General features: G+C 70.1%; 92 protein-coding genes, 2 pseudogenes and 1 riboswitch (2 of these 95 running past the window's edge). Of the genes and pseudogenes, 57 read left to right on the top strand and 37 right to left on the bottom strand.

Annotation, left to right across the window (positions count from 1 at the left end; translation table 11 throughout):
• From QC180_RS08835 to QC180_RS08805, 7 genes are all read left to right on the top strand, one after another.
• Positions 1–858 carry the 3' portion of an ABC transporter substrate-binding protein gene (locus tag QC180_RS08835; protein WP_278262144.1) on the top strand. It extends 225 nt beyond the left edge of the window, so 858 of the gene's 1,083 nt are visible here — the last part of the coding sequence; its start codon lies beyond the left edge, outside the window; its stop codon occupies positions 856–858.
• Positions 855–1,715, top strand: coding sequence for an ABC transporter ATP-binding protein (locus QC180_RS08830; RefSeq protein WP_278262143.1), 861 nt, complete (start codon positions 855–857; stop codon positions 1,713–1,715). The genes QC180_RS08835 and QC180_RS08830 overlap by 4 nt, the downstream gene beginning before the upstream one ends.
• On the top strand, positions 1,708–2,595 hold the full coding sequence (locus QC180_RS08825) for an ABC transporter permease (RefSeq protein WP_278262142.1): 888 nt from the start codon (positions 1,708–1,710) through the stop codon (positions 2,593–2,595). The genes QC180_RS08830 and QC180_RS08825 overlap by 8 nt, the downstream gene beginning before the upstream one ends.
• 13 nt (positions 2,596–2,608) lie before the next feature.
• The gene (locus QC180_RS08820; RefSeq protein ID WP_278262141.1) at positions 2,609–3,949 is read left to right on the top strand and encodes an LLM class flavin-dependent oxidoreductase; all 1,341 of its coding nucleotides are present in this window, start codon (positions 2,609–2,611) and stop codon (positions 3,947–3,949) included.
• A 107-nt stretch (positions 3,950–4,056) separates the two neighbouring features.
• Positions 4,057–4,983 carry a TauD/TfdA dioxygenase family protein gene (locus tag QC180_RS08815; protein ID WP_278262140.1) on the top strand — a complete coding sequence of 309 codons (927 nt, stop codon included), beginning with the start codon at positions 4,057–4,059 and terminating at the stop codon, positions 4,981–4,983.
• An 83-nt stretch (positions 4,984–5,066) separates the two neighbouring features.
• A complete protein-coding gene (locus QC180_RS08810; protein WP_278262139.1) occupies positions 5,067–6,659 on the top strand; it encodes an FAD-dependent oxidoreductase in 1,593 nt (530 codons plus the stop codon).
• A complete protein-coding gene (locus QC180_RS08805; RefSeq protein ID WP_278262138.1) occupies positions 6,656–6,994 on the top strand; it encodes a 4Fe-4S dicluster domain-containing protein in 339 nt (112 codons plus the stop codon). Before QC180_RS08810 ends, QC180_RS08805 begins: the two co-directional genes overlap by 4 nt.
• Here the strand turns inward: QC180_RS08805 and QC180_RS08800 are convergent.
• Entirely contained in the window at positions 6,984–7,706 is a 723-nt protein-coding gene (locus tag QC180_RS08800; RefSeq protein WP_278262137.1) for a 2'-5' RNA ligase family protein, read from the bottom strand. The two genes, QC180_RS08805 and QC180_RS08800, sit on opposite strands and share 11 nt — an antisense overlap.
• A gap of 166 nt (positions 7,707–7,872) precedes the next feature.
• Here QC180_RS08800 and QC180_RS08795 point away from each other — a divergent pair, with 166 nt between their 5' ends.
• Positions 7,873–8,214, top strand: coding sequence for a hypothetical protein (locus QC180_RS08795; RefSeq protein WP_278262136.1), 342 nt, complete (start codon positions 7,873–7,875; stop codon positions 8,212–8,214).
• A 3-nt stretch (positions 8,215–8,217) separates the two neighbouring features.
• Here QC180_RS08795 and QC180_RS08790 read toward each other — a convergent pair whose 3' ends face one another.
• Positions 8,218–8,589, bottom strand: coding sequence for a YybH family protein (locus QC180_RS08790; RefSeq protein ID WP_278262135.1), 372 nt, complete (start codon positions 8,587–8,589; stop codon positions 8,218–8,220).
• Between the two features lie 626 nt (positions 8,590–9,215).
• On the opposite strand from QC180_RS08790, the gene QC180_RS08785 reads away from it, so the two are divergent.
• The 10 genes from QC180_RS08785 to QC180_RS08740 all read left to right on the top strand — a co-directional run bounded on the left by QC180_RS08785 (position 9,216) and on the right by QC180_RS08740 (position 21,399).
• Positions 9,216–9,749, top strand: a complete 534-nt coding sequence (locus QC180_RS08785; RefSeq protein WP_278262134.1) for a hypothetical protein — start codon at positions 9,216–9,218, stop codon at positions 9,747–9,749.
• A gap of 16 nt (positions 9,750–9,765) precedes the next feature.
• Positions 9,766–11,370 (top strand): MFS transporter, encoded by a 1,605-nt coding sequence (locus tag QC180_RS08780; RefSeq protein WP_278262133.1) that lies wholly within the window; start codon positions 9,766–9,768, stop codon positions 11,368–11,370.
• A 60-nt stretch (positions 11,371–11,430) separates the two neighbouring features.
• Complete coding sequence (locus QC180_RS08775) at positions 11,431–11,862, top strand: DUF7144 family membrane protein (protein ID WP_278262132.1); 432 nt, start codon at positions 11,431–11,433, stop codon at positions 11,860–11,862.
• Between the two features lie 46 nt (positions 11,863–11,908).
• Complete coding sequence (locus QC180_RS08770; RefSeq protein ID WP_278262564.1) at positions 11,909–13,213, top strand: diacylglycerol/lipid kinase family protein; 1,305 nt, start codon at positions 11,909–11,911, stop codon at positions 13,211–13,213.
• Between the two features lie 418 nt (positions 13,214–13,631).
• Positions 13,632–15,119 (top strand): condensation domain-containing protein, encoded by a 1,488-nt coding sequence (locus QC180_RS08765; RefSeq protein WP_278262131.1) that lies wholly within the window; start codon positions 13,632–13,634, stop codon positions 15,117–15,119.
• 4 nt (positions 15,120–15,123) lie between these two features.
• Positions 15,124–16,344, top strand: a complete 1,221-nt coding sequence (locus QC180_RS08760) for a glycosyltransferase (protein ID WP_278262130.1) — start codon at positions 15,124–15,126, stop codon at positions 16,342–16,344.
• Positions 16,341–17,279, top strand: a complete 939-nt coding sequence (locus tag QC180_RS08755) for an ATP-binding cassette domain-containing protein (protein ID WP_278262129.1) — start codon at positions 16,341–16,343, stop codon at positions 17,277–17,279. Before QC180_RS08760 ends, QC180_RS08755 begins: the two co-directional genes overlap by 4 nt.
• 24 nt (positions 17,280–17,303) lie before the next feature.
• On the top strand, positions 17,304–18,131 hold the full coding sequence (locus QC180_RS08750) for an ABC transporter permease (protein WP_278262128.1): 828 nt from the start codon (positions 17,304–17,306) through the stop codon (positions 18,129–18,131).
• A 9-nt stretch (positions 18,132–18,140) separates the two neighbouring features.
• Positions 18,141–19,520, top strand: coding sequence for a hypothetical protein (locus QC180_RS08745; protein WP_278262127.1), 1,380 nt, complete (start codon positions 18,141–18,143; stop codon positions 19,518–19,520).
• Positions 19,521–19,572: 52 nt separating this feature from the next.
• Positions 19,573–21,399 carry a glycoside hydrolase family 15 protein gene (locus tag QC180_RS08740; RefSeq protein WP_278262126.1) on the top strand — a complete coding sequence of 609 codons (1,827 nt, stop codon included), beginning with the start codon at positions 19,573–19,575 and terminating at the stop codon, positions 21,397–21,399.
• Positions 21,400–21,411: 12 nt separating this feature from the next.
• On the opposite strand, the gene QC180_RS08735 is transcribed toward QC180_RS08740, so the two are convergent.
• Complete coding sequence (locus tag QC180_RS08735) at positions 21,412–22,146, bottom strand: TetR/AcrR family transcriptional regulator (protein ID WP_474646408.1); 735 nt, start codon at positions 22,144–22,146, stop codon at positions 21,412–21,414.
• A 189-nt stretch (positions 22,147–22,335) separates the two neighbouring features.
• On the opposite strand from QC180_RS08735, the gene QC180_RS08730 reads away from it, so the two are divergent.
• Positions 22,336–22,848, top strand: a complete 513-nt coding sequence (locus QC180_RS08730) for a TetR/AcrR family transcriptional regulator C-terminal domain-containing protein (RefSeq protein ID WP_278262124.1) — start codon at positions 22,336–22,338, stop codon at positions 22,846–22,848.
• A 58-nt stretch (positions 22,849–22,906) separates the two neighbouring features.
• Complete coding sequence (locus QC180_RS08725) at positions 22,907–23,602, top strand: PAS and ANTAR domain-containing protein (protein WP_278262123.1); 696 nt, start codon at positions 22,907–22,909, stop codon at positions 23,600–23,602.
• 53 nt (positions 23,603–23,655) lie between these two features.
• Here QC180_RS08725 and QC180_RS08720 read toward each other — a convergent pair whose 3' ends face one another.
• Positions 23,656–24,495, bottom strand: a complete 840-nt coding sequence (locus tag QC180_RS08720; protein WP_278262563.1) for an LLM class F420-dependent oxidoreductase — start codon at positions 24,493–24,495, stop codon at positions 23,656–23,658.
• A 65-nt stretch (positions 24,496–24,560) separates the two neighbouring features.
• On the opposite strand from QC180_RS08720, the gene QC180_RS08715 reads away from it, so the two are divergent.
• The 3 genes from QC180_RS08715 (at position 24,561) to QC180_RS08705 (ending at position 26,336) form a co-directional block, all read left to right on the top strand.
• Positions 24,561–24,893, top strand: a complete 333-nt coding sequence (locus QC180_RS08715; protein ID WP_278262122.1) for a hypothetical protein — start codon at positions 24,561–24,563, stop codon at positions 24,891–24,893.
• A 75-nt stretch (positions 24,894–24,968) separates the two neighbouring features.
• Positions 24,969–25,625, top strand: a complete 657-nt coding sequence (locus QC180_RS08710) for a nitroreductase family protein (protein ID WP_278262121.1) — start codon at positions 24,969–24,971, stop codon at positions 25,623–25,625.
• Positions 25,626–26,039: 414 nt separating this feature from the next.
• The gene (locus QC180_RS08705; protein WP_278262120.1) at positions 26,040–26,336 is read left to right on the top strand and encodes a hypothetical protein; all 297 of its coding nucleotides are present in this window, start codon (positions 26,040–26,042) and stop codon (positions 26,334–26,336) included.
• Positions 26,337–26,404: 68 nt separating this feature from the next.
• On the opposite strand, the gene QC180_RS08700 is transcribed toward QC180_RS08705, so the two are convergent.
• From QC180_RS08700 to QC180_RS08685, 4 genes are read right to left on the bottom strand one after another with little or no spacing between them, the layout of a single operon-like run.
• Positions 26,405–26,803, bottom strand: coding sequence for a hypothetical protein (locus tag QC180_RS08700; protein ID WP_278262119.1), 399 nt, complete (start codon positions 26,801–26,803; stop codon positions 26,405–26,407).
• Positions 26,800–27,489 carry an enoyl-CoA hydratase-related protein gene (locus QC180_RS08695; protein ID WP_278262118.1) on the bottom strand — a complete coding sequence of 230 codons (690 nt, stop codon included), beginning with the start codon at positions 27,487–27,489 and terminating at the stop codon, positions 26,800–26,802. The genes QC180_RS08700 and QC180_RS08695 overlap by 4 nt, the downstream gene beginning before the upstream one ends.
• A 22-nt stretch (positions 27,490–27,511) precedes the next feature.
• Positions 27,512–27,679, bottom strand: coding sequence for a hypothetical protein (locus QC180_RS08690; protein WP_278262117.1), 168 nt, complete (start codon positions 27,677–27,679; stop codon positions 27,512–27,514).
• Between the two features lie 19 nt (positions 27,680–27,698).
• A complete protein-coding gene (locus QC180_RS08685; protein ID WP_278262116.1) occupies positions 27,699–29,522 on the bottom strand; it encodes an N-acyl-D-amino-acid deacylase family protein in 1,824 nt (607 codons plus the stop codon).
• Positions 29,523–29,713: 191 nt separating this feature from the next.
• On the opposite strand from QC180_RS08685, the gene QC180_RS08680 reads away from it, so the two are divergent.
• The 5 genes from QC180_RS08680 (at position 29,714) to QC180_RS08660 (ending at position 34,233) form a co-directional block, all read left to right on the top strand.
• Positions 29,714–30,628 carry an alpha/beta fold hydrolase gene (locus QC180_RS08680; protein WP_278262115.1) on the top strand — a complete coding sequence of 305 codons (915 nt, stop codon included), beginning with the start codon at positions 29,714–29,716 and terminating at the stop codon, positions 30,626–30,628.
• A 1-nt stretch (position 30,629) separates the two neighbouring features.
• Positions 30,630–31,529 (top strand): metal-dependent hydrolase, encoded by a 900-nt coding sequence (locus QC180_RS08675; protein ID WP_278262114.1) that lies wholly within the window; start codon positions 30,630–30,632, stop codon positions 31,527–31,529.
• The gene (locus QC180_RS08670) at positions 31,526–32,635 is read left to right on the top strand and encodes a PDR/VanB family oxidoreductase (RefSeq protein ID WP_278262113.1); all 1,110 of its coding nucleotides are present in this window, start codon (positions 31,526–31,528) and stop codon (positions 32,633–32,635) included. Before QC180_RS08675 ends, QC180_RS08670 begins: the two co-directional genes overlap by 4 nt.
• 7 nt (positions 32,636–32,642) lie before the next feature.
• The gene (locus QC180_RS08665) at positions 32,643–33,242 is read left to right on the top strand and encodes a TetR/AcrR family transcriptional regulator (RefSeq protein WP_278262112.1); all 600 of its coding nucleotides are present in this window, start codon (positions 32,643–32,645) and stop codon (positions 33,240–33,242) included.
• A 262-nt stretch (positions 33,243–33,504) separates the two neighbouring features.
• A complete protein-coding gene (locus QC180_RS08660) occupies positions 33,505–34,233 on the top strand; it encodes a histidine phosphatase family protein (RefSeq protein ID WP_278262111.1) in 729 nt (242 codons plus the stop codon).
• A gap of 81 nt (positions 34,234–34,314) precedes the next feature.
• On the opposite strand, the gene QC180_RS08655 is transcribed toward QC180_RS08660, so the two are convergent.
• Complete coding sequence (locus QC180_RS08655; RefSeq protein WP_278262110.1) at positions 34,315–34,701, bottom strand: winged helix-turn-helix transcriptional regulator; 387 nt, start codon at positions 34,699–34,701, stop codon at positions 34,315–34,317.
• Positions 34,702–34,803: 102 nt separating this feature from the next.
• Between QC180_RS08655 and QC180_RS08650 the strand changes: the two are divergent.
• Positions 34,804–35,070, top strand: a pseudogene (locus QC180_RS08650) (NAD(P)-binding domain-containing protein); the annotation flags it as partial.
• Between the two features lie 120 nt (positions 35,071–35,190).
• Positions 35,191–35,637: pseudogene (locus QC180_RS08645) on the top strand (hypothetical protein); the annotation flags it as partial.
• Positions 35,638–35,856: 219 nt separating this feature from the next.
• On the opposite strand, the gene QC180_RS08640 reads toward QC180_RS08645, so the two are convergent.
• Entirely contained in the window at positions 35,857–36,423 is a 567-nt protein-coding gene (locus QC180_RS08640; RefSeq protein ID WP_278262109.1) for a hypothetical protein, read from the bottom strand.
• A 341-nt stretch (positions 36,424–36,764) separates the two neighbouring features.
• The gene (locus tag QC180_RS08635) at positions 36,765–38,942 is read right to left on the bottom strand and encodes a malate synthase G (RefSeq protein ID WP_278262108.1); all 2,178 of its coding nucleotides are present in this window, start codon (positions 38,940–38,942) and stop codon (positions 36,765–36,767) included.
• A gap of 244 nt (positions 38,943–39,186) precedes the next feature.
• Here QC180_RS08635 and QC180_RS08630 point away from each other — a divergent pair, with 244 nt between their 5' ends.
• The 6 genes from QC180_RS08630 (at position 39,187) to QC180_RS08605 (ending at position 44,033) form a co-directional block, all read left to right on the top strand.
• A complete protein-coding gene (locus tag QC180_RS08630; protein WP_278262107.1) occupies positions 39,187–39,846 on the top strand; it encodes a TetR/AcrR family transcriptional regulator in 660 nt (219 codons plus the stop codon).
• Positions 39,847–39,848: 2 nt separating this feature from the next.
• Positions 39,849–41,138 carry an acyl-CoA dehydrogenase family protein gene (locus QC180_RS08625; protein ID WP_278262106.1) on the top strand — a complete coding sequence of 430 codons (1,290 nt, stop codon included), beginning with the start codon at positions 39,849–39,851 and terminating at the stop codon, positions 41,136–41,138.
• A gap of 131 nt (positions 41,139–41,269) precedes the next feature.
• Positions 41,270–41,398, top strand: coding sequence for a hypothetical protein (locus QC180_RS08620; RefSeq protein ID WP_278262105.1), 129 nt, complete (start codon positions 41,270–41,272; stop codon positions 41,396–41,398).
• 59 nt (positions 41,399–41,457) lie between these two features.
• A complete protein-coding gene (locus QC180_RS08615; RefSeq protein WP_278262104.1) occupies positions 41,458–42,000 on the top strand; it encodes an HNH endonuclease in 543 nt (180 codons plus the stop codon).
• The gene (locus QC180_RS08610; RefSeq protein WP_278262103.1) at positions 41,997–42,251 is read left to right on the top strand and encodes a WhiB family transcriptional regulator; all 255 of its coding nucleotides are present in this window, start codon (positions 41,997–41,999) and stop codon (positions 42,249–42,251) included. The genes QC180_RS08615 and QC180_RS08610 overlap by 4 nt, the downstream gene beginning before the upstream one ends.
• Before the next feature lie 114 nt (positions 42,252–42,365).
• The gene (locus QC180_RS08605; RefSeq protein ID WP_278262102.1) at positions 42,366–44,033 is read left to right on the top strand and encodes a substrate-binding domain-containing protein; all 1,668 of its coding nucleotides are present in this window, start codon (positions 42,366–42,368) and stop codon (positions 44,031–44,033) included.
• 7 nt (positions 44,034–44,040) lie between these two features.
• On the opposite strand, the gene QC180_RS08600 is transcribed toward QC180_RS08605, so the two are convergent.
• Positions 44,041–44,883, bottom strand: a complete 843-nt coding sequence (locus QC180_RS08600; protein WP_278262101.1) for a Vgb family protein — start codon at positions 44,881–44,883, stop codon at positions 44,041–44,043.
• Positions 44,876–45,238 (bottom strand): ATP-binding cassette domain-containing protein, encoded by a 363-nt coding sequence (locus QC180_RS08595; protein WP_347567310.1) that lies wholly within the window; start codon positions 45,236–45,238, stop codon positions 44,876–44,878. Before QC180_RS08595 ends, QC180_RS08600 begins: the two co-directional genes overlap by 8 nt.
• 125 nt (positions 45,239–45,363) lie before the next feature.
• Between QC180_RS08595 and QC180_RS08590 the strand changes: the two genes are divergently transcribed.
• A complete protein-coding gene (locus tag QC180_RS08590; protein WP_278262100.1) occupies positions 45,364–45,963 on the top strand; it encodes a TetR/AcrR family transcriptional regulator in 600 nt (199 codons plus the stop codon).
• Here the strand turns inward: QC180_RS08590 and QC180_RS08585 are convergent.
• The 9 genes from QC180_RS08585 to QC180_RS08545 form a co-directional block, all read right to left on the bottom strand.
• The gene (locus tag QC180_RS08585) at positions 45,960–46,733 is read right to left on the bottom strand and encodes an FkbM family methyltransferase (protein ID WP_278262099.1); all 774 of its coding nucleotides are present in this window, start codon (positions 46,731–46,733) and stop codon (positions 45,960–45,962) included. The genes QC180_RS08590 and QC180_RS08585 overlap by 4 nt on opposite strands.
• Positions 46,730–71,095 carry a non-ribosomal peptide synthetase gene (locus QC180_RS08580; RefSeq protein ID WP_278262098.1) on the bottom strand — a complete coding sequence of 8,122 codons (24,366 nt, stop codon included), beginning with the start codon at positions 71,093–71,095 and terminating at the stop codon, positions 46,730–46,732. Before QC180_RS08580 ends, QC180_RS08585 begins: the two co-directional genes overlap by 4 nt.
• A 541-nt stretch (positions 71,096–71,636) precedes the next feature.
• A complete protein-coding gene (gene gcvP / locus QC180_RS08575) occupies positions 71,637–74,447 on the bottom strand; it encodes an aminomethyl-transferring glycine dehydrogenase (protein WP_278262097.1) in 2,811 nt (936 codons plus the stop codon).
• Between the two features lie 152 nt (positions 74,448–74,599).
• A riboswitch (glycine riboswitch) is annotated at positions 74,600–74,699 on the bottom strand.
• An 84-nt stretch (positions 74,700–74,783) separates the two neighbouring features.
• Positions 74,784–75,341, bottom strand: a complete 558-nt coding sequence (locus tag QC180_RS08570; protein ID WP_278262096.1) for a MerR family transcriptional regulator — start codon at positions 75,339–75,341, stop codon at positions 74,784–74,786.
• A 172-nt stretch (positions 75,342–75,513) separates the two neighbouring features.
• A complete protein-coding gene (locus QC180_RS08565; protein ID WP_278262095.1) occupies positions 75,514–75,987 on the bottom strand; it encodes a bifunctional nuclease family protein in 474 nt (157 codons plus the stop codon).
• A gap of 156 nt (positions 75,988–76,143) precedes the next feature.
• Entirely contained in the window at positions 76,144–76,923 is a 780-nt protein-coding gene (gene ftsR / locus QC180_RS08560) for a transcriptional regulator FtsR (RefSeq protein WP_278262094.1), read from the bottom strand.
• A 70-nt stretch (positions 76,924–76,993) separates the two neighbouring features.
• The gene (gene odhI / locus QC180_RS08555; RefSeq protein WP_110041099.1) at positions 76,994–77,479 is read right to left on the bottom strand and encodes an oxoglutarate dehydrogenase inhibitor Odhl; all 486 of its coding nucleotides are present in this window, start codon (positions 77,477–77,479) and stop codon (positions 76,994–76,996) included.
• Positions 77,480–77,655: 176 nt separating this feature from the next.
• Positions 77,656–78,054 (bottom strand): glycine cleavage system protein GcvH, encoded by a 399-nt coding sequence (gene gcvH, locus QC180_RS08550; RefSeq protein WP_278262093.1) that lies wholly within the window; start codon positions 78,052–78,054, stop codon positions 77,656–77,658.
• 42 nt (positions 78,055–78,096) lie between these two features.
• Positions 78,097–78,732: a CDP-alcohol phosphatidyltransferase family protein gene (locus tag QC180_RS08545; RefSeq protein ID WP_278262092.1), complete on the bottom strand. Its 636-nt coding sequence runs from the start codon at positions 78,730–78,732 to the stop codon at positions 78,097–78,099.
• A gap of 124 nt (positions 78,733–78,856) precedes the next feature.
• On the opposite strand from QC180_RS08545, the gene QC180_RS08540 reads away from it, so the two are divergent.
• From QC180_RS08540 to QC180_RS08530, 3 genes are all read left to right on the top strand, one after another.
• Positions 78,857–80,254, top strand: a complete 1,398-nt coding sequence (locus tag QC180_RS08540; RefSeq protein WP_278262091.1) for a DUF2252 domain-containing protein — start codon at positions 78,857–78,859, stop codon at positions 80,252–80,254.
• Between the two features lie 113 nt (positions 80,255–80,367).
• On the top strand, positions 80,368–81,246 hold the full coding sequence (locus QC180_RS08535; protein WP_278262090.1) for a nuclease-related domain-containing protein: 879 nt from the start codon (positions 80,368–80,370) through the stop codon (positions 81,244–81,246).
• A gap of 22 nt (positions 81,247–81,268) precedes the next feature.
• On the top strand, positions 81,269–81,868 hold the full coding sequence (locus QC180_RS08530; RefSeq protein WP_278262089.1) for a phosphatase PAP2 family protein: 600 nt from the start codon (positions 81,269–81,271) through the stop codon (positions 81,866–81,868).
• Between the two features lies 1 nt (position 81,869).
• On the opposite strand, the gene QC180_RS08525 is transcribed toward QC180_RS08530, so the two are convergent.
• A complete protein-coding gene (locus tag QC180_RS08525; RefSeq protein WP_278262088.1) occupies positions 81,870–83,804 on the bottom strand; it encodes an acyl-CoA dehydrogenase family protein in 1,935 nt (644 codons plus the stop codon).
• A 65-nt stretch (positions 83,805–83,869) separates the two neighbouring features.
• Between QC180_RS08525 and QC180_RS08520 the strand changes: the two genes are divergently transcribed.
• The 5 genes from QC180_RS08520 to QC180_RS08500 all read left to right on the top strand — a co-directional run bounded on the left by QC180_RS08520 (position 83,870) and on the right by QC180_RS08500 (position 90,760).
• Positions 83,870–84,493, top strand: coding sequence for a TetR/AcrR family transcriptional regulator (locus QC180_RS08520; RefSeq protein ID WP_278262087.1), 624 nt, complete (start codon positions 83,870–83,872; stop codon positions 84,491–84,493).
• 3 nt (positions 84,494–84,496) lie between these two features.
• A complete protein-coding gene (locus tag QC180_RS08515; protein WP_278262086.1) occupies positions 84,497–85,426 on the top strand; it encodes an ABC transporter ATP-binding protein in 930 nt (309 codons plus the stop codon).
• Positions 85,423–87,054 carry an ABC transporter permease gene (locus tag QC180_RS08510; RefSeq protein ID WP_278262085.1) on the top strand — a complete coding sequence of 544 codons (1,632 nt, stop codon included), beginning with the start codon at positions 85,423–85,425 and terminating at the stop codon, positions 87,052–87,054. Before QC180_RS08515 ends, QC180_RS08510 begins: the two co-directional genes overlap by 4 nt.
• 314 nt (positions 87,055–87,368) lie before the next feature.
• Entirely contained in the window at positions 87,369–89,402 is a 2,034-nt protein-coding gene (locus QC180_RS08505; RefSeq protein ID WP_278262084.1) for an SDR family oxidoreductase, read from the top strand.
• A gap of 155 nt (positions 89,403–89,557) precedes the next feature.
• Positions 89,558–90,760, top strand: a complete 1,203-nt coding sequence (locus QC180_RS08500) for an alpha/beta fold hydrolase (protein WP_278262083.1) — start codon at positions 89,558–89,560, stop codon at positions 90,758–90,760.
• Positions 90,761–90,797: 37 nt separating this feature from the next.
• Here QC180_RS08500 and QC180_RS08495 read toward each other — a convergent pair whose 3' ends face one another.
• The 5 genes from QC180_RS08495 to QC180_RS08475 all read right to left on the bottom strand — a co-directional run bounded on the left by QC180_RS08495 (position 90,798) and on the right by QC180_RS08475 (position 95,131).
• On the bottom strand, positions 90,798–92,288 hold the full coding sequence (locus QC180_RS08495; RefSeq protein WP_278262082.1) for a DUF4246 domain-containing protein: 1,491 nt from the start codon (positions 92,286–92,288) through the stop codon (positions 90,798–90,800).
• A gap of 86 nt (positions 92,289–92,374) precedes the next feature.
• On the bottom strand, positions 92,375–93,556 hold the full coding sequence (locus QC180_RS08490; protein ID WP_278262081.1) for an NAD(P)/FAD-dependent oxidoreductase: 1,182 nt from the start codon (positions 93,554–93,556) through the stop codon (positions 92,375–92,377).
• Positions 93,553–93,735, bottom strand: a complete 183-nt coding sequence (locus tag QC180_RS08485) for a rubredoxin (protein ID WP_278262080.1) — start codon at positions 93,733–93,735, stop codon at positions 93,553–93,555. Before QC180_RS08485 ends, QC180_RS08490 begins: the two co-directional genes overlap by 4 nt.
• Positions 93,732–93,908, bottom strand: a complete 177-nt coding sequence (locus QC180_RS08480; protein WP_278262562.1) for a rubredoxin — start codon at positions 93,906–93,908, stop codon at positions 93,732–93,734. The genes QC180_RS08485 and QC180_RS08480 overlap by 4 nt, the downstream gene beginning before the upstream one ends.
• Complete coding sequence (locus QC180_RS08475; protein WP_278262079.1) at positions 93,905–95,131, bottom strand: alkane 1-monooxygenase; 1,227 nt, start codon at positions 95,129–95,131, stop codon at positions 93,905–93,907. Before QC180_RS08475 ends, QC180_RS08480 begins: the two co-directional genes overlap by 4 nt.
• 149 nt (positions 95,132–95,280) lie before the next feature.
• On the opposite strand from QC180_RS08475, the gene QC180_RS08470 reads away from it, so the two are divergent.
• The gene (locus tag QC180_RS08470; protein ID WP_278262078.1) at positions 95,281–95,883 is read left to right on the top strand and encodes a TetR/AcrR family transcriptional regulator; all 603 of its coding nucleotides are present in this window, start codon (positions 95,281–95,283) and stop codon (positions 95,881–95,883) included.
• 9 nt (positions 95,884–95,892) lie between these two features.
• Here the strand turns inward: QC180_RS08470 and QC180_RS08465 are convergent, their stop codons facing one another.
• Both QC180_RS08465 and QC180_RS08460 read right to left on the bottom strand, forming a co-directional pair.
• The gene (locus QC180_RS08465; RefSeq protein ID WP_278262077.1) at positions 95,893–96,462 is read right to left on the bottom strand and encodes a cutinase family protein; all 570 of its coding nucleotides are present in this window, start codon (positions 96,460–96,462) and stop codon (positions 95,893–95,895) included.
• Between the two features lie 276 nt (positions 96,463–96,738).
• Positions 96,739–96,951, bottom strand: a complete 213-nt coding sequence (locus QC180_RS08460; RefSeq protein WP_278262076.1) for a hypothetical protein — start codon at positions 96,949–96,951, stop codon at positions 96,739–96,741.
• 94 nt (positions 96,952–97,045) lie between these two features.
• On the opposite strand from QC180_RS08460, the gene QC180_RS08455 reads away from it, so the two are divergent.
• The gene (locus tag QC180_RS08455) at positions 97,046–98,743 is read left to right on the top strand and encodes an FAD-binding dehydrogenase (RefSeq protein WP_278262075.1); all 1,698 of its coding nucleotides are present in this window, start codon (positions 97,046–97,048) and stop codon (positions 98,741–98,743) included.
• A gap of 1 nt (position 98,744) precedes the next feature.
• Here QC180_RS08455 and QC180_RS08450 read toward each other — a convergent pair whose 3' ends face one another.
• The 3 genes from QC180_RS08450 to QC180_RS08440 all read right to left on the bottom strand — a co-directional run bounded on the left by QC180_RS08450 (position 98,745) and on the right by QC180_RS08440 (position 101,235).
• Positions 98,745–99,581, bottom strand: coding sequence for an IclR family transcriptional regulator (locus QC180_RS08450; RefSeq protein ID WP_278262074.1), 837 nt, complete (start codon positions 99,579–99,581; stop codon positions 98,745–98,747).
• Positions 99,582–99,663: 82 nt separating this feature from the next.
• Positions 99,664–100,614: a LysR family transcriptional regulator gene (locus QC180_RS08445; RefSeq protein WP_278262073.1), complete on the bottom strand. Its 951-nt coding sequence runs from the start codon at positions 100,612–100,614 to the stop codon at positions 99,664–99,666.
• 36 nt (positions 100,615–100,650) lie between these two features.
• A complete protein-coding gene (locus QC180_RS08440) occupies positions 100,651–101,235 on the bottom strand; it encodes a YdcF family protein (RefSeq protein WP_278262072.1) in 585 nt (194 codons plus the stop codon).
• A gap of 118 nt (positions 101,236–101,353) precedes the next feature.
• Between QC180_RS08440 and QC180_RS08435 the strand changes: the two genes are divergently transcribed.
• Positions 101,354–102,361: a YeiH family protein gene (locus tag QC180_RS08435; RefSeq protein WP_278262071.1), complete on the top strand. Its 1,008-nt coding sequence runs from the start codon at positions 101,354–101,356 to the stop codon at positions 102,359–102,361.
• A 45-nt stretch (positions 102,362–102,406) separates the two neighbouring features.
• Here the strand turns inward: QC180_RS08435 and QC180_RS08430 are convergent, their stop codons facing one another.
• The gene (locus QC180_RS08430) at positions 102,407–104,068 is read right to left on the bottom strand and encodes a 2-isopropylmalate synthase (protein ID WP_278262561.1); all 1,662 of its coding nucleotides are present in this window, start codon (positions 104,066–104,068) and stop codon (positions 102,407–102,409) included.
• A gap of 262 nt (positions 104,069–104,330) precedes the next feature.
• Here QC180_RS08430 and QC180_RS08425 point away from each other — a divergent pair, with 262 nt between their 5' ends.
• Both QC180_RS08425 and QC180_RS08420 read left to right on the top strand, forming a co-directional pair.
• Positions 104,331–105,002: a FadR/GntR family transcriptional regulator gene (locus tag QC180_RS08425; RefSeq protein ID WP_278262070.1), complete on the top strand. Its 672-nt coding sequence runs from the start codon at positions 104,331–104,333 to the stop codon at positions 105,000–105,002.
• Positions 104,999–105,784, top strand: coding sequence for an ABC transporter ATP-binding protein (locus QC180_RS08420; protein WP_278262069.1), 786 nt, complete (start codon positions 104,999–105,001; stop codon positions 105,782–105,784). The genes QC180_RS08425 and QC180_RS08420 overlap by 4 nt, the downstream gene beginning before the upstream one ends.
• A gap of 351 nt (positions 105,785–106,135) precedes the next feature.
• Here QC180_RS08420 and QC180_RS08415 read toward each other — a convergent pair whose 3' ends face one another.
• The 3 genes from QC180_RS08415 to QC180_RS08405 all read right to left on the bottom strand — a co-directional run bounded on the left by QC180_RS08415 (position 106,136) and on the right by QC180_RS08405 (position 108,247).
• Positions 106,136–106,630: a hypothetical protein gene (locus QC180_RS08415; protein ID WP_278262068.1), complete on the bottom strand. Its 495-nt coding sequence runs from the start codon at positions 106,628–106,630 to the stop codon at positions 106,136–106,138.
• A gap of 74 nt (positions 106,631–106,704) precedes the next feature.
• A complete protein-coding gene (locus QC180_RS08410) occupies positions 106,705–107,448 on the bottom strand; it encodes an oxygenase MpaB family protein (protein WP_278262067.1) in 744 nt (247 codons plus the stop codon).
• A 145-nt stretch (positions 107,449–107,593) separates the two neighbouring features.
• Entirely contained in the window at positions 107,594–108,247 is a 654-nt protein-coding gene (locus QC180_RS08405) for an HAD family hydrolase (RefSeq protein WP_278262066.1), read from the bottom strand.
• Between the two features lie 159 nt (positions 108,248–108,406).
• Here QC180_RS08405 and QC180_RS08400 point away from each other — a divergent pair, with 159 nt between their 5' ends.
• The 7 genes from QC180_RS08400 to QC180_RS08370 all read left to right on the top strand — a co-directional run.
• Positions 108,407–109,081 (top strand): PaaI family thioesterase, encoded by a 675-nt coding sequence (locus tag QC180_RS08400; protein WP_278262065.1) that lies wholly within the window; start codon positions 108,407–108,409, stop codon positions 109,079–109,081.
• Between the two features lie 195 nt (positions 109,082–109,276).
• Entirely contained in the window at positions 109,277–110,044 is a 768-nt protein-coding gene (locus QC180_RS08395) for a GntR family transcriptional regulator (RefSeq protein WP_278262064.1), read from the top strand.
• The gene (locus tag QC180_RS08390) at positions 110,045–110,272 is read left to right on the top strand and encodes a 4Fe-4S dicluster domain-containing protein (protein WP_278262063.1); all 228 of its coding nucleotides are present in this window, start codon (positions 110,045–110,047) and stop codon (positions 110,270–110,272) included. It begins immediately after the preceding gene.
• Between the two features lie 20 nt (positions 110,273–110,292).
• Entirely contained in the window at positions 110,293–111,717 is a 1,425-nt protein-coding gene (locus QC180_RS08385) for an ABC transporter substrate-binding protein (protein WP_278262062.1), read from the top strand.
• Positions 111,714–112,649, top strand: a complete 936-nt coding sequence (locus tag QC180_RS08380) for an ABC transporter permease (protein WP_278262061.1) — start codon at positions 111,714–111,716, stop codon at positions 112,647–112,649. The genes QC180_RS08385 and QC180_RS08380 overlap by 4 nt, the downstream gene beginning before the upstream one ends.
• The gene (locus tag QC180_RS08375) at positions 112,646–113,383 is read left to right on the top strand and encodes an ABC transporter ATP-binding protein (protein ID WP_278262060.1); all 738 of its coding nucleotides are present in this window, start codon (positions 112,646–112,648) and stop codon (positions 113,381–113,383) included. The genes QC180_RS08380 and QC180_RS08375 overlap by 4 nt, the downstream gene beginning before the upstream one ends.
• Positions 113,380–115,343, top strand: partial view of a fumarate reductase/succinate dehydrogenase flavoprotein subunit gene (locus QC180_RS08370; RefSeq protein WP_278262059.1) — the 5' portion only. It continues 772 nt past the right edge of the window; the window shows 1,964 of its 2,736 coding nt (coding positions 1–1,964); the start codon lies at positions 113,380–113,382; its stop codon lies beyond the right edge, outside the window. Before QC180_RS08375 ends, QC180_RS08370 begins: the two co-directional genes overlap by 4 nt.

Genomic DNA, 115,343 nt, shown 5'->3' with positions numbered 1-115,343 from the left:
GACACCACCAGCGGCCCCGCCAATATCCAGGCCGCGGCCACCAAGCAGGTCGAATTCGGCAGCGCGTTCAACGGCGCGGTGGTCAAGCTCGCCGCGGGCGGCGCGCCCGTGCAGGCGGTGCTGAGCTCCTACGGCTCCGACGCCAAGTCCTTCACCGGTTACTTCGTACGGGAGGACGCGGGCATCAAGACCGCGCGTGACCTGATCGGCAAGAAGGTCGGCATCAACACCCTCGGCGCGCACCACGAGTTCGTCACCCGCGAATGGCTGCACCAGCAGGGCCTGACCGAGGACGAGATCAAGCAGGTGCAGTTGATCGTGGTGCCCCCGATCAACACCGAGGAGGCGCTGCGCAGCGGACAGATCGATGTCGGCGCGCTCGGCGGCGTCTACCGCGAGACCGCGGTGCCGCGCGGTGGCCTGACCCCGCTGTTCACCGACAAGGACATCTTCGGCGAATTCGACTACGGCACCTACGTCTTCCGCAAGGACTTCATCGCCCAGAACCCCGAGGCCGTGAAGGACTTCGTCCAGGGCACCGCGCGCGCCACCCGCTGGCTGCAGATCACTCCCCGCGACGAGATCGTCGCCAAGTTCACCGAGATCATCAGCAAGCGCGGCCGCAACGAGAACCTGAAGCTGCTCGACTACTGGCGCAGCTCCGGCATCCCGGTGCCGGGCGCGGTGATCGCCGAACGCGAGATCCAGATCTGGATCGACTGGCTCGAACGCAACGGCGAACTCGAGCGCGGCAAGATCACCGCCGCCGATCTGTACACCAACAAGGACAACCCCTACGCCAACGGCACCTACCAGCCCGAGAGCGGTCCGACCGGAGAGGTGGTGGCCGCGAAATGAGCGACACCGCAGTCAAACTCGCCCTCCAAGGCGTCGGCAAACAGTTCGCCGTCCGGGGCAGCGCCGAGAAGTTCACCGCCATCGAGGACATCTCCATCGAGGTCGGCGCGGGCGAGTTCCTCGTCCTGGTCGGGCCGAGCGGTTCGGGCAAGTCCACCCTGCTCGACCTGCTCGGCGGCCTGAGCACACCGAGTTCGGGACAGATCCTGCTCGACGGCACCCCGATCTCCGGCCCCGGCCTGGATCGCGGCGTGGTGTTCCAGCAGTACGCGCTGCTGCCGTGGCGCACCGCCCGCGCCAATATCCAGTTCGGGCTCGAGGCCAAGGGCGTGCCGCGCGGGGAACGCAAGGCGATCGCCGACCACTACCTGGAACTGGTCGGCCTGACCGGCTTCGGTGACCGGTATCCGCACGAGCTCTCCGGCGGCATGAAGCAGCGCGTCGCCATCGCCCGCAGCCTCGCCTTCGACCCGGAGGTGCTGTTGATGGACGAGCCGTTCGCCGCCCTCGACGCCCAGACCCGCGAGTCGCTGCAGGACGAACTGCTGCGCATCTGGGAAGCCACCGGCAAGACCATCCTGTTCATCACCCACGGCATCGACGAGGCCGTCTACCTGGGCCAGCGCGTCGCGGTGCTGACCTCGCGGCCCGGCCGGATCAAGGCCGTCATCGATATCGACATCGCCCGCGGCGGCGACATCGACGTCCGGTCCAGTGAGCAGTTCCGCGAGTACCGCCACCGGATCTGGACCGAACTGCAGAGCGAGGTGAGCCGGGCCCAGCAGCTCGAGCTCGCCGCCGCCGAGGACAGCACCGCCTCGGAGGCATCCACCGACAGGAGTCCCGCCCATGTCTAGCGCCGTCCCGGTCCTCGACCGGCCCACCGAACTCGCCCCCGCGACACCGGCGCCCGCCGCGGCTCCGGCCCGCGCGGTCCCCGACTCCGTCACCAAGGCCGCCGCGGCCACCGGCCGCCTGCTGATCCGGATCGCCAAGCCGCTGCTGGCCTTCGCGCTGCTGCTCGGCGCCTGGGAACTCGCCCCGCGCTTCGGCCTGGTGGACGAGGTGTTCCTGCCCCCGTTCTCGGTGGTGGTGCAGGCGTTCGTCGAGCTGGCGGGCAACGGCCAACTCGGCGACCACATCTCGGCCAGCCTCACCCGCTCGGTCACCGGCTTCTCCATCGCCCTGGTGATCGCGGTGCCCGCCGGTATCGCCATCGCCTGGTACAAGCCGGTCTCGGACTTCCTCAACCCGGTGCTCGAGCTGTTCCGCAACACCGCCGCCCTGGCGCTGCTGCCGGTGTTCGTGCTCATCCTCGGCATCGGCGAGACCTCCAAGATCGCGCTGATCGGCTACGCGACCTTCTTCCCGATCCTGCTCAACACCATCACCGGCGTGCGCACCGTCGACCCCCTGCTGGTGAAATCGGCGATCTCGCTGGGCTTCTCACCGCTGCGGCTGTTCCAGAAGGTGATCCTGCCCGCGGCGGTCCCGTCGATCTTCACCGGCATCCGGATGGCGGCCTCGGGCTCGATCCTGGTGCTCATCGCCGCCGAGATGATCGGCGCGCGAGCCGGACTCGGCTATCTGATCACCGCCGCGCAGCAGAACTTCCAGATCCCGCAGATGTACGCGGGCATCGTGGCCATCTCGCTGATCGGCCTCGGTTTCAATGTCGCCCTCGTCGCCCTGGAACGCCGCCTCTCGCGCTGGCGCACCGCGGCCACCACCGTCTGATCAGGAGAAATCCGTGTCTCGCAGGACCTTTCATCTCAACGCCTTCCTGATGGGCGTCGGCCATCACGAGGCGGCCTGGCGGCATCCGCGCACCGAGGAGCACCGGGTGCTCGATGTGCGTCACTTCCAGGAGGTCGCCCGGATCGCCGAACGCGGCAAGCTCGACTCGGTGTTCTTCGCCGACACCCTCGCCGTCGGGCCCCGGGTCGAGCGCAATGCCCTCACGGTGTTCGAGCCGGTGACGCTGCTGGCGGCGATCGCGGCGGTCACCGAACGGATCGGGCTCATCGCCACCGCGTCGACCAGCTACAACGAGCCGTTCAACCTGGCCCGCAAGTTCGCTTCGCTCGACCACATCAGCGGCGGGCGCGCGGGCTGGAACATCGTCACCTCCGGCAGTGTCGACGAGGCCTACAACTTCGGGCTCGACGCCATTCCCGAGCACGCGCGCCGCTACGAGCGCGCGGCGGAGTTCGTCGACGTGGCGCTGGCGCTGTGGGACAGCTGGGAATCCGAGGCGATCGTCCTCGACACCGAGACCGGCGTCTTCGCCGACCCGGACAAGGTGCACACCCTCGACTACACCGGCGAGCGCTTCCGGGTGCGCGGTCCGCTCAATTCGCCGCGCGGACCGCAAGGCAGGCCGCTGCTGGTACAGGCCGGGTCCTCGGAGTCGGGCAAGGAATTCGCCGCCCAGCACGCCGAGGCCGTGTTCACCGCGCAGCGCACCCTCGAGGAGGGCCTGCGCTTCGCCCGCGACCTGAAGTCGCGCCTGGCCAAGTACGGCCGGGCCGAGCACGAGCTGAAGATCCTGCCGGGCCTGGTGCCGTTCATCGCCGACACCGAAGAGGAGGCCAGGGCGCTCGAGCAGGAGTTCACCGACCTCATCTCCCCCGACTACGCGCTGCGCCAGCTCTCCACCATGCTCGGTGTCGACCTCACCGCGCACGCCCTGGACGCGCCGCTGCCGCCGCTGCCCGCCGAGAGCGACATCGAGGGCGGCAAGAGCCGGTTCACGCTGGTCAAGGAGCTCGCCGAGACCGAGGACCTCACCGTGCGTCAGCTCATCGGCAAGCTCGGCGGCGGCCGCGGGCACCGCACCTTCGCGGGCACCCCCGAGCAGGTCGCCGACGAGTTGCAGCGCTGGTTCGAGGCGGGCGCGGCCGACGGCTTCAACATCATGCCGCCGTATCTGCCCGGCGGGCTCGAGGACTTCGTCGACCGGGTGGTGCCGATCCTGCGCGAGCGCGGCCTGTTCCGCACCGACTACGAATCCACCACGCTGCGCGGGCACTATGGCCTGGACCCGGTGGAAAGCCGCTTCGCCCAGCGGGATTCGCGGGTGAGCGCCTGATGCGTACCCGTCGGATCGAGATCGACCTGATGCGGGTGATCGCCAGCTCCTGTCCGGACCGAGGACCACCTCGCTTCCACTCCGGCTCCACCCGAAGGACCATCGACATGACCACCATCGAGAACACCCGCACCCTCACCATCGCGCCCGTCGCGGGCCACATCGGCGCCGAGATCGGCGGCCTGGACCTGCGCGAGGAACTCACCGACGCCCAGGTCGAGGAGATCACCGCGGCCCTGCACCGGCACAAGGTGCTGTTCTTCCGCGACCAGCACATCGGCCACGCCGAGCAGATCGCGTTCTCCCGTCGCTTCGGCGCGGTCACCCCGTCGCACCCGTACGACGACGACGCTCCCACCGAGCACCCGGAGATCCTGGCCGTCGACAGCAGGCTCTACGAGAAGAAGTTCGGCCGCAAGAAGTTCAGCTACACCAACAAGTGGCACACCGATGTCTCGCCGCTGATCAACCCGCCCTCGGCCTCGATCCTGCGCGCGGAGATCGCCCCGGAGATCGGCGGCGACACCCAGTGGACCAATCTCGCGGCCGTCTACGCGGCGCTGCCGGAGTCGCTGCGCACCTTCCTCGACGGTCTGCGTGCCGAGCACCGCTTCGGCGGCCGGATCCCGCAGTGGGAGGCCGACAGCGAGTACGCCCGCAAGATCGCCGCCGCACCGCTGGTCACCGAGCATCCGGTGGTGCGAGTGCACCCGGTGACCGGTGAGCGGGTGCTGTTCGTCAACCCCGGCTTCACCACCCGCATCCTGGGTCTGACGCCGCCGCAGAGCGATGCCCTGCTGCAACTGCTCTTCGACGAGATCTCGCACCCCGCCTACACCGTGCGGTTCCGGTGGGAGAAGGGCAGCATCGCGTTCTGGGACAACCGCGCCACCGCCCACCTGGCGCCCAGCGACCTCGACCACCTCGACGTCACCCGTGTGCTCTACCGCACCACCCTCGAGGGCGAGATCCCGGTCGGCGTCGACGGTGAACCGTCGCGGCCGATCGCCGGTGAGAAGTTCACCGGCGCCTGATCACCTCGCGGTGGTGCCCGGCCTCGACCGGGCACCACCGCTTCTCCGCTCCGACATCCGGCCCCGCGACCCGAGGACACCTCATGACAGAAAACTGGCAAGCCAGCACCGATGTGCTGATCATCGGCGGCGGCCCGGCGGCGTGTTGGGCCGCGATCCACGCCCGCGAGGCGGGCGCCGAGGTGATCCTGGTGGACAAGGGCTACTGCGGCACCAGCGGCGCGACCGCGCCGTCGGGCACCGGCGTCTGGTACGTGGCCCCGGAGGCCCAGGCCCGCGCCGCCGCCAAGGCGAGCCGGGAGGCGCTGGGCGGCTACCTCGCCGACCACCACTGGATGGATCGCGTGCTGGATCAGACCTACACCAACATCAACCGGCTCGCCGTCGAGGGTCGGTACCCGTTCCCGGTCGACCCTGCGACCGGCACGCCGCTGCGCACCGGCGTGCAGGGCCCGGAGTACATGCGCCGGATGCGGGCCTGGCTGACCCGCATCGGCGTCCAGGTGCACGATCACAGTCCGGCGCTGGAACTGCTCGTCGACGAGGCGGGCGCGGTGCGTGGCGCGGCGGGCCATCAGCGTCAGCTCGACCGCGACTACCGGATCACCGCGAGCGCGGTCGTGCTCGCCACGGGTGGCTGCGCCTTCCTGTCGCGGGCGCTGGGCACCAATGTCGACACCGGCGACGGCGCGCTCATGGCGGCCGAGGCGGGTGCCCGGTTCTCCGGCATGGAGTTCTCCAACGCCTACGCGATCGTGCCCAAGGGCTCCACCATCACCAAGACCGCCTACTACGGCTACGCCACCTTCTTCGGTGCCGACGGCCGGGTGCTCGAGGAGGCGGGCTCGGCCCGAGGCCGCTCGGTGATCGCGCGCACCCTGCTGCAGGAAAAGGTGTACGCCCAGCTCGATCGGGCCGACGAGACCGTGCAGGCGCAGATGCGGGTGGGTCAGCCCAATTTCTTCCTGCAGTTCGATCGGCGCGGCATCGATCCGTTCACCCAGCGCTTCGAGATCGATCTGCTGGCTGAAGGCACCGTGCGCGGCACCGGCGGCATCGATGTGATCGACGAGGACTGCGCGACCACGGTTCCCGGCCTCTACGTCGCCGGTGACGCCGCCACCAGGGAGCGGATCTGCGGTGGTTTCACCGGCGGCGGCAGCCACAACGCGGCCTGGGCGATGTCGTCGGGCAGTTGGGCGGGCGCCGGAGCGGCCCGGTACGCGCAGGCCGCCGGTCGCGGCACCGACGCGGTGCACGGCATCGGCCGGGTCGGACTACGACCCGAGAGCGGGAGTTCGGTGTCCGCCGCCGAGGTGGTGGCGGCCGCGCAGGCCGAGTTGCTGCCGATCGAGCACAACTTCCTGCGTCACGGTGACCGGTTGCGCCCGGCGCTGGCCCGCCTCGATGAACTCTGGTCGGTCGCGGCGGACGGACTCGGCGGGGCGACCGGTGACGAGCGGGTCCGGGCACGGCAGGCCGCGGCCATCACCGCGGTCGGACGCCTCATGTACCGATCGGCGCTGGCGCGCACCGAGACTCGCGGCATGAGCAAGCGGGCCGACCACCCGGAGCTCGACCCGGCACAGCACCACCATCTGCTCTCCGGCGGACTGGACACGCCGTGGACGGATGCCGCGCCCACCCGCGAGCGGGTACTGGCGGTGGCGTCGTGATCGAACTGCTGCGCGCCGAGGACTGCATCGGCTGCGACAAATGCGTGGCCGCCTGCCCGACCAATGTGTTCGACCGCACCGACAGCGGAATCCCGGTCATCGCCCGGCAGTCCGACTGCCAGACCTGTTTCCTGTGCGAGGCGTACTGCCCGGTCGACGCGCTCTACGTCGCGCCGGAGGTCACGCCGCTGCCCGACGGGGCCACGGTGCCGACCGAGCACATCGGTGGCTACCGGGAGAAACTCGGCTGGGGGCGCGGGCGCACGCCGGGTGCCCGGCTGGCGGTGGGACCACGGCTGCCGCACGGCACCCCGCCGCCACGGCTCAGTTCCTGAGCAGCCGATCCCGCTCCGGGGTGCGCAGCGGACCGAAGAGCGGATCGTCGAAGACGGTGCGCTCGACGACTGGGGTGGGATCGCGCAGCAGGTCGGCGGTGCTGACCTCCGCCCAGTCGTATCTGCCGTTCTCACACAGCAATTCGACCATCGAGACGGCGGAGACCGTGTCGTCGAGGGTGAAGTCAATGAAGCCGTCCTCGGCCAGCACCGCGCGGATCTCGTCCTTCGGCACGGCGCCGGTCGCGTGCGCCAGGGTCAGGCAGGGCCGCAGCGGTTCGCCGAAATCGGGGATGCGCTCACGGATCCACACCTCGCTCAGCGCGCGGGTGAGGTCTTCGCGGACGCGCACCAGTTCCTCGGGCAGGGCGATCGGCAGCTGGATCGAGTCGTCGGCGACCATCGGCGGGCCGAAGGTGAGCGGGAACGGCGCGTGCTCGGCCAGCAGGTCCCGTGCCCCGGCCACCAGCGCCGCCAGGTGTACGCCCTTGACCCCGTCGACGAAGCCGATACCCTGCACCCCGATTCGCAGGTGCGCGGCGTCGACCTGCTCGAGCGCGGGTAATCGGGCCAGGGTCGGTGCGAAGATCTCGACCAGCTTGTCGGCGACGGTCTGGGTGGGTTCGATCTGCCAGTCGTAGAAGGAACGTCCCGACGTCCACCCCGGCCGCCACCACCAGCGGCTGGCAACCGTCATCTCGCTCGCGATCATGGTCCCACCTCCCGATCTCGGCCGGTGCTGCGATGCCAGTTACCTCTCAGCGACGGTATTCCCCGCCGCTGGGGGCCCGCAACACGACGAGACCGTTCCGTTGTGTCTTCGATCCCGAGTCAGCGCTTCGGGCCCCGGCGCGCCGGTGCGCACTACACTCACCGGCATGCCTGTTCGACGGCTGATCACGCTCTCCGCGTTCGCCCTCCTGCTTCCCCTCGCCGCCACCGCCTGCACCATGACGGGCCCCGGCACCACCTCCGAGTGCACCGTCGGCGGCTGCACCATCACCTTCGAACGCGGGGTGCAGGCCAAGGCCTCCGTGCTCGGCATCGACGCCGAACTCGTCGCCGTCAACGGTGACCTGGTCACCTTGAGCATCGGCGGCCAGCAGATCACCGTGCCGGTGGGTCAGTCCCAGGCCGCCGACGGTGTCGACGTCCGGGTCAGCGAGGTGACCGCCGACAGGGTGGTCGTCGTCCTGAACTCCGGACTCCAACAGAACTGACGCTCAGCCCAGCACGTTGGGCTGATCCAGGATCCACCGCCAACTCCCGTCGGGCTGGCGCCGGGCCACCTCCACCGTGGCCCCGCCCCCGCCGGGCAGTCGCGACGAGGTGAGCGCGAGGTCACCGGCCCGCAGGGCGGGCGACTGCGCACCGGGCTGGAACACCGGCCGGGACGCGACCAGGGCCGTATAGGCGGCCCTGATCTCCTCGAGCCCGGTCGCGACGACCCCGTCGGGCAGGGCGAGCACCGCGTCGGACTCGTACAGCTCGACCAGACCGTCCACATCTCCCGCGTTGAGCCGTTCGACCACGAGCCTGCTCAGATCTTCCGGCCGCCGGGCACGTTCACGCGCGGCGTCGTCGTTCTCGGTCATCGCCACCCCTGTCCTCGATATGGGCTGTGCGACAACGGTAACGCCGGGGTCCGACACGTTCGCGCGCGCTCGATCGCGGGGCAATCGCGTCCCACCCGCCCGGCTTTCCGGCTAGAGTCATCGCGTCGGCGAGGAGGGGGTCGGCGCGTCGAAGCGCCTGAGCCACATGGGATTTCCCTGAATGAAGCGCCTGGGTCTACTCGGACCAGGTGCAGCGCCCCGTAGTTCTCATCACCGACGACGCTCCCGCCGATCTGCCCGCCCTGGCCGGGCGCCGCTGCTGCTCGATCGCCTGCCCTGACCCTCCCCGACAGGGCGAAACCCCCGAACGCCGGTGGGCGTTCGGGGGTTTCGTCAGCGTGGCCTCAACCGGTCACAGCGGCGGGAAACCCGACGAGCCGGTCGCCATCCAGTTCCAGAACTCGGCAGCGCGGTTCACGAGCAACGCGATGACGTCGAGGGCAGTGCTTCCCATGGTCTTCCTCACGGTCGAACGAACAAACTTTCGCGCGTCACCATAGCAACCGGCTCCGACTGGACAACGTTGTGATAACGCGCAGATAACGCGAGAAGTCGGCGCCTATAGTTCACACAAGGGGTGTCACCCGACGACCACGGTGAGGCCGATGGAAGGCAACAGGCACACGCTCTTGCACGGGCCCTTGTTCTCCCGGGTCCCGCTCGATCAGCGCAACGCGACCAGCCGGATCAGTGCTTATATCTACGGCAACATCCTGATCCTGGCCGCACTGATCCCGGTCTCGCCGTCGGCGGAGAACGTCGGGATCCTCGTCGTACTCGGCACCGCCCTGTCGACCTTCGTCGCGCATTCCTTCGCCGAGAACGTCGGCCGGGCGGTGCGGTCGGACCAGTCGCCGAACGGTCTCGAACGCTGGACGGATCTGCGCGACTCGCTGCCCATCCTGAGCTCGGCGGTGCTGCCGTGCGTGATCCTCGCGGCCGCGGCGATCGGCTGGCTCGAACCGCGCACCGCGCAGATCCTGGCCGAGGCGGTGATGCTCGTGCGGATCGGCGGCATCGTGTTCGTCATCCGGCGACTCCAGGGCGCCAGCCCGGACCGCTCCACCCTCACCGGCGCCCTGCTGCTGACCTGCGTGGCCACCATCATCGTGGCGATCAAAGTCCTGCTGACCCACTGACCCGAGGAGCATGCCGATGTCGGCGCCACCGGTGAAGTCCAGTGCGCTCGTGCTGGCCGTGCTGGCTTCGGGCCAGTTCCTGATGACCTTGGACAGTTCGGTGATGAACGTGTCGATGGCGACCGTCGCCCAGGACCTGGGCACCACCATCACCGGCATCCAGTCCGCGATCACCCTCTACACGCTGGTCATGGCCTCGCTGATGATCACCGGAAGCAAGATCGGCGCGATCCTGGGCCGCCGCCGGGTGTTCGGGATCGGCCTGGTGGTCTACGGCATCGGCTCGTTCGTGACCGGCACGGCCCCGAATCTGACGGTGCTGCTGCTCGGCTGGTCGCTGCTCGAAGGCATCGGTGCCGCGCTGATCATGCCCGCGATCGTCTCGCTCGTCGCGGGGAACTTCGCCCCTGAACGCAGGCCCGCGGCCTACGGCCTGGTGGCGGCGGCGGGCGCGATGGCGGTGGCGGTGGGCCCGCTGCTCGGCGGCGCGGTGACGACGTTCGCCTCGTGGCGCTATGTGTTCTTCGGCGAGGTGGTCGTGGTGGTGGCCATTCTGCTGGTCCTGCGGCGGGTCCAGGACGCGCCCGCGCCCCGGGTCGAATTGGATCTCGTCGGATCGGTGCTCTCGGTGATCGGTCTGGGCGCCATCGTGTTCGGGGTGTTGCGGTCGAGCGAATGGGGGTGGGTGCGTCCGGAATCCGGGGCGCCGGAGTTGTTCGGGCTCTCGGCGGTCATCTGGTTGCTGCTCGGTGGGCTGTTCACGCTGTATCTGTTCCTGCGCAGGCAGAGCTGGCTGGTGAGCCGGGGCAGGGAACCGCTCGTCGATCCGGCGCTGCTGCGCAACCGCCAGCTGGTCGGTGGCTCGACCATGTTCTTCGCCCAGTTCGCGGTGCAGGCCGGGGTCTTCTTCGCGGTGCCGCTGTTCCTGTCGGTGGTGCTCGAGCTCAGCGCGCTCGAGACCGGGGTGCGGATCCTGCCGCTGTCGGTCGCGCTGATCCTGGCGGCGGTGGGTATTCCGCGCTGGCGCCCGAGAGCGAATCCGCGCCGGGTCGTCCGGATCGGGCTGGGCCTGATGATCGTCGGTGTGCTGATCCTGGCCGCTGGCATGGACCCCGGGGCCGACGCGAGCGTGGTGGCGATCCCGATGGTGCTGATGGGATTGGGGCTGGGTGCGCTGGCCTCCCAGCTGGGCGCCGTCACGGTCTCGGCGGTCCCGGATTCGCGCAGTGCCGAAGTGGGCGGGGTGCAGAACACCGCCACCACCCTCGGCGCCTCGCTGGGCACCGCGCTGATCGGCTCGGTGCTGATCGCCACCCTCACCTCCGCCGCCCTGGCTGGCATCGAGGACAACCCGGCGGTCCCGACATCGGTGCAGACCCAGGCCACCACGGACCTGGCCCAGGGTGTGCCGTTCCTGTCCGATGGGCAGGTGCACGAAGCGCTCGACGCCGCAGGCGTAGACGACGCGACCGCCCAGACGATCGCCGACGTCAACGCTGAGGCCCGGCTCGAGGCCTTGCAGGTGGCTTTCGCCGTGACCGCGCTGATCGCGGTCACGGCACTGTTCGGCACCGCTTTGGTGCCGCGCAGACCCGCGACCGAATCGAGCGGTTCAGAATGAACGTGGTCCGATAGAATTCGGCACGGGGGCTGCGCTATTCCGCATCGCGAGGAGCCGGAAATGACCGGAGATACAGCGTCGACGCACACCACACCGCCGGTGGCGGAACCATTTCAGAAACAGGCCGTCGCGGAGGGAATTTCCGTGGTGGCCGCGTGCCTGTTGCTCATCATGGCGGCGGTCTCGGTATTGCAGGGCATCGCCGCGCTCGCCGACGACGCCTTGTATGTCGCCGGAGTCGAATATGTGTACCGGTTCGATACGACCACCTGGGGCTGGGTCCATGTGATCCTCGGCGTGCTGGGACTGCTCGTCGGCGTCGGTCTGGTCCTGGGTGCGGCGTGGGGCCGTTACGCCGCGTTGGCCGTCGCGGCCTTGGTGATCGTCGCGAATTTCCTTTCCCTGCCGTACTACCCGGCGTGGTCGATCGTGATCATCGCGCTCAGCGTGCTCGTCATCTGGGCGGTCAGCACCTGGCAGCCCCGACACTGACAATCACCGGATCGTGCGCGACGGAGACGGACCGGTCGTCCACGCCATGACCGAGCACACCGCGCCGTCGAGCTCGCACTGGTGGGCCAGGGCCGCCTATCTGTTCGCCGCCGTCGCGATCGCGGTACCGGTGGTGTTCGCGGGGGTGGTGGGCACGGTCGCGCTGCTGCTCGTCGGGACCGGCGGTGTCGTGGTCACCACCGCCGCGCTCTACTGGTCGCTGACCAGGTACGGGACGCCGCGGTGGGTGTCGATGGGCCTGGCGGTGCTCACACCCCTCGTCGTCGTGGTCCTGTTCGTGCGCGCGCATCTGCTGTGGGTGGTGCTGGTGACCGCCGCGGCGGCCCTGGCGGCCCTGGCCTGTGCGCGGATCGCGCTGCGCACGGGAACCTCGCACACCACCGGTCCCGAACGGCCCGCTCCTCGTGCCCGGCAGGCGTTCCTGATCATGAATCCGCGTTCCGGCGACGGCAAGGTCGAGCGGTTCGACCTGCGGCGCCGGGCCGAGGAACTGGGTGCCGAAGTCGTGCTGCTGACCGGCGACGTCGATGTCACGGCCTTGGCCCGGGATGCCGTCGCACGGGGCGCTGACCTGCTCGGCGTCGCCGGTGGTGACGGCACGCAGGCGCTGGTCGCGGGCGTCGCGGCCGAGCACGGGCTGCCGTTCCTGGTGATCAGCGCGGGGACCCGCAACCACTTCGCGATGGACCTCGGCCTGGATCGCGGTGATCCCGCCGCCGGGCTCGACGCGCTACGCGACGGCGTGGAGTTACGTGTGGATCTGGGTCGGATCAATGGCCTGCCCTTCGTCAACAACGCCTCTTTCGGCGTCTATGCCGAGATCGTGCGCAGTCCGGCCTACCGCGACGACAAGACCGCCACGGTCCTGCGCCTGCTGCCCGACCTGCTCGCGGGCCACCGCGGGCACCGGCTCGTCGCGAACATCGACGGCGCGCCCGTCGCGGGCCCGCAGGCCGTCCTGGTGAGCAACAATCCGTACGGCACCAGCGATCTGGCCGGTCTGAGCCGCCGGGAACGGCTCGATCGCGGCCTGCTGGGCGCGGTCACCGTCAGCGTCACGAACACCCGCGACGCGGTCGGCCTGATCCGTCGCACGCGCAGCCGCGGCCTGACCCAGCGGACCACGACCGAGGTCACCGTCGACGCCGACGCGCCATGCATCCCGGTCGGCGTCGACGGCGAGTCGCTCGAGCTCGACACCCCGGTGCGCTGTGTCGTCGAGCCCGGCGCACTCCGGGTATGGGTGCCTCGGAACCGCCCGGGAACACCGCCCACCGCACCCACGCTCGATTGGGTCCGGTTGCGGGACCTGGCCTTCCGCGGCGGCTGATTCCGATACTTTCCTCGCCGCCGACATCGCCCAGAGTGAACGGACGGAAAACGGCACCGGACAACAGGTCCTCGCGATTGTGACGACGCCGACACCGCCCATCGACCGCACGTGAACAAAACTCTCGACGGACATCGGCGTCCACCGATAATTCCGTCCGAAACATTCTGTGCGCCAGCGACAGTCCTCGAAGGATCGCACGAATAATCTTCCACCGACCTTTTTGTTCAGCGAATCAGTGACGGCACTCACAGACATGTATTTCCGCTCGCTGGCTATAGCATCGAACGCGCCGAGGCTTCCCCGGGAATATCCACCGTCGAAGTTCCAGAGCAACAGTGGTGTCACATCGACGTGCCCCTTTTCGAATCCGTCTTCCGCCGCTTCGGCCTGTATTCGTCACGAGGTGAACCCGGTCATGGAATACACCCATTTGTCCGAATTCGAGATCCGTTCCGGGACATTGTCGATCTGGACTCCCGAACTGCCCGCCGCCGCCTGGCGGCCCGACGCACGCCCGCTCACCAGCGTGCACGCGGGCTACTGCGCCGGTGTCGACCCCGCCGACCCGCTGCCGGGTCGGGGCCGCTGGATCGGCACCGTCTTCGAGATGGACGCCCCGTTCGAGGCCGCGGCCTGGCGGGAGACGCTGCGGCGCTGGCACGCGCGGCACGAGGGCCTGCGCACCACCGTCGACGCGGCCGCTCGGACCCGCTCGACCGCGGCCGCCGACGAGCTCGTCATCGTCGAACAGCCGATCGAGGACCTCACCGACGGCACCGAGATCAACGAATTCCTGCGTGGCGCACTGGAACTGCGTCTGTCCCCGCTGGTGTGGCCGCACTGCCTGGCCGCCACCGTCGATCATCGCGACACCGGCGATTTCACGGTGCTGGTCGCGGCCGACCATTCGGTGCTGGACGCCTATTCGCAGGCCATCCTGATCCTGGAACTGCGCGCCCTCTACACCGAGGCCGTCGCCGGGCTACCCGCCCGCGCCTCGGCCACCTTCGGTAGTTCCGCCGATTACGCGGTGCTCGAGCGGGCGGCCGCCGCCGCGATCGATCCGAACAGCCCCGCCGTCGCGACCTGGCGGGACTTCCTAGCCGACGGGTCCATGCCGCGCTTCGCCCCGCGGGCCCAGCGCCCGGTCGAGGCGGGCCTGCCGCAGCCCAGCGTGTCGCGCCGGATCCTCGATCTGGTCGACCTCGAGCGGGTCGAGGCCGCACTCGACGCGGTCCGGCACCGCATGTCGGTGGCGGTGTTCGCCGCGCTAGCGCTGGCCAACCGGCAGCGCTTCGGCGACGGCGGGTTGCGCACAGTGATGCCGATCGCGACCCGTCCGGATCTGCGCTGGCTGGAATCGATGGGCTGGTTCGTCAATGTGGTGCCGGTCGAGATCGCCCTCGACGACACCGACGGCATCGCCGACGCACTCGACCGCTCCCGCGCGGCCCTGCGTCGCGCCAGGACAGCGGGCGACGCGTCGTGGAACCGGGTCCTGGAACTGCTCGAGGTCGCCGAGACGCCGCGCTTCGGCGTCTCCTTCCTCGACATCCGCGTGCTGCCCGGTTACGAACTCGTCGCCGACCTGCGCGGACGTACCCTGCGCGCCGAGTCGTACTCCCCCGACGAGGTGTTCCTGTGGGTGGTGCGCGCCGCCGACGGACTCTACGTCTCCACCCGCTACCCGGCCGGTTTCGCCGCGGACGCGATGGAGGAATTCCTCACCGAGTTCGGCCACGCCCTGCGCGCGATCACCGCCATGGCGTCCGTGCCGCAGCACACGGAGCTCGCCGCCGCGCCGACGCCCGCCGACCCGGTCGGCCACGCGCACTCGCCGACGGCGACCCCGGACCGCGACGGCGCCCCGGACCCGCTGACCGGCGCGGCTCAGGTGGTGTGAGCCGATGCGGGCACTGTTGGCGTTCACCGGCAGCCGGGGCGACGCGCAACCCGGCATCCTGCTGGCGCGGGCCCTGCGCGAGCGCGGTCACGAGGTGACGCTCGCGCTGGCACCGAACCTCGTTCCCTTCGCCGAGGCACACGGCATCGCGGCCGTGCCGTACGGCTACGACAGCGCCGCGCTCTTGCTGGCGCAACGCACCGACACCCGGTTCGGCGCCCGCGATCCCCTGGCTCGACTCCGCGCCACGATCGATCTCCAGCGGCGCGGGGTACCGGAAATGGTGCGTGACCTGCGCTTCCTCGTTCCCGGACACGATGTGGTGGTGGCTGGGATGGCGGGGGAAGAAGCCGCGGCCGCCACGGCGCGAGCGCACGGACTGCCGTTCGCCGCGCTGCACTTCTTCCCGATCCAGCCCAACGCCGCCGTCCCGGTCGTCCCGGCCCGGTGGGCGCGGCGCCTGCCCGGCGCCGTGCATCGGCTCGGGTGGACCGTTCTCACCGGACTGCGGGCCGCCGCCCTCGCCCCGGTCCTGCCGCGTGCCGAGGCGGACACCGCCACTCTGCGAATCCAGGCGTACGACCCGGACCTGTTCCCCGGTCTGCGCACGGAGATCCAGGGACCGTTCACCGGATTCCCGACCGACCGCGACGGCCTGCTGCGACCGCACGCCGACCCCGAACTCGACGCCTGGCTCGACGCGGGCAGCGCGCCGGTCTACGTGGGTTTCGGGTCGATGGACGTCGGCGATCCGCGCGAGTTCGCCGCGATGCTGCGGGAGGTCTGCGCGCGGCGGGGCCGACGACTGCTGCTCGCCAGCGGCTGGAGTCCCCTCACGCCGGGCATCGATGACGAGGTCGCGGTCGTCCCGCACGTCGACCACGCCGCCGTACTACCGCGCTGTGTCACCGTCGTGCACCACGGCGGGGCCGGAACCACCGCAGCCGCATTGAAAGCCGGTGTACCCCAGGTGATCTGCTCGGTCCAGGCCGACCAGCCCTACTGGGGCGCCGCCCTGCGGGATCTCGGTCTGGCCGCGACCGCTCGCGCGAAGGACCTCACCGGCGACCGGCTCACCGACCTGCTCGACCGGGTCGCCGATCCCGAGATCGTGCTGCGCGCGGCCGCGTACGCCACGGACTACACCGACGACGGTGTCGACCGCGCCGCCGACGCCGTCGCTGCCCTGGCCGCCCCGACCCCTTCCCCCAGGAGCCTCCGATGAGCACCGACCTCGCCATCCGCACCACCGGTCTCGGCAAGTCCTACGGCGATTTCCAGGCCGTGGGCAGCGTGGATCTCACCGTCGCGGCCGGTTCCGTCTTCGCGCTGCTCGGCCCGAACGGCGCGGGCAAGACCACCACCGTGCGCATGCTCGCCACCCTCGTGCGCCCCGATCGAGGCAGCGCCGAGATCTTCGGTTACGACATCGCGCGCGACGCCACCGCCGTGCGATCCATGATCGGGCTCACCGGCCAGTACGCCTCCGTCGACGAAACCCTCACCGCCGGGGAGAACCTGCGCCTGTTCGCCCGCCTGCTCGGCTTCTCGCGCCGTGGTGCGGCCGCGCGGAGCGCCGAGCTGCTCGAGGAGTTCGAGTTGTCCGCGGTGACCGATCGTCCGGTGGCGCAGTTCTCCGGCGGCATGCGACGCCGACTCGATCTGGCGGCCACGCTGATCACCGATCCACCGCTGATCTTCCTCGACGAACCGACCACCGGCCTGGACCCACACACCCGCGACAAGATGTGGGGCGTCATCCGGCGGCTGGTCGGCCGGGGCGCGACCGTGCTGCTCACCACCCAGTACCTCGAGGAGGCCGACGCGCTCGCCGACCGCATCGCCGTCGTCGACCGTGGCGCGGTGGTCGCCGAGGGCACCGCCAGCGAACTGAAGTCCTCCATCGGTGAGCAGGTGCTGCGCCTGGACCTCGCCGATCCCGCGGATTCCGCCCGCGCCGAGGCCATCGTCGTCGGGCTCACCGGACAGATCCCGGAGGGCTCGTCGGCGGGCACCCTCACCGTCGCCCTGGCCGATGCCGGTCCGGCGGCCGATATCGTCGCCGCCTGCCGAGCGGCCGGAATCCCGTTGCGCGGCTTCGCCGTCGACCGTCCCGATCTCAACGAGGTCTTCCTCGCTCTCACCGGCACCGCCGCCTGATCCCCGCGAAAGTCCGAGGCCGTCATGACCGTCACCACCACCGAGATCGCCCCCGCGCCCACGACCATCGACCGCCGTCCCCGCGTCACCCGCGTCGGACCGCGCGCCGCGCTGTTCCACTCGCTGATGATGGCCTGGCGCGGCCTGCTCACCTTCCGCCACAGCCCCCAGTTGCTCTACGACGCGCTGCTACTGCCCATCGTCGGCCCGGTGCTGTTCGGCAGCATCTTCGGCACCGCCATCGCCGGAAGCATGCAGGCGTATCTGCCGATCCTCATTCCCGGTGTGCTCGTGCAGATCGTGCTCACCTCCTCGGTGGCCACCGGTGTACAACTGTCCGAGGACATCCGCTCCGGCGTCTTCGACCGGTTCGTGGCCATGCCGATCGCGCGCTCCGCGCCGGTCGCGGGCGCGCTGCTGGCCGGGGCCACGCGCTATGTCCTCGCCGCGACGACGGTGGTGATCGTCGGGTTCGCCATGGGATACCGACCCGAGCATCCGTTCGGCTTCGCCGCCGGGGCGGTGCTGGTGGTGCTGGCCACCACCGCGATCAGCTGGCTGTTCGCCTTCATCGGTGTCACCGTGGCGCGGCCCGCCGCGGTGCAGGGGATGTCGATGCTGGTGCTGACCTTCCTCAGTTTCGCCTCCAACGCGCTGGTTCCCGAGGACGTGATGCCCACCTGGCTCGCCGTCGTCTCCGACTACAACCCGGTGTCCTATCTGGTGTCGGCGGTGCGCACCCTCGCCGAGGACGGGGTGGTCGGCGCCGACGCGCTGTGGTCGATCGTGGCCTCGCTCGTCGTCGCCGCCGTCTTCGCGCCCCTGACCGTCCGCACCCTGCGTGCCCGCTGAGGAGTTCCCATGACACTCACCGCCCCGGCGACGACCACCCGCGCGCCCGCCGCCGTCAACCGGCTCACCGCCGACGACGACCTGTTCCTGAAACTGCACAGCCTCTACGGCAACGCCCTGGTCAACCAACTCGCCTGGCGCTTCGACGAACCCCTGCCCGACGCGGTACCGACCAGGCTGCACGCGCACCTGGCCCAGGGATTCCTGGCTCGACGTGTCCATCCGGCACCGCTGCCCTTCGCCCGCCCGTACTGGCTGCCCGCCACGGACTCGCTACCCCTGGACCTGGCCACGACACCGGTGTCCGAAGACGACGTACTCGATTGGTTCTTCGACCGCAGCCGGGTGGATTTCGACCCGGCGACCGGGCGGGTCTGGCAACTCTCGGCGGCACCGACCTCCTCCGGAGGAACCCTGGTCTCGCTGGTGACCTCGCATGTCGTCTCCGACGGCGGGGCCGTGCTGTTCGCGGTCGGTGACGCGCTGAACCGGCTCGCCGCGGGCGAGGAACCCGATCGGAGCGCCAGCTCCGGGAGCCTGGTGGGTGTCGCGCCACGAAACCCGTTCCGCGCGAACCTGTCCGACGCGGCCGGACAGACCCGCGCCATCGGGCGCGGTATCCGCGGGGCGATCGCGAGCCGCGCCGTCACCGAGCCCGCCCGCAACCCGCGGCCGACGCGGCCCGAACTCCCCCTCCCGCCCCGATGGGCACCGGCCGACCTCGTCGCGCAGCTCGACCTGGACCAGTGGGACGCGGCCGCCCGCCGCCACCAGGGCACGACGAACGGCCTGCTCATCGCCCTGGGCGCCGGACTGCTCGGCCGCAGCGGCCGGGTCGGTGACACCGCCGAGATCCGCGTCGACGTCCCCCATTCGCTGCGCGGCCCCGATGATCCGCGCGCCAACGCCACCACCGGCCTGCCGATCTCGGTCACCTACCGCACCGGCGAACCCATCGACCTGGCCGCCGTCCGCGCGGCCGTCAAACGCGCCGCCACCGCCTACCGCGACCCGGCCACCACCCCGGCCCAGCAACACCTGCAACCACTGCAGATGGTGCTCCCGCGGGCGGTCCTGCGCTGGTTCGCCCGCACCGCCAAGGCCCCGGAATGCCTGTGCACCAATCTCGGCGAATCCGCGCTGGGCGTGGCCGACTTCGCCGGGCACCGCGCCGCCGCCGTCCTCATGCGGCCGGTGGTGTGCGCCAATGATCCGGCGATGTTCCGCCGCGTCGAGGTCGGCGTCAATCTGTCCTTCTCCACCGACGGCCGTACCGTCACCCTCGCCGTCACCGGCGCCGACCCGGACCGGTTCCCCACCCGCGCGAGCCTGCGCGAACAGGTGACCGCCGAGCTCGCGTCCTGGGGGCTGGTGCCGCGCTACTGGTAATCACCCTCTCCGGGTGAGGACGGGCAGCGGGGTGCGCGTGTTCGCTGGAGGTGTGAACGAGTACCCACCGATCGACGAGCACGGCATCGTCGGAGATCTGCAGACCGCCGCCCTGGTGTCGTCGGACGCGACGATCGACTGGTGGTGCGCGCCCCGCTTCGACGCGCCCAGCGTGTTCGCCTCGCTGCTCGACAGCGAGAAGGGCGGATACTGCGCCGTCGCGATCGACACCTCGCACACCGTCACGGTCCGTCAGCTCTATCTCCCCGACACCGCCATCCTGCTCACCCGCTTCAGCGGCCCCGACGGGGTCGGCGAGGTCGCCGACTTCATGGAACCGCTGGTCGGCGACGCACCGGCCGACCGTCACCGGCTCGTGCGCGTCATCCGGGTGGTGCGCGGCACGCTCACCTTCACCCTGAGTTGCCGACCCCGCTTCGACTACGGTCGCGCCACCCACACCCTCGGACTCGTCGACGACCACGCCGCCGTCTTCGACTCCCCCGTGGCCGCCCTGCACCTCGAGACCTCCGCCCAGATCACCGTGCGCGCCGACGGCACCGACACCGTCTCGGACTTCACCCTCACCGCCGGTGAGGTCGCCGGTGTCGTGCTCACCACCGCTCCGCCTGGCGCCGAGCTGTCCGAACGGTCGACCTACGACAGCGTGCGCGCCGCGTTCGACCGGTGCAGACGCTACTGGCAGACCTGGCTGCGCACCTCGACCTACCGGGGTCGCTGGCGCGACATGGTCAACCGCTCGGCGATCACCCTCAAACTGCTCACCTACGCCCCGACCGGCGCCCCCATCGCCGCCGCCACCATGGGCCTGCCCGAGCAGATCGGCGGCGAACGCAACTGGGACTACCGCTACACCTGGATCCGCGACGCCTCCCTGTCGGTGCGGGCGCTGCGGGATCTCGGCTTCACCGAGGAGGCGCATGCCTTCCGCCGGTGGTTGCGCGACCGCGTCGGGGCGGGCGGCACCGCCTCCGGTGAACCGCTGCAGATCATGTACCGGGTCGACGGCGACCCGAAGCTCACCGAGGAAACTCTCGACCACCTGTCCGGCTATCGCGACTCCGCGCCGGTCCGGCTCGGCAACGGCGCCGCGGACCAGATCCAGCTCGACATCTACGGCGAGGCCGCCGACGCGCTCGCCCAGGCCACCGGCATCGCGGGCATCACCGGATGGAAGATGTTCGCCGGACTCGTCGACTGGCTCGCCGACAACTGGGACCGCCCCGACGAGGGCATCTGGGAGACCAGAGGCGGCCGACAGAACTTCACCTTCAGCCGCCTGATGACCTGGGTGGCCTTCGATCGCGCCATCCGACTCGCGACCGACGAGGGCCGACCCGCCGACCTCATTCGCTGGCGCACCGAACGCGACGCCGTCTTCGAGCAGATCGTCGAACGCGGCTACGACACCGAACGCCAGGCCTTCGTGCAGCACTTCGACACCCACGTCCTGGACGCGTCCCTGCTGCTCATGCCACGCATGGGCTTCCTGGCGGCATCGGACCCCATGTGGACGAGCACGATGGACGCGATGGAACGCGAACTCGTCAGCGACAGCCTGGTCTATCGGTACGACCCGGAGGCGTCACCGGACGGCTTGCGCGGCACCGAAGGCACGTTCAACATGTGCAGCTTCCTCTACGTCGAAGCCCTCGCGCGCGCGGGCCGCGTACAGCAGGCGCGCTACGCCTTCGAGAAGATGCTCACCTACGCCAACCACGTCGGCCTGTTCGCCGAGGAGATCGGCCCCTCCGGCGAACAACTCGGCAACTTCCCCCAGGCCTTCACCCACCTGGCCCTCATCGCCGCCGCCCAAGCCCTCGACGAGGAACTCGACCGCGCCGAATCGACCCCATGACCCGAACCTCGGTCATTCGACCGGAAGGGTGCGCTCCAGGCGATCGAGCAGCGATTCCAGTGACTCGTCGAATTCCAGGGCGCTGTGGTCCTCGGCGAGTTTCGATTCCAGGCGGGACAGGTTCGGAAAGCCCGACAGCTGGTCGGCGACCGAGCGATCCGGCTCCGCCGGTAGGCCCGGCGCGCGTCCGGCGACCTCGAGCAGCAACTGGCCGAGCAGGAACGTCGTGTAGGAGCGGTAGGCCGAGACCGCGGCGTCGTCGTCGAAGCCGTAGGACAGCAGCGTGTCCAGGAAGGTCTCCATCCAGCGCAGGCTGCGCAGCGGCGGGCGCACCCATGGGGCCTCCGGCGCCCTGGTCGCCACGAGCGGGAACAGCTCCGGATGGTCCAGCGCGATCTGTCGCACGCCGTGCGCGAGTCGCACCAGGAAATCCTGCCAGCCGTCCTCCTTGCGACGCGCCGCGAGCTGGTGCTCGTGCAGATCGTCGACCAGCAGCGCCACGATGCCGCTGAGCAGATCCTCGCGGCTGTGCACATAGCGGTAGAGCGCCATCGCCTCGACCCCGCAGGCCGAGCCGAGCCGCCGCATGGTCAGCTTGCGCAGACCTTCCTGATCGACGAGGTCGATGGCGACCTCGAGGATCCGGCGGCGACTCAAGGCCGCTCGCTCGTTGTCGCCCGACTCGGCACCGCGAGGGTCCGGCGACGTCGCCGCACCCTCTACGCGATCGTCGTGATGTTCGTCCACCGAAACATCCCCTCACTACACGCGTCGAAGCAGGACCAACGGTCAGACTATTTCACCGCCCACCCAGTCCCTAAACACCCGAAGGGCGCGGGTCGGCCATCGAGGCTGGCCACCGCGTCGATTCCTCGGAGAAACAGCGGCTGAGCTGTGGAGTTTACAAGGTAAACGGCGGCCGCTAGATTGTGACGAATGTGCGGTGAGGGTTCCGTCGGCGAACGTGACACCGAAGCCGACGACGCGATCGGCGAGTGCCTGCTGGCGGCGGCGTCGTCGGCGAGCTGGCAGGATTTCCTGGTGCGACTCGCCCACGGGGTCCGGCGAATCGTCCTGCGCGAGGCGGACCTGTTCGCCCCCGCGGCCTCGCTCACCCCGGGGGCTCCCTGGGCTCGGCCACCGCTGGGTCACCTGCGGTGGGTGGAGGCATTCCTCGACGCGATGCTGTCCTACGGCTTCGACGACGACGAGGCGGTCGCGACCTACCGCTCCTTCACGACCTTCCTGCTCGGGCAGTTGCTGCTGGAGGCGGCGGGCCACCTGTCGATCCCCGACGACGAACGTGCGCCGTCCCACCGCGCGCTCGCCGAGTTCCCGAATCTCTCTCGCCTGCAACCGAAGCTGTCACAGGACCACGGCACCGCCGAGTTCGAGGACTGCCTCGAAGCGCTGCTCGACCGAATCGAGCGCATGCGTGCCAACCCCTGAACCGTCGGTTCGACGCGAACGACATCGATGGACCCGACGAACGGAAACAGTGACCGACATGGATCAAGAGCTCCTCGGCGAATCCCCCGTCGAGTCGAGCGTGTCGCCCAGCGGCGCCGCCGAGGTCGAGGCGGTGATCGGCACCGGAACCCAACAGCCCATCGGCAGCTTCCGATTCTGGTTCGGCGAGAAACGCTGGGAATGGTCCGACGAGGTCGCCGCCATGCACGGCTACGCCCCCGGCCAGGTCGAGCCGACCACCGAACTGCTCCTGTCACACCAGCATCCCGACGACCGCGACCGCGTCGCGGGCGCGATCACCACCATGATCGAGAACAGCGAACCGTTCTCGAGCCGTCACCGCATCATCGACACCGCCGGTTTCGAACACGAGGTCATCGCGGTCACCGACCTGATCCACGACGATCACGACGCGGTCATCGGCATCCTCGGCTACTACATCGAGATCACCGACCTGGTCGACGACGGCACCGACCAGGAAGGCGCGGAATCCTACGAGGGCCGCCAGACCATCGAGCAGGCCAAGGGCGCGCTCATGCTCATCTACGGCCTGACCTCGGATCAGGCGTTCCGACTGCTGCGCTGGCGTTCCCAGGAGTCGAACGTGCGCCTGCGCGCCCTGGCCACCCAACTGGTCGCCGAACTACGCCCGATCAGCAAAGAGATCCCCCAGTTCCGCAACCGATTCGACCACCGCCTCCTGACCCTGCACGAACGAGTCCCCGAGCACTGAACCGCCGCCCGACCCGACACCCCTGGGTGCTGGCGGGTCGGGCGACCGTCACCTCACCTGGCGAGGGGAAGCGCTGCCGCCAAGGTGCGCAGGGCGCCGAGGTAGTCCTCGTTCAAGACCTGGATCGCGACATGGCCAGCCCCGGCGTCGAGGTGCTCGGCCAACCCGGCGGCTACCCGGTCGGGTTCGCCGTGGAGCGCGAGGACATCGATGAGCCGATCGCTGCCCGGACTCGTCAGGTCCTCGTCGGTGAAGCCGAGTCGGCGCAGATTGCTGACATAGTTCGCCAATCCCAGATACATCGGGATCATCTTCCGGGCGACAGCTCGCGCACGGTCGGAGTCACCGTCGACGACAACCTTCTGCTCCGCGACCAACAGCGCGTCCGCATCGACGACCCCCCGGGCGATCCGGGTGTGCTCCGGCGGGGCGAGATACGGCAGCGCACCGGCGGTCCGCGCGCAGGCCAGTTCCAGCACCCGCGGACCGAGCGCCGCGAGCGCCCGGCTCTCCGTCGGCACGCCCGCCGCGTCGAGCTCGTCCAGATAACTCACCAGAGCGTCGTACGGCTTGATCGCGCCCGCGCCGTTGGCCTCGCGATGACCGGCGCCGATGCCGAGCAGGAACCGCCCGGGAAAGCGCTGTTCGATCCGGTGGAACGACTCCGCCACCTCCGCGGCGGGCGCCGTCCAGATGTTGACGATGCTGGTTCCGACGGTCAGCGATTCCGTCGCCGCCAGCAGCGATTCGGCCGCCGCCAGATCCGCGGGCGGCGAACCACCCAGCCAAAGCGCCCCGAACCCCAGCTCTTCGATCTCCCGCGCGTCCTCCGGGGTGAACCCCAGGTACCCGCGCCACACACCGTATGTTCCGGCAAGCTTCGTCATGCCGATCGCAACCGTCGACCCGCCCCGTCCTATTCCCCTCGGGATGCCTCCCGGAACACTATGGTTCTTCCATGGGCGTTTCGACCCGCTTCGCCGTCATCGCTACCGCGCTGCTCGGCGCCGCGGGCTGTGGCGGATCGACCACCGACGGCGACAGCGCGGACGCGGGTGGCCTCGGACTGCGGATCGCCCCGTCGGCCGGTGGTAAGGGCTATATCGACGGCACCGTCCTGCCCCGGGCCGGGCGGTACACGGTGCTCGTCGACCCGCACGGCGACACCACCGGCCAGACGCGGATCCGCCTGAGCACCGCCACAGATCAGCGGCTGACCCTGCGCGACCCACTCGACCAACTCGTGGATTCCGGCCGCGGCATCGCGACCCTTCGAATACGCGGTGAGTAGCCTGCGTTGTTCAACGACCGTGCCGCCGACCGCGATCCGCCACATCCCGAAACCGATCATCCCGAGGAGGCAGCTATGGCAGAGGATTTCCCACATCTGGATCTGTCCGTCGATGAGGTACTGACCACCACCCGGTCGGTACGCAAGCGCCTCGACTTGGAGCGACCCGTACCGCTGGAAGTGGTGACCGACGCGCTCGACGTGGCACTCCAGGCCCCGTCGGGCAGCAATATGCAGGCCTGGCATTGGCTCGTGCTGACCGACGCGGAGCCGAAGAAGATCGTCGCGGAGTACTACCGCAGGTCCTACTTCGCCTACGCCGAGGCAGGGGCGGCCGCCCGAGCGGCGAAGCCGCCGAAAGATCCCGAGACCGCGGAGAAGGTCGCCTCCAGCGCCACCTACCTGGCGGAGATCATGGAACAGGTGCCGGTTCTGGTGATCGGAGCCATCCACGTGCCGGGTGGCGAACTCCCGGCGGGGAATCAAGCCGGACTGTGGGGTTCGTTGTTGCCCGCGGCGTGGAGTCTGGCAATGGCGTTGCGGGAGCGCGGGCTCGGCTCGGCGTGGACGACATTGCACCTCGAATACGAGCGTGAGGTCGCGCAAGCGTTGGGCATCCCCGCGAACATTCGACAGGGCGTGTTGCTGCCGGTGGCCTACACGAAGGGCACGGAGTTCAAGCCCGCCAAGCGCGCACCGCTCGACACGGTGCTGCACGTCAACAGCTGGTAGCCACTCCGTGTGCTGGCTCGAGAATTCCCGCGATCGGTGGATTCGCGAGGGTCGGCGGCCGCGCCGCGGGTTGTAGATGCGTGGAGGAGCTCGGTCGCCCGTGCTGCGGAAGCGGTGGCGTATGTTCGGCGGTGAACTGCTCGACCAGGAGGTAGCCGTCCCACGGGCTTGCGGTGTGCCGCAACGAACGGTGGTTGGACAACGCGCTGGCCGTTGGCCCCGAAGAGCTTGTACGCCCACATCTTTCGGCTACGCGCGGCGCAACGCAACCTCTGGTGTTCAGCGCGATCGCCGTCTCACCGCGACACCGACAAGGGTCCACGGGCAGCGCCCCTGATATTCCGGGCTGGCGCGCACCAGAACGGGACGGCAGGGTGAACACGTTTCACCCCATCCGACCATGGAGAAAACCCCATGACAGCCCGATACCCACACCGCCTCGCCGCGAGCACACTCGCCCTCACCGCGGCAGTCCTCACCCTCACAGCAGCACCCGCGGCGGCTCAGGACTACTCGACCGGCTCCGACGCGGCCATTCCACTCTTCAACCAGTTGGTCCAGACCGGCTCCGCACAGACGATCATCGGCGGTAGCAACGAGGCCGCGGAGTCGACCGGCTCTTCGAACGCGGCTGGCCTGCTGTTCTGCGGGCTGCTCTCGCTCAGCAACGGCAACAACCCCACCATCTGCGACACCGGCCCCCTCGGCTGACCGGCGCCGAGTATCTCCAAGGACGACAGTGTGCCCCGCCCCGGACTTCTCCGCGGCGGGGCCGGTCGTCATCGATGTGCTCCGTCGAGGATCGTCAGCGTCAACGCTGTGAGCTGTTCGATGGCTCGCGGTCTCGGTAGTTCCGGCTCGACGAGATAGGCGAGGGCTACCCGCGCCGTAGAACCGGCAGCCAGGCGAGCTTCGACCGGGTCCAGGGTGGGCTCGATCATGCGGATCACCCCGGCCAGTCGAGTGAGGACGTGCTCGTTGGCTTCGCGCAGCGGGAGCGGCGACTGTTCGCGACGATCCGCGAGGACCATCAGGAGGAACGACTCGTCCACGACGTCGAAGAAGCACTCGAACGCGGTTCGCACACTGTCGACCAGTGTCAGCCCGCGTTCCACCGCCGCTTCGATCTCGACCAGCAGGTGGTCGAGGCGGTGGTGGATGTAGTCGGCCGCGATCATGCTCCTGGACCGCCGAAACCCGGCGGGCGAGGTTCGTTCGCTGCGGCCGCGTCGTCGATTCCTGTCCACGGCACGAAGCTCGGTATGTCGGTCGGCACCCGGCCGGGGAAGTCCGGGCGACGGCGTTGCAGGAACGAGGTGATGCCCTCGACCGCGTCGGCACTGGTGGCCAGTCCGCCGATCAGTTTCGAGTCCAGGGCATGGGCGGGGTAGGGACTGTCGAAAGCGCTCAGCCGCAACAACATCTGGCGGGTGACCGCCACCGACACCGGGGCGGTGTGCTCGATGAGGTCCCGCGCGTAGGCCTCGGCGGCGGGCAGGACCTCGTCGGGCTCGACGACGCGATGGACGAGTCCACCGGCCAGTGCCTCCGCCGCGGGAAACACCCGACCGGTCAGCATCCAGTCCATCGCCCGTCCCATGCCGACGACGCGCGGCAGATGCCAGGCCGAGGCGCCTTCGGGGAAGAACCCTCGCCGGGTGAAGACGTAACCGAAGCGGCTGTCGGTGGCGGCGATGCGGTAGTCCGCGGGCAGGATGATCGTCGATCCGGCACCGACGGCGGCACCGCGGATCGCGGCGATGACCGGTTTGGTGCACTCGAAGATCCGGCGCGAGCACTGTCCGGCGGGTTCGAGCCAATCGTCGTCGACATCGCCGCCGGGCGCGCCGCCGGACAGGTCCATGCCGACACAGAAGTCCGACCCTTCACCGGTCAGGATGATCGCGCACCTCCGGATCACGGTCGGCGACGGTGAACGCGTCGCCGAGTTCGGCGGCGATGGTCAGGGTGTATCCGTTGCGCGCCGCGGGGCGGTTCATGCTGATGGTGGCGATGTGGTCGCGCACCGAGTACAGGATCTCTTCGTAGGCCATGACGTCCTCTGGTGTCGAATTACTGGGTGGCCGGGTCGTTCGACGCCGAGGCGGTCAGGCGCTGACCCGCTCGGGGGGTGGCGCCACGGACCTCGCGCCCGGCGGGCAGGAAACGGCCTGGCCCCCACTCGTCTCCGAGTCCGTCGGCGAACTCGCCGTCGCGGTAGACGACGCGGCCGTTGACGATGGTCGCGGTGACCGCGCGGTCGTTGCGGTTGACCATGCGTCGCAGGCCGTCGTATTCGGGGACTTCCTGTTCGGCGAGTTCGTGCACCTCGCCGTCGAGTCCTTCGGGGTCGACGATGACGATGTCGGCACGGTCGCCGACGCGCAGGTGCCCCGCGTCGAGGTTGTACCAGTCCGCGAGTTCGCCGGTGAGCCGATGCACCGCGTGCTCGAGGGTGAGGAACGGCTTGCGCGTGCCCTGCGCCGACTGCACGCGCTCGAGCAATCGCAGGTGGTAGTTGTAGAAGGCCATGTTGCGCAGGTGGGCGCCCGCGTCGCCGAAGCCCATGTGCACGTTCTTGTTGGCGGCCAGCTTGTCGGCGTACTTCGGACGATGGTTGGCGATCGTGGTGCGCCAGCGGATCTTCCGGCCGTGCTCGACGACCAGGTCGAGGAACGCGTCGACCGGATGGATGCCGCGCTCGTCGGCGAGCTGACCGAAGCTCTTGCCGACGTGCGCGGGGTCCGGGCTGTCGACGACGACGGCGTCGTAGAGATTGCGGTGCCAGATCTTCGGGGTGAACTTGTTCTCGTAGTCGCGGCGGAACCAGCGCCGGTACTCCTCGCTGCGCAGCAGCTCGTTGCGCTCGACCTGGTCCTTGATGTCGAGAGCCGCCGCGCCGGAACCGAATTCCTCGAACACGACCAGGTCGATGCCGTCGGCGTACACCGTGAACGGCACCGGCAGATGCTGCCAGCGGAACACCCCGTTGAGCAGGCGGTTGATGATCGGCGCGCCGTACATCATGAAGTACACCAGCGGCGGATACGCCTTGGAGTCGGCGGCCGCGAGCAACGAGACCTTGAGCGCCTTGCGCCGGAACCGGCCACCCGCGGCGAGGAAGAACTTGGGCACGTTCGGCGTGAGTGAGATCTCCGGTGTGCTCTGCAGGATGCGCTCACGCTCGCGCAAGACTTTGTTGAGCGCGCGGAATTCGCGGCGCTTGACGAAGGTGGTCGGCAGCGAGCGGGAGCGGTAGAGGTCACCGTCGAGCTTGTCGATCCAGTTGGTCGTGGCCGACATGCCGAGGAACCCGACGTCGAGCGCCTCGTTCAGCAGCGCGATCATGCGTTCGAGCTCGGCGTCCGACGGCTTGGCCTTGTCGTCGACCGCGCGGTCCATGCCCATGACATGGATCCGCAGATCGGACTGGCCGAGGAAGGTCGCGACATTGGGGCCGAGGTTGAGCTTGTCGATGGCGTGGGCGTACTCGGTCGGCGTGGACCAGGTGCGGTGCTCGTCCAGGGTGCCGATGACGATCTCGCGCGGCACCGCCTCGACCCGGCTGAAGATGTCGGCGCACTCGACATTGGTCGCGAGAATCGTGGTGAGCGAACAGTTTCCGATGACGGTAGTGGTCACGCCGTGGCGCAGCGACTCGGTCAGCGCGGAGGCGGCCAGCATCTCGACGTCGTAGTGGGTGTGGATGTCGATGAAACCAGGCATCACCCACTTGCCGCCCGCGTCGATCACTTCGTCGGCGTCGTCGACCTCCAATGGCCGGGAGCTGACCGCCACGACCTCGCCGTCCCTGATGCCGATATCGGCCGTGCGCGCCGCCGCGCCGGAACCGTCGAACCAGATCCCGTCGCGGATGACTAGATCGTAGCTACCCATACCGCACTCCCTTCATGCGTCCTTGCATGTCACATATCTCAAGCCCCGAGCAGTTGCGCAGTCTGTACATTGCCTCTACCTGCGATCTTCTCGTATCAATATTGACGAGACTTCCAGTAACATGTAAAACCATGCACTAGTGAATGCCCAAATGCAAGGGGCGTTCCAGCCATGGGACCGAAAGGGCACGCATGTCGACGACCACCCCCGCAACGAGGCGGTTCCGGTCGGCCACCGCCGAACTGGAGGCGCTGACCTGGGGCGATCCCGGTGACCCCGCCGCACTGCTCGTGCACGGATTTCCCGACAGCGCCTGGACCTGGGAGATGCTCGGGCCCGCGCTCGCCGCGACCGGCCGTTACGTCGTCGCGCCGTTTACACGGGGTTACGCGCCGAGTTCCCTGGCCATCGACGACGACTACTCGATCGGTTCGCTGGTCAGCGACATCGTCGGTATCCATCGCGAGATCGGCGCCGACGAGCGGGCGATCGTCATCGGCCACGACTGGGGTGGTGCCATCGTGAGCGCGCTCACCGCGGCCCACCCGACCCTGTTCCATCGAAGCGTGCTGATCGCCATCCCTCCGCTGGCCACGATCAAGGCGCTGTTCGCCCCGTCGCGGTTGCCCGCCAACGCCGCACGGCTGGCCCGCCAAGCCCCGCGCAGCTGGTACATGACGCTGGTCTCGCTGCCCTGGGTCTCCGAGGCCATCGGCGCCTGGTTGATCCAGCGACTGTGGCGGTCATGGGCGCCGAACTCGGCGGTGGCGCGATACCGCGAGCTGGGGCTGCTGGCCCTACCGGATCGCGCTCGGCACCGGGCCGCGTTCAGCTACTACCGCGCCGTCTGGAACCCGCTCTACCGCCGCACCCGCGACCATCGCTACGAACAGCTGGCAGCCTTCGCCGCGCCCCGGGTCCCCACCCTCTACCTGCAGGGCGCCGAGGACACCTGCGGACTGGTCGACACCGGCGCCGACGCGCTCGACCACCTCCCGGCGGGCAGCCGCCGCACCATCGTCGCGGGCGCTGGCCACTTCACCCACCTGGAACATCCCGAGATCGTCACTCGGCACATCATCGATTTCGTCGGCAAAGGAGCCTGACATGAAGTTGCGCAAGAGGAACCGGCCGGTCATGGATGCCGTCGACATCGGACCACTGCAGCTCAAGGCGCGCCAGGTGGTCTTCGATCTCACCAACACCCCCCTGCACTGGATTCCCGGTCACGCGGTCGCCTCACACGCGGTCTGCTCCTACCACCTGCTCTTCCCCGAGGTCGAACGGTTCTTCATCGAGGCGTTCAGAGAGGCGCTGCCCGACGTCACCGACCCCCGCCTGCGGGAGGACGTCCTCGGGTTCATCGGCCAGGAGACGATGCACGCCAACGCACACGAGGATTCCCTCGGCGACTACTTCCAGCGCAACGGCATCGATCCCGAACCATTGCTGGCGCAGGCACGGTTCTTCCTGCGGCGGGTGCTCGGCCCGCGCGCGTACCGCAACCCGCGCCGGAGCAGGCAGCACCTGATCAACCGGTTGGCGATCACCGCCGCGCTCGAGAACTTCACCGCCTTCCTCGGCCACTACGTGCTGAACAACACCTGGGACGAGTACCACGCGGACCCGAACATGACCGCCCTGTTCCGCTGGCACGGCGCCGAGGAGATGGAGCACCGCACCGTCGCCCACGAGGTGGCCGAATATTTCGACGACCGCTACCGCCGTCGGTTGCGGACCATGCTCGTCGTGTTCCCGGTGACCGTCTGGATCTCGAGCCGGTTCATCTGGTACCTGGTCGCGAACGACCCGGCCGCGCCCACCTCCCGGCCGCGGGTGCTCTACGAGATCATCCGGGACGGCCGACGGGGCCTGCTGCCGACCCCCGCCATGGTGCTGGGCGCGGTCTACGACTATCTGAAGCCCGGCTACCAGCCCGACGACACCGGGTCGATGGCCCAGGCGCTGTCCTACCTGGCCACCATCGAATCCCGGAGCGCGGCATGAGGGCGACCGACCGCCCGCGCCTGCGCGAGATCCCCGCGCACGCGTACGGACGGTCCCGCCACGACCCGCTGATGTGGGTCCTCGCCCGGGGCATGGACGCGCTGAACTGGATCGACGGGTTCGCCGCGCTCCCCGAAACGGGGCTCGGTCGACCGCAGCACTTCTTCGACGTCGTGGTCACCCAACGCACGCTGGTCGCCCAGGACGAGAACGTCGTCGCGGTGACCTTCGCACTGCCCGACGGCGCGGCACTGCCGCCCTGGCGGCCCGGCGCACACCTCGACGTCGAGCTGCCCTCGGGCGTCGTGCGGCAGTACTCGCTGTGCGGCGACCCGGCGGAACGCCACCGCTACCGCATCGCGGTGCGATTCATCCCGAACGGACGCGGCGGCTCCGCCGAAGTCCATCACGGTCTCGCGGTGGGGTCGCAGCTGCGGATCGGTCTGCCGCGCAATGCTTTCCCGCTTGCCGTCGGCGGCTACCGGCAGTCCACGACAGCGGTCCGCCTGATCGCGGGCGGTATCGGGATCACGCCGATCCTGCCGATGCTCGCGGTCCTCGACCAGGTCGGCATGCCGTGGACGATGCTGTACTGCGGACGCAGCAGGGACTCGATGGCCTTCCTGCCCGAGCTCGCAGTGTACGGGGACAAGGTCACCGTCCACTGCGACGACGAATCCGGCCTGGCCGGGCCCGAGCTGCTGCTCGGGGAGCTGGCCGGTTCACCCGCGGTCTACACCTGCGGGCCGCCGCCGATGGTCGACGCCCTGCGCGCCGCCCTGGTCGGCCGACCCGATGTCGAGTTCCACTACGAGCGCTTCTCCCCCGCCCCGGTGGTCGACGGCGAAGAGTTCGACATCCACCTGGCCAGCACCGGCGAAACCGTGACCGTCGGCGCCGAGCAGACCGCGTTGGACGCCATCCTCGCCGCCCGACCGGATGCCACCTACTCCTGTCAGCAGGGCTTCTGCCGTTCCTGCGCGGTGCGGGTGCTCGACGGCACGCCCGAGCACAGGTCGACCGCCCTGAGCCCCCAGGAACTGGACGCGGGATACTTTCTCCCATGTGTGTCACGTGCCAAGGGATCTCTGACCGTCGAACTGTAGGCCGACGATGACGGCGAGCGCGCGACGCCGACCTCAGAACGAGAACGGCGTCGCGACCCACCAGCGCATCGTCGACGCGGCCCTGGACGTGCTCGCCACCCGCGGCTGGCGCAATGCCAGCGTCGCCGAGGTGGCCGAGCGCGCCGGGGTGACCCGCGGGGCGATCCAGCACCATTTCAAGGACCGCGACGGCCTGTTCACCGCGTCGGTGCAGCACATCATGCAGACCCGGATCCAGGAGATCGAGGACTTCCAGCACACCATCGTCCCCGGGCCCGACAGCACCCGCGAGGTCGTCCACCGGATCGTCGAGCTCCATCAGGGCCCGACGTTCAAGGCCGCGCTGCAACTGTGCATCGCGGCCTCCGACGATCCCGTGCTGGCACCGCGGGTCGCGGCGATGGAGCTCGAGGTCGGCGCGCGCGGCTTCTGGGCGCTGATCGAGTTGCTGGGACTCGACGGCAACAAACCCACGGTGCGCACGACCGTCCAGGCGTTCCTCGACAGCGCCCGCGGCCTCGGCCTGGCGGGCATGCTCAACGACGACTCCCGCCGTCGCGGCAAGGTCGCCGACCGCTGGGCGCAGATGCTCGACGAACTCCGCTAGCCCCCGTTCCGTCCCCGCCGACTGGGCCGACATCGTGATCACGCTCCTGATCCGCCGCGCGGCCCTGACCTCTGTCGGCGGAGGCGGTCAGGTCCTTTCCTGGCAAGGACCGCCGTCCGAACTGACGGTGTTTCGCCTGCGCGCGGTCCCGTGCGCGAAAGATCCCGATGAACGGGAAAGCCCACAGTCGATTCGGGTGAACAGCTGCTTGTGTGAGGCGCGACACCCCGAATTCCGGTTCTGGCGAAAGGCCTTCCCACCCATGCGAATCCGATCTTTTCGATTGCCCGTTACCGTGATGGCGGTCGCGGCCACAACGGCTACCACCGGCGTCGCGTCCGCCGATATCGACTTCGGCAGCTCCGGCGGCAGCTCCGGTGACATGGTCATCACCCTGGTACGCCATGCCGAGTCCCTCGGCAACGCCTCCGGCCTGATCGACACCAAGGTTCCCGGGCCCGACCTGACCGCACGCGGCCGGGCACAGGCGGACAATCTCGCCATCCAACTGGCCGACAAGGACTACGACTGCGCCTTCGCGTCCACCATGGTGCGCACCGCGCAGACCGCGGCACCGACTGTCGCCGAGCAGGGTCTGAACCTCGACATCCAGCCCGGATTCCGGGAGATCGAGGCGGGCGAGTACGAGGGCACACCAGAGGCCGAGGCACCGTCGGGATACCTGCAGGCGCCGATCAAATGGCTCTCCGGCGACCGGAACGCACGGATTCCAGGCTCCATCGACGGCAACGAGTTCGACGACCGCGTCGACCAGGCACTACTCGAGGTACAGCGCCACGGCTGCGCCGACCCGGTGATCTTCTCCCACGGCGGCACCATCATGTTCTGGTCGATGATGAACGCCGACAACGCCGACCCGAGCAAACTCGGCACCGATCCCATGCGCAACGGCGGCCGCGTCGTCCTCGAAGGCAGCCCGCAGAAGGGCTGGACGATTGTCGAGTGGGTCGGCCACCCAGAACTCGACTGATCCCCCATCCGCTCGTCGGTGGTCACCGCCGCGGCCCTCGGCGTCACCGCCCGCCCTGGCCCGCGTGACGCGGCCGCAGTATCAGTCCGGCGGGTCGCCGTGCATCGCGGTGGTCACGGCGGCCCCGTGCCGGTCGACCCAGGCGCCGAGCGCATAGATCGGCTGGAGCAGATCACGGCCCGCTTCGGTGAGTTCGTATTCCACGCGCGGGGGTGCTTCGGCATAGCGGCGTCTGTGTACGAGCGTCATCGCCTCCATCCGCCGCAGCGTCTGCGTCAGCATCTTCTGGCTGATGCCGCCGATCTCGGTCAGAAGGTCACCGTGACGGAGCGGCCCGTTCCGCAGCATGTACACGATCACGGGTAGCCACGAGTTCCCGAACAAGTCGACGCCCATCCTGGCCGGACAGTCGGCCTCGTAGTCACCGTAGGGCGGATATTCGGAGTGTTGGGCCGGTGCGGCGGTCATGGGACCAGCTTGGCACCGACGACAGGCACCCGCGAGTGCCTATCGGAATCCCTAGCGTCTGTTGTGCCGCGATCGTCGGCACACGGAAACTCAGGAGTTGATATGCGAATCGGAATCATCGGCGCGGGTGCGATGGCGGCCGCGCTGGGCGGTGGGTGGGCTTCGGTAGGCCACGAGGTGCGCATCGGTGCGCGATCGAGCGAAGCCGCGAAGACGCTCGCCGCCCGGATCAGCGCAACGCACGTGGACGGTATCGGTGCGGCGATCGAGTGGGCCGATGTCGTGCTGATGGCCGTGCCGGTGGCTGCGCTCGCCGACCTGCTCGGCGCGCACGGCACCGCGTTGGCCGGGAAGATCGTCATCGACTGCACCAACGCGTTTCTGCCCGACGAACCACTGCCCGACGGTACGACCGCCTTCGTGCTCGGCGAGGACGCGGTCGCCGAGCGCATCGCGGCGGGCGCGCCGAAAGCCCACGTGGTGCTCGCCTTCATCGCCGTGGTCGGCGGTCTCTTCGAACTGGCCACCCGCGCCACCGGCGGTGTCACCCGCACCGAACGCGCCCTACTCCCGATCCGCCTGGCCCACAGCCTGACCCCCATCATCGCTGGCTACATCGTCGCCCACTACCTGAGCTTCCTGGTGGAGAAGGGCCAAACCACCCTCATCCTCTGCGCCGACCCCTTCGGCCTCGGCTGGAACCTCGCGGGCCTGGCCGATCTGCAGGTCTCCTACATCCTGTCCGAACAGCCCGGCCTCCTCGCCACCATCAAGGTCCTCGCAGTCCTCACCGGCCACATCCTCGGCGTAGCCGCCGCCCACGACCGCTGCCTCCGCCTCCTCCCCCCATCCCACCGCCTCACCGGCCAACTGGCCCTCATGCTCCTGATGGTCGGCTTCACCTTCCTCGGCCTCTACCTCCTCTTCGACGCCTAGGCGTTGTCCCGTAAGCAGCTATCGAGTGACGGTCGCCCCGAGCCGTTTCCAGGTCATCCCGGCCCGTCGCCTCGACGCGCGGTTCGAGCGATCTTCCCGCCTGACTCCCGGCGACAAAACATGGCTCAGCACTGCTGAACTCGCCACACGATCGAAATCCCGTTCAAGACCCTTGGCGGCGTGGGAGTTCAGGTCGTCGCGGCCACGGTGGCGAGATACTCAGGCCATCATGCTCAGCAGCCCCACCTCTTCGGCCAGTGCGCCGTCCTGGCCGAGCGCGATGAAGTCGGCCTCGACATCGGTGCGGGCCAGCTTGCCCGCCCGCACCGCTCGATAGCGCACATACGACCAGAGGAAGACGTCGAGGTTGTCGAAACGGGTCCCACCCTCGAGCACGTCCTCCTCGTGGAACCACACCGCGACCTGGCCGTTGGTGAGAACGACGTAGAGATTGCCGCCGCCGTCGGCGCCGAGGGAGAACACGTCCTCGTCGGTGAGTTCGGTGGTGTAGTCGCTATCGAGAATGGTGCAGTCGTTACCGGCGAAGTCGAACGCGTAGGACCAGTCGAAGGTGTCGAGGAACTGTGGTAGCCCGCCGGAGCGGACCCGGCGGTCGAAGGCCGCCAGTGCGGCGGCATCGGCAGGGGACAGCTTCTCGAGAAACGAGGCAACCGAACGGGTTTCGGCGGGGATAGCGACCACATCGGCGTCAGGGAACCAGCGGGCGAGGTCGGTGTCGAGGCCGCGATCGGTGTAGCCGACGAGATCGGCGAGGGTGAGCGTCACGCCCCGGATTGTAGAAACAGCGTCCGACATCCGCGCGCCGCATCAGCATCTGCGTCACAGGTCCAGAACGAGAGTATCGCTGTGGCAACCGCCAGGACTCGTACCGGCAAGTCCGCAAGCTCACCCCCCGCTCGCCCGGGGAGCACAGCTGGTCGGCGCCCCACCAGCCGCGCGGCAGGAGGCAGGATCACCGTTCATCGAGCCGCTGTCCATGCCACGACCGGGATCTGTCAGGTGAGCAGTGATAGTCCTGACGACAGCGGCCCCGCCCCAGATTTCCCCGGAGCGGGGCCGCTGATGAAAAGTGCTGCTACCAGCTACTTTTCACGCACCAGGCAGCGTCACTTCTGCGCGGCCTTGTACTCGCGACGGCGGCGGTGCAGGATCGGCTCGGTGTAGCCGTTGGGCTGCTTGGTGCCTTCGAGGACCAGTTCCTTGGCGGCCTGGAAGGCGATGTTGTCGTCGAAGTTCGGGGCCAGGGGGCGGTAGGTCGGGTCGGCCGCGTTCTGGCGGTCGACGACGGGGGCCATGCGCTCGAGGCTGGCGATCACGTCGGCCTCGGTGACGATGCCGTGGCGCAGCCAGTTGGCGACCAGCTGGCTCGAGATGCGCAGGGTGGCACGGTCTTCCATCAGGCCGATGTCGTTGATGTCGGGCACCTTGGAGCAGCCGACACCGTGGTCGATCCAGCGCACGACGTAGCCCAGGATGCCCTGGGAGTTGTTGTCGAGCTCCTGACGCTTCTCCTCGTCGGACCAGTCGGTGGACTGGGCCAGGGGGATCTCGAGGATCTGGTCGACGGTGGCGCGCGGGCCGCCCTTGGCGATCTCGGACTGCCGCTTGAACACGTCCACCTGGTGGTAGTGGGTGGCGTGCAGGGTGGCGGCGGTCGGCGAGGGGACCCAGGCGGTGCTGGCGCCGGACTTCGGGTGGCCGATCTTCTGCTCGAGCAGGCCCGCCATCAGGTCGGGCATGGCCCACATGCCCTTGCCGATCTGCGCCTTGCCCGACAGGCCCTTGGCCAGGCCGGTGTCGACGTTCCAGTCCTCGTAGGACGCGATCCACTGCTGGGTCTTCATCTCGGCCTTGCGCACGACCGGACCCGCCTCCATGGAGGTGTGGATCTCGTCGCCGGTGCGGTCCAGGAAGCCGGTGTTGATGAACACCACCCGGTCCTTGGCGGCTTCGATGGACGCGGCGAGGTTGACCGTGGTGCGGCGCTCCTCGTCCATGATGCCGACCTTGAGGGTGTTGCGGGTCAGGCCGAGGACGTCCTCGATCCGGCCGAACAGCTCGTTGGTGAAGGCGGCCTCGTCGGGGCCGTGCATCTTCGGCTTCACGATGTAGACCGAGCCGGTGCGGGTGTTGGCCAGCTGGGCGGTGCCGTTGAGCGAGTGCACGGCGATCAGCGAGGTGATCAGGCCGTCGAGGATGCCCTCGGGGACCTCGTTGCCCTCGGCGTCGATGATCGCGTCGGAGGTCATCAGGTGGCCCACGTTGCGCACGAACAGCAGCGAACGACCGTGCAGCACCAGTTCGGAACCGTCGAGCGCGGTGAAGACGCGGTCGGGGTTCATGGTGCGGGTGAAGGTCTTGCCGTTCTTGGTGACCTCTTCGGCCAGCGTGCCCTTGTTCAGGCCGAGCCAGTTGCGGTAGCAGACGACCTTGTCCTCGGCGTCGACCGCGGCGACCGAGTCCTCGAAGTCCATGATGGTGGTGAGGGCGGACTCGAGCACGATGTCCTTGACGCCCGCGGTGTCGGTGGAGCCGATCGGCGAGTCGGCGTCGATCTGGATCTCGATGTGCAGGCCGTTGTGCTTGAGCAGCACCGAGGTCGGGGCCTCGGGGTCACCGAGGTAGCCCACCAGCTGGGAGGGATCGGCCAGGCCGATGTCGGTGCCGTCTTCCAGGCCGACCTCGAGCTCGCCGTCGACGATCTTGTAGTACGAGGAACCGATGTGCGAGCCGGTGATCAGGGTGACGGCGTCGTCGAGGAAGTTGCGGCCCCACTCGATGACCTTGTCGCCGCGCACGCGGTTGTAGCCGGTGCCCTTCTCGGCGCCGTTGGCCTCGGAGATGGCGTCGGTGCCGTAGAGCGCGTCGTAGAGCGAACCCCAGCGCGCGTTGGCGGCGTTGATGGCGAAGCGCGCGTTCATCACCGGCACGACGAGCTGCGGGCCCGCGGTGGTGGCGATCTCGGCGTCGACGTTGCCGGTGCCGATCTGGAACGGGGCGGGCTCGGGACGCAGGTAGCCGATCTCGGTCAGGAACTGCTTGTAGGCGCCCTTGTCGTAGTTCGTGCCGGGGCTCTCCTGGTGCCAGGCGTCGAGCTTGCCCTGGATCTCGTCGCGTTCGGCCAGCAGGGCGCGGTTGCGCGGCGCGAGGTCGTTGATGACCTGCTCGGCGCCCGCCCAGAACGCGGCGGAGTCCACGCCGGTACCGGGGAGCGCCTCGTTCACGATGAAATCGTGGAGAACGCTGGCCACCTGGAGCCCGCCGACCTGAATCCGCTCTGTCATCTACTGCCTCACTTTTGAGATAGCCGGGTGGGAAAGTCGATGTCATGTTACCCGTGGGTAGTGCTGACATCTCGTGTGGGTCGAAACGCCCAGCGGGCGATATCCATTCCGCCACGCCGATCCACCGGACGGTGAGGTGGGCGTGGCGGACCACCTCTTGATTGTAGGCCCGGCCGGTTTTAATGTACTGACCGGAACATTACGCGGTGACGGGCGCCACTCGCCCCGTCGGAGCGGAGGCACGGTGACCGTCGCGCACCCGGGCGAGCCGGGCTCCCCGGTCCGCCGTCGCGGCCGTCCACCCACCACCGCGCACGGCGCCGCCGACACCGCTGCGCGCATCCGCGCCGCGGCTCTCGAACTGTTCGCCGAACGCGGTTTCCACGCCACCGGCGTGGCCGAGATCGGCGCCAGGGCCGATGTGCAGCGGGGCGCGCTGTATTACCACATCGGGTCCAAGGAAGAGCTGCTCTGGCAGATCCTCGCCGACCACGCCCGGCGGCTGCTGGCCGACGCCGAACGACTCGTCGCCACCGCCGCCGATCCGGTCCTGATCCTGCGACTGCTCATCCGCGACCACGTGGAGTCGATCATCACCCGCCGCCGCGCGGTCGTGGTGCGCCTGCGCGACGGCGCGGCGCTCACCGGCGAACGCGCGACCGAGCTGCGGCGGCTGCGCGACCGGTTGCGCGACCGCTGGCAGGAGGTGATCGACGCCGGGCACGCCGCGGGGCAGTTGCGCAGCGCCGATCCCGTCGTCACCGACGGCATCCTGGGCATGCTCGACTCGCTCGCGCTCTCCTATCGCGAGCGGGGCGCGCGCTCCCCCGCCGAGATCGCCGACCTGCTCACCGAGACCGTCCTGTCCGGGCTGCTCGCCACGGACGACAACCCGAAAGGCTGACCATGGCGTGGGACTTCGAGACCGATCCGGACTACCAGCGCAAGCTCGACTGGGTCGCGGAGTTCGTCCGCACCGAGGTCGAGCCGCTGGATCTGGTCTACCCCAATCCCTACGACCGGAACGATCCGGAGATCCGCGCGCTCCTGCGGCCGCTGCAGCGGCAGGTCAAGGAACAGGGGCTGTGGGCCTGCCATCTGGGTCCCGAGCTCGGCGGCCCCGGTTACGGCCAGTTGAAGCTGGCGCTGCTCAACGAGGTGTTGGGCACCTCGATGTGGGCGCCGCTCGTGTTCGGTTGCCAGGCACCGGATTCCGGTAATGCCGAGATCCTGGCGCACTTCGGGACCGAGGAGCAGAAGGCGAAGTACCTCCAGCCGCTGCTCGACGGCGAGATCGGGTCCTGCTACGCGATGACCGAACCCACCGGCGGTTCGGACCCCACGGCCTTCCGCGCCACCGCGGTGCGCGACGGTGACGAGTGGGTGATCAACGGCGAGAAGTGGTTCAACTCGGTCGCCGAGTTCGCCACCTTCCACATCGTGATGCTGGTGACCGATCCCGACGCCGAACCGCACCGGCGGCTGTCGATGTTCATCGTCCCGGCCGACACCCCCGGCATCGAACTCGTCCGCAACTTCACCGTGCCCGGTTTCAGCGAACACGAGGGTCATCTGCGGTTCACCGAGGTGCGCGTGCCCGCCGATCACCTGCTCGGCGGCGTGGGCGACGGGTTCGTCGTCGCGCAGACCCGGCTCGGCGGTGGCCGGGTGCATCACGCGATGCGCACGGTGGCGCTGGTCGGCAAGGCGTTCGACATGATGTGCGAACGCGCGGTCTCCCGGCCCGCCCGCAAGGGGATGCTCGGTGGCTTCCAGATGACCCAGGAGCGCATCGCCGACAGCTGGATCCAGATGGAGCAGTTCCGCCTGCTGGTGCTGCGCACCGCCTGGCGCATCGACCGGGCCCAGGACTACCGCGCCGTGCGCAAGGACATCGCCGCCATCAAGGTGGCCATGCCGACGGTCATGAACGACATCGCCCGCCGCGCCCTGCACCTGCACGGAGCCATGGGCGTCAGCACCGACCTGCCCTTCCTCGACATGACGACCTACGCCGAGGTCATGGCCATCGCCGACGGTCCCACCGAGGTGCACAAGATCACCCTGGCCAAGGAGGTCCTGAAGCAGTACGCACCGGCGGACCCGGTGTACCCCAGCGGTTTCCGGCCCGCGTTGCGCGCATCCGCCCGTGACCTCGTCGCCCGCCGTCTGGAGCACGAAGCGGGCAACCTCTGATCGGGGGCGGTCCCGGGCGTCGTCGAAAATAAATCAGCCGACAATCGGCGGCTGTTCTGCCACCATGAATTCCACGCCGGTGATTTCGCACCGACGGTAGCGACGAGAGCATTCGAGAGGAGGAGACGGCCATGGAACATCGTGTGCCACAACGACAGTCGAGCATCGGCTATGACGGCGCCGACAAGGCCCACGGCGAGTCGCGCGACGCGGCGAACGCGGTGACCGGCGTCGCGGGCCGTCTCCGGTTCGCGCACTGACGCGACGTCCACCCTGCTCCGACCTCTCGTTCACTTCTCTGGAAAACATGGTGATTCCCATGACGATCCGTCATGCCGTCGACCCGATGGCGCCCACTTCCGACACCTGGATACGCACCAGGGTGCTCGTGCTCAACGCCAGCTACGAGGCCCTCGACGAGATCACCGCCGACCGGGCCGTGACACTGCTGATCAGCGGCGCCGCGGAGACCGTCATCGAGCGGGCGCCGCGGTTCCCGATCCGGTCCCAGCACCTGGTCATCGCGCTGCCCGAGACCGTCCGACTGCTGCGCTACGTCTACCTGGGCCACGTCGCCCCGGTCGACGACGCCAGCCGCGCCACGCTGGCCGGTGTGCTGCGCCGCGACAAGCACCGCTGCGGCTACTGCGCGAGCTGGGCGCAGACCGTCGACCACATCCGCCCGCGCAGCCGGGGCGGCCCCAACACCTGGGGCAACCTCGTCGCCTGCTGCGCCCCCTGCAATACGTCCAAGGCCGACCGCACCCCCGAAGAGGCGGGGATGCGGCTGCTGTGGGAGCCCAAGGCTCCCGACCCGCTCGCCCGCACCCAGCGCCGGATCTGGAAGGAGTACGCGCCGTGACCACCACCGACCTCGCCCTGACCGACCTGCTGACCCTGTCCGATTCCGGGCAGTGGCACCGCGCCGCCTGCCGGGGTGACCCGAACCACGAGGCGTGGTTCCCCTACCCGTCGCAGGACTTCGACTACGCCCGCCGGATCTGCGCCGGTTGCCCGCTGCTCGCGGGGTGCGGTGAGTACGCGGCCAGCACCGGCCAGTCGGGGGTCTGGGGTGGCCGTGAGTTCGACCGCGGCCGGGTGATCCGCGAGTGACCCGGTGGGGCCGGGTGCCCGTTCGGGCACCCGGCCCCACTGCTGTGACCTGGGCGAACACCGGCGAGGCCGATCGGCTGCGGTGCCGCCGTCACGGGTCCTTAAACTTGCCGCGTGGGTACACATCGCAGCGGGACCAGATCTCGGAGTATCAGCAAAGGTCCGGTTATCGCGGCGTCGGTACTCGTGCTCGTCCTGGTGGCCGTGTTCGCCTGGTTCCAGTTCAGTGACCGCGCCGATTCGACCGATGTCGCGGCGGCCGCCGAGTGCGTCGAGGGGCCCGCGGAACTCGCGGTCACCGTCGATCCGGCCATCGCGGGTCCGGTGCGCGCCGCGGCCGACGCCTACAACGCGACCAAGCCGCGCGTGCGTGATCACTGCGCGCAGGTGAAGGTGTCGGCGCGTCCGTCAGCCGCGCTGGTCGCCGGTCTGGCCGAGACCGGCCAGTGGGACCCGGCGTTGGGCCCGAAGCCGGGACTGTGGATCGCCGATTCGAGCCGGTCCATCGATCTGGTGCGGGTGCCCGGTCTGATCGAGGGCTCGCCCGCGTCCATCGCCACCAGCCCGATCGTGCTCGGCGTACCCGAGGCGCTGCGTCAGGCCTTCGAGCAGCACGGGATCACCTGGGCGGATCTGCCCCGGCTGCAGCAGGGCTCCCTCGACGAGCTCGGCCTGTCGGGCTGGGGCGGGCTGCGGATGGCGCTGCCCTCGGGCGACGCCACCACCGCCGCCGCGGCCTCGATCGGCGCCGCGGTCTCGGGCACCGAACCACTGAGCGAACAGGCCGCGGCCGACGGACAGGTCATCGCCGCGATCTCCGGGCTCGCCGCGGGCGCGCCCACCCCCGCCGACCTGATGACCGCCATGTCCGAGATCAGCACCGACCCCACCGCCGACGCGGTGCACGCCGTGGCGGCAACCCAGCAGCAACTCGGCACGAGCGGGCTCACCGCCTATCGGCCCTCGGGCAGCGCGCCGGTGGCCGACTATCCGGCGGCGCTGCTGTCGGGCCCGTGGGTGGACAAGACCCAGAACCTGATCGCCTCACGATTCATCGACTTCCTGCGCGCCCCCGAGCAGGCGGCCGCGTTGGCCGCCGACGGCTTCGGCCCCGCGATCGGTTCGGCCCCGGCCAACCCGCCCAAGGGCGCGCTGCAGAAGGTCCAGTCCACCCTCGCCAACCCCGTGCTGGGCGTGAACGCCACCGTGCTGCTCGACGTGTCCGCGTCGATGAGCACCGCCGACGGCTCGACCACGCGCCTGGCCAACGCGGGCGCCGCCCTGGCCTCCACCCTGCAGGTGATCCCGCCGGACTTCGGCCTCGGACTCTGGACCTTCGGCAAGAACCTCGACGGCACCAACCCCTATCAGGTGCAGGTCCCGACCGCGCTGCTCAGCGACACCCAGCGCAATGCCTTCGGCACCGCCGTGACATCCACCAAGGCGACCCAGGTCAGTGCCGATCAGGCCTATCCGAGCCTGCTCGCGGCCTACCGCGCCGCCGTGGCCGCCTACTCCCCCGGCCGCACGAATTCGATCCTGCTGATCACCGACGGCCCCGACGACGACTCGACGCTGACCGGCCCGGCGCTGGTCAGCGAGATCACCGCCGCGACCGATTCGGGCAGGCCGGTGCGTATCGACGTCATCGTGATCGGCGGCCAGGGCACCCAGACCCTGCAGACGCTGGCCCAGCAGACCGGTGGAACCTACACCCGGATGGCGACGAGCAACGATCTCGGGTTCGGTACCGCCGTGGTGAAGGCCCTCACCACACCGTGAGGTTCGGCTAGGGCGACACCTCCACCAGCGCACCGGATTCCATGGCGATCCAGAGGCAGCCCGCCGGGTCGACGGTGAGGCCGTGCGGTTCCTCGCCGGGCAGGTCCAGGTGGCTGACGGTGCCGTCGGTCGTGAGCCTGCCGAGGCGGCCGCTCGCCCATTCGGTGAACCACAGGGCCCCGTCCGGTCCGGTGACGATGGCGTGGGGGCGGGCCGCCGGATCGGGTAGCGGGAACTCGGTGACGGTGCCGTCCACCGTGATCCGGCCGATCGCCCCGGCCCCGATCTCGGTGAACCACACCGCGTCGTCGGGTCCGGCGGTGATGCCGACCGGCGCGGCGGCGGGTGTGGGCAGCGGGTACCGGGTCACCGCGAGGTCGGTGTCGACGCGGCCGATCGCGTTGCCCTGGTTCACGGTGAACCACAGCGCACCGTCGGCGCCGGGCGTGATCATCGAGGGCATCCCCTCGACGTCGACCCGCTCGATCTCGCCGTCGGCCGCGATCCGCCCGACGTGGCCGCTCGACAGCTCGGTGAACCACAACCCACCCGGACCCACGCACAGTCCGTAGGGGCCGTCGAGCGCAATGCTGGTGACGGTGCCCCCCGCGGCGATCCGGCCGAGTCGTCCCCCGCGGAATTCGGTGAACCACACGGCGTCGTCGGGTCCGGTCACCACGACGGTGGGCTGGCCGTCGGCCGGGTCGAGGGTGATCGTGTCGACCACGCCGTCCCGATAGCGTCCGATCGCGCCCTGGGTGGCCATGGTGAACCACAGCGCGCCGTCGGGTCCGACGGTCAGGCCGTAGGGCGCGCCGTCGACCTCCACCACTCCTACGATGTCAGGCACAGTCCTGGATTCCCTTCTGTACTCCGCGGAACCGGCGACGCAGCGCGCGGTCGTGCGAGACGACCACCACCGCGCCCCGGTACTCGTGCAGGGCCTGTTCCACCTCGTCGACCAGGGTGAGCGAGAGGTGATTGGTCGGTTCGTCGAGCAGCAGCAGGTCGTGCGCACCGGCGAGGACGCGGGCCAGGGCCAGCCTGCGCCGCTGCCCTTCCGACAAGGTACCCACCGGCCGGTCGAACAGTTCCGGATCGAACAGTCCGGTCGCCAGCATCGCGGCCCGACCGTGGCCGTAGGTCTGGACGACGATCCCGATCCGTTCCCCCGGCCGGACGGTGGCGGACACGGTGTCGAGCACGGGCCGACCCGCAGAGGACTTCGATACCCGTGCAGAGACAACTGAGTGGTCAAACAGAACTCCAATCGCTACTTGTGTAGCGTTAACCTAGCGACGATCAGCCACTAACGCAATAGGAGTTGTTTTTGGAACCGCAACGACGTCCCGGTGGACGCAGTGCCCGGGTCAGGGAGGCCGTGCTCGACGCGACCGCCGCCGAACTCGCCGAGCACGGCTACCCGGGGCTCACGGTGGAGGCGGTCGCGCAGCGTGCCGGGGTGCACAAGACCACGGTGTATCGCCGCTGGCGTGGGCCGGAGGGCCTGGTGGCCGACGCGCTCGAGCGGGCCAGCGAGCAGTCCTGGCCGATCCCCGACACCGGCAGCCTGACCGGTGACCTCCGCGCCCTCACCGCACTGCTGCGGACGGGGTTCGCCGATCCCGAATCCGGCAGCGTGGCCACCGCTTTCGTGGCCGCGGGCATGCAGCACCCGGACGCGGCGGCCGCGCTGCGCTCCTTCTACGAGGCCAGGCACCGGGAGTCGGCGGTCCTCGTCGAGCGCGCCGTCGCCCGGGGCGAGCTCGCGCCGGTGCCCGATCCGGTCGAGATCATCCGCTTCGCCCTGGCCCCGGTGTTCCACCGGCTGTTCATCACCCATGAACCGGTCACCGAGGCGGACGCGCGCCGGGCCGCCGACGCCGCCGCCACGGTGGCCAGAGCGTCCGCGCTCGGGTCGGCGGACTAGGCGCGCACAGCGTAGACCTCGTGCAGTTCGGTTCCGGCCAGGGACGGGTCCTGCCGGGTGCGCGGGGTGAGTCCGTGGGCGTCGAGGACCTTGCAGAACTCGCCGAGGCGCCCGTGGTGATCGTGGACCTCGGCGACGACCGCCCGGATCCGGGACCAGTCCGATTCGGTGATGCCGAGCAATACGTCGAATTCGGCCCGCTCGACGTCGACCTTGAGCAGGCCGATCTCGGCGGTCGGGTCGTGGTCGGCCAGGATCGCCGACACGGTGGTGACCTCCACGTCGATCTGTTCGCCGTCGTGCAGACCGCGGGTGATCAGGGAGATCGCGTCGTCGGGCAGGCCGTTGTTGCGCAGGAAGATCGTGGTCGCCTCGTCGTCGGCGGCGCGGTCGGCGTACAGGCTCGAGTTCGCGGTGGCCCGTGGGTACCAGGTGAACGGCAGCACACCGGGCGCGGCGCCGACCGCGACTTCGAGCGCCACACCGTCGGGGACGTGGGCGGCCATATTGCGGCGCAGGCAGTCGTAGGTGGCGGGGGCCGGTTCGGCGGCGATCACCCGGATGGCGGGGTTGGTGTCGGCGAACATCATGGCGCTCAGTCCGATATTGGCACCGATGTCGATGGCGAGGTCGCCGGGCCGCAGGGTGGCCGCGGCCTGGCGGTAGAACCCGTCGACCACCATCTCGTTCCAGAGCATGCGCGCCTCGGCGGGGCTGGTGCAGGTGACGGTGCGGCCGTCGTCGAGACGGAGGTTCTGCTGTGTGGTCATGAGGACATGAATCCTTCGAGGAGGGGGCCGATGACGGCCAGCGCGGATGGATGCGTCAACTCGAGGTGCCGTGCGTCGATGACGGTGTTGTGGACGGTGCCGGTGATGTGCGGGTGCCAGGTGCTCGCGATGGCCGCCGGGTCGGGGCGGTCCTTGCCCGCGGTGAAGAACACCAGGTCACCGTCGAAGACCCGGGGTCGGTAGGTCTCGGCGAGGGTGCCCGCCGTGGCGAAACTGCGCATCACGCGGTCGACCTGGTCGGCGGTGAACAGGCCGGTCCCGGTGATCTGGTCGCGCACGACCTGCCACGCCTGTTCGGGTGTGCTCGCGGTGACCGCGTCGCCGAGGTCGAACAGTTCGCGCCAGCCGCCGAGCAGGTCGGCCATCATCTCGCCGGGCGCGGTGACGGTGTCCGGGGCGGTCGGTGGGGTGCCCGCGGCGCTGTCCATCATGGCCAGCAGCGCGACGCGCTCGCCCTGTTCCTGCAACAGCACCGCCACCGCGTGCGCGATCTCCCCGCCGAGCGACCACCCCAGCAGGTGGTAGGGCCCGTCGGGCTGTGCGCGGCGGATCTCCTCGGCGTAGCGCCGGGCCAGCTCATCGATCGAAGTGGCGACGGGTTCGGCCGCGACGACGTGCGGGTCCTGTAATCCGTAGACCGGCCGATCACCGCGCAGGTGTCCGGCGAGGCCGCCGTAGAACCAGGCCAGCCCGCCCGCCGGGTGGATGGTGAACAGCGGCGCGGCGGTGCCCGCGGGCCGCAGTGGCAGCAGGACCTGCATGCCCGAGGCGCCGTCGGCCTCGTCGGCGCGGCGGGCGAGGGCGCGCGGGGTGGCGTCGTCGAACATCCACGGCAGTTCGACGGCGACACCGCGCGCACCGAGTTCGGTCACCGCCATTGTGGCCAGCAGCGAGTTGCCGCCGAGGTCGAAGAATCCGTCGGTGGCGCCGACCCTGGGTACCGACAGGACCTCGGCGAAGACCGCGGCCACGACCGCCTCGGAGTGGGTGCGCGGTGTCTCCGGTTCGGCGGTGCCGTGCTCGAAGTCGGGCGCGGGCAGGGCCTTTCGATCGAGTTTGCCGTTGATCGTCACCGGTAGCGCGGGCAGCACCACGATCGCGTCGGGCACCATGTATCCGGTGAGGACCTCGGCCACCGCCTGCCGGATCTCGATCGGATCGACCGGCTGTCCGGCCGCGGGCACCACGTAGCCGATCAGCTGATCGACGTCCCTGGCGTGCCGGTGCACCGCGGCAGCCGCCTGCGCGACCCCAGGAAGACGCAGCAACGCCGACTCCACCTCGCCCAATTCGATACGGAAGCCCCGCAATTGGATCTGGGCGTCGGCCCGGCCCAGATATTCGAGTTCGAGCCCGTCGGGTCCGCGATGCCACCGGCCGAGGTCGCCCGCGCGGTACATCCGGCTGCCCGGCGTACCGAACGGGGCGGCCACGAATCGGTTCGCCGTCAGCGCGGCGGCGCCACGGTAACCGCGGGCCAGCTGGTCGCCGCCGATGTATAGCTCACCGGTGACACCGACCGGCACGGGCCGCAGGCGCCCGTCGAGTACGTGGACCGCCATGCCCGGCAGCGCGGCACCGATCCCGCCGACCCGCTCGCCCTCGACCTCGGCGAAACTCACGTGGACGGTCGTCTCGGTGATGCCGTACATGTTCACCAGCCGCGGCGATCCACTCGGGTGCGCCGCGAACCATCCGTTCAACCGGCCGACATCGAGCGCCTCGCCGCCGAAGACGACGTAGCGCAGTGCCAGGTCGCCGCCACCGGCTTCCCGGCGCCGTCCCTCCGCTTCGGCGAAGCCGTAGAAGGCCGAAGGTGTCTGGCTCAGCACGGTGACCCGTTCCCTGGCCACCAGGTCGAGGAACGCGTCGGGTGTCCTGGATGTTTCGTAGTCGACGACCACCACGCGTCCACCCGAGAGCAGCGCGCCCCACATCTCCCAGACCGCGAAGTCGAAGGCGTAGGAGTGGAACAGCGTCCACACGTCGTCGGGTCCGACGTCGAACTTCTCGTTCGCGTTGGTGAGCAGGGTGACCACGTCACGGTGGGTGACGGCCACCCCCTTCGGACGCCCGGTCGAGCCCGAGGTGTAGATCATGTAGGCGAGGTTGTCGGGCCGGGGCGCGAGAGCCATCGCGTTCGCGACCTCGGTGTCGTCATCGAGATGCACGACGGGACCGTCGAATTCGGGGAACTCGCCCGGTAATCCGGACCAGGTCAGCAGTGCCACCGGGTCCGCGTCGGTGAGGACGAAGCGGAGACGTTCGGCCGGATAGGCCACGTCCAGCGGAAGATAGCCCGCTCCCGAGAGCACCACGCCGAGCAGGCCGACCACCAGATCGGTGGTACGCGGCAGTGCCACGGCCACCAGTGTTTCCGGTCCGGCTCCGCCCGCGATCAGGCGGGTGGCGACCGCGCGGGCGCGTCGGTCGAGTTCCCGGTAGGTCATGCTCGTCGTGCCGTCGGTCACCGCGACCGCGTCGGGCGTGCGCGCGACCCGCCGTGTGAACAGCTCGCCGATGGTCGCCGCAGGCACCTCGACGCCCGGTTCGCCTGCGGCGTCGAGCAATTCGCGTCGCTGGCGCGGTTCCAGGAACTCGATGTCGCCCACGACGGCCTCGGGTTCGGCGGTGACTGCCTCCAGGACGCGGATGTACCAGCGGGCGAACCGTTCCATCGACTCGTCGGTGAACAGGTCGGTGGCGTAGGTCAATCGGCCGACGATGCCCAGCGGCCTGCCCTCGGGGTCGTAGCGTTCGACCAGTTTCACGTTCAGGTCCGACTGGGCCTGTTCGAAGTAGTTCTCGACCGGCTCCACCGCGAGCCCGGGCAGGGCGAGAACGGCCTCGTCGAGGTTCTGGTAGTCGATGGTCACCTGGTACAGCGGCAGGTGCGCGGTGGACCTCGGCGGGTTGATCGCCTCCACGACCTGCTCGAACGGCACGTCCGCGTGGGCCATGGCGGCCAGATCCGCCGCCCTGACCGTCGCCAGCAGCGCCGCGAACGGATCGCCCGGCCGCACCGCGGTGCGCAGGACGACGGTGTTGACGAACATGCCGATCAGATCATCGAGTTCGCGTTCCCCGCGACCGGACATCGGCGTGCCGACGGCCACGTCCTCGGTGTCGGCCAGGCGCGCCAGCAGCACGCTCAGGGCGGCGTGCGCGACCATGAACGGTGTCGCGCCCGCCGCGCGGGCGACGGCGCCGATCCGCTCCTGCAACGGCGCGCCGATCGTGAACTCGAACGCCTGACCGCGCATCGAGGCCACCGGCGGGCGGGGTCGGTCGGTGGGCAGTTCGAGCAGTTCCGGCAGCCCGGCCAACGTCGTCCGCCAGTAGTCCAGCTGACGCGCCAGCGGCGAAGCGGGATCGCTCGCGTCGCCGAGGACCTCGTGCTGCCACAGCGCGTAGTCGGGGTACTGGACCGACAGTGCGGGCCAGGCGGGCTCGGTCGCGGTCGTCGCGGCGTGATAGGCGGCGGCGACATCGCGGGCCAGCGGGATCATCGACAGGCCGTCCGCGCAGATGTGGTGCACGGCGATGACCAGCACGTGATCGTCCCGGCCCACTTCGAACAGTTCGGCCCGCACCGGCGGCGCCTCGGTCACCTGGAAGGCGGCCGACACCACGGTGGCCACCGCCTTGGGCAGCACCGATTCCTCGATCACGACGGGTCGCAGGACGGGCACGACCTCCTCGGTGTCGACGACGATCTGGCGCGGCACCCCGTTCACCGCCGGGAATTTCGTCCGCAGCGACTCGTGCCTGCCGATGACCAGCGCGCACGCGGTCCGCAGGGCGGACAGGTCGAGGGCACCGGTCAGACGGATCACCAGGGGCACGTTGTAGGCGCCCACCGACGCGTCGAACTGGTTGAGGAACCACATCCGCAACTGTGCGGGCGACAGCGGGACCGGCGCGTCATCGGTACGCCGGATCAACGCCGGTCGTCCGACCTGGTCACGGCCGGTCAGATGGGTCGCGAGGTCGGCCAGGACCGGGAACTCGAACAGGTCGCGGACCGAGACCCGCACGCCCAGCGCGGAACTGAGCCGTGCGGTCACCCGTGTCGCGGTCAGCGAGTTTCCGCCGAGGTCGAAGAAGTCGGCGCGCATACCCACCCGCTCGAGATCGAGGACCTCGGCGCAGATGTCGGCGACGACCTGTTCGGTCTCGGTGGCCGGGGCCAGGTAGCCCGCGCCCGGCGCGAAGACCGGCACGGGGAGCGCCGCGCGATCGAGCTTGCCGGTGGTGGTCAGCGGAAGCCGTTCCAGCGCAACGCATCGCTCGGGCACCATCGGCGCGGGCAGTCTGCCCCTGGCCCAGGCCCGGACCCGCTCGGGGTCGACCGTGTCGCCGGTGAGGTAGCCGACGAGCCGGTCGGTCCCCTGGGCGTCGGCTCGAATTAGGGCAACCGCGTGGGTGACGTCCGGGTGCTCGGTGAGGACCGTTTCGATCTCGCCGAGTTCGATGCGCTGGCCCCGGATCTTGACCTGATGGTCGGCGCGGCCGAGGTATTCGAGGGTGTGCTCGGCGGTCCACCGGACCCGATCGCCGGTGCGATACAGCCGCTGTCCCGGTTCGTAGGGGTTCGCGACGAAGCTCGCCGCGGTGGCGTCGGCGCGCCCGAGATAGCCGCGGGCCAGTTGGACCCCGCCGATGTACAGTTCGCCGGTCACGCCGACCGGGACCGGGCGCAGCCGCGCGTCCAACACCACCGCCGTGGTGCCACGGATCGGGCCGCCCAGGGTGACCATCTCCCCCGCGCGCAGCGGATCGCTGATGGCGACCATGATGGTCGTCTCGGTGGGCCCGTAGCCGTTGAACAGTTCCCGGCCGGGTGCCCACGCGGCGGCGAGTTCGGTCGACACGGCTTCTCCGCCCGCGACGAGCACGCGCAGACCCTCGAGCCCCTCGGGCGACATGGTCGCCAGCACCGTCGGGGTCAGGAAGGCGTGGGTGACGCCCTGGTCGCGGATCACCGCGGACAGTTCCGCACCGGCGAAGACATCAGGGGGCGACACCACGAGCGTCGCACCGTGCGGATGCGCCATCAGCACCTCGAGCATGACGGCGTCGAAACCCGGTGCCGCGCACTGCAATACCCGCGAATCCGGTGTCACGTGGTAGCGCTCCCGCTGTTCGGCGGCGAAGCTCGCGAGCCCGGAGGCGGTCACGGCGACGCCCTTCGGGGTGCCGGTGGTGCCAGAGGTGTAGATGATGTAGGCCGTGTCGGTAGCTCGTGCCGGAGCAGCGAGCATCCGGACATCCGGCGCTTCGGGCGCGGGTTCATCCACGAGTAGGCGACCCCACTCCCCTTCGGGCACAGTGCCATTCGTGTCCGTCACGGTGGCGACCACACGGGCGCCGCAGTCGGACAGCATCACCGCGAGCCGTTCGGCCGGGTTGCGTGGGTCGAGCAGCGCACAGGCCGCGCCGAGCTCGGCGACCGCCCAGATCGTGGTGATCAGGTCGATCGAGCGCGGCATGACCACGCCGACGGTGTCCCCACGTGCGACGCTGCTCGCACTGAGCCGGTCGGCCAGTCGGTGTGCCCTGGCGTCCAGTTCGGCGTAGGTGAGCCGTTCGGTGCCGCACACCACCGCGACCCCGTCGGGACGGAGGGCGAGCCCGCGCCGGAGCAGCTCGGTGAGGGGCTCGGGCGGCACGCTCGCCGCGCCCCTGGCGGGGACCAGGGCCGCGTGTTCGGCCGGTGCCAGCAGGTCCAGGTCGCCGACGCGGGTGTCCGGGTCGGTCGCGATCGCGCGCAGCACCCGTTCCATCCGGTCGGCGAGGTCGGCGGCGGTGGTCGCGTCGACCCGCGACGGCTGGTAGCGCACGCGGACGTGCAGGGTGTCGGTGTGGTGCGCCTGCACGGTGATCGGATAGTGGGCGGCGTCGGTGCCGTCGACGGCGGTGACCCGCATGCCGTCGATGTCGGCGTCGCCGAGCCCGCTGCTGTCGACCGGGTAGGACTCGTAGGCCACCAGGGTGTCGAACAACGCGCCCCCGCCGACGGCGGCCATGATGTCGGACAGCGCGATGTGGTGGTGGTCGAGCAGGCGGGTCTTGTCCGCCTGCGACCGTTCCAACGCCTGGGCGAAGGTGCGGTCCGGGCGCACGTGCACGGGCACCGGCACGGTGTTGACGAACAGGCCGATCATCGATTCGACGCCGGACAGGTCGGCGGGTCGTCCGGAGACGGTCTCACCGACCACGACGCGTTCGCGGCCGAGCCGGTTGGCCAGCACTGTCGCCCAGGCGAATTGGACGAGGGTCGCCATGGTGACACCGTGCGCCCTGGCGAAATCGGCCAGGGCGAGGTCCAGGTCGGGGTCGAGGTCGAGGGTGAGGTCGACGGGGATGTCGACGGTCGCCGCGCCGCCGGTCCCGGCCACCAGGGCGGGCTCGGTGAACCCGCTCAGCGCGTCGCGCCACACCGCCACGCCCGTCACACTGTCGTGGCGGTCGAGCCAGTGCAGGTACTCGCCGTAGGACGGCACGCCGGGCAGCAGCGCGGCCTGCGCGTCGGCCGCGTACAGCCCGATCAGGTCGCGCAGCAGCAGTGGCAGCGACCAGCCGTCGAGCAGGAGGTGGTGGGCGGTGAGGATCAGCCGGAATTCGGTGGGCGACACCGTGACCAGCACGAATCGCACCAGCGGCGGGTCGGTGGGATCGAAGGCCGCGGCCCGCTCGGTCGCGAGGATCTCCGGCAGCGCGTCGATGGTGGCGTCGACCGTGCGCCAGTGGGGCGGCGCGTCGACCGGAATCACCTGCACGGCGGTTCCGTTCGCCGTGCGGGTGAACGCGGCGCGCAGATTCGGGTGCCGCTCAAGCAGGGCGTGGGCGGACCGGCGCAGCCGGGTCTCGTCCACGGCGCCGGTGAGCGTCATGGTGGATTGGGCGGTGTAGACGTCCAGCGCGCCCGCCGCCAGTTCGGCGTGGAACAGCAGGCCGCTCTGCAACGGTGCCAGCGACCAGACCGCGTCGAGCGGGCCGTAGCGGGCGGTGAGGTCGTCCAGGTCGTCCTGGGTCAGCGCGACCAGCGGGACATCGGACGGGGTGAGACCCCACTCGCTGTCGCGTCTGGCGGTATCGGCGATCTCGGTGAGCGCGGACAGCCACTCGCCGAGCAGGTCCTCGACCTCGTCACCGTCGAGAAGCCTTGTCGCGTAACCGATCCGCGCCGACAGGACCGGTCCATCCGGGGTGTCGGTGATACTCGTGTCAATGGTCAGCGGGGCGGCGGCGGGCATGTCGGGGTCGAAGGACGCGCTCCGGTCGAAGTCTTCCGGCGCGGGGACCCAGGCGACGCCCGACAGGGCGGCGAGATCGACGCCCGCCCGGCCGAGATTGTTGAAACTGATCTGGGGTTCGGGCAGGGCGGCCAGCGCGTCGGCCGACGCGGCGTGCAGGTGACGCAGCAGGCCGTAGCCGATGCCCTTGTCGGGGATGGTGCGCAGACGCTGTTTGACGGCCTTCACGGCGGCGCGCGGATCGGCATCGGCCACGACGAGGTCCACCGGGTACGCGCTGGTGAACCAGCCGACCGTGCGGGACAGATCCGCGCCGGGTGCGAGCTGTTCCTCGCGGCCGTGGCTCTCCAGCAGGATGCGCGTCCCCGAGTGTTCGAGACCGCGGCGCCGACACCAACGACCCAGGGCCAGGGCGAGTCCGGCGAGCAGCGCGTCGTCGGTGCTGGCGCGGGCCGCGCGGGGTACCTCGCCGAGCAGCGCCGAGGTGAGCGCGGCGGGCAGGGTCAGTGTCGTCTGGGCGACGGTCGCGTGCACGTCCACGGCCGGGTCGAACACGGCCCGTCCCAGCGGCGGTTCCGGGCGTTCGCCCATCTCCTGCCAGAGTGCGAGCTCCCCCACCCGCTCGGCTGCCGCGTCGGCCAGGGCCTCGGCCCACCGGCGCATCGATGTCCCCACCTCCGGCAGCGCGACCGGGCGGCCCTCGGCGACCTGCTGCCAGGCGGTGACGAAGTCCGGGATCAGGATTCGCCACGACACCCCGTCGACGGCGAGATGGTGCACGACGATCAGTGCCCGTCCGGCGGCCCGGACGCCGGGCTCGGGAAGCAGACACACCACCTGCGCCAGCACGCCGTCCGCCGGGTTCAGCCGCGCCGACGCTTCCCCCAGTGCGGTCTCGACCTCGGCCGTGAAACCCGCACTGGCCGGCGCACTTTCGGCCCCGAAGGTCCGCACCGACACCACCCGGTCCGCGTCGACCGCGCCCTGAGGCAGGACCTCGAGGTGGTCGGTCGCCAGTCGGGCGCGCAGCATGTCGTGCCTGTCGAGGACGGCGCGCACGGTCGCGACCACATCGTCGCGGCGGGCGTCACCGGGCAGGTCGACCAGCAGGGACTGGGCGAAGCGGTCACCGCCCGGCCTGCCGAGGAACCACGACACGATCGGCGTGCGCGCGACCGCGCCGATGCCGCCGCCGTCGAGTTCGGCGAGGGTCTCGTGTCCGGCGGCCTCGGCCACGGTCGCGAGGCCGCGAACTGTCCTGTGCTCGAAGATGTCTCGTGCGGTGACGACCACCCCGGCGGTCTTCAACCGGGCGGCGAGCTGGATGGACATGATCGAGTCACCGCCGAGCGCGAAGAACGAGTCCTCGGTGCCGACCGTCGCCAGTCCGAGGACGTCGGCGAAGATGGCCGCGATGGTCGCCTCCAGGTCGGAGGCGGGCGCCGTCCCCGTCGGCGACGGCTCGGCCACCGGCTCGGGCAGGGCGCGCCGGTCGATCTTTCCGGTCGCCGACATCGGCATCTCGTCGAGCACCGTGATCGCGGAGGGCACCATGTGTTCGGGTAGCGCGGCCGCGATCCGGTCGCGCAGGGACGACACATCGAGTGTGGTGCCGTCCGCGGGCACGACGTAGGCGGCCAGGGTCGGCTGTCCGGCGGCGCCGCGCCTGCTCACGGTGACCGCGGCGCCGACATCGGGGCAGCCGATCAGCGCGGCGTCGATCTCCCCGAGTTCCACGCGCTGACCGCGGATCTTCACCTGGAAGTCGGCGCGGCCCAGGTATTCCAGGGTGTGCTCGCCCGTCCAGCGCACCAGGTCGCCGGTGCGGTACATGCGGGTGCCCGGCGTCCCGAACGGATCGGCGACGAAGGCCGTCGCGGTCACGCCGTGCCGGTTCAGATAGCCCCGTGCCAGCGCGTTCCCGGCCAGATACAGTTCGCCCGCCACCCCGATCGGCACCGGGCGCAGCCGCCGGTCCAGGACCACCGCCCGGACGCCGCGCATGGGCGCGCCGATGGTGATCGGGTCGCCGGGGTCCAGTTCGGGGCTGACCGAGACCGCGACCGTCGTCTCGGTCGGGCCGTACACATTGTGGAAGCGGCGGCCCGGCGCCCAGGTGGCGATCAGTTCGGCCGAGACCGCCTCGCCGCCCACCGTCAGCATGCACAGCGAGTCGAGGCCCGCCGGTGGCAGGGTGGCCAGCACGCTCGGGGTCAGGAAGGCGTGGGTGACGCGCTGGCTGCGGATCAGGTCGGCCAGTTCCGGACCGCCGAACACGTCGGCGGGTGAGATCACCAGCGTGGCGTGCGCGGTGTAGGCCATGAGCGATTCCATGAGGACCGCGTCGAAGGCGGGCGAGGCGACCTGCAGGACGCGCGAGGTGCGGTCCATTCGATAGTGCTCGTCCTGTTCGGCCGCCAGCGTGGCCAGGCCCTCGTGGGTGACGACGACACCCTTCGGCAGGCCGGTGGAGCCGGAGGTGTAGATCACGTACGCCGCGTCGTCGAGACGCACCGGCCGAGCGGGCACCGGGACACCGTCGCGGTGCGCGGCGGCCGCTCGCGCGCGGACGTCGGGGTCGTCGACGCACACCCACTCCACCGAGGCGGGAAGTTCGGTGCCACCCGTCCGTGCCGAGCGCAGGGTGAGACCGAGCCGGGCGCCGGAGTCCTCGGCCATGTGGGCCAGGCGGTCGGCGGGATAGCGCAGATCCATCGGGACGAAGGCGGCGCCGGTCTTCGCGACCGCCCAGAGCGCCACGTGGTAGTCCACCGAACGCGGAAGTGCCAGCGCGACAAAGGTTCCGGTGCGCGCACCGGCCGCCGTCAGGAAGGCGGCGAGCCGGTCGGAGCGGGCGTCGAGCTCGCCGTAGGTGAGGGTCTCCTCGGCGCCGACGAGGGCGACCGCCGCCGGTGCCACGGCCGCGGAGAGCAGCGCGGGCAGGGTTCGCGGCGGGACGGCGGCCGACTGCCCGGCGGGCAGCAGGTGTGCTGCCTCCTCATCGCTGAGCAGGTCGATGGCGCCGATCCTCGCCTCCGGCCGCGCCGTCATCGCCGTGAGCACCCGCACCAGGCGGTCGGCGAAACGGGTCGCGGTGGAGTCGTCGAAAAGGTCGGTCGCGTAGACGATCTCGCCGCGCATCCCGGCACCGGCGCCCAGTTCACTCATCAAGACGGTGAGGTCGGTCTTGGCCTGGGCGACGCCCGGATCGAGCACCTCCACGCTGATGTCGTCGAGTTCGAACGCCGTGGTCTCGACATTCCGGAAACCGAGCAGTACCTGGTACAGCGGCGAATACGCGGTGGACCGGGACCGGTCGAGCAGCTCGGCCAGGCGGTCGAAGGGCACATCGGCGTTGGCGAGGGCGTCAAGGTCGATATCGCGCAGCCCGGCGAGGAATTCGCGCAGCGGCAGTTCCTCATCGATCGGCGTGCGCAGCACCACCGTATTGACGAACATGCCCACCAGATCATCGAGTTCGGGCCTGCCACGGCCCGCGACCGGGGTGCCGATGGACACGTCGGCGCTGTGGGCGGTGCGGCCGAGCAGGAGGGCGAGCGCGGCGTGCACGACCATGAACACCGTGACACCCTCGCGCAGCGCGAGCTCGACGATCGCCTCGTGCAGACCGGGTTCGACCGTGAACTCCACCCGTCCGCCGGTCATGGACAGCACCGCGGGCCGGGGTCGGTCGGTCGGGAGTTCGAGCAGTTCCGGCGCGTCGGCGAGGACCTCCCGCCAGTAGGCGATCTGCCGGGCCGCCAGGGAGGCGGGGTCGTCCTCGGCGCCGAGGCTCTCCTGCTGCCAGCGCGCGTAGTCGGCGTAGTCGACCGGCAGCGCGGGCCATTCGGGCTCCCCGCCGAAACGGCGGGATCGGTAGGCGGCGAAGACATCACGGGCCAGCGGTGCCATCGAGGCGCCGTCGGCGGCGATGTGGTGCACGACCACTACGAGGACGTGTTCGTCGCGGCCGGTGCGATACAGACCGGCGCGTACCGGCGCGGTCCGGGCGACATCGAATCCGGACTCCACCGCGGTGCGCAGTTCGGCGGCGAGTCGGGCCGGGTCGCTGATCTCGACCGGCTCCAGCTCGGGCAGGCCCACCGCGGTGTCGCGGACGAGCTGGTGCGGGGTGCCCTGGACGTCGGGATAGATGGTGCGCAGTGGTTCGTGGCGTGTCACCACGTCGGCCATCGCCGCGCGCAGCGCGCGGATGTCGAGCGGGCCGGTCAGCCGGGCCGCGAAGCAGATGTTGTAGGCCCCCGAGTCGGGGTCGAGCTGGTTGAGGATCCAGATCCGACGCTGTGCCGCCGCCAGCGGGATCTCGTCCCGGTCGGCGTGGCGGACCAGGGGCACGCCGGAGTAGCGGTCCCGCAGCGCGATCCGTTCCGCGAGTTCGGCGATGCTCGGGGCGTCGAAGATGTCGCGGACCCGCACCCGCACCCGCAGGGCGGCTTCCGCGCGGGCCGCGACCTGGGCGGCCGAGAGCGAGTTGATGCCGATGTCGAAAAGATCCGCCGCGACGCTCACGTGATCCGCGCCGACGATCTCGGCGACGATATTCGCCAGCACGACCTCCCGGTCGGTCCGGGCGACGTATTCCGCGATCATCTTCGCGCGCAGGGCGGCCCGGTCGGTGCGGCCGTCGGGGCTCTCGTCGGCGTCGTCGAGGGCCGGACGCGCGAGCGCGGCACGGTCCAGTTTGCCGCTCGGCGTCAGCGGCAGGGTGTCGACGACCCGGACCGTGGCGGGCACCAGGTAGGCGGGCAGCACGCGGGTCAGCTGCTTGCGGACCGCGCCGCCGTCGAGGGTGAGACCCGGGGCCGGGGTGACGAAGGCGGTGATCCGGTCCGGGGTGACGACCGCGACCGCTCGCGCCACCGCGTCGATCGTGCGCAGCGCCGCCTCGATATCGCCGGGCTCCACCCGCTGGCCGTGGAACTTCACCTGGAAGTCGCTGCGGCCGTGGTATTCCAGCGCGCCGGACCGCGTGCGGCGGACCAGGTCACCGGTGCGGTAGAGCCGCTGTCCCGGTGCGCCGAACGGGTCGGCGACGAACATCGCGCCGGTGAGGTCGGGGCGACCGTGATAGCCGCGGGCCAGCTGCGGGCCGGACACGTACAGTTCACCGACGACGCCGACCGGGACCGGCCGCAGGCGGGGGTTCAGGATATGCAGCCGCATGCCCGTCACCGGGTAGCCGATCGGAACACCGCCGCGCACCGGCGAATTCGTCGCGCAGCGGTAGGCGGTCACCACCTCGGCTTCGGCCGGGCCGTACCAGTTGACCACCTCGGCGGTGTCGAACACGCGCAGCGCCCGTTCCGCGGTGCGACGGGCCAGTGCCTCACCGGCCGGGAACAGATGGCGCACCGACGACAACCGCGCGGCGCCCGGATGTTCCAGCAGCACATCGAGCATCGACGGCACGAAGTGCACCGTGGTCACCTCCTCGGCCGCGATCACCCCGGCCAGGTAGGCGGGGTCGCGGTGGCCGCCCGGTTCGGCGACGACGATCCGCGCCCCGGTCTGCAACGGCCAGAACAACTCCCACACGGCGATGTCGAAGGTGATCGGCGTCTTGTGCAGCACCACATCGGTCTCGTCGTGCGGGAACTCGCGCTGCGCCCAGGCCAGCTGATGCATGGTCGCCGCGTGGGTCAGCGCGACGCCCTTGGGCGCGCCGGTCGACCCGGAGGTGAACAGCACGTAGGCGATGTCGTCGGGGCGCAGCGGTGCGGCGCGCTCGGCGTCGGTGACGGGTCGGGCGGGCAGCGCGCTCAGGTCCAGGTCGTCGAGGCGCACCTGGGTGATGTCGGTGGGCAGGCCACGATCGTCGCGCGCGGTGGTGACCACCAGCAGCGGCTCGGCCACGCGCAGCACGTGGACCAGCCGCGCGGTCGGGTGCTCCGGGTCCAGGGGCACGAACGCGGCGCCCGCCTTCACGACGGCGTAGACGGCCGTGATCATCTCGATCGAGCGGTGCACCGCGACCGCGACCGGGGTCTCGGGGCCCGCCCCGAGGGCGATGAGGTGGCGGGCCAGCCGGTTGACCCGCGCGTCGAACTCGCGATAGGTCAGCGTGGGACCGTCGGGGACCCGCACCGCGACGGCGTCGGGCGTGCGGGCGACCTGCTCGTCGAAGGCGTCCACCAGGGTGCGACCTGTCGGCACGGGGGCGGTCTCGTGTTCGGCGATGTCCGGTTGGTCGTCCGCGAGGTCGATGTCGCCGACCGCGACGGTGGCGTCGGTGGTGACGGCGTCGAGGACGCGCACGAACTGGTCGGCCATGCGGCGCGCGGAGTCCTCGTCGAACAGATCGGTGGCATAGGTCAGGCGCAAGGCCATGCCGGTGATCTCGTTGCGCGGCCCCCGGTCCTCGGTGACCATCAGGAGCAGATCGCCGATCGCCGCCTCGGTCCCGGCATCGAGGGATTCGATGTCGAGCCCAGGCAGTTCGAGCCGGGCGGGCGCCATGTTCTGGTAGGCGAGCATCACCTGGAACAGCGGTGAATGTGCCGTGGAGCGTGCGGGATTGAGGACTTCGACCAGTTGCTCGAACGGGACGGTGGCGTGCTCGAAGGCTTCGACGTCGGTGCGTCGGGCGAGGTCGAGCAGGTCGAGGAATCGCTGTTCCGGGCGGACGCGGGTGCGCAGCACGAGCGTGTTGACGAACATGCCGACGAGCCGGTCCAGCGACCGGTCCCCGCGTCCGGCGTAGGGGACGCCGAGGGTGATGTCGTCGTCCCCGGAGAGTTGGGCGAGCAGGACGGCCAGGGCGGTGTGCACCACCATGAACGGGGTGACTCCGCCGCTGCGCGCGAGCGCGGCCACGGCGGTGGCGATCTCGGCGGGCACCGTGACGTGGACGGTGGCGCCGCGGTGGGACTGTTCGAGCGGTCGCGGCCGGTCGGTGGGCAGGGCGAGGACGTCGGGGATCCCGGCGAGCTGGGTCCGCCAGTAGGTGAGGTCGAGGGCGGCGGCCGAGTCGGGTGCGGCCAGGGCCGCGCGCTGCCACAGCGCGTAGTCGGCGAACTGGACGGGCAGCGGCGCCCATTCCGGCTCGGCACCCGCGGCGCGTGCCCGATAGGCCTCGATGATGTCGGCGGCCAGCGGCGCGACCGAGTAGCCGTCGCAGTTGATGTGGTGCACCGCCAACGCGAGCACGTGCGTCGACGGGGACAGCCGCAGGACCGCGACCCGGATCGGCGCGCCCGTGGCGACGTCGAACCCGATGCCGAAGAACTGTCGCAGGCGTGGGCCGAGGTCGATCTCCTCGACCGGGTGCACCGTCAGGTCGCAGGCGCCGACGACCTCGTCGGTGGTCAGCACCACCTGGGCGGGGGTGCCGTCGTCGGCGGGATAGGTGGTACGCAGGATTTCGTGCCGTTCGAGCACATCGTGCACGGCCGCGGCCAGCGCGAGGGTGTCGAGCGTGCCGCCGATCCGGATGGCGAGGGGCACCACATAACTCGCCGATTCGGGGTCGAGCTGATTGAGCAACCACATCCGACTCTGCGCCGGGGACAGCGGGATCCGGTCGGGCCGTGGCCCCGCCACCGGGCCGGTGACCGCCCCCGCCGTGCGCTGCCGCTCGATCCAGCGGGCCAGCTCGGCCACCGTCGGCGCCTCGAAGACCGCGCGCACCGGGATCGTCGTACCGAGCACCTCGCCGATGCGGCTGAGCGCGCGCGTGGCCAGCAGCGAATTGCCGCCGAGGGTGAAGAAATTGTCGTCGGCGCCGATCCACGGTGCCCGCACGAGTTCGCCGAAGACGGTCGCGATCGTCTCCTCGGTGAGTCCGCTGGGCGGGCGATAGCGGGTGGCGCCACCGCGTGGGTCCGGCATGGGCAGGGCGCGATAGTCGATCTTGCCGTTGCCGGTGAGCGGGATCGCCGGGATCCGGATGACCTGTGCCGGAACCATATACGCGGGCAGGCGCGCGAGCAGGACGGCGCGCAGCGCGTCGGTGTCGAGCGGGTCGGGACTCACCGCGTAGGCCACCAGCAGCGGTTCGTCGGCCACGGTGACGACCCTGGCGACGGCGCCGCTGATCCGCGCGTCGGCGAGCAGTGCGGCTTCGATGTCGCCGAGTTCGACGCGCAGTCCGCGAATCTTGACCTGGGTGTCGCGGCGACCGACGTACCGCAGTTCACCGGATCGGTCCCAGCGGACGAGGTCACCGGTGCGATACAGCCGGGTGCCGGGGACCTCGGCGTACGGGTCGGCGACGAAGGCCGTCGAGGTCAGGTCCGGGCGCGCGTGGTAGCCGCGCGCGAGCTGGACACCGCCGAGGTAGAGCTCGCCGGTGACCCCGTCGGGGACCGGTCGCAGCCGTGTATCGAGCACTCGGACAGTGACATTCGCCTCCGGTGTGCCGATCGGGACCACGGCGCTGTCGAGGTCACCGATCGCGTGGGCGGTGACGCTCACGGCGGCCTCGGTCGGCCCGTAGAGATTGTCGATCCGGGCAGCCGAGACATCACGGAACCGGTCCACGGTGACGGCGTCGAGGGCCTCACCGATGCACAGCACCTGCCGCACGGTGGCGAGCCCGGCTGTCGTCGCGTGGTCGAGGAAGGCCGCGAGCAACGAGGGCACGAAGTCGACGACGGTCACGCCGTGCCGGGCGACGAGTCGTGCGACGGCGGCCGGATCGGTGTGGTCCTCGGGACCGGCGACCACCAGCGCGGCGCCGGAGGTCGGCGCGGCGAACAGTTCCCAGACCGACAGGTCGAAGGTCACCGGTGTGCGCAGTAACAGCACATCGTCGGCGCCGATCCCGTATCGGCCACGCAGCCACCGCAGCTGGTTCGCGACCGCCGCGTGGGTGAGCGCCACGCCCTTCGGGACACCGGTGGAGCCGGAGGTGAAGATCACGTAGGCGAGGTCGTCGGGGCGCAGGGGGCGATGCCGGTCGGCGTCGGTGACGGGGGCGGTCGATGCGGCGGTCCCGGTCAGGTCCGGGAGGCGCCAGACCGGTGCGCCGGTGGGGATGTCGAGATCCTGGCCGATCACGACGGCGTCGGGGACGGCCGCGGTGAGGACCGCCCGCAGTCGGTCGACGGGATGATCCGGGTCGAGCGGCAGGTACGCCGCGCCCGCGGCATGCAGAGCGTAGAGGGTGCGCAGCAGGTCCACCGAGCGCGGCATGGCCACGGCGATCAGGCTGCCGGGTCCGACACCGCGTCCGAGGAACACGCGTGCCAGCGTGTTCACCTCGTCGGCGAACGCACGGTAGGTGAACACCTCGCCCGACGTACCGTCGATGACGGCAGGCAATTCCGGTGTCGCCGCGACCTGGTTCGCGAACAGCGCGGCCATGGTCGAATCACCCTCGGGCAGTAGGGGTCCGGTCTCGCGCGCCGCGCGTTCGGCGAGATCGTCCGGACCCAACAGTGACAGGTCACCGACGGGCAGGCCGGGGTCGGCGACGACGCCACGCAGGACGCGCAGGAACAGCGCGAAGACCGAGGCGACCGTGGGCTCGTCGAACAGGTCGGTCGCGTAACCGAATTCGACACCGATGTCGCCGGGGTCGCCGTCGGCGTCGAGGGTGTCGACGAGGTTGAGGTGCAGGTCGTACTTGGCGACCCCGGGGTCGACGAGTTCGGCCGATGCCGTCAGCCCATCCAGGGTGAGGGTCGGGATCTCGATGTTCTGGAACGAGAAACCGACCTGGGTCAGGGGCGCGTGGGCGGTGCTGCGGGGTGGGTTGAGCTCCTCCACCAGCCGTTCGAATGGGATCGCGGCATTGTCGAAGGCCCCGAGATCGCATTCCCTGGCCCGCTCGATGATCTCGCCGAACGATACGGCCGGATCGACGTGTACGCGCAGCACCAGAGTGTTGACGAACATTCCGATCAACGGGTCCAGCGCGGGTTCGCCACGCCCGGCGACCGGGGTGCCCACCGCGATGTCGCCGGTGCCCGAGAGCCGGGCCAGCAGCACCGCGAACGCGGCGTGCAGCACCATGAACACCGTCGCGTCGTGACCGCGCGCGACCGCGGCCAGCTCACGGTGCAGATCGGCGGGCACGACCGCGGTCAGGGCGGCGCCGCGGAAGGACTGGTGCGCGGGGCGCGGACGGTCGGTCGGCAGATCGAGGACTTCCGGCAGGTCGGCCAGCGCGGCCCACCAGTACCGGATCTGTTCGGCGGTCGGGCTCGCCGGATCGTCGGGTTCACCGAGTAGTTCGCGTTGCCACAGCGTGTAGTCGGCGTATTGCACTGGCAGCGGCGCCCAGCCGGGTTCCTCCCCGTGAGCGCGGGCCCGGTACGCGCGGGCGATGTCGGCGGCCAGCGGGGCGAGCGAGGAGCCGTCCGTGGCGATGTGATGGACCGAGAGCACGAGGGTGTGTTCGTCGGATGCCGTGCGCAACAGGGTGATCCGCACCGGCACGGCCGCGCTGACATCGAATCCGCCCGAGGTCTCCTGGGCGATCCGGTCGGCGAGTTCGTCGGCGGTGACCTCGATCGGGATGAGATCGACGGTCACCGCCTCGGCGGGCAGGATCTCCTGCCACGGCCCGTTGTCGCTGTCCGGGTATCGGGTGCGCAGGGTCTCGTGCCGCGTGACGACGTCGGCGAACGCGGCGCGGAGGGCGTCGAGGTCCAGCGGACCGGAGATCCGGACGACGACCGGCACGTTGTACACCGCAGCGGTGGGGTCGAAGCGATTGAGGAACCACATGCGGGTCTGGGCCGGGGACAGCGGAATCCGCTCGGGACGACGCTGCGGACCCAGGGGTGTCCGTGGCGTGCCGGGCTGACCGGGTGCGGCGGTGTCCAGTTCGCGGGCGAGGGCGTCGACCGTCGGCGCCTCGAACAGGGTGCGCACGGGGATGTCGACACCGAGCACCCCGGACAGCCGGGCCGCGACCTTGGTCGCGGTCAGCGAGTTCCCGCCGAGGTCGAAGAAGTTGTCCAGCGCGCTGATCCGTGGCGCGCCGAGCACCTCGCGATAGATCCCGGCGACGACGCGTTCGGTGGCGGTGCGCGGCGCGATGTCGGCGACGGCGCCCGGGAACACCGGCTCGGGCAGGACGGCGCGGTCGAGCTTGCCGCTCGAGGTCAGGGGGAAGCGGTCCAGCACCATGCACACGTCCGGCACCATGTGCGCGGGCAGGCGGTCGCGGGCGGTGGCGCGGACCCGCTCGGCGTCCACGCCCGCGCCGACCAGATAGCCGACCAGACGATCCGCCCCGGCCTCGCCGTGGACGACGACGACCGCGTGGGTCACCGCCGGGTCCTGGGCGAGCACCGCTTCGATCTCGCCCAGTTCGGTGCGCTGGCCACGGATCTTCACCTGATGGTCGGCGCGGCCCAGGTATTGCAGCGTCAGCTCCGGCGTCCACCGGACCAGATCGCCGGTGCGGTACATCCGGGTGCCCGAACCGCACGGGTCGGCCACGAAGCTCGCCGCGGTCTGCGCGGGTCGGCCGAGATAGCCGCGCGCCAATTGCACACCGCAGACATAGAGTTCACCCGCCGTCCCGACCGGCACCGGGCGCATTCTGGCATCGAGTACCTGCGCGGAGATCCCGCGAATCGGGCCACCGATGGTGATCGGCCCGTCGGCGGGGACCGGGTCGCTGATCGCGACCATGATCGTCGTCTCGGTCGGACCGTATCCGTTGAACAGGCGACGGCCGGGTGCCCAGGTGGCGCCGAGCTCCGGGGTGAGCGCCTCGCCACCCGCCACGAGCACGCGCAGGCACTCCAGGCCGGTCGGTGACATCGAGGCCATGACAGTGGGCGTCAGGAAGGCGTGGGTCACCTCCTGTGCCCGGATCAGGTCCGCCAGATCGGATCCCGCGTAGACGTCCGGGGGCGAGACCACCAGCGCGCCACCACCGGGATGGGCCATGAGCACTTCCAGCATCACGGCGTCGAAACCCGGTCCGGCGGCCTGCAAGACGCGCACGGCGGGGTCGACGTCGTAGCGTTCCTGTTGTTCGGCGGCGAAATTCGCCAGCCCCTGGTTGGTGACCTCGACGCCCTTGGGCACGCCGGTGGTACCCGAGGTGTAGATGACGTACGCGACGTCACCGGGGTGGATCGGTCGGCCCCGGTCCCGGTCGGTCACCGGTGCCGCCGGGTAGCCCTCGGTGATGCCGCGCGACACCGGGTCGGCGACCACCAGCAGCGACCACGGCCCCTCGGGCGCCCTGTCCTCGACTTCGGCGCTGGTCAGCACGACCCGTGGTCCGCTGTCGGCGAGCATGGCCGCGATCCGGTCGCGGGGATTGCGCGGATCGATCAGCACCAGGGCGGCGCCGGTCTTCGCGACGGCCCATACGGCCACGACGAAGTCCACCGACCGCGGCAGCACCATGGCCACCACCTCGCCGGGTCGCGCGCCCTGATCGAGCAGGCGCCGCGCGAAACGGTTCGACAGTTCGTCCAGCTCGGTGAAATCCATGGTCGCTTCGCCCGCCACCACCGCGGGACCGTGCGGTGAGATCGCCACGCCCCGCGCCAGCAGCTCGGCCAGGGCCACGCCGGGGACGGCCTCGGCACCGCGCACCGGGGCCAGCGTGGTCCGTTCCGCGTCGGACAGCAGGTCCACATCGCCGACCGGCGTCGACGGGTCGGCCACGACGGCGTCGAGTATCCGGACCAGGCGGGCGGCCAGCCGCTCGACGGTGGCCGCGTCGAACAGGTCGGTCGCGTAGTTGACGCGCAAGGCGATGTCGCCGGTGCCCGCGGCGTTGGCGGCGACGGTGACGACGAGGTCGACCTTGGCCGGTTCCGCGCCGGGATCGAGCACGTCGACCGTGAGATCCGGCAGGGTCAGCCGGGGCAGTGCGGTGTTGTCGAAGGACAGATACACCTGGCAGACCGGGGCGTAGGCGGTCGAGCGCTGCGGGTCGAGCGCCTCGACCACCCGATCGAACGGGACGTCGGCGTGGCTGAAGGCGTCGAGGTCGACATCCTTCACACGTTCGAGGAAGGCGGTGAACGATTCCTCGCGCCGGACCGGCGTGCGCAGGGCCACGGTGTTGACGAACATCCCCACCAGGGGCGCCAGTTCCGCGTCGCCACGGCCCGCCAGCGGGGCGCCGATGACGATGTCGGCGGCACCCGAGACGCGCGACAGCAGCACCGCGAGAGCCGCGTGTACGACCATGAACGGCGTGACATCCGCGGCGCGCGCGAGCTGTTCGACGCCGGTGTAGGTGGCGGTGGCGAGCTCGGTGGCGACGATCCCGCCGTGCAGTGAACGGCGCGCGGGCCGGGGACGGTCGGCCGGGATCTCGAGTACAGCCGGGGCCGTGGCCAATTGCGTTGTCCAGTAGGTCAACTGCTCGGTGAGCAGCGAGTCCGGATCGGTGTCGTCACCGAGCAGGCGCCGATGCCAGTCGGCGTAGTCGGCGTACTGTACGGCCAGCGGCTGCTGGTGTGGCGCCTGTCCCCGCGTTCGCGCGGCGTAGGCGGCGGCGACATCGGCGGCCAGTGGTGCCAGCGAGGCGCCGTCGCAGCTGATGTGGTGCAGCACCAGGACGAGCACATGGACGTCGGGGTCATCGGTGGTGAGGACGGCCACCCGCAGTGGCGGACGCGCGGTGACGTCGAATCCCTGGGTGGTCAGGTCACGTACCCGCTCGTCGAGATGGTTCGACTCGACCCGTTGGGGCTCGAAACTCAGCTCGGCCAGGGCATCCGCGACGGTGCGGATCTCCTGGACCCCGGCACCGTCGACGGCCGGATAGCGGGTCCGCAGCGATTCGTGCCGGTCCAGGACATCGCCCAGCGCCGCGCGCAGCGCCTCGGGCTCGAGACGCCCGGTCATGCGCAGCACGAGCGGGATGTTGTAGGCCGCGGACGCCGGTTCGGCCCGGTTGATCAGCCACATCCGCTGTTGCGCCGGGGCGAGCGGCATCGTCGCCGTGCGTGGCACGGGCTCCAGGGCGGGGCGGACGCGACGGCGGGCTCGGCCGACGCGTTCGGCCAGGCCAGCCACGGTCGGTTCGGCGAACAGATCACGCACCGACAGGGCGCACCCGGTCGCCTCGGCGAGGCGCACCACGGCCGCGGTGGCGGTCAGCGAGTTGCCGCCCGCGTCGAAGAAGCTGTCGAACGCGCCGACCCGCTCCACACCGAGCACCTCGGAAAAGGCCTGCGCCACCCACTCTTCGATCTCGGTTCGCGGGGCCACATAGCCCGCCGCGACCGTCTCGTCGGGCGCGGGCAGTGCCCGAAGATCCAGTTTGCCGTTGACCGTCAACGGCAGCTCGTCCACCACCGACACCACGCCGGGGACCATGTACCCCGGCAGCCGCGTAGCCGCCTGCGCGACAACGGCATCCACGTCGACGGCGGCACCGTCGACCGGCACGACATAGCCAACCAGTCGGGCCGCGTCGGTGCCCGCGCGGTGCACGACGACCGCCGCGGCGGCTATCGAGGCGTCGGTGAGCAGGGCGGCGCGTACCTCGTCGAGTTCGATGCGGAAACCGCGCAGCTGCACCTGTTGGTCGGCGCGGCCGCGGTATTCGAGGTCGCCGTCGTGGGTGCGGCGGGCGAGGTCACCGCTGCGATACATCCGCTCCCCCGGCGCTCCCCATGGATCGGCGACGAAGCGGCCCGCCGACAACGCGGGCTGCCCCAGATATCCCCGCGCCACCTGCGCTCCGGCGACATAGATCTCCCCCCACGCCCCGACCGGCGCGGGCCGTAACCGTCGGTCCAGCACATAGGCGCGCAGCCCGGGCAGGGCCGAGCCGATCGCGCTGGGCGCCCCCGGCACCGCGCGGCCGGAATCCAGTGCCGTGTGGGTGACGAACACCGTGGTCTCGGTGATGCCGTAGCTGTTGACCAGCACCGGGGTGAGCGGATTGTCCTCGTACCAGGGCGCCAGCGCCGCCGGATCGAGGCCCTCGCCCGAGAGCACCACCGTCCGGAGCGAGGGCACGCCGTCGGGGACGCCCGCCGCGCGATAGCGACGGTCCGCGGCGGCGAACTGGTAGAACGCCGACGGGGTCTGGCTGAAGACCGTCACCGCCTCCCGGGCCACCAGCCGGACCAGTTCGTCGGGGACGCGGGCGGTCGACCCGTCGACGACCACGATCCGGCCGCCGGTGGTCAGCGGCCCGAAGACCTCCCAGATCGAATAGTCGAAGGCCACCGAATGCAGCCACGTCCACACGTCGCCCGCGTGAATGTCCAGGGCGGCGGTCGCATTCGCGAGATAGGTCACCACCGACCGATGACTGACGACCACGCCCTTCGGCCTGCCGGTCGAGCCGGAGGTGAAGATGACGTAGGCCGCGTCGTCGGGTCGCAACGGCGCGCCGCGGTCGGCATCGGTGATCGGCGCGGTGGACCCGTCGGAGTCGTCGTCCGGTGCGAGGATCAGTGTCTGCGGGTGCGTGGGCAGCAGCGAGACGGTCTGCGCGTCGACCAGCAGCACGGCCGGATCCGCTTGCCCGACAACGTAGTCCAGTCGCTCCCGCGGATGCGTGAGGTCGAGGGGCAGGAAGCCAGCCCCGGACTTGACGACGGCGAGCAGCGCCACGACCAGTTCGGCCCCGCGCGGCAGGGCGACCGCCACCAACGCGCCGGGTCCGGCACCACGGTCGATCAGCCGACGGGCCAGCCGGGTGGATCTCTGGTCGAGGTCCTGATAGGTCAGCGTCGTCCCGTCGGCGGTGACCGCGCCCGAGAACGGCGTCGACGCCGCCTGCCGCGCCAGCGCGTCCACCAGCGTTCCGTCCGGTGTGAGACCCACGGGGGCGTCGACGGGTTGAGCCTCGGCACCCACGGGCAGGTCCAGGATCGGCGTGTCCGTCTCCGCTGCCGCGAACCGCTCCAGGAACTCCACGAAAGTCTCGGCGTGCGCGTCGATCTCGCGTGCGCTGTAGAGATTGTCGTTGCCGTGCAGCTCGATCAGCAGCGGGGCCTGCGGGCCGGTCCGGTAGAGGTTGAGTTGCAGGTCCTCGAGCGCGCCGGAGGTGAGCGCGTGGTAGTGGCCGACGGCCTCGCCCAGGCGGATCTCGGAGTCGAAGAACAGGATGTTCACGACCGGGCCGTAGGTCGTCGCGGAATTGTCGATCGAGGGCGACTCGCGGCGCAGATCCTCGAAGCGGTAGCGCTGGTGACGCAGCGCCGAGACCAGCTCGCTGGTGGCCGCGCCGACCAGACCGGCGACAGTGGTTGTGTCGTCGACGGCGAAGCGGATCGGGACCATATTGGCGAGCATGGCCGCGGCGCTGCGCAGCCGCATCGTCACCCGGGCACTCACCGGCACCGAGAGCACCACGTCCTCGGCGCCGGTCATCCGCGTGAAATACGCGGCGAACGCGGCGACCACCACCTGGGCCGCCGAGGCGTCGAGGGCGGCGGCGCGGCGATCCAGCAGGTCACACAGGTGCGGCGGAAGCTGCCGGGCGCCGACCCGGTCGATCGTCCCCGGTCGGGCGGCGCGACCGGAGAGTCCGGCGGGCGCGGGCAGTCCGGCGACCTTGTCCAGCCAGTACCGGCGATCGGTCTCGAACCGCGAGCCCTCGCGGTACGCCTTTTCCTCCACCGCGATATCGCGCAGCGCCGCGGCGACCAGCGGGGTGGCGGGGCGGTCCTCCCGCAGCGCGTTGTAGTGCTCGGCGACCCGGCTGAGCACGTTGAAGGCACCGTAGCCGTCGATCACCAGGTGATGGGCGCGCGCGTACCAGAGGTGCCGGTCCTCGGCGACCCGGATCAGCCGGGTGACGGCGAGCTGATGCTGGGTGATGTCGACGCGACGGGTGTAGTCGCGCCGCATCCAGTCCAGCGCGGCGGCCATCGGATCGGGGTGGGTGCCGACATCGAGGACCAGCTCGTTGAAGGTGATATCGCGATCGACCAGCTGGTAGGGGACGCCGTCCACTTCCACCAGCCGCACCATGAGCGACTCGGTCTCCTCGGCGGCGAGATGGACCGCGCGGTTGAACAGGGCGATGTCGATCGGTCCGACGATCTCGACGTACTGCGCGATATTGGTCGCCGGGCCACTGTACGCGCTGTCGGCGAACCACATGCCGTACTGAGCGGACGAAAGCGGAATCAGATCCTGATTACCGGCGCGACTGACGACAGACTCCATGATTACCCGACCCCTCGCATGGCTACCGACTTACTATTCGACCCCATCACCGCATATCCACCTGTATCACACTGTCCGGTGGACGCGGAATATCTACAGCCGACCGGCCATACTTGTCCCCTTGCCATATTTTCGGGCCCGCGGGCCTGTACCCAGCGGATTCGTCGCCGAAACCTTCCACCTGACACTAGCCTGCCAGCAAACATCGGGCATACGAATAGGCGGGAACACGCTAGTAACAATTACGCTCGGCGCGTCGGCCGAAAACGACATTTCGCCCGAACGGATTAATCCCGCGGTCACGCGTTGCTGCCCGATCGTTACGCGTCAATTCACCTCGCCGTAAATACCGAAGAATTGTTTTCCGCAAGTCGCGTACTGGACATTCACTCAATGCGACCTAAAAAGACACAGAGTTCGTTACGGGCGGTCGAATCGGCTATCGAGAATTTCGGATGGCGGGAAGTCCACACCGGACGACAGCGAGCCCCGCCGAACAAATCGGCGGGGCCCGCACATCGGTGGCGAACAGGCGCCCCGGTCAGTCCTGGTAGGCGTCCAGCGGCGGGCAGGAGCACACCAGATTGCGGTCGCCGAACGCGCCGTCGATGCGGCGCACCGGCGGCCACACCTTGGGTCGGGTGTGCCCGAGGCCGCGCGGGTAGACCGCGATCTCGCGGCTGTACGGGTGATCCCACTCGCCGACGAGGCTGGCCGCGGTGTGCGGCGCGCCGCGCAGCGGGTTGTCGGTGACCGGCCAGACCCCGGCACCGACCTGGTCGATCTCGGCGCGGATGGCGATCATGGCCTCGATGAACTCGTCGAGTTCCTCGAGGTTCTCGCTCTCGGTCGGCTCGACCATCAGCGTGCCCGCGACCGGGAAGCTCATGGTCGGGGCGTGGAAGCCGTAGTCGGCCAGGCGCTTGGCCACATCGTCGACGGTGACGCCGGTCTGCTTGGTGATCTCGCGCAGATCCAGGATGCACTCGTGGGCGACCATGCCGTTGTCCCCGGTGTAGAGCACCGGGAAGTAGGCGTCGAGGCGCCGGGCGATGTAGTTGGCCGAGGCGATGGCGGTCAGCGTGGCCGCGCGCAGGCCCTCGGCGCCCATCAGGCGGATGTAAGCCCAGGTGATCGGCAGGATCGAGGCCGACCCGTAGTTCGCGGCCGACACCGCGTGCGAGCCCGCCTCGCGCGGGTCGCCGGGCAGGTATTGGGCCAGGTGCGCACGCACCGCGACCGGACCGACACCAGGGCCACCGCCACCGTGCGGAATGCAGAAGGTCTTGTGCAGGTTCAGGTGGCTCACGTCGCCGCCGAAGCGGCCCGGACGGGCCAGTCCGACAAGGGCATTGAGGTTGGCGCCGTCGACGTAGACCTGGCCGCCCGCGTCGTGCACCAGGGCGCACAGCTCGGCGACCTCGTGCTCGTAGACGCCGTGGGTGGACGGGTAGGTGATCATGATGCAGGCCAGCCGGTCGGCGTGGTCGGCGATCTTGGCGCGCAGGTCGTCGAGGTCGACGTCACCGTTCTCGCGGCACTTCACCACTTCCACCCGCATGCCGACCATGGCCGCCGAGGCGGCGTTGGTGCCGTGCGCGCTGGAGGGGATCAGGCAGGTGTCGCGATGGTCGTCGCCACGATCGAGGTGGTAGCGGCGGATGGCCAGCAGACCGGCGTACTCGCCCTGGCTACCCGCGTTGGGCTGCAGGCTCACCGCGTCGTAGCCGGTGATCTCGGCCAGCCACCGCTCGAGATCGCCGATGAGCCCGAGGATGCCCGGCACATCCTCGGTGGGCGCGAAGGGGTGCAGCCGCGCGAAACCGGGCCAGGTGATGGCCTCCATCTCGGCGGTGGCGTTGAGCTTCATGGTGCACGAGCCCAGCGGGATCATGCTGCGGTCCAGCGCGATGTCCTTGTCCGAGAGCGAGCGCAGGTAGCGCAGCATGGCCGTCTCGGTGTGATAGCGGGTGAACGCGGGATGGGTCAGGTACGCCGAGGCACGGGTCTCGATCGCGACGGGTTCGGTGCCCACGCCCGCGTCGGGGGTCAGCGCGGTACCGAAGGATTCGATGACGGCGGCGACGTGCGCGTCGGTGGTCGCCTCGTCGCAGGCGATCGCGACGTGGTCGGCGTCGACGAGACGCAGGTTGATGCCCTTCGACTTCGCCTTGGCGACAACGGCTTCCGCGCCGCCGGGCACGTGGGCGAGCACGGTGTCGAAGAACGCGCCGTGCACGACCGCGCCGCCGAGCCCGGTGGCCACCGCGGCGGCGTGCTCGTGCACCCGACGGGCGATGGCACGCAGGCCGTCGGCGCCGTGGTAGCTCGCGTACATGGCCGCCACGATGGCCAGCAGCACCTGCGCGGTGCAGATGTTGGAGGTGGCCTTCTCGCGGCGGATGTGCTGTTCGCGGGTCTGCAGGGCCAGTCGGTAGGCGGGCGCGCCGTCGGCGTCCTTGGACACGCCGACCAGGCGGCCCGGCAGCTGGCGGGCGAAGGCGGAGCGCACGGCCAGGTAGCCCGCGTGCGGTCCACCGAAGCCCATCGGCACACCGAAGCGCTGGGTGGTGCCGAAGCAGACGTCGGCGCCCTGCTCACCGGGCGGGGTGAGCAGGGTCATGGCCAGCAGGTCGGCGCCCGCGGCGACCAGCGCGCCCCGCTCGTGGGCGGCGGTGAAGACGGGCGTCCAGTCCACGACGCGGCCCGACGCGCCGGGGGTCTGCACCAGTAGGCCGAAGAACTCGCCCTCGGGCAGCGCCCCGGTCGCGAGGTCGGCCTCGACGATTTCAATGCCCAGCGGCTCGGCCCTGGTCGCGAGGATGGTCTTGGTCTGCGGGAACAGGTCGGCGTCGATCAGCAGCCGCGCGGACGTGGACTTGGCCGCGCGGCGCAGCAGGGTCATCGCCTCGGCCGCGGCGGTCGCCTCGTCGAGCATCGACGCGTTGGCCACGTCCATGCCGGTCAGATCGGAGACCATGGTCTGGAAGTTGAGCAGCGCCTCGAGTCGGCCCTGGCTGATCTCGGGCTGATACGGCGTGTAGGCGGTGTACCAGGCCGGGTTCTCCAGCAGATTGCGCACCAGCACCGGCGGGGTGAGGGTGTCGTAGTAGCCCAGGCCGATCATGGAGGTGGCCACGGTGTTGGCCTGCGCGAGGGCGGCCAGTTCGGCGAGCACCTCGTGCTCGGAAGCCGGGGCGGGCAGCGCGGCCAGGCCGGAGTCGTCCAGGATCGTCGCGGGCAGCGCGGCGGTGGCCAGCGCGTCGACGGATTCGACGCCCACGGTCTCGAGAATCCGGGCGAGCTCGCCGGAATCGGGTCCGATGTGGCGGTCGGCGAACGAACGGGTCACGGCAGCTCCAGGTCGGGCGGGTCGACAAGGTCGACGGGTACCAGCCCTCCCCCTCTGTCTGTGCGCCTGAGAGATTCGGTGACGCGGCGGGGCGGCCGTGTCCCTTTCCCCGTGGGCGGGCAGCCGGATGCCACCGCTTTCCAGAGGCGTCGAATCACCGGGCGGTCCCTGTTGCCTGAGAGATTGACGGGGAGGTGCTGCTCCTTCGGCGCCCGGACTCCGAAGACCCCGGGACTCTCCCGCACGGCGGCGACGCCCACCCAGTGTAATCGCACGGCGATACCCGCCACTCCACCCACGGTGTAGCGCTCGTCACGCGCTCGCGCGTGCCGTGGGCTATCCGGTCTTGCGGTTCTCCCGCGCCTTGCGGCGGAACGACAGCTCGTCCTCGGGCCGGTCGGTGATGGCGGTGGCCCGCTCGGCGGGGAAGTCCGCGATCGCACCGGTCAGTTCCCGCATGGCGCCGCTGACCGCGATGCCGAAGACGCCCTGCCCGCCCTGCAGTAAATCGACGACTTCCTCGGGCGAGGTGCACTCGTAGACCGAGGTGCCGTCGGAGAACAGGGTGATCCCGGCCAGATCGCCCACCCCGCGGCTGCGCAGGTGGTCGACGGCGATGCGGATGTTCTGTAAAGAGATGCCCGCGTCCAGCAGCCGTTTGACGATCTTGAGGACGAGGATGTCCTTGAACGAGTACAGCCGCTGACTGCCCGACCCCGCCGCACCCCGGATGGAGGGGACCACCAGACCGGTCCTGGCCCAGTAGTCCAGCTGGCGATAAGTGATCCCCGCGACCTGACACGCGCTCGGTACCCGGTAGCCGACCAGATCGTCCGGCACCGAGTCGTCCGGGAACAAGCCAGGCTGCACCACATCCTGCGTTTGCTCTTCCACTGACCGCTCCTTGCCTTTGCCGACGATCCGAAGTCTCGACAGACACGACCGATGTTGCCCGACTTTCGAGGTTACTCCTGCCATTGTCGGACCTGCACAGTCGTCACACCAAGCACCGCGTGCGGCGATTCCCTCGACCTCTACTTCAGGTGTAGAAGATCGCCCGGTCAGCTCAGCTGTCGGTGGCCTTGAAATCGTCCGGGGAGACCGATTCGAGGAACTCCTTGAACTTCTCCACCTCGTCCTCGCGCTCGTCCGGCATGACCAGTCCGGCCTCGGCCAGCACCGGTTCCTCGGCGAAGATCGGGCAGCCCACGCGCAGGGCGATGGCGACCGAGTCCGAGGGCCGCGCGGAGACCCGCAGGTCGCCGTCGAAGACGAGATCGGCGTAGAAGGTGCCCTCCTGCAGATCCACGATCCGCACTTCCTTGAGGGTGCGCCCGAGCTCGGTGATCAGGATCTTGATCAGATCGTGGGTGAGGGGCCGGATCGGGGTGACCCCCTCCTGTTCCAGCACGATCGCGGTGGCCTCGGCCTGCCCGATCCAGATCGGGAGGTACCGCTCTCCCGACGCCTCCCGCAGCAGCAGCACGGGCTGGTTCTGTGGCTGCTCGACACGGATGCCGATGACGCGCATCTCGCTCATGAGTTGTCCTGCCTCCCATACTCGCCGCCGGCCGGCACGACCGCTGCACAGCTCGCCGTACCACGAGTCTAGGCGAATTCCCGGGCGCGCAACGGCGACGTCCGGGCCGAAATCGGCGTGTTGCCGGGGTGATACCGGTTCATCCGGACGGTGGTATCAGTTGCCCAGGGCGGCGCGCACCGCGGCCTTGACCAGTGCGGCGTGCAGATTCAGCGATAACGCCGCCAGTTCGCGGACCGTCTCCTCGGCGCGGGCACGCGCGTCGGCGTCGCGGCTCTTGGCGATCGGCGCGGCGATCTGGGCCAGCAGCGCGGCCTCGCGGTCCGCGGCCAGCTTGAACGCGCGCAGGTGCCGGGCCTCGAGCCCGAACTCGGCCATCGATTTGGCGGCCAGCGCCAAGGTCACCGCGTCGGACTCGAAGAAGCCGCCCGCACCGGGGACGATCAGTCCCGCGCGCAGCAGATCGTCGAGGAATCGGTCGTCGATTCCCGCCTTGTCCAGCAGATCGCTCCTGGTCAGCCGCACCCCGACATCGACGCGTAACTCGTCCGGGGTGATCTCGCCGGGCACGACTCCCAATCGCCGGGGCGGTGCCGGGGCCGCGGCCTCGGCACGCGCGGGGCCGGACAGCGACTGTCCGGCCTCCGCGGCGCCGTGGTGGTGCGCGCGGGCGCGCGCCTCGCGCACGCCCAGCGTCGCCACACCGCTGTCGATCGCTTCCAACTGCTCCTTGATCACCTTCAGTGGCAGGTACTGATCGCGTTGCGCGGTCAGCACGAAGCGCAGCCGGTCGTAGTCGGCGACGGAGAACCGCCGGTAACCCGAGGGTGTGCGCTCCGGCCGGATCAGGCCCTCGGATTCGAGGAACCGGATCTTGGAGATGGTGATGTCAGGAAAATCTGGTCGCAGCAGGTCGAGCACGGAGCCGATCGACATCCCTCCGCGCGCCCACTGCGCCGCCCCTGTCACAGCACTGTGCCCATCGAGGGCACCAGCACCGTAGGGGTCATCGCGACCCCGCGCCCGACGCCGACTCGTTCGCCTGCGCGCGCGGACCGGTCAGGAAGACCAGCCGGAACTTGCCGATCTGGACCTCGTCGCCGTTCTGCAGCTCCGAGGAGTCCACCGGCTCCCGGTTGACGTAGGTGCCGTTGAGGCTGCCCACGTCGACGACCTGGAAGGAATCGTCGTCCTGACGGAACTCCGCGTGCCGACGGCTGACGGTGACGTCATCGAGGAAGATGTCACTGTCGGGATGGCGACCGGCCGAGGTGGTCGGCTGATCCAGCAGAAAACGCGAACCCGCATTCGGGCCGCGCTTGACCACCAGGAGGGCCGCGCCGACCGGCAGGCCCTCGACGCCCTGTACCGGCTGTTCGCCGGTCGGCTCTCCGGAGCGCGACGCGTCGACCTCGTTGAGGAAGTCCGCGCGGAAGACCGATGTCGTCTCGGCCGCGGTCTCCCCGTAACCCGGGTCCCTGTTCTCGCTCACCGTTTCTCTCCTCCTCGAACCTGATTATCCATGCAAGCAGGTGCTTCATTCGGCGACACGACCGGCGCGATCACATCGCCAGGAAAGATCCCGGCGTCGATTCCCCGACGTATCCGCTTGGCTTTGACCGTACCCTGCCGGGGCGCACCCGTGCAGGGAGAACTGTGAAGGCTGACTCAGCCCCCGATAACTCCTTGGTAACCCGCCGCATCCAGCAGTTCACCGAGGACGGAATCGAGTGCCGACTCGTCATCGAAGGCGAGGTCGAACAGCCAGCCGTCCTCGTACGGATCGGTGTTCAACGTCTCCGGCGACTGGACCAGATCCTCGTTCACCGCAACGACTTTGCCGGTGAGCGGGGCGTAGATGTCCGACACGCTCTTGGTCGACTCGACCTCGGCGATGCTCTCGCCCGCGGTCACGTCCTTGTCGACGTCGGGCAGCTGGACGAACACCACGTCACCGAGCTGTGACTGGGCGTAGTCGGTGATGCCCACACGCACCGCCGTGGGGCCGGTCCGCCGCACCCATTCGTGCTCTTCGGTGTAGCGCAGATCCTCAGGGGTCCGGGTCACTGGACGTCCTTTCGTCGTCAACGTTGCGCGTAACAGTATCGACTAGCTGCCGCGGTGCGGCACAGGCGGTATCGATCGCGCCACGGCGACGGCAAGTCCGGCGTAGAGCGCGCCGGTCCACACGTACAGGGCCGTCCCCCAGATCAGCAGGGCCCAGCCGAAGGCCCAGCCGAAACCCGCCCCCGCCCAGTCCATCTCCCCGGTGAGCAGCCACGGCAGTGCCGACATCAGCGCGAACGTGGCCGCCTTGCCCAGGTAGATCACCTCGGGCGCGGGCAGGTCACGGCGCCGGTAGACCGACAGCGTCGCGGTGAGGACCAGGTCGCGCCCGATCAGCACCACCGCGATCCACCACGGGATGAGCCCACGTGCGACGAACGCCACCAAAGTCGTGACCAGGTATAGCCGGTCCACGAGCGGATCGAGCAGGGCGCCCAGGCGCGAGGACTGGTCGAGCAGGCGCGCGAGCTTGCCGTCGAGGAAGTCGGTGACCCCGCTGGCGATCAGCAGCGTGAACGCCCAGCCGTCGGCGTGACGGACCAGCATCAACCACAGGAAGACGGGGATGCCGATCAGCCGCACCAGGCTCAGCACATTGGGCACGGTCAGGATGCGGTCGCTGAACACGCCACCGGTTTCGGTGTCGTGCGTGCCCGGCGTTCCCGATTCGGTTGCCACGCCCCTGCATACCGCACGAACCCGCGATCGCGCCATCCGGCCACGCCGACACACCGCATCGGATCGGCTCCCGCCGCCGTCACGGCGCTGCCGATCACCGCCGGACCCGCTACCGTGGACCGTCGTGTCCGACAGTGGTATTGATCTGCGCTCCTATCTCTCCGCCGAGGACGCGCACGCGCGTGGCCGGGCCGCCGCCGAGCGGGCCCCCGTGACCGGGCGCGACCGGGACGCCGCCGCCCCGGACCGGCCGACGGTGCGCGAGTTCGTCGCGGCCAGCAACGAGGGCCGGATCGAGAGCCTGATCCCGCTGCGGATCGGTCGGATGACCACCTCGCCGTTCACCTTCTTCCGCGGCGCCGCCGGGCTGATGGCGGCCGACCTGGCGGCCGGTCCGGACAGTGGCCTGCCCGCGCAGATCTGCGGTGACGCGCACGCGGCCAACTTCGGCCTCTACGGCACCCAGCGCGGTGAGATCGTGATGGACATCAACGATTTCGACGAGACGATCCTGGGCCCGTGGGAGTGGGATCTGGAACGGCTGGCGGCCAGTCTGGTGCTGGCCGGGCGCGAGAGCGGCGCCGACGAGGACGACTGCGCCCGCGCCGCCCGCGATGCCGCCCGCTCCTACCGCGAGACCGTCGCCGAGCTGGCCGAGATGCCGTTCATGCAGTCCTGGAGCGCGCTGCCCGACGAGTCGATCCTGGCGGCGGCCAAGGCCGAGGATCTGCTCGACGACTTCAAGAAGGCCGCCAAGAAGGCGCGCAAGAACACCAGCGCCAAGGTGGTGGCGAAGTGGACCGAGCATCTCGACGACCACGAGACCGGCATCCGCAAGCACCGCTTCGTCAGCGATCCGCCGATCCTCACCGCCGTCACCGATCCGGTGCGCGAGGCCGTGATCGACGGGCTCGAGCAGTACGCGGGCACCATCCGGGAGTCGCGGCGCAACCTGCTGGCCCGCTTCGCGGTCTCGGATGTGGCCTTCCGGATCGTCGGCACGGGCAGCGTCGGGCTGCACAGCTATGTGGCGCTGTTGCACGGCAACGACGGCGAGGCGCTGGTCCTGCAGGTCAAGCAGGCGCGTCCGTCGGCGTTGGCGCCGTTTCTGCCCGCTGGCCCGGACCGGCACGAGGGCGAGCGGATCGTGGCGGGCGCGCGGACCGTGCAGTCCGAGACCGACATCCTGCTCGGCTGGACCACCGTCGCGCTGGACGAGCCGCTGCCGTTCATCGTGCGCCAGTTCCGCAATCTCAAGGGCAGTATCGATCCGGCCGGGCTCTCGGCCGACGACCTCGACGACTACGGCAGGCTGGCCGGGTCCCTGCTGGCCCGGGCGCACGCGCGCTCGCTCGACCCGCGCACCCTGGCGGGCTATCTGGCCGGTGACGGCGAGGAGGACGACCGCTTCGAGACGGCGATCACCCGCTTCGCGGTGCGCTACGCCGACCGCACCGAGGCCGACCACGCCGAGCTGGTCGCCGCGGTCGAGGCCGGTGAGCTGGCCGCCGAGCCGAGCTGACACCAGCGCGCATCCTGCCCGGCAACGGCGGGTAATCGAGCTACGATGTACGCCAACGGTTCTCGGCCCGGCGGCGCCAACGACCCAGAAGGGCGGACTCCATGCTCGTGCGCGTGCAGAATGCGGCAGGCACCGATGCCGAGCTGGCACTGATCGACTGGCTGCGCACCTGGAAGGATCCGGCCAGCCCGCACGGGGTGGCCACGATCAACTGTGGCCTGTTCCACAACGACCGGCTGCACCACTTCGACGCCATCGTCTGGACGCCGACCAGTTGCGTGGTGATCGAGGCCGAGACCTTCACCGCACCGCAGGACGGCGTGCTGGAGATCCCGCTCAATGGCCCGTGGATGGTCTCCGGGGAGATCGCGCGATTCGCGGGCGGGGAGAAGTCGACCCCGCTGGAGCGTTCCCGCGAGCACACCTTCGCCCTGCAGGACTATCTGGCCGCGCGCGGGCTGGGTCAGCGCGCGGTGCACGGGCTCGGCGTGATCGTGCCGATGCGCGGGGCGCAGATCGATGTGCACCAGGGCTGGCACGATCCGAGCTTCGATGTGATCGTCACCGACGATCCGCACCGGCTCGAGGAGTACTTCGAGCTGCTGGCCGCCAAGGAACACAATCTCTGGACGGCCAACGACATCGCCGTCGCCTTCCGTGGTCTGGGCATCCTGCCCTACCTGCCCGCGCCGCAGGACCTGCTCAACGAGGGTTTCCTCGGCCCGGTGGACGTGACGCTGTGGCACGGCGGCCCCACCCAGGCCCAGGCCGAGGCCTATGCCGAGGAGCAAGCCCGGCTGGAGAGCGAGGCGCAGACCGGCGGGCTGGTCGCGCCCTGGTACAGCCCGTGGAAGCTCTACCCCCGGGTGAGCGGCGACCTCGATTTCGGGCGAGCGTTCCTGCGGATCACCCTGGCCATCGGCATGGTGATCGCGATCGTGTGGGTGCTGTGGTTCGTGGTGACCGCGGTGCTCACCTACGGTCCGGCCTGACCCACCCGCTATCGTCACGGCGGTGATCGACCGCGCGACCGCCGCCCGGGTGACCGCGCTCGGCGCGGGCGCCGCCCTGACCGTCGCTCTCCCGCTGACCTTCCCCGCCGACGGCGGCCCCACCGCACTCGACACCGCCGTCGCGGACCCGGTCACCGACGCCCTCTCCCCCGGCGCCGCGCACTGGCTCGTCGCGCCGAGCAACACCCCCGTGGTGGTGGGCATGTGGCTCGCCGCGTGCGCGTGGTTCGCCCTGCGTGGGCGCCGGTGGCATGCGGTGACGATGCTCGTGGTGCCGGGCATCGCGGTCGCGGTGAACGCCTGGGTACTGAAACCCCTGTGGGACAGGCAGTTACACGACTATCTCGCCTATCCCAGCGGACATGCGGTCCATCTCGTCGCCGTCGCGACGACGTTCGCCTGTCTGGTGACCGGCTGGCGAACGCGCGCCACGGTGGCGATGCTGACGCTGCTCGCAATGGCGTCGAGCGCGGTGGGGATGATCGAGCTGGGCTACCACCATCTCACCGATGTACTCGGCGGGGCGGCCGCGGCGGCCGCGCTGGCGATCGCCGGATGCTGGTGCGCGGCGGCCCTGTCCGCCCGACAGGGCCGCCGCTGAGTCACTTGCTTCGGTCGAAAACGCTGGCGTCGTGCAGCATTTCGGCGCGCAGCATGGTCTCCGGCACACCCATGGCCTCGACCAGGGTGAGCGCGTCGGGACGCAGCCGGTCGACGAGCTCGTTCACGCCGCGACGTACCGACTTGGCCCGTTCCACCGACATGAACCGGTGCATGATGAACCAGGCCAGGTTCTCCTCGAGCGTGGCGTAGACGTAGAGATCGCACACGGTCTCGGCCAGTTCCCTGGCCTCCTCGTCCTCGATGGTGGCGATACCGTCGACGAACTCCTCGAGCACGAGCCGGTCGATGTGCGCCGAACCGGCCGCCAGGATGTGGTCCTGGGCGTTGTTGAATGCCTCGAAGGGGCCGGTGTCGGCGGCCCTGGCGCGCAGCCGGTGCGCGGCGGTGCGCAGCAGGTAGTCCTCGCGGTCGGCGAACAGCTGCAGTTGCACCGAGCGCTTGGACAGGTCGCCCTCGTCGACGGTCTCGTCGCTGCGGTCGCGCAGGGTCTGGATGAGCTGACGCACCCCGGAGCGCTTGCGCACCACGTCACCGGCCATGGTGGCGGCGAACCGCACCCAGCCCATGGCATCGAGGTCTTGGACCTCGTCGGCGTAGGCGGTGAGCAGTTCCTTGGCGACCAACTGGGTGAGCACGACATTGTCACCCTCGAAGGTGGTGAACACATCGGTGTCGGCCTTGAGGGTGACCAGGCGGTTCTCGGTGAGATAGCCCGCGCCGCCACAGGCTTCGCGGCACTCCTGGATGGCCCGGGTCGCGTGGCGGGTCTGGGCGACCTTGAACCCGGCCGCGCGCTTCTCCAGCGCGCGCTGGGCGCCCGGCTCGGTCTCGTGTCCGCTCTGGATGAGGTCCATCCGGCGCACCAGATCGTTCTGCGCGAAGGCCAGCGCGAACGACTTCGCGACCAGCGGCAGCAGCCTGCGCTGATGGCTGCGGTAGTCCAGCAGCAGGGTCTCCTCGCCGGTGTCGGGATCGGCGAACTGCCTGCGGGCCAGGGCGTAGCGCACGGCGATGCTCAGCGCCACCCGGGCGCCCGCCGCCGCCGCGCCGCCGACGCTGACACGACCGCGCACCAGCGTGCCGAGGGTGGTGAAGAAGCGGCGGCTGGGGTTCTCGATCTCGGAGCTGTAGGTGCCGTCCGGGGCAACATCGGCGTAGCGGTTGAGCAGGTTCTCACGCGGGACGCGGACCTGGTCGAAGACGATGCGGCCGTTGTCGACGCCGGGCAGGCCGCCCTTGAGGCCGTCGTCGTAGGTCGTCACGCCGGGCAGGTCGGCGCCGAGCTCGTCGCGGATCGGCACCAGCAGGCAGTGCACGCCCTGCTTCTTGCCCTCGGTGATGAGCTGCGCGAAGACCGCGGCCATCCGCGCGTGCACGGCGGCGCCGCCGATGTAGTCCTTGCGCGCCGACGGGGTCGGGCTGTGGATGACGAATTCCTGGGTCGCCGGGTCGTAGGTGGCGGTGGTCTCCAGGTCGGCCACGTCGCTGCCGTGACCGGATTCGGTCATCGCGAAGCAGCCGAGCAGGTCCAGGGAGATGAGCCGCTTGATGTAGTCGCGGTGGCGTTCGGTGCCCAGGTTCTCCACCGCGCCGCCGAACAGACCCCACTGCACACCGGATTTCACCCACAGTGACAGGTCGGTGTAGGCCAGCATCTCCAGCCCGGTGACCGCGCCGCCCGGATCGCCGGTGCCGCCGTTCTCGGAGCGGAAGCCACGCTCGGGGTACCCCATCGTGGCGATGGCCTTCATCTGCTCGAGGACGCGAGCCCTGGCCGCGTGGATGTCGAGTTCCGGATCGCCGGTGAAGCTGTCGTCGGCGAGCTGCACGCGCGCCTGTTCCCTGATGTCGCGCCACGGTCCGTCCAGTGCCGCGCGGAGGTGTTCTGCCGTCGTCGATGTGCCGGTAGCCATGTCTTCGACCCTAGCCGGACGCGGGGGGTTGCCAAGGAATTGAACGCGCGTTTAACATATTGAACATGCGTTCAACCCTCGATCTGAGTACGGCAGCCCGCATCCGTGACACCGCGATCGACCTGTTCGGCGAACAGGGATTCGGGGTCGGGGTCCGGGCCATCGCCGCCGCGGCGGGCGTGTCTCCCGGGCTGGTGAACCACCATTTCGGTTCCAAGGACGGGCTGCGCTCGGCGTGCGACGACCGGGTGCTCGAGATCATCCGGGACGAGAAGCTGCGCGTCATCCGTACCAGCGGACCCACCGCCATGCTCAACGCCATGGCCGAGGTGGAGGTCTACGCGCCGCTGGTCGCCTACATGCTGCGCAGTTTCCAGGCGGGCGGCGCACTCGCCGAATCACTGCTCGAGCACATGATCGGCGACGCCGAGCAGTACCTGCGGACCGCCGTCGAGGAAGGCATGATCAAGCCCAGTCGCGATCCGGCGGCCCGCGCCCGCTACATCGTGCTCTGCCACGTCGGGGCGATGAACCTGGCCATGCAGATGCGTATCCAGCGCGAGGGAAAGCTCGACTACCGCAGCGCGATCCGCGATCTGTCCGACGAGCTGACGATGCCCGCGCTCGAGCTCTACACCCACGGCATGCTCACCGATTCGACACTGTTCGACACCCTCACCGAGGAGTAGAAGATGCCCACTGCCACCTCCGACCCGGTCGTCGAGATCCGGGGCCTGCGCAAGACGTTCGGCCGTTTCACCGCCCTGGACGGCCTGGACCTCACGGTCCGGCCCGGCGAGATCCACGGGTTCCTCGGCCCCAACGGCGCGGGCAAGTCCACCACCATCCGCGTGCTGCTCGGCGTGCTGCGGGCCAGCGGTGGCGAGGCGACCCTGTTCGGGCGCGATCCATGGACCGACGCGGTCGCCCTGCACCACCGGATCGCCTATGTCCCCGGCGATGTCACGCTCTGGCCCTCACTGTCGGGCGGCGAGACGATCGACCTGCTCGCCCGGATGCGCGGCGGCATCGATCAGCAGCGCCGGGCGGCGCTGATCGAGCGCTTCGAACTGGATCCCACCAAGAAGTCCCGTGCCTATTCCAAGGGCAACCGGCAGAAGGTCGCCCTGGTCTCGGCGTTCTCGGCCAACGCGGATCTGCTCATCCTCGACGAACCGACCTCCGGGCTCGACCCGTTGATGGAACAGGTCTTCCAGGACTGCGTGCGCGAGGCGGCGGGTCGTGGCGCGACGGTGCTGTTGTCGAGCCACATCCTGTCCGAGGTCGAGCACCTGTGCGACCGGGTGACCATCATCCGGGCGGGCCGCACGGTCGAATCCGGTTCGCTGGATCAGCTGCGGCATCTGAGTCGTACGGCCATCACCGCCGAGCTCTCCGGTGATCCCGGTGACGTGGCCGCCCTGCCCGGCGTCGACGACGTCGAACGCGACGGCTCCACCCTGCGCTGCCAGGTCGACGCCGAGCACCTGGGCGCGCTCATCCGCGTCCTCGGCGACGCCGGGGTCCGCAGCCTGACCAGCGCGCCACCCACCCTCGAAGACCTGTTCCTGCGGCACTACCACGTCGACCAGGACACGACCGAAGCGACGGTGCGCGCATGACCACCCTCGCGGCCCGGCCGCCGTTCGCCGGAATGTCTTCCCGCGCGGGCGAATTCGCGGGCACCGGGCAGATGCTGCGCCTGTCGCTGCGCCGTGACCGGGTGATCGCCCCGCTGTGGGCGTTGCTGATCGGGTTGATGCCCGCGTTGCAGATCGTCTCGATCAAGGACCTCTATAGCACCCAACAGCAACTGGACCAGTTCGCCACCACCACCGCGGCCAGCCCCGCGCTGGTCGCCATGTACGGGCCGGTCTTCAGCTCCGCGCTGGGCTCGATCGGCACCTGGAAGGCGGGCGCGATGTACGCGCTGATCGCCATCGCCGCGGTGCTCACCGTCGTCCGGCACACGCGGGTCGAGGAGGAGACCGGCCGCGCGGAACTGGTCGGCGCCACCAGCATCGGCCGTTTCGCCGGGCTCACCGGCGCGCTCCTGCTCACCTTCGGCGCCTCGGCGGTGGCCGGAATCGCCTGCGCCGCTTCGCTGATGGCCACCGATCTGCCCGTCGCGGGCTCGCTCGCCTTCGGCGCCGCGCTGGCGGGTTCGGGGTTCGTCTGGGGTGCGATCGCCGCCGTCGCCGCGCAGGTGAGCAGCGGGGCGCGCATCGCCAGGGGTGTCGCGTTCGCGGTGCTCGGCGCGGCGTTCGCGGTGCGGGCGGTGGGCGACGCGGGCAACGGTGTGCTGTCGTGGTTCTCGCCGCTGGGCTGGTGTCTGCAGATCCGTCCGTTCGCCCAGGAGCGGTGGTGGGTGCTGATCCTGCTGGCCGCGCTCGGCACCGCCGCCACCGTCCTCGCCTACCAGCTGCTGCGCACGCGCGATCTGGGCGCGGGGATGCTGGCCGATCGCGCCGGACCGGCGACCGCGAGCGCGTCGCTGTCCGGTCCGACCGGTCTCGCGTGGCGGTTGCAGCGCGGCTCGCTGCTGGCCTGGACGGTCGGCTTCGGGCTCTACGGTCTGCTGATCGGCGGCGCGGTGCAGAGCATCGGCGGCATGCTCGACGACTCGGGCACGCTGAAGGACGTGGTCACCTCGCTCGGCGGTTCGGTGGATCTGGAGAAGTCGTTCATCGCGTACGCGATCACTATGCTCGCCGCCGCGGCGGCCGCCTATTCGGTGTCGTCGGTGCTGCGGCTCGCCGAGGAGGAGAACTCCGGACGCGCCGAGTCGGTGCTGGCCACCGCGGTCGGCCGGGTGCGTTACGCCGGGAGTCACCTGCTGTTCGCGGTGGCGGGACCGGCCGTCGCGCTGCTGGTGTCGGGGCTGGGGATCGGTGTGGTGTGGGGTGCCACCGAGGGCGATGTCGTCGACAAGGTCGGCCAGGCGCTCGGCGCGGTCGCGGTGCAGTTGCCCGCGGTGTGGGTGCTGACCGCCGTCGCGATGCTGCTGTTCGGTGTGGTGCCGAAGTACGCGGCGCTCGCCTGGGCGGTGCTCAGCGCGATGATCGTGCTGTTCCTGCTCGGCTCGCTCGGCGGGCTGCCGCAGTGGATGCTGGATCTGGTGCCGTTCGTCCATCCGCCCAAGCTGCCCGGCGGGACCTTCGAACTGGCGCCGATCGCGTGGCTGTTCGCCGTCGCCGCAGTGGGTCTGGCGGTGGGTGTCCTCGCTTTCCGGCGCCGCGATCTGCGCTGATCCCGTGCCGCTGCCGGGTCCTCGCGACCCGGTAGCGGCATGTTGTCCGAAACCGGGAGTTACTGAAATTCTCTGTCACACACACCCTTTGACCTGCGACAACGGGTGACAAACCCCACACGGGTATCGGCCGCCACGCGCTTGCCCGGCTAGGTTACTGACGAGTACGGTAGGCGTACCCGGGACGACGATGTGCCCGGTTCTCTTACTTCCCGCCACCGTGCAGCCGGACTTGCTCCGTCGACTCCGCATCCACCGCCGCATGCCGGATCACTGTTGCGCGACAGGCGTTCTCGAAAACCTCAGGAGGGGCGATGGTTTCCTACATCGTGACAGGCGGAACCGGATTTCTGGGTCGGCGCGTGGTGCGGGGGCTGCTCGCGGCCGACCCCACCGCGATCGTGCACGTGCTGGTGCGTGCCGAGTCGCTGGCCAAATTCACCGAGCTGACCGCGCGGCATCCCGACAGTGATCGGGTGTTCGCGCTGGTCGGTGACCTCACGGCCCCCGATCTGGGCCTCGGCGACGGCGCCCCGCGGGCCGACCACGTGCTGCATCTGGGCGCGGTCTACGACATGACCGCCGACGAGGAGACCGCGCACGCGGCCAATGTCGCGGGCACCCGGTCGGTGATCGCGCTGGCGCGCAAGCTCGGCGCCGTGCTGCACCACGTGTCCTCGGTGGCGGTCGCGGGCGATCACCGCGGCAAGTTCTTCGAGGAGGACTTCGATCTCGGCCAGAACCTCACCTCGCCGTACCATCGCACCAAGTTCGCGGCCGAGAAGCTGGTGCGCGAGGCCGACGACCTGACCTGGCGCGTGTACCGCCCGGCCATCGTGGTCGGTGATTCGCGCACCGGCGAGATGGACAAGATCGACGGGCCCTACTACTTCTTCTCCGCCATCTCCGCGTTGGCGGCGCTGCCCGCCGAACTGCCGCTGCCGCTGCCCGATCTCGGCGCGACCAATGTGGTGCCGGTGGACTACGTCGCCGAGGCGATGGTCCGGCTGGTGCGCCGCCCCGGCCTGGACGGGCGCACCTTCCACCTGGTCAACCCCGAGCCGCAGCCGTTCGGCGAGATCTACCGCGCGCTGGCCACGGCCGCCGGTGGTCCCGCCGGAATCGGCACGGTGCCCGGCAGCGCCCGCGCGCTCACCGGGCTCGGGCACGTGCCCGGCGCGCACGCGGTGCGCGATTTCCTGTTCGAGCAGGCCGGGATTCCGGCGGCGGTCGCGCCGCACGTCGGGTTCACCGCCGAGTTCGTCGCCGAGTCGACCCGGGCCCAGCTGCCCGGGCTGAGCGTGCCCGCCTTCGGCACCTACGCCGACAAGCTGTGGGCGTACTGGCGGGCAAATCTCGACCCGAACCGTGGCCGCCCGGCCCCGCACGCGCATCCGCTCTCGGGCCGGACGGTGCTGATCACCGGCGCGTCCTCGGGCATCGGGCTGGCCACCGCGCAGGCGGTCGCCCGGCGGGGCGCGATCGTGCTCATGGTGGCGCGCGGCGTCGACGACCTCACCGCCGCGGCGGAATCCGTGCGCGCCGAGGGCGGCACCGCGTTCACCTACCCGTGCGACATCACCGACGCCGCGGGCGTGGACACGCTGGTGCGGCAGGTGCTCACCGAGCACGGGCACGTCGACTACCTGATCAACAACGCGGGCCGTTCGATCCGTCGTTCGGTCGCCAACTCGGTCGACCGCATGCACGATTTCGAGCGCACCATGGCGGTGAACTACTTCGGGGCGGTGCGGCTGATCCTGGCGCTGCTGCCCTCGATGCGGGAGCGGCACTTCGGTCACATCGTCAATATCTCCTCGATCGCGGTGCAGACCAAGGTTCCGCGCTTCGCCGCCTACGCGGCCAGCAAGTCGGCCCTGGACAACTTCAGTGACATCGCCGCCGTCGAGAACCGTGGCGCCGGAGTGACTTTCACCTCCATCCGGATGCCGCTGGTGCGGACCCCCATGGTCGCCCCGACCGATCTCTACCGGGCGCTGCCGTTGCCCGCGCCGGAGCGGGCCGCCGACATCGTGGTGCGCGCGCTGCTGGAGCGGCCCGACCGCATCGACACCCCGGTCGGCACCTTCGCCCAGGCGGTGGAGATGTTCATGCCGTCGCTCAAGCGCACGATCATGCACACCGGCTTCCGCCTGTTCGGGGAATCCAACGCGGCCAAGGGCACCCCGGCCGTCGCGCCGGTCGTGGCGGAGCCGGTCGAAACGGCCGCCCCCGCCGAGCCGTCCCGCAACGCGCTCACCGCGCTGGCACCGGTGCTCACCCCGCTCATGGTGGTGCCGGGCTCCGCGGCTCGCGTCAGCCGCATCCTGCCGGGCGTGCACTGGTAGTCCACGCGGACCTCGCGCTCGGGCACGACCTGTCGATGGTCGTGCCCGAGTCGTGCGCGGTCCCTACCTCGCGTCTCCGGGCACTGCCGTGCCTGTCCCCGGTGGGCCGCGCCAGGTAGCCTCGGCGGCGAGCTACTCGATGTGGGGGATGAGTCATGCGTGAGCACAACGAGTTCCGGCCCAGGGACATCGTCCGACCCGATGCCGTTCTGCGGGGCGAGGAGGTCGGTGACGGGCCGACGATCCTGCTGCTGCACGCGGGCGGGGAACGGCGTGGGGTGTGGCGGCCGGTCGTCGACCGTCTCGTCGCGGACGGGCTGCGCTGCGTGGCGTTCGATCAGCGCGGGCACGGTGACAGCGACGGCACCCTGGACGCGCTCGCGCCGTGCGCGGCCGATGTCGCCGCGCTGGTGGACGCCGAGCCCGGCTGTGTGATCGTCGGCGCGTCGCTGGGTGGGCTCGCCGCCGTGGCGGCGCTGGCCGAGCCGCGCACCCGCGCAAAAGTCGCGGGCCTGGTGCTGGTGGACGTCGTCCCCGGCCTCGACCCCGACCGGGTTCGTGATTTCCTCGGCGCGGGCGGCTTGCTCGACCGCTATCGGGAGTTCGTGGAGGACACGCTGACCCAGGCGCCGCGACTACGGCAGATCACCGCCGGTCTCGACCTGCCGATCCTGCTGGTCCGCGGCGATCAGGGCTCCGCGGTCACCGATGACGACGCCGCCGACCTGCTCGCCCTGGCTCCCCACGCCACCGTCGCCCACGTTCCCGGAGCCGGTCACCTCGTCGCGCGCGACCAGCCCGCGTCCCTGGCCCGCGTCCTCGCCGACACCACCTCGACCTGGCCGATCCTGGCGCTGCTGCGTGACCTCGGCGCCGCCCTCATCGACCACCCCGGCGGCGACCTGCTCGACCACCTCCGCCGCGTCCGCGATCTGGTCACCGCCCTGGGCGGCAGTCCCCGGGCCCGCCTCGCCGCCTTGGCCCACGCCACCTACGGCACCGACAGCTATCCGCACCCACTACTCCCCCTGGACCAGCGCCCGCGCCTGCGCACCGCCGTCGGCGCGTCCGCCGAATCCCTCGTCTACCACTACGGCGCCTGCGACCGCGCCGCCACATACCCACACCTCGGCGAATCGGCCCTGCCGATCACCGACCGCTTCACCGGCGAGATCACGCCCTACTCCGGCACCGATCTCACCGACTTCGCCGTGCTCACCATCGCCAACGAACTGGACGTCCTCCAGCACGCCGCCCTCGCTCCCGAGGCCGCACGTTCCCTCCGCACCCTCATCGACCGGTGCGCCGCCTACCTCCCGGACTCCGCCGCCCGGACTCTCGACAGCCTCCTCCCCTGATCCGTCGGGCGGCCACGCGGTCGGCCGCTGTGCCGAATCAGTGTTCGCAGAGGGAGAATTCGCGTTCGTAGAGCTCTTCGTTGTGTTCGTCGACGAAGTAGGTGCGTTCCTTCATGAGTTCCTCGCGGTACCGCTCGGCCTCGGCGCGGGTCATGGTGGAGGTCGGGGACCCGGGCTGCTGGGGTGGGATGTCGGCGGTGGAGGTGATCGTGACGGAGGGGTCGATCAGGAAGAAGGCGAGGATCTTGCGGTGGCCGGGGCGGGTGGGGTCGGCCAGCTGGAAGGGGGCGACGCGGTGCTGGAGGACGTTGGGGAAGGCCAGACAGCGGCCGGGGCTCGTCTCGACCGCGCCGAGGTACTGGTTGAGCTGGTCCTCGTCGGCCAGGCCGTAGACGTCGCGCATGCCGGAGGAATCGTTCTGCTCGTAGCGCGGATCGTCCACGGCCGCACGGAAACCGAGCTGGCTGTCGGTGATGTTGTCCGAGTCCCAGTAGTAGATGCCGGTGGAGACGATGCGCTCGTTCATCATGCCCTCGACATGCCAGGACCCACCGGGGTACGCGGGCTTGTCCGGGGTCAGCTGAATGGTGGCGAGTTTGACGATGACCTGCAGGCGGCGGCCGCGCAGGTCCACACGGGTCTCGTCGGTGATCGGTTGGGGCGCCCGGTATTCCGGGGCGTCGGGCACGACCGGGCGACGGTTACGCCACCAGTCGTCGCTGGCCTCCTCGTAGGCTTCCCAGTCCTCGTCGCTGGCCTCGTCGTCGGGTTCGACCGGCTCGTCGGTGTACCAGTTGTAGGGGTCGGCTTCGATGCGTAGCGGCCGCGGATGGCGCAGATCCGTGAGGACGTTCTCGAACAACGGGCGCATCCGCGCGAACAGCACCGGCAGTACCGCCGCCAGGTCGCGGTGGGCCGCCGGGTCGACATTGTTGACGTAGGAGACGAACTCGACCCCACCGTCGGCGTCGACCGCCACATCGGTGGGCAGCCACTGGAACCGCTCCGACAGCGCGGAGCGCGCCAGACCACGCTCGGTGGTCGGCCACGGCGCGTCGGCGGGCAGGCTCACCCCCCGCACGTAACAGAACAGCGAGGGGTGAACCAGATCCAGCACCTGACCGTCGGAGCCGGGATGCCAGTCGCGCTCGGCCTCGGGCACCTCTTCCAGCGGCCGCACCGCCTCGGCCAGGCGGGCACGCAGCTCGTCCTCGATCAGCGAGTCCGAATGCCACACACCGTCGATCCCGGACACCTCGATCCCGGTGCGCTCGTCCCGCCGTGCGGCGTAGTACGCCAATTCGTCCAGGACATAGCGGATCTGGGCGTCGGTGAGGCCCTGCTCGGCCGCCTCGCGCGTCCACTTGTCCACGATCGTCGGGTCGTCGCGCTTGACGAACCAGCGCGGCTTCGCACGCAGGGCGGCGCTGAGCCGCGTCATCTGCACCTCCCGCAGTGTCCGCACGGGTGCGACCGCACGCTTGTAGGCGAGGAAGAAGGGCAGCGGGAACGCAGACAGGTCGGTCATTCTCTCGGATCTCTCACGGAACTCTGGCGGTGCCGAGGATAGTTCAGCCCCGCCGGGCTCCGCGGATCACCGAGAAGCGGTGAGGCTCACCGCGCGTGGACGAGCTCGGCCGACCACGGATCACCGGCCGCGATGAGCGCCCGCGCGGCCCGCAGCTCGCGCGGGCGGGCCATGGCGACCGCACCGACCGGAACCCCGTCACGCAGCGCCACCGCGAGGAAGTCGCGCGCGGCGAGATCACCGTCGACCACCAGTTCGTCGTGCGGGTGCATCCATCCGGCGAACTGCATCGACACCCCGTACTGGTCCGTCCAGCCCCAGGGGATCTCGGCGGGTGCCACGGGCAGGCCGAGGATGGCCCTGGCCGCCGCGGCACCGTCGGACAGCGCGGCGTTCCAGTGCTGCGCGCGCTCGAAGCCACCGCGATGCGGGTGGAAGCCGCTGGCCACGTCACCGGCGGCGAACACTCCCGGCGCGGACGTGCGGTGGTGCTGGTCGACGACGATGCCGTCGTTCACCGCGATCCCCGCCGCCTCGGCCAGCGCCGTGTCGGGCACCGAACCGATGGCGATCAGCGCGGCGGCGGCGGTGAAGGTGCGGCCGTCCGCGATCGTGGCGGTGACGCCCTCCCCGCCTTCGGCGAGTTCAGCTGTCCTGACGGCGTTCTCGATGATCACCCCGTGGTCGCGATGCAGCGCGCGCACCGTTTCCGAGACCGCCGCCGGGACGATCCGGTCGAGCAGGGCCGGGCCCGCCTCGAGCAGCGTCACCCGGGCGCCCAGCCCGCGTGCGGTCGCGGCGACCTCGCACCCGATCAGGCCGCCGCCGAGCACGAGCAGCGAGCCACCCGCGTCGATATCGGACTGCAAGGCCGTGACATCGGCCCTGGTGCGCAGCGTGTGCACCCGCGCCGACCCGGTCTCGAGGGTGCGGGCGCGGGCGCCGGTCGCGAGCAGCAGGCTGTCGTAACCGAGCAGTTCGCCGGTGCGCAGGCGCACGGTCGCCCGCTCGGTATCCACGGACTCCACCCGCATGGCCGGACGCAGGTCGATGGCATGGTCGGCCCAGAACTTCACCGGCTCGAGCAGGACACGATCGAAGGAGGCAGTGGCGGCCAGCAGTTCCTTGGACACCGCGGGTCGCCGGTAGGGCAGGTCCGGTTCGGCGCCGAGCAGCACGATCTCGCCGGAATAGCCCTCGCGGCGCAGGGCCTGGGCCGCGGTGGCACCGGCGACACCGGTGCCCACGATGACGACGCGCCCGCTCATCCTCGGCTCACCTCCCGCATGTCGAAGTCGGCCTTGGCCGCCCCGCAGTCGGGGCACGACCAGTCGTCGGGGATGTCGTCCCAGCGGGTGCCGGGCTCGATACCGTCCTCGGGCCAGCCCAGCGCCTCGTCGTACTCGAAACCGCACTGCACGCACTGGTAGAGCTTGTAGTCGTTCATCGGGAGGCCTCTTCTCTCGGTTCGAAGTCGAGCTTCTCGCGGACACCGCAGTCGGGGCAGCACCAGTCGTCGGGAATCGACTCCCAGGCGGTGCCGGGCGCGAAACCCTCACGGGGAGCGCCGATCCGCTCGTCGTAGACGTAATCGCAGACGGGGCAGACGTAGGACATCAGGCCGCTCCGTACTTCGCCAGAACCCGCTCGCGCTGCGTGGGCTGGATGTTCACGCGGGTGATGTCGCCCTGGTAGTGCGCCAGGACGCGGTGGTCCATCACCTTGCGCCACAGCGGGGTCAGGTAGGCCAGGCCGATCAGGCTGGCATAGCCGCTGGGCAGCTCGGGGGCGCCGTCCATGTGCCGCAGGGTCTGGTAGCGGCGGGTGGGGTTGGCGTGATGGTCGCTGTGGCGCTGCAGGTGGTAGAGGAAGATGTTGGTGACGATGTGGTCGGAGTTCCAGCTGTGCTCGGGGGTGCAGCGCTCGTAGCGGCCCGAGGCCGTCTTCTGCCGCAGCAGCCCGTAGTGCTCGAGGTAGTTCACCGTCTCGAGCAGGGAGAATCCGTAGATGGCCTGGATCAGCAGGAACGGCAGGATCGACGGACCGAACACCGCGACCAGCCCACCCCACAGCACCACCGACATGAACCAGGCGTTGAGCACGTCGTTGCGCGGGGAGAACACGCTGACACCCAGGCGCTGCATACGGGTGCGCTCGAGCTCCCAGGCGGAGGTCAGGCTGCCCCACACACTGCGCGGCAGGAAACCCCAGAAGGATTCGCCGAACCGGGCGCTGGCCGGGTCCTCCGGCGTGGCGACGCGCACGTGGTGGCCGCGGTTGTGCTCGATGTAGAAGTGGCCGTAGAAGGTCTGGGCCAGGGTGATCTTGGACAGCCAGCGCTCGAGTTCGTCCTTCTTGTGGCCGAGTTCGTGCGCGGTGTTGATGCCGACCCCGCCCATGGCGCCGATGGTGAACGCCAGGCCGATCTTGGAGGCGAGCCCGAGGCCGCCGTCGATGCCGAGCCAGGACAGATCGCTCGCGGTCCACAGGTAGCAGGCGAACACGAGGCTGATCATCTGCAGCGGGATGTAGGCGTAGGTGCAGTAGCGGTAGTACCGGTCGTTCTCCAGTCGCGCCATCACCTCCTCGGGCGGATTCTCGCCGTCGGGGCCGAAGAACCGGTCCAGGGTCGGCAGCAGCACGTAGAGCAGGATCGGCCCGAGCCACCACCACACGGGGGCGACCGCCTGCCAGCCGAGCGCGTTGAAGGCCGCGACGAAGCCGGTCGCGAGCAGCGCGGCGCTGGGGGCGACCAGGCCGAACAGCCAGAGGTAGCGCTTGGGGTCACGCCAGTGCGGGGGCGCGGTCGATGCGTCGTGGTCACCGATACGAGATGTCGTCATTGCCATTCTCCTGATCACCGAGACCCCGGACAGATCACCATCCGAAGTCGCCTTCGTTTACAACATAGCGCGTTGTGTTCCGAATGAATACACAAATGGCAATATCGTCAACGAACGTGTCGAATGAACGGCACATGTATGCTGCGGAGGTGGCCGAATCGCCGAACTTTCACGCCGAAATGCGTCAGCTGCTGCGCGATCGCATGCTCGACGCCGCCCGCACGATGGTCATCACCGAGGGCTGGGGATCGGTGAACATGTCCCGGGTGGCCAAGGAGGTCGGCATCAGCCGACCGGTGCTGTACAAGGAGATCGGCACCAAACAGGCGCTCGCCGAGGCGCTCATCGAGCGCGAGACCGGGATCTACCTGGCCGGAATCGCCGAGACACTGGCGACCCATCCCGGCGAGCCGATCGCGGGAATGAGCGCGGCCGCGGAGTACACGCTGCGGACCGCGGGCGACAACACCCTGATCAAGGCCGTGCTGTCGGCCCGCCAGGACGCCGACACCGCCCTGCTGCCCGCGCTGGTCAGCGATCCGGAGCCGGTGCTCGGTCGCGCGGTCGCCGCGCTCACCGCCACCGTGCGCGAGCAGTACCGCTTCGACGACCTCGACGACGACGAGCTCACCGGCATCGTCGAGATCATGGTGCGGCTGACATTGAGTCATCTGTTCCAGCCGACGGGCAGCGTCGATCGCGCGGTCGCGCAGATCGGCGCTGTCCTGGCCGGGGTGATGCCCGCCGTCTGAACGGCGGACTCACAGCCGCGCGTTCACCTGCCCGGTGGCCGCGCCGAAGGCCCAGCCGTAGGCACCGTGCGCGGCCGGGAAGATCCCACCCGCGCACACCGGATCGCCCGCGGCGCAATAGTTCGCCGTGCGGTCGGCGTACAGCGGCGCGACACCGGCACCCACCAGCCGCAGCGGATCACCGAAGAGCAGCACCGCGACCACCCGCGAGGAGAGTTCCGGCGGCAGCACGTACATGCCCGGCAGCAGCATCATCGCGCCCGAGCCCAACACCCCGTGGGTCACCGCGGCGCCCTGCGAATAGCCGACCAGGACGAAGCGCTGGTCGGGGCAGGCCGCGGCCTGGGCCATCACATGCCCGGTCATCGCCCGGGTGCCGTCGCTGACCGAGGAGGGAACCAGCAGGTCGGCGGGATATTCGACGCGATGGGCGGTCGTGTCGACCGGTAGCTGCGCGCTCAGGACCGCGTAGAGCGGGTCACCGATGACCGCTCCCAGATAGCCCGGCTCGTTGGTGCCACGGGCGACGACGACATCGATGCTCGCGCAGTTCTGCGCCATCGCTGTCGTCTGGGACATCGCCGTCCCGATCCCTGCGGCCAGTAGCACCACCGCCAGCGCTCGCGCTGTCCGTCCTACGCCGATTCGAAGTACCTTCCGGTTGGTCATCGTGCCCACCCACTCACGCCGTTGTGAGAAATAGAGAAATGAGCGATCACCTTCCGCCACAGGGGCATTCGGTGCGCTCAGGGTGGGAATACCCGCTGACCCGCATCGACATGGCACGGAGTCGGCATCCCTTGTGCCACGATCGAGTCTCGGAATCGCCTGTGGCGCAACACCACAGGCACGGAATCAGTGCTTCTTGGGCTTCTTCTTGTACTTGGGCTTGTCGTGGTCGGGCTCCCACTCGTAACCGGCGACGCCGCGTTCGCAGTAGGAGTCGGCGACCAGGACGTCGCCCTGATCCCGCTCGCACCAGCGGGTCTTCGAGCAGGAGGTGGCGCCGAGCCCCGCCAGGACGGCGAGTGTGAGCACGGCGGCGCCGGTGCGGGTACGGACCTTCATGGAATCATGCCTTTCTTCGATGAAACATCGCTGGTCAGGGCATTTTCCAGGACTTCTCCCCTACCCCCGACCCACCAATGCTACGTTCCAGGGCATGTCGAGCACAGCGCCTGATCCGCTAGCAGATTTCACTCCCGACGCGATTGTCGTCGGCGCCGGGCTCGCGGGCCTGGTCGCCACCCACGAGCTCGTCCTGGCCGGACGCAAGGTGCTGGTGCTCGACCAGGAGAATCGCGCCAATCTCGGCGGGCAGGCGTTCTGGTCGCTGGGTGGACTGTTCTTCGTCGACAGCCCCGAACAGCGTCGGCTGGGAATCAAGGACTCCTACGAACTGGCCCTGCAGGACTGGCTGGGTTCGGCGGGCTTCGACCGCGAGGACGAGGACCGGATGGCCCGGCAGTGGGCGCAGGCGTATGTGCGCTTCGCCACCGACGAGAAGCGGGATTACCTGCACGCCTTGGGTTTACGGGTCACGCCCCTGGTCGGCTGGGCCGAGCGGGGTGGCGGGCTGGCCGACGGACACGGCAATTCCGTGCCGCGCTTCCATCTCACCTGGGGTACCGGGCCGGAGGTGCTGCGGGTGTTCCTCGAACCGGTGCTCGTCGGTGAGACGAAAGGGCTGGTGCGCTTCGCCTTCCGGCATCGGGTCGACGAACTGGTCGTCACCGACGGCGCCGTCACCGGGGTGCGCGGCAGCGTCCTGGCCGACAGCAACACCGAGCGCGGCGTCGCTTCCAACCGGGATGTGGTGGGCGAGTTCGACTTCCACGCGCCCGCCGTGCTGGTCAGCTCGGGCGGGATCGGCCACGCGCACGATCTCATCCGCCGCAACTGGCCCACCGAGCGGCTGGGCCCGTGCCCGGAGACGATGATCTCCGGTGTGCCCGCCTATGTGGACGGCCGGATGCTCGGGATCTCCGAGGCGGCGGGGGCGGCGCTGGTCAACCGGGACCGGATGTGGCATTACACCGAGGGCATCAACAACTGGGACCCGGTCTGGCCCGACCACGCCATCCGGATCATTCCCGGTCCGTCTTCGCTGTGGTTCGACGCCGACGGAATCCGCATGCCCGCACCGTGTTTCCCCGGTTTCGACACCAACGAGACCATGCGCCGCATCCTGTCGACCGGACACGACTACTCCTGGTTCGTGCTCAACCAGACGATCATCGAGAAGGAGTTCGCACTGTCGGGGTCGGAGCAGAATCCCGATATCACCGGCAAGGACCTCAAGCTCACGCTGCGCAGCCGGGTCGCCAAGGGCGCGCCGGGCCCGGTGGAGGCGTTCAAGCAGCACGGCGTGGACTTCGTCGTCGCCGACACGCTCGCCGAGCTGGTCGACGGGATGAACGCGATCGCGCGCGGTCCGCGGCTCGACGCCGCCGATCTGGAGCGTCAGATCGTCGCGCGGGACCGGGAGGTGCGCAATCCCTACACCAAGGACGCGCAGATGGCCGCGATCCACAACGCCCGCAAGTACTTCGGTGACAAGGCGGGCCGGGTGGCCAAGCCGCATCGGATTCTCGATCCGGCGGCGGGCCCGCTGATCGCGGTGCGGCTCAATGTCCTCACCCGCAAGACACTCGGTGGTCTGCAGACCGGCCTCGATTCGCAGGTGCTGCGGCCCGACGGTTCGGCGTTCCCCGGTCTCTACGCCGCGGGCGAGGTGGCCGGATTCGGTGGCGGTGGCGTCCACGGGTACAACGCGCTCGAGGGCACGTTCCTCGGCGGGTGCATCTTCTCCGGCCGGGCGGCCGGGCGCGCGATCGCGCAGCGGGTGCCGCGCGGCTGAGTCAGGGCAGGGGGCGGCCGTGCCGGGGCGCGAGGGTGCGGGCCGCCTCCTTGGCGACCTCGGCCAGCGCCCGCGCCAGGCGTGCGGTGTCGAGGGCGCTGCGGTCACCGTGGACAGTGCCCGACAGCGAGATCGCCGCCACGGCCACGCCCCGGCCGCGGATCGGCACCGCCACGCAGCCCACGCCGGGCAGGGATTCCTCGGTGTCCACGGCCACGCCCTGACGGTTGCGGATGCGGGTCAGCTCACGATGCAGTTCGGCACGGTCGACAATGGTGCGCGCGGTCCTCGGCACGGTGTTGCCGCGCAGCGAGGCCTCGGCGATTCCGGGTTCCAGTGTCGCCAGCAACGCCTTGCCGACCGCCGTACAGTGCGCGGGCAGTCGACCGCCCACCCGAGTCGGGATGGCGACACGACTGCGTCCACCGGAACGGTCGAGGAACAGCACCTCGCGACCGTCAAGCACGGCCAGGTGTCCGATCAATCCGGTGCGCTGGCTCAGCTCGTAGAGCAGAGGCCCGACCACTTCCCGCAGCTCGTTCTGTTCGGCGGCCAGCCCGCCGAGTTCGAGCACGCGCAGGCCGAGCCGATAGCCGCCGGGGGTGTGGGCGAGCCAGCGCAGGCGGATCATCTGATCGAGGATGCGGTGCACGGTCGAGCGCGGCAGACCCGTGCGTTCGGCCAGGCCCAGCAGGGTGAGGGTGGGGGTGGTGGCGTCGAACGCGTCGAGGATGAGCGTCATCCGCTCGATCATCGACGTCGGCGGTGTCCCGGTCGCGCGGCCCGATCCGGTCCACAGGTCCTCCGGCGCCGGTTCGGTCACGATCTCGACCGTCATTGATCCAACCTCCACAGTGCGTAGCGCTATCAGACTAGAGCCGTCGGCTCCGCTTCTGCACCATTTCGCTGTACCGACCGGTTCACCTCGGTGATTCGGACCTTTCCGGCGCGGTGGATCGGGCCGATTCCAGACGCGCGGCCCGGTCGACGAGCAGTTCGGCCGGACCCGACGGCGGGGTGTTGCGGCGCCAGATCGCCCGGAACTTGCGCGTCAGCCGGGCGCTGTCGGGCGAGGGGATCTCGATCAGCGCGCCCGTGTCCAGATCGTGCGCGGCGATCAGCCTGCTCAGTACCGCCGGTGCCATGCCGGTGCGGGCGGCGGCCACGATGGCGGCCGCCGAGCCCAGTTCGGCGGCGGGCCCGGCCGGTGCGCCCGCGGTGCTGAGCAGATCCCAGACGGTGTCGCGGGTGCCGGAGCCCGGCTCGCGCCACAGCAGCGCGGTGCCCGCGAGTTCGGTCAGCGTGACGGGCGTGGTCCGGCGCGCCCAGGGGTGCTCGGGCGCCACGACGACGACCAGGTCGTCGGCGCCGAGGATGCGGCTGCCCAACCCAGCGGGTGGGTGCGGCCCCTCCACGAAGCCCAGGTCGGCGGCACCGTCGCGGACCAGGGCCGCGACCTGGGTGGAGTTCTCCACCTCGAGCGCGATGACCACCTCGGGGTGATCGGCCCGCAGGGCGGCCAGCCAGTGCGGAATGCGATGGTCGGCAATGGTTTTCGAGGCGGCGATGCGCAGGCGGGGAGCCTGTTCGGCGCGGAGCCTGCCGAGGTCGTCGAGCAGATCGCCGACGGCGGCCAGCACGGTGCGCGCGTGTGCGACGACCGACTCGCCCGCGTCGGTGAGCGCCGAGCCGGTCGGGCCCCGGTCGAGCAGCTTGACCCGCAGGCGGCGTTCCAGCGCGCTGATCCGCATGCTCGCGGCGGGCTGGCTGATGCCGTGGCGGCGGGCGGCGGCGCCCAGGCTGCCCAGTTCGGCGACCGTCACCAGGAGGTCGAGCACCTCGAGGTCGGGGGTTCCGGGCGGCAGGGTCATGCGCCGATTATGGGTGACGCCGCCGCGCGCGCCGCATCAGGCGCCGGTACGGCGCCGGATGCCCTTGGCGACGCCGTAGAGGGCGATGAGCGGTTTCAGCGGCATCCACTCGCCGAACCGGTAGTCGCGCCCGCGCACCAGCCGCGCCGCCAGTTCGGGGCTCTGCTCGATGAGGTAGCGGCGGGCGGTCTCGGCGTGGGTGGGCAGGGAGACGATCTTGATCCGGTCGACGTCCTTCACCAGCGGCAGCGCGAAAGCGATGTTCTCCCAGGTAGATCGGCTGGCGTCGTCGAGGGCGAGTTCGCCGCGATAGCCCCGGCCCTCGGTCGCGTAGCGGGCCATCAGCACGGCCTCGCTCACCGGCCCGGCGCAGGCGCCGCCGCACAGGACCAGGCGGGATTCGGGGGCGGCGGGGTCGAGGGAGCGCAGTCCGGCGCGGACCCGCCAGCGGTTCATGGCATTGGCGCGGGGACCGGTGTCGCGGTAGCCGAGCACGACCACGGCTTCGGTGCCCGCGGGTACCTCGCCCACGAAGCGACGCGAGGCGCGCCAGTTGGCCCATTCGCCCCAGAGCATCAGTCCGATTCCGGCGCCGAGGGTCAGCCGGGTCGCTCTCCGCACCGTTCCAGGAAAGCACACCCGGCCGGGTCGGCGCGCCCGCGAAGACATAAGCCGACCTTATGCTCACCTCCGAAGGTGGTCTCTACCTCGGGATCTTCCGAGCGGCGAAGGTGAAGGGGTGAATCGCGCACGGACTCTCGCTCCCGGTCTGACCCTCGCCGCCCTGCTGGCCGCCGTGGCCACGCCGGTGGGCTCGGCACTGCCCATGGTCGGCGCGCCGGTGCTGGCCCTGGGTGCCGGTGCGGTGGCGGGGATGGCGCTGCGGCGCACGCGCGGAGCGGAGGCCGTGGTCGATCCGGGGCTCGACGTGGCGCGACAGCGGCTGCTCGGGGTGGCGATCGTGTTGCTCGGTCTCGGACTGCCCGTGGGCTCGGTGCTCAGTGTCGGGCGCGAGACCGCGATCGTGCTGATCGGCACGCTGGTGGTGGGCGCGGTGGCCGCCTTCGTGGTGGGGCGGATGCTGGCCGTCGACCGCGAGTCGGCGACCCTGGTGGCGGTGGGCACCACCATCTGCGGCGCGTCGGCCATCGCCGCGGCCACGGCGGTGATGCGGCCGGATCGGCAGCGCGTGGCGTACGCGCTGGGCACCATCTTCGTCTTCAATGTGGCGGCGGTGCTGATCTATCCGCCGCTGGGTCGCGCGCTGGGGATGTCCCAGGAGGCGTTCGGGCTGTGGGCGGGGACGGCGATCAACGACACGTCCTCGGTGCTGGCGGCGGGGGTCGTGTTCGGCGCGGGCGCGGCGCATTTCGCGGTGATCGTGAAGCTGGTGCGCAGTCTGGCCATCGTGCCGCTGTGTCTGGGCCTGCATCTGGGCCGTCGGCGACTGGCGGCGGAGACCGGCGCGCCGGAAGGCTCGCTGCGACAGGCGTTCCCGCTGTTCGTCGTGCTGTTCCTCGCCGCCAGTCTCGTCGCGGGTCTCGGCATCCTGCCGCCCGCCGTGACCCATCCGCTCGGCGCGGTCAGCGGGTGGCTCATCGCGGTCGTACTGGCCGCGATCGGTACCTCGCTGAGCGTTGAGCGGCTGCGGACCGCCGGGGTGCGCCCGCTGCTGCTGGGTGGGCTGCTCGGCCTGGTCCTCGGCCTGTCGAGCCTGGCCCTGATGTACGTCACCGGCTGGTGGTGACCGGAGGCCGGGGCGCTCGCGCGGGCGAGCGCCCCGACAGCACCGCTAGACCGTCGCGTTGACGGCGTTCATGACCGCCGCCAGGCAGGCGGCGACCACCGAGGTGTCGCGACCGAAGGCCCATCCCGTGCGGGTGGGCGTGCGGTATTCGAGGTAGCTCGCGGCGGAGGCGGCGGCGCCCTCGTCGAGGGAGTGCTGGGTCACGCCCAGGATCTCGACGGGGTGCCCCACCGCGGTGAGCGCGGCGGTCAGGGCCTCGACGGGACCGACACCGTGGTGGACCGAGGACAGTTCGGCACCGTCGATGTCGAGGGTGATCTCGGTGCGCTCGCCGGTGATCCGCCACTGCCGCAGGGTGATTCGCGGATCGCGGGCCGTGTACGACTCCTCGAAGAGGGTGAAAAGTTCCTTCGCGGTGATCTCGGCGCCGGTGTCGTCTGTGTGCATCTGGACGCGCCGGGCGAGGTCGATCTGCAGGCGACGCGGCAACTCCAGGCCGTAGCCCGCGTGCAGCAGGTAGGCGATGCCGCCCTTGCCGGACTGGGAGTTCACCCTGATGACCGCGTCGTAGGAACGGCCGATATCGGCGGGGTCGATCGGCAGGTACGGCACCTGCCACGGCAGTTCACGTTCCGGGCGGTTCGCGGCGGTGGCGCGGGCCCGGTGTTCGGCCATGCCCTTGCGGATCGCGTCCTGATGGGTGCCGGAGAACGCGGTGTGCACGAGATCGCCGACGTACGGGTGTCGTTCGTGCACCGGCAGGCGGGTGCAGTGTTCGACGGTGCGGCGGATCTCGTCGATGTCGGAGAAGTCGATCATCGGGTCTACACCTTGGGCGTGCAGGTTCAGGGCCAGGGTGGCGATGTCGACATTGCCGGTGCGTTCGCCGTTGCCGAACACACAGCCCTCCACCCGCTGCGCGCCCGCCAGCACGGCCAGTTCGGCACACGCGATACCGGTCCCCCGGTCGTTGTGCGGATGCACCGACAGGATGACCCCGTCGCGCCGGGCCAGATTCCGATGCATGTACTCGATCTGGTCGGCGTAGATGTTCGGCGTGGCGGCCTCCACCGTGGCGGGCAGGTTCAGCGTCACGGGACGTTCCGGCCGCGCCTGCCACAGTGCGGTGACCGCGTCACAGATCTCCAGCGCGAAGTCGGGTTCGGTCAGGTTGAAGACCTCCGGGGAGAACTGGAAACGCACATTCGGCCAGGCGCCCGCGAGTTCCAGCACGTCGCGGGCCCCGGCGAGGATCAGCTCGCGCAGTTGCGCGCGGTCCTTGCCGAGGACGACCTCGCGCCAGACCGGCGCGGTGGCGGTATAGAGGTGGATCACCACCTCGTTGGTGATCCCGCGCACCGATTCCACGGTGCGTTCGATGAGGTCGCGCCGGGCGGGGGTGAACACCACGATGGTGACATCCGGCGGTGCGATGTCCGTGTCGGCCAGCAGTCGCACGAAGTCGAAATCGGTCTGCGAGGCCGAGGGATAGCCGACCTCGATCTCCTTGTAGCCCATGGCGACCAGCAGCTCGAAGAACCGGCGTTTGCGGGCCGGGTCCATCGGTTCGGCCAGCGCCTGGTTGCCGTCGCGCAGGTCGACGGGCACCCACAGCGGCGCCTCGGTGATCCGCGCCGCGGGCCAGTCCCGTTGTCCGGCGGGGACTTCCACGCGCTGGTGGATGTCGCGGTAGCGGTGCGAGGGCATGGCCGAACCGCGTTGGCGATTCCACGCGTGCGGTCCGACGGCGCCGACGGGGGTGGAGAGGGTGGGGAAGGTGTTCATGACAGCTGCTCTGCTTCCTGGCCACGGGGGCCACGAGACGACGGCGACCGGCCACGACTGAGCCCCACGGCGGGGCGGCCGGTCGGTCAGGCCCCGCCGTGGCGGCCGAGGAGCAGCAGCACGGAGTTGGTCATGATGGGTACACTTCTACCACAACTCCTCAGACAAGTAGAGAGGTATTCGAGTGGTAGCGCAGGTACGGCGTCAGCCGCTGGCCGCTCAGGCGGCCGAACTCCTGCTCGCGCGGATCCGCGCGGGCGAATGGCCGCTGGGTCATCGATTACCCGGGGAGACGCTGCTCGCGGCCCAGCTCGGGGTCGGGCGCTCGACGCTGCGCGAGGCGATCCGCGAGCTCGCGGGCAAGGGGGTGCTCGACAGCAGGCAGGGCGCGGGCGTGTTCGTCACCGCGCTCGATGTGAGCGAGGAGTGGGATGTCGTGCTGCGCGGGGCGACCATCGCCGCGGTGATCGAGGCGCGCATCGCCATCGAGGCAGAGGCCGCCGCCCTGGCCGCGCAGCGCCGCACCCCGGCCGACGTGCGGGCCATCCGCCGGGCCCTGGCCGGACGACGAGCCGAGGGTCAGAGCGTGGCCGAGCACGTCGACGCCGACATGGCCTTCCACCGGGCGGTGATCGTGGCCGCCCACAACACCGTGCTCACCCAGCTGTTCGACAGCTTCCTGCCCCGGCTGCGCCTAGCCATGATCGACATGCTCGCCCTGCGCCCGGTCGCCTCCGAGCAGGCCGACCACGCCGCCCACGAGCAGCTCGCCCAGGCGGTCGCCGACCGGAATCCCACGGCCGCGGCCGAATTCAGCCGCGCCCATCTCACCGCCCTGAAGGAGGCATTCGCATGACCGGCGTCCCCGTGATCGAACTGGACGAGGTGACCTTCCGCCGCGACGGCAAGAAGATCATCGAAGGCATCTCGCTGACGGTCCGCGCCGGGGAGCACTGGGCGCTGCTCGGACCCAACGGCGCGGGCAAGAGCACACTGCTCGGGTTCTGCGGTGCGGTCACCTTCCCCACCACCGGTGTCGTGCGGGTGCTCGGCGAGCGGTTCGGCCGGGTGGAGCTGGCCCGGCTGCGGCGCTCGATCGGGCACGTGAACCCGCGCCATGTCCTGCAGCACCCGCTGACGGTGCGCGAGGTCGTCCTCACCGGCATCACCGGCACCATCGACCTCCCGATGCGCTGGGCGCCCACGCCCGACGATCTCGCGCGGACCGACGCGATCATCGACACGCTCGGCCTGTCCGGCAAGGCCGAGGATCGCTGGCCGACCCTGTCGCAGGGCGAGCGCGGCCGGGCACTCATCGCCCGCGCCCTGATCAGCGATCCGAAAGTGCTGCTGCTCGACGAGCCGTCCACCGGTCTCGACCTGGCCGCGCGCGAACAGCTGCTCAGCACCGTCGACACCCTCGACCGCACCCATCCCGAGGTCGCCTCGATCCTGGTCACCCACCATCTCGAGGAACTGCCGAGCAGCACCACCCACGCCCTGCTCATCGCCGACGGACACACCGTCGCCGCCGGTCCGGCGCGGGACGTGATCACCACCGAGCACGTCTCCACCGCCTTCGCCCACCCCATCGAGGTGCGCTGGGACGAGGGCCGCTGGAGCGCGCGAGCCCGCTGACGCCCGGTGCGGGCGCGTTAGGATCGCAGGACATCACATTGTTCGAATCGAGCAGGAGGATGTCATGCGAATCGTGCACCGGATCGCCGCCACCGCGGGCGTGGCCGCAGCGCTCACCCTGGCCACCGCGGGCCTCGCGACCGCCCAGGAACCCGAACCGCCGTCGTCACCGCTGGTGGAGTACATCGAGTCCTGGCCGCCCGCACCGGCGGGCTGCGATCGGTACTGGGACCCGATCGAGGAAGCCGTCGAGGACTCCGTCCCGACCTGGGCCGAAGACGAGTTCGACGCCTTCGACGACTGGTGCGAGGCACCGAGGACGTCGCCGCCCCGATCCCCGGCTAGCCCGGCTCAGCCCAGCTCGAACCGCTCGTCGCCGAAGTCGAAGTCGGCGCCGAGCAGTTCGTCGGCCCTGGCCAGGGCGCTGTCGAGTTCGTCGGTGACCGAGTCCATGAGCGAGAGGCCGTCGAGCATCTCGGTCAGCTCGGCGCGCAGGGCGTCGAGTTCGCCCAGGTCGGGATCGACGGTGGTCCAGGCGACGGTGTCGCGCCACCAGCGGTCCCGCTGGATCCAGGACCAGACGATGTCGCGCACGAGCAGGGCGTCGGTGGTGAACAGCTGCCACTGCTCGTCGCCGTCGCCGTGTTCCACCTCGTAGGTGCCGTCGTCGAGGTAGCGGGCCTGGATGCGCTCGGTCGCCGAGCGCGTGAGCAGTAGGAACGGGTGGTCCGGCGCGGGATCGGTCGGCCCGTTCCCGGGCGCGAACGGGTCGACGACACGCGGCACGTCGACCCCGTCACCGACGTGCACGACGACCTCGGGCCGGTCTTCTTGTGCGGCACCCATCGCGCCAGTCTGCCGGAAAGCGGCCGCCCGGGCAGCATTCGCGGCGATCTCCCCGGCGGGCCACGGCGACGGATTCAGGCGGCGGCAGCGGTATCGGGTGGAGTTTCCACCGTGCGGGCGCAGCGTCGCCGCGCCCGCAGCACATGCTCGGGATCGCCCGCGACCAGGTCGAAGAGGAAGAACACCACCATCACCCCCAGCGTGTCGCACGCCACGAGCAGCCGGTTGCGGCGGATTCCCAGCTCCTCGGCGGCCCACGCGGGCAGCATGCCTACGATCACCGACAGCAGGATGTTGGCGCACACCCAGATGGGCACGCGGGACAGGGCGGCGACCAGACGCGCGAAGGGCTTCCCGAAGCGGCCGAACAGGGCGCCGACCCGACCGGACCCGTCCCGGCTGACCGTGCCACGCCAGGACCCGACCTCGTGCAGGATCCACCGGGCTTCCGCACGCGCGGCCGACCGGTCCGCCTCGGTGTCGGCCAGCTCGCCCCGCACCGCCGACCAGTAGGCCGCCACCTCGGCGCCGGTGCGCGGTACCCCGGTGCCACCGAGCCGCTCCCCGATCGGCGCGATATCCGACCAGTACCGGTCGACCTCGGCCGGTGCGAGGGGACGACCGCCCAGCAGGGCCGCGGGCTGATGACCGAGCACCCGCCACGCGGGACTGTCCGGCCCGGTCATCCCCTGATCACCGGGCGGCCCGTCGTAGGACTCCCACGGCAGATAGTCGGCATCGAGAATCGCCACCGGCAGTCCGTGCAGGAGGGGACGCGGGCTGAAGCGCCGCCACACCGGGTCCGTCGACGATGTCATGCGTCCTCCAGACACCCACTGCCACTACGAATTTCCGTCACCGTACCGTGAACACCCGAATTCGTCGATGCGAAACGGTACCGCCGCGGTGATGACGCGGACAGTGCGCGACGTCGAGGATCTCGACGGCAGTTTCCGGGCGGGGTCAGGGGCCGGTGACGACCTCGGTAGTGAGTTGGTCGAGGGAATCGAGGACCACGGCGGCCTCGGCGAGGGCGTCGGGTTCCGGCGGGAATTCCGGGCGGGGTATCGCGATGACGCGCAGACCGGCGGTGTGGGCGGAGCGCAGGCCGTTGGTGGAGTCCTCGATCGCGGTGCAGGTGTCCGGGTCGACGCCGAGGCGCTGGGCGATGGTGAGGTAGACGTCCGGAGCGGGCTTGCCGCGGCCCACCTCCTCGGTCGACAGGATGGCCGAGAAGTTCTCCAGCAGGCCGGTTTTCGCGAGCACGAGGTCGATCAGGGATCGGGGCGAGGAGCTGGCCAGGCCGAGTTTCCACTGTCCGGCGCAGCGCCGCACGGCCTCGACGGCGCCGGGCAGCAGCGGGACGCTGTGGGCGTAGTGGTCGGCCATCAGGTCGATGACCTTGGTGGAGATGTCGTCGAGCGGCATCGCCACGCCCAGGTCGTCGCTCATGTAGGCGGCCCACTCGGTGGTGCTCATGCCCATCATCTTGCGCTGCGAATCCGGTTGCCACCGGCCACCTTTGAGGTCGACGTACTCGTGCCGAACCTGTTCCCAGACCGGCTCGGAATCGATGAGCACCCCGTCCATGTCGAACACAACCGCCGCGATACCCATGCGCCCAGCCTTTCGCCGTTGCCGTACGTCCAGACCCTGCTCGGTGATCGGCACCAGCCTAATAGAGGCGGGGCCCGGGCGGTGAGACGCGTCACGGCCACACGCCGAACCGGGACACCGGACGCGAACATCCAGCTCGGCAGCGATAACGTGTTGCATATGGACGATACACAGGCTGCCAACGCGCTGCCGGACGCCGAGCATCACGAGGGCGGGTTCCGGCCGGTGGCCGACCTGATCCAGCAGCGCAAGGAGCGCGGGCTCGACCTCACCGTGGGCGGCCCGCACTACGGCGAACTGGTCGAGCAGGCCCGCGACCTGATGGACCGCATCCGCCTGATCAGTCCGTCCGACGAGCTGGCCAAGGAAGCCATCGCGACGCTCGAGCAGCTCAACGCGCGCCTGGACGCGGCGGTGGTGGACGAGTGGTCCTCGCCCAGCTGGACCCGCACCGATCTGCCCGCGCGCGGCAACATCACCCTGCCGCCCTACACCGTGAACAGCGCCGACGTCGACGGTGTCACCGTGACGCTGACCTTCCGCACCTTCCACCTCGGTGGCAACAACGCCGCGCACGGCGGGCACATCGCGCTGGCCTTCGACGACGTCCTCGGCATGACCGCGGCCGTGCACACCAAGGCCGTGACGCGCACCGCCTCGCTCACCGTGGACTACCGCTCGATCACGCCGCTGAACAAGGAACTGACCGTGCGCGGCTGGACCGAGCGGGTCGAGGGCCGCAAGGTCTACCTGCGCGCGACCCTGCACGACGGCGAGCGGCTCTGCGCCGAGGCGCACGGTCTGTTCATCATGTTGCAGCCCGGTCAGCCCTGAGAACCACCCCGCGGGCGACAATTCGATCGGCCTGATCCTAATGTCGCCCGCACCGGCCGGGGTGGCGCAATAGCCGCGCGTGACCGCATCCACGCAGGTCGTCCGCCGCGCCACCCGGCGTAGAAACATCCGCTGAATCCGGGGCTCCCGCACGCCGGGATGGTGGCCCCGAAATCGCCACTATCGTCGCTGTTCATGCAGGTCAGCGAGAAAACGGCAGCCACACCGATCCGTGGCCAGCGTGCCGATCGGGCGCGCCGGGTGGCCGACATCCTGCGCCACCAGATCCTGGCGGGCGCGGTGCAGGGCACCCTGCCCGGCGAGCAGCAGCTCGCCGCCGAGCACGGCACCTCCCGCAACACCGTGCGCGAGGCCCTGGCCCTGCTGCGCGACGAGGGCCTCATCGATCGCGCGCCCAAGGTCGGCACCCGGGTGGCCGCGCGCAAATTCGACCACGGTCTCGACGCCCTGCTAGGCCTGCAGGAGACCCTCAAGGAACACGGCACCGTCCGCAACGAGGTGCGCGCCGCCACCACCGTCACCGCTCCCCCGGCGGTCGCGCGCCGTCTCGAACTGGCGCCCGGGGAACGCGTGGTCTACATCGAGCGGCTGCGTTTCCTGGCCGATCTGCCGCTGAGCCTGGATCTGACCTATCTCGCGCCCGATATCGGCGCCGAGGTGCTCGCGCACGATCTCGAGACCACCGATGTGTTCGTGCTGCTCGAGCAGGTCACCGGGCAGTCGCTCGGCGCGGCCGAGCTCGCCCTGGAAGCGGTGGCGGCCGACCCGCACACCGCCACCACCCTCGACACCCCCGCGGGCGCGCCGCTACTCATGCTCGAGCGCCTGACCCATCTCGACGACGGCAGACCCGTCGATCTCGAGTACATCCGCCTGCGCGGTGACCGCATCACCATGCGCGGCAGCCTCACCCGCAGCGCTCCCGAATGGAAGGTCCTCTAGATGGCTCTGGTCCCCCAGCGCGCCGACGTCCCGGTGACGGTCGACGAATCGCTGTGCATCACCGGTTGCACCCTGTGCGTGGACATGTGTCCGCTCGATTCCCTTGCCATCCACGAGGATTCGGGCAAGGCCTATATGCACGTCGACGAGTGCTGGTACTGCGGGCCGTGCGCCGCGCGCTGCCCCACCGGTGCCGTCACCGTCAACATGCCCTATCTGCTCCGCTGAACCACACCGGGATTCCACGCATGAAGCTCACTCGTCTCGTTCCCCTCGCGCTGGCCCTCGCGCTCACCGCGGCGGGCTGCTCGCTCGAGAACTCCGATGCCGCGCCCGAGGGCACCGTGAAGGTCGTCGTCGGTTACCAGTCCAAGACCATCAACACCGTCACCGCCGGTACTCTGCTGCGCGCCCAGGGCTACCTCGAGCAGCGGTTGCAGAAGCTCACCGACGCGGGCGGCGCGAAATACCAGGTGGAGTGGCAGGACTACGACACCGGCGCGCCGATCACCGCGCAGATGGTGGCCGAGAAGATCGACATCGGTTCGATGGGCGATTACCCGCTGCTGATCAACGGCTCGCGCACCCAGGCCAACGAACGCGCCCGCACGGAGCTGGTGTCGATCACCGGCTACAACCCCAAGGGCGCGCTGAACATGGTGGTGGTGCCCAATGATTCGCCCGCCCGCGCGCTGACCGATCTGGCCGGACAGAAGATCTCGGCCAGTGTCGGTTCGGCCGGGCACGGCACCCTGGTGCAGGCACTCAGCCGCGCCGGGATCGATCCGGCCAAGGGTGTGGAGGTGCTCAACCAGCAGCCGCAGGTCGGGGCGACGGCACTGGAATCGCATCAGGTGGGCGCGCTGTCGCAGTTCGTGGCGTGGCCGGGGCTGCTGGTGCAGCAGAACAAGGCCAAGTTGCTCTACGACGGCGCCGAACTGAATGTGCCGACCTTCCACGGCGTGGTCGCCCGGCGGGCCTACGCCGCCGACCATCCCGAGGTGCTGCAGGCGTTCCTGGCCGCGCAGCTCGACGCGACCGCGTTCCTCAACGAGAAGCCGTTCGAGGCCGCCGACATCGTGGCGAAGGGGTCGGGGCTGCCGCAGGAAGTCGTCTACCTCTACAACGGTCCCGGCGGCACCAGCTTCGACACCACCCTCAAGCCGAGCCTGATCGCGGCATTCAAGGACGACGTCAACTATCTGAAGTCCATCGGTGACTTCGCCGAACTCGACATCGACGCCTTCGTCCAGGACGGTCCGCTGCGCGAGGCCTACCAGGGGCGTGGCGACTACGCCGCCGATCTGGCCTCGGGCACCAACCCCAGCAAGGTCACCGGCACCGACCCGGTCTGCGGGGTGCCCGTCACCGATCCCGCGCTGGCCGGTGAGGTCTGGGTGGAGGGCGCCGACAAGCCGCAGCCCGCCGCGAACCCCGCCTGCCTGCTGCGCGCGGTGCGGGCCGCCGAGGCGCAGGGCAAGACCGTGCGCGCGGTCTACCTCCCCGACGCCGAGCTGGGCACCCGCTGGTTCGCCGACAAGGCGATCTGGCTGCGCGAGGGCGAGCGCTACCTGCCGTTCACCACGCAGTCCGCGGCCGACCGCTATCGCGCCGCCCACGCCGGTGCCACCCTGGTGACCTACCGGCAGGCCGTGACGGAGGTCCGCGGATGAGCGCGGTATCCGAACAGCGCACCCCGGTCACGGCCAGCGTCGATCCCGTTGCGGCGCAGGCGGCCTCGATCACGAGCACCGACAGCGACGGCGTGGCGGCCCAGGTCGACGGGCCGCTCGCGGTGGCGGCGGAGCCAGCGATCCCCGCGCCGGGCAGATCGGTGTGGGTGTCGCGTGCCATCCGGATCACCTCGGTCGCGGTCGCGATCGGCCTGTGGCAGGCGCTCACCGCCGGTGACGTGCGCTTCGGGCTGCGGTTCGACACGTTGCCGACGGTGACCGAGATCGTCGCCGAGTTCGGCGAGCACCTGGGCACCGGCCAGTACTACCTGGATGTGGCGCAGTCGCTGATCCGCATCGTCACCGGGTTCGGCCTCGCGGCGGTGGTCGGAGTGCTGGCCGGGATCGGTTTGGGGCGTTCGCGATTGCTCGCCGACGTGTTCGGCCCGCTGGCCGAGTTGATCCGTCCGATCCCGGCGATCGCGCTGGTCCCGGTGGCGATCCTGCTGTTCCCCAGCGACGAGTCCGGCATCGTGTTCATCACCTTCACCGCCTCGCTGTTCCCGGTGCTGGTGAGCACCCGGCACGCCACCCGCGCCCTGCCCACCATCTGGGAGGACGCGGTCCGCACGCTCGGCGCGTCCCGGCGCGAGGTGCTCACCCGCGTCGTCGTGCCGGGCATCCTGCCTGGTGTGTTCAGCGGCCTGTCGGTGGGCATGGGTGTGGCGTGGATCTGTCTGATCTCCGCGGAGATGATCTCCGGGCGCCTGGGTATCGGCTATCGCACCTGGCAGTCCTACACCATCGTCGACTACCCCGCCGTGTTCGTCGGCATGATCACCATCGGCGTCCTCGGCTTCCTCACCTCCGGCATCGTCGAACTGGCAGGCCGCCGGGTCACCCGCTGGCTGCCCAGAGAGGTCGCGTCATGACCACCACCCTCGCCCCCGTCTCCACCGGCATGCGGCTGGACCTGGACTCGGTCCGGATCAGCTACGGCGCCAAGACCGTCGTGCACGACATCGATCTCGCGGTCGCGGCCGGAGAGATCCTGGTGCTGGTCGGCAAATCCGGCTGCGGCAAGTCCACCCTGCTGCGCGCGATCGCGGGCCTGCGTCAGCCCAGCGGTGGCGTGATCCGCGCCGACGACGACACCGTCACCGGCCCGTCGGCCGATCGCGCCCTGGTGTTCCAGGACGACGCGCTGCTGCCGTGGCGCACCGCCCGTGCCAATGTCGACCTGGCACTGCGGCTTCGGGGTGTGCCCCGAGCCGAGCGCGCGACCCGCTCGCGACGCTGGCTCGACGAGGTCGGACTCACCGGCTACGCCGACTACCTGCCGCGCGACCTGTCCGGCGGCATGCGTCAGCGGGTGCAGCTGGCCCGCAGCCTGGCCGGGTCGCCACGCGCGGTGCTCATGGACGAGCCGTTCGGCGCGCTCGACAGCCAGACCCGCACCGAGATGCAGCGCCTGCTGATCGAGACCTGGCGCGCCCATCCCACCACCATCGTTTTCGTCACCCACGACCTCGACGAGGCCCTGCTGCTGGGCGATCGGATCGCCGTGCTCGGCGCCGGTGCGCTGCGCGCGGTCGTCGAGGTGCCCGAGCCGCGTTCCGCGGTGGACCGCAGTGAGCTGCGGGACCGGATCCTGGAGCTACTGTGAACATTCCCGAGCTGTCCGAGCGCGTGCGGCTGGATTGCGATGTCCTGGTGATCGGCGGCGGCACCGCGGGCACCATGGCCGCGCTGACCGCGGCCGAGTCCGGCGCGAACGTGCTGCTGCTGGAGAAGGCGCACGTGCGCCACTCCGGGGCGTTGGCCATGGGCATGGACGGGGTCAACAACGCCGTCATCCCGGGTAAGGCCGAACCGGAGGACTACGTCGCCGAGATCACCAGGGCCAATGACGGCATCGTCGACCAGCGCACCGTGTATCAGACCGCGACCCGCGGTTTCGCCATGGTGCAGCGGCTCGAGCGCTACGGCGTGAAGTTCGAGAAGGACGAGTACGGCGAGTACGCGGTGCGCCGGGTGCATCGCTCGGGGTCGTATGTGTTGCCGATGCCCGAGGGCAAGGATGTGAAGAAGGCGCTGTATCGCGTGCTGCGCCAACGGAAGATGCGCGAGCGGATCCAGATCGAGAACCGGTTGATGCCGGTGCGGGTGCTCACCGAGAACGGGCGCGCGGTGGGAGCCGCCGCGTTGAACACGCGCACCGGCGAGTTCGTGGCGGTGGGCGCGAAGGCGGTGATCCTGGCGACCGGTCCGTGCGGTCGGCTCGGCCTGCCCGCCTCGGGCTATCTGTACGGCACCTACGAGAACCCGACCAATGCCGGGGACGGCTACGCGATGGCGTATCACGCCGGGGCGGAGCTGTCGGGAATCGAGTGCTTCCAGATCAATCCGCTGATCAAGGACTACAACGGTCCCGCGTGCGCCTATGTCGCCAACCCGTTCGGCGGCTACCAGGTCAATGCCGAGGGTGAGCGGTTCGTCGACTCCGACTACTGGTCGGGACAGATGATGGCCGAGGTCAAGCAGGAGATCGAATCCGCGCGCGGACCCATCTATCTCAAGGTCTCGCACCTGCCCGACGAGACGCTGTCCACCCTCGAATCGATCCTGCACACCACCGAGCGTCCGACCCGCGGCACCTTCCACGCCAATCGCGGCCACGACTACCGCACCCACGACATCGAGATGCACATCTCCGAGATCGGTTTGTGCAGTGGACATTCCGCGTCGGGTGTCTGGGTGGACGAGAACGCGCGCACCACGGTGCCCGGCCTCTACGCGGCGGGGGATCTGGCGTGCGTGCCGCACAACTACATGATCGGCGCGTTCGTCTACGGCGATCTGGCCGGTGCGCACGCGGCCTCGACCCTCGGGCAGGTCGCCGCACCGGCGGAACTGCCCGAGGACCAGCTCGCCGACGCGCACGAACTGATCTACCGCCCGCTGCGTCAGCCGGAGGGGCCACCGCAGCCGCAGGTGGAGTACAAGCTGCGCCGCTTCGTCAACGACTATGTGGCCCCGCCCAAGACCGCGGCCAAGCTGTCGATCGCGGTGGAGACCTTCGAGCGGATGCGCGGCGAGGTCGAGGGCATCGGAGCGCGCACACCCCACGAGCTGATGCGCGCGGCGGAGGTGTCGTTCATCCGCGACTGCGCGGAGATGGCGGCGCGCAGTTCGCTGACCCGCACCGAATCGCGCTGGGGGCTCTATCACGACCGCGCCGACCTGCCCGAGCGTGACGACGCCGCGTGGAACTTCCACCTGAACCTGCGCAAGACCGCCGACGGCGAGATGGAGTTCCTGAAGCGCTCGGTGGCGCCGTACCTGGTGCCGGTGCCGGGCCTGGACGATGTGCCCTCCGCCGAGCCGATCGTGGAGATCGTCGCCCAGCCGGAACTGGTCGGCACGCGGGCGCCGCAGCACGACGCGCCGGTGCGTAGTCAGCCGGTGGCGACCACGCCGTCCTCGCCGCGACTGGTCACCCTGCTGGCGCTGGATTCGCCTGCGGTCGAGGAGGTTTCGAGCTATCTGACCGACCCCGACCCGGTGGTCCGGGTGGCGGCGCTGTCGGTGCTCACCGAGAACACCCCCGACGGTTTCGCCGACGA

Origin of the sequence: Nocardia anocheti (assembly GCF_029675105.1) — a bacterium.
GTDB lineage: Bacteria > Actinomycetota > Actinomycetes > Mycobacteriales > Mycobacteriaceae > Nocardia.
The sequence above is the reverse complement of the archived record's forward strand: the minus strand, read 5'-3'. Positions and strand labels throughout refer to the sequence as shown.

What these genes read in the sequence shown, in the direction of transcription:
- QC180_RS08830 (WP_278262143.1), top strand. Translation starts at nt 855, where the DNA reads ATGAGCGACACCGCAGTCAAACTCGCCCTCCAAGGCGTCGGCAAACAG.
- QC180_RS08825 (WP_278262142.1), top strand. Translation starts at nt 1,708, where the DNA reads ATGTCTAGCGCCGTCCCGGTCCTCGACCGGCCCACCGAACTCGCCCCC.
- QC180_RS08815 (WP_278262140.1), top strand. Translation starts at nt 4,057, where the DNA reads ATGACCACCATCGAGAACACCCGCACCCTCACCATCGCGCCCGTCGCG.
- QC180_RS08810 (WP_278262139.1), top strand. Translation starts at nt 5,067, where the DNA reads ATGACAGAAAACTGGCAAGCCAGCACCGATGTGCTGATCATCGGCGGC.
- QC180_RS08800 (WP_278262137.1), bottom strand. Translation starts at nt 7,706, where the DNA reads ATGATCGCGAGCGAGATGACGGTTGCCAGCCGCTGGTGGTGGCGGCCG.
- QC180_RS08795 (WP_278262136.1), top strand. Translation starts at nt 7,873, where the DNA reads ATGCCTGTTCGACGGCTGATCACGCTCTCCGCGTTCGCCCTCCTGCTT.
- QC180_RS08790 (WP_278262135.1), bottom strand. Translation starts at nt 8,589, where the DNA reads ATGACCGAGAACGACGACGCCGCGCGTGAACGTGCCCGGCGGCCGGAA.
- QC180_RS08785 (WP_278262134.1), top strand. Translation starts at nt 9,216, where the DNA reads ATGGAAGGCAACAGGCACACGCTCTTGCACGGGCCCTTGTTCTCCCGG.
- QC180_RS08780 (WP_278262133.1), top strand. Translation starts at nt 9,766, where the DNA reads ATGTCGGCGCCACCGGTGAAGTCCAGTGCGCTCGTGCTGGCCGTGCTG.
- QC180_RS08775 (WP_278262132.1), top strand. Translation starts at nt 11,431, where the DNA reads ATGACCGGAGATACAGCGTCGACGCACACCACACCGCCGGTGGCGGAA.
- QC180_RS08770 (WP_278262564.1), top strand. Translation starts at nt 11,909, where the DNA reads ATGACCGAGCACACCGCGCCGTCGAGCTCGCACTGGTGGGCCAGGGCC.
- QC180_RS08765 (WP_278262131.1), top strand. Translation starts at nt 13,632, where the DNA reads ATGGAATACACCCATTTGTCCGAATTCGAGATCCGTTCCGGGACATTG.
- QC180_RS08760 (WP_278262130.1), top strand. Translation starts at nt 15,124, where the DNA reads ATGCGGGCACTGTTGGCGTTCACCGGCAGCCGGGGCGACGCGCAACCC.
- QC180_RS08755 (WP_278262129.1), top strand. Translation starts at nt 16,341, where the DNA reads ATGAGCACCGACCTCGCCATCCGCACCACCGGTCTCGGCAAGTCCTAC.
- QC180_RS08750 (WP_278262128.1), top strand. Translation starts at nt 17,304, where the DNA reads ATGACCGTCACCACCACCGAGATCGCCCCCGCGCCCACGACCATCGAC.
- QC180_RS08745 (WP_278262127.1), top strand. Translation starts at nt 18,141, where the DNA reads ATGACACTCACCGCCCCGGCGACGACCACCCGCGCGCCCGCCGCCGTC.
- QC180_RS08730 (WP_278262124.1), top strand. Translation starts at nt 22,336, where the DNA reads ATGTGCGGTGAGGGTTCCGTCGGCGAACGTGACACCGAAGCCGACGAC.
- QC180_RS08725 (WP_278262123.1), top strand. Translation starts at nt 22,907, where the DNA reads ATGGATCAAGAGCTCCTCGGCGAATCCCCCGTCGAGTCGAGCGTGTCG.
- QC180_RS08715 (WP_278262122.1), top strand. Translation starts at nt 24,561, where the DNA reads ATGGGCGTTTCGACCCGCTTCGCCGTCATCGCTACCGCGCTGCTCGGC.
- QC180_RS08710 (WP_278262121.1), top strand. Translation starts at nt 24,969, where the DNA reads ATGGCAGAGGATTTCCCACATCTGGATCTGTCCGTCGATGAGGTACTG.
- QC180_RS08705 (WP_278262120.1), top strand. Translation starts at nt 26,040, where the DNA reads ATGACAGCCCGATACCCACACCGCCTCGCCGCGAGCACACTCGCCCTC.
- QC180_RS08700 (WP_278262119.1), bottom strand. Translation starts at nt 26,803, where the DNA reads ATGATCGCGGCCGACTACATCCACCACCGCCTCGACCACCTGCTGGTC.
- QC180_RS08695 (WP_278262118.1), bottom strand. Translation starts at nt 27,489, where the DNA reads ATGGACCTGTCCGGCGGCGCGCCCGGCGGCGATGTCGACGACGATTGG.
- QC180_RS08690 (WP_278262117.1), bottom strand. Translation starts at nt 27,679, where the DNA reads ATGGCCTACGAAGAGATCCTGTACTCGGTGCGCGACCACATCGCCACC.
- QC180_RS08685 (WP_278262116.1), bottom strand. Translation starts at nt 29,522, where the DNA reads ATGGGTAGCTACGATCTAGTCATCCGCGACGGGATCTGGTTCGACGGT.
- QC180_RS08680 (WP_278262115.1), top strand. Translation starts at nt 29,714, where the DNA reads ATGTCGACGACCACCCCCGCAACGAGGCGGTTCCGGTCGGCCACCGCC.
- QC180_RS08675 (WP_278262114.1), top strand. Translation starts at nt 30,630, where the DNA reads ATGAAGTTGCGCAAGAGGAACCGGCCGGTCATGGATGCCGTCGACATC.
- QC180_RS08670 (WP_278262113.1), top strand. Translation starts at nt 31,526, where the DNA reads ATGAGGGCGACCGACCGCCCGCGCCTGCGCGAGATCCCCGCGCACGCG.
- QC180_RS08665 (WP_278262112.1), top strand. Translation starts at nt 32,643, where the DNA reads ATGACGGCGAGCGCGCGACGCCGACCTCAGAACGAGAACGGCGTCGCG.
- QC180_RS08660 (WP_278262111.1), top strand. Translation starts at nt 33,505, where the DNA reads ATGCGAATCCGATCTTTTCGATTGCCCGTTACCGTGATGGCGGTCGCG.
- QC180_RS08655 (WP_278262110.1), bottom strand. Translation starts at nt 34,701, where the DNA reads ATGACCGCCGCACCGGCCCAACACTCCGAATATCCGCCCTACGGTGAC.
- QC180_RS08635 (WP_278262108.1), bottom strand. Translation starts at nt 38,942, where the DNA reads ATGACAGAGCGGATTCAGGTCGGCGGGCTCCAGGTGGCCAGCGTTCTC.
- QC180_RS08625 (WP_278262106.1), top strand. Translation starts at nt 39,849, where the DNA reads ATGGCGTGGGACTTCGAGACCGATCCGGACTACCAGCGCAAGCTCGAC.
- QC180_RS08620 (WP_278262105.1), top strand. Translation starts at nt 41,270, where the DNA reads ATGGAACATCGTGTGCCACAACGACAGTCGAGCATCGGCTATGACGGC.
- QC180_RS08615 (WP_278262104.1), top strand. Translation starts at nt 41,458, where the DNA reads ATGACGATCCGTCATGCCGTCGACCCGATGGCGCCCACTTCCGACACC.
- QC180_RS08585 (WP_278262099.1), bottom strand. Translation starts at nt 46,733, where the DNA reads ATGACCACACAGCAGAACCTCCGTCTCGACGACGGCCGCACCGTCACC.
- QC180_RS08580 (WP_278262098.1), bottom strand. Translation starts at nt 71,095, where the DNA reads ATGGAGTCTGTCGTCAGTCGCGCCGGTAATCAGGATCTGATTCCGCTT.
- QC180_RS08565 (WP_278262095.1), bottom strand. Translation starts at nt 75,987, where the DNA reads ATGAGCGAGATGCGCGTCATCGGCATCCGTGTCGAGCAGCCACAGAAC.
- ftsR (WP_278262094.1), bottom strand. Translation starts at nt 76,923, where the DNA reads ATGTCGATCGGCTCCGTGCTCGACCTGCTGCGACCAGATTTTCCTGAC.
- QC180_RS08525 (WP_278262088.1), bottom strand. Translation starts at nt 83,804, where the DNA reads ATGGCTACCGGCACATCGACGACGGCAGAACACCTCCGCGCGGCACTG.
- QC180_RS08520 (WP_278262087.1), top strand. Translation starts at nt 83,870, where the DNA reads ATGCGTTCAACCCTCGATCTGAGTACGGCAGCCCGCATCCGTGACACC.
- QC180_RS08515 (WP_278262086.1), top strand. Translation starts at nt 84,497, where the DNA reads ATGCCCACTGCCACCTCCGACCCGGTCGTCGAGATCCGGGGCCTGCGC.
- QC180_RS08510 (WP_278262085.1), top strand. Translation starts at nt 85,423, where the DNA reads ATGACCACCCTCGCGGCCCGGCCGCCGTTCGCCGGAATGTCTTCCCGC.
- QC180_RS08505 (WP_278262084.1), top strand. Translation starts at nt 87,369, where the DNA reads ATGGTTTCCTACATCGTGACAGGCGGAACCGGATTTCTGGGTCGGCGC.
- QC180_RS08500 (WP_278262083.1), top strand. Translation starts at nt 89,558, where the DNA reads ATGCGTGAGCACAACGAGTTCCGGCCCAGGGACATCGTCCGACCCGAT.
- QC180_RS08495 (WP_278262082.1), bottom strand. Translation starts at nt 92,288, where the DNA reads ATGACCGACCTGTCTGCGTTCCCGCTGCCCTTCTTCCTCGCCTACAAG.
- QC180_RS08490 (WP_278262081.1), bottom strand. Translation starts at nt 93,556, where the DNA reads ATGAGCGGGCGCGTCGTCATCGTGGGCACCGGTGTCGCCGGTGCCACC.
- QC180_RS08485 (WP_278262080.1), bottom strand. Translation starts at nt 93,735, where the DNA reads ATGAACGACTACAAGCTCTACCAGTGCGTGCAGTGCGGTTTCGAGTAC.
- QC180_RS08475 (WP_278262079.1), bottom strand. Translation starts at nt 95,131, where the DNA reads ATGACGACATCTCGTATCGGTGACCACGACGCATCGACCGCGCCCCCG.
- QC180_RS08465 (WP_278262077.1), bottom strand. Translation starts at nt 96,462, where the DNA reads ATGTCCCAGACGACAGCGATGGCGCAGAACTGCGCGAGCATCGATGTC.
- QC180_RS08460 (WP_278262076.1), bottom strand. Translation starts at nt 96,951, where the DNA reads ATGAAGGTCCGTACCCGCACCGGCGCCGCCGTGCTCACACTCGCCGTC.
- QC180_RS08455 (WP_278262075.1), top strand. Translation starts at nt 97,046, where the DNA reads ATGTCGAGCACAGCGCCTGATCCGCTAGCAGATTTCACTCCCGACGCG.
- QC180_RS08450 (WP_278262074.1), bottom strand. Translation starts at nt 99,581, where the DNA reads ATGACGGTCGAGATCGTGACCGAACCGGCGCCGGAGGACCTGTGGACC.
- QC180_RS08445 (WP_278262073.1), bottom strand. Translation starts at nt 100,614, where the DNA reads ATGACCCTGCCGCCCGGAACCCCCGACCTCGAGGTGCTCGACCTCCTG.
- QC180_RS08430 (WP_278262561.1), bottom strand. Translation starts at nt 104,068, where the DNA reads ATGCCCTCGCACCGCTACCGCGACATCCACCAGCGCGTGGAAGTCCCC.
- QC180_RS08420 (WP_278262069.1), top strand. Translation starts at nt 104,999, where the DNA reads ATGACCGGCGTCCCCGTGATCGAACTGGACGAGGTGACCTTCCGCCGC.
- QC180_RS08415 (WP_278262068.1), bottom strand. Translation starts at nt 106,630, where the DNA reads ATGGGTGCCGCACAAGAAGACCGGCCCGAGGTCGTCGTGCACGTCGGT.
- QC180_RS08410 (WP_278262067.1), bottom strand. Translation starts at nt 107,448, where the DNA reads ATGACATCGTCGACGGACCCGGTGTGGCGGCGCTTCAGCCCGCGTCCC.
- QC180_RS08405 (WP_278262066.1), bottom strand. Translation starts at nt 108,247, where the DNA reads ATGGGTATCGCGGCGGTTGTGTTCGACATGGACGGGGTGCTCATCGAT.
- QC180_RS08400 (WP_278262065.1), top strand. Translation starts at nt 108,407, where the DNA reads ATGGACGATACACAGGCTGCCAACGCGCTGCCGGACGCCGAGCATCAC.
- QC180_RS08395 (WP_278262064.1), top strand. Translation starts at nt 109,277, where the DNA reads ATGCAGGTCAGCGAGAAAACGGCAGCCACACCGATCCGTGGCCAGCGT.
- QC180_RS08390 (WP_278262063.1), top strand. Translation starts at nt 110,045, where the DNA reads ATGGCTCTGGTCCCCCAGCGCGCCGACGTCCCGGTGACGGTCGACGAA.
- QC180_RS08385 (WP_278262062.1), top strand. Translation starts at nt 110,293, where the DNA reads ATGAAGCTCACTCGTCTCGTTCCCCTCGCGCTGGCCCTCGCGCTCACC.
- QC180_RS08380 (WP_278262061.1), top strand. Translation starts at nt 111,714, where the DNA reads ATGAGCGCGGTATCCGAACAGCGCACCCCGGTCACGGCCAGCGTCGAT.
- QC180_RS08375 (WP_278262060.1), top strand. Translation starts at nt 112,646, where the DNA reads ATGACCACCACCCTCGCCCCCGTCTCCACCGGCATGCGGCTGGACCTG.